At 49.4% G+C, this 115343-nt stretch carries 111 protein-coding genes, 1 pseudogene and 1 riboswitch (1 of these 113 cut by a window edge); of the genes and pseudogenes, 78 read left to right on the plus strand and 34 right to left on the minus strand.

All coding sequences use genetic code 11. The features are described from left to right. The first annotated feature begins 103 nt into the window (after nt 1-103). From AK95_RS10655 to AK95_RS10685, 8 genes are all read left to right on the plus strand, one after another. Nucleotides 104-994, plus strand: a complete 891-nt coding sequence (locus AK95_RS10655) for a TIGR01777 family oxidoreductase (protein WP_071219946.1) — start codon at nt 104-106, stop codon at nt 992-994. A gap of 104 nt (nt 995-1098) precedes the next feature. After that, nucleotides 1099-1608, plus strand: a complete 510-nt coding sequence (locus AK95_RS10660) for a GNAT family N-acetyltransferase (protein ID WP_071219947.1) — start codon at nt 1099-1101, stop codon at nt 1606-1608. Between the two features lie 21 nt (nt 1609-1629). Beyond that, entirely contained in the window at nt 1630-1764 is a 135-nt protein-coding gene (locus AK95_RS35140; RefSeq protein ID WP_268801962.1) for a hypothetical protein, read from the plus strand. Nucleotides 1765-1896: 132 nt separating this feature from the next. Further along, the gene (locus tag AK95_RS10665; protein ID WP_071219948.1) at nt 1897-5232 is read left to right on the plus strand and encodes a DEAD/DEAH box helicase; all 3336 of its coding nucleotides are present in this window, start codon (nt 1897-1899) and stop codon (nt 5230-5232) included. A 53-nt stretch (nt 5233-5285) separates the two neighbouring features. Beyond that, on the plus strand, nt 5286-5858 hold the full coding sequence (locus AK95_RS10670) for a hypothetical protein (RefSeq protein WP_071219949.1): 573 nt from the start codon (nt 5286-5288) through the stop codon (nt 5856-5858). A 90-nt stretch (nt 5859-5948) separates the two neighbouring features. Continuing rightward, nucleotides 5949-6281, plus strand: coding sequence for a potassium channel family protein (locus tag AK95_RS10675; RefSeq protein WP_071219950.1), 333 nt, complete (start codon nt 5949-5951; stop codon nt 6279-6281). A gap of 249 nt (nt 6282-6530) precedes the next feature. Then, entirely contained in the window at nt 6531-7148 is a 618-nt protein-coding gene (locus tag AK95_RS10680) for an NUDIX hydrolase (protein WP_071219951.1), read from the plus strand. A gap of 27 nt (nt 7149-7175) precedes the next feature. Then, a complete protein-coding gene (locus tag AK95_RS10685; RefSeq protein WP_071219952.1) occupies nt 7176-9257 on the plus strand; it encodes a peptidoglycan D,D-transpeptidase FtsI family protein in 2082 nt (693 codons plus the stop codon). Nucleotides 9258-9467: 210 nt separating this feature from the next. Here the strand turns inward: AK95_RS10685 and AK95_RS10690 are convergent, their stop codons facing one another. The 6 genes from AK95_RS10690 to AK95_RS10715 form a co-directional block, all read right to left on the minus strand. Next, nucleotides 9468-10499, minus strand: a complete 1032-nt coding sequence (locus AK95_RS10690; RefSeq protein WP_071219953.1) for a glycoside hydrolase family 88/105 protein — start codon at nt 10497-10499, stop codon at nt 9468-9470. A gap of 45 nt (nt 10500-10544) precedes the next feature. After that, a complete protein-coding gene (locus AK95_RS10695) occupies nt 10545-11321 on the minus strand; it encodes a carbohydrate ABC transporter permease (RefSeq protein WP_373456890.1) in 777 nt (258 codons plus the stop codon). A gap of 62 nt (nt 11322-11383) precedes the next feature. Then, nucleotides 11384-12283: a carbohydrate ABC transporter permease gene (locus AK95_RS10700; protein ID WP_009589786.1), complete on the minus strand. Its 900-nt coding sequence runs from the start codon at nt 12281-12283 to the stop codon at nt 11384-11386. A gap of 118 nt (nt 12284-12401) precedes the next feature. Then, nucleotides 12402-13742, minus strand: a complete 1341-nt coding sequence (locus tag AK95_RS10705; protein ID WP_071219955.1) for an ABC transporter substrate-binding protein — start codon at nt 13740-13742, stop codon at nt 12402-12404. 143 nt (nt 13743-13885) lie between these two features. Beyond that, complete coding sequence (locus AK95_RS10710; RefSeq protein WP_071219956.1) at nt 13886-15433, minus strand: response regulator; 1548 nt, start codon at nt 15431-15433, stop codon at nt 13886-13888. Between the two features lie 13 nt (nt 15434-15446). After that, nucleotides 15447-17180 (minus strand): cache domain-containing sensor histidine kinase, encoded by a 1734-nt coding sequence (locus tag AK95_RS10715; protein WP_071219957.1) that lies wholly within the window; start codon nt 17178-17180, stop codon nt 15447-15449. Nucleotides 17181-17522: 342 nt separating this feature from the next. Between AK95_RS10715 and AK95_RS10720 the strand changes: the two genes are divergently transcribed. The 5 genes from AK95_RS10720 (at nt 17523) to AK95_RS10740 (ending at nt 22059) form a co-directional block, all read left to right on the plus strand. Beyond that, complete coding sequence (locus tag AK95_RS10720; protein WP_071219958.1) at nt 17523-18704, plus strand: radical SAM protein; 1182 nt, start codon at nt 17523-17525, stop codon at nt 18702-18704. Next, nucleotides 18688-19788, plus strand: coding sequence for a radical SAM/SPASM domain-containing protein (locus AK95_RS10725; protein WP_071219959.1), 1101 nt, complete (start codon nt 18688-18690; stop codon nt 19786-19788). Before AK95_RS10720 ends, AK95_RS10725 begins: the two co-directional genes overlap by 17 nt. A 206-nt stretch (nt 19789-19994) precedes the next feature. Next, a complete protein-coding gene (locus AK95_RS10730; protein ID WP_071219960.1) occupies nt 19995-21197 on the plus strand; it encodes an MFS transporter in 1203 nt (400 codons plus the stop codon). A gap of 45 nt (nt 21198-21242) precedes the next feature. Further along, nucleotides 21243-21617: a sensory rhodopsin transducer gene (locus tag AK95_RS10735; RefSeq protein ID WP_071219961.1), complete on the plus strand. Its 375-nt coding sequence runs from the start codon at nt 21243-21245 to the stop codon at nt 21615-21617. A 13-nt stretch (nt 21618-21630) separates the two neighbouring features. Further along, nucleotides 21631-22059, plus strand: coding sequence for a GNAT family N-acetyltransferase (locus AK95_RS10740; protein WP_071219962.1), 429 nt, complete (start codon nt 21631-21633; stop codon nt 22057-22059). Here AK95_RS10740 and AK95_RS10745 read toward each other — a convergent pair. Genes AK95_RS10745 through AK95_RS10755 form a run of 3 tightly spaced genes read right to left on the minus strand, consistent with a single transcriptional unit; the run spans nt 22038 to nt 25890 of the window. After that, nucleotides 22038-23237: a Ger(x)C family spore germination protein gene (locus tag AK95_RS10745; protein WP_083397588.1), complete on the minus strand. Its 1200-nt coding sequence runs from the start codon at nt 23235-23237 to the stop codon at nt 22038-22040. The two genes, AK95_RS10740 and AK95_RS10745, sit on opposite strands and share 22 nt — an antisense overlap. Then, the gene (locus tag AK95_RS10750; protein WP_071219963.1) at nt 23234-24325 is read right to left on the minus strand and encodes a spore germination protein; all 1092 of its coding nucleotides are present in this window, start codon (nt 24323-24325) and stop codon (nt 23234-23236) included. The genes AK95_RS10745 and AK95_RS10750 overlap by 4 nt, the downstream gene beginning before the upstream one ends. Before the next feature lie 26 nt (nt 24326-24351). Then, the gene (locus tag AK95_RS10755) at nt 24352-25890 is read right to left on the minus strand and encodes a spore germination protein (RefSeq protein WP_071219964.1); all 1539 of its coding nucleotides are present in this window, start codon (nt 25888-25890) and stop codon (nt 24352-24354) included. A gap of 378 nt (nt 25891-26268) precedes the next feature. On the opposite strand from AK95_RS10755, the pseudogene AK95_RS34750 reads away from it, so the two are divergent. The 19 genes and pseudogenes from AK95_RS34750 to AK95_RS10840 form a co-directional block, all read left to right on the plus strand. After that, nucleotides 26269-26570, plus strand: a pseudogene (locus AK95_RS34750) (Gfo/Idh/MocA family protein); the annotation flags it as partial. A 99-nt stretch (nt 26571-26669) separates the two neighbouring features. Continuing rightward, nucleotides 26670-27353, plus strand: a complete 684-nt coding sequence (locus tag AK95_RS34755; RefSeq protein WP_235613101.1) for a Gfo/Idh/MocA family protein — start codon at nt 26670-26672, stop codon at nt 27351-27353. 68 nt (nt 27354-27421) lie between these two features. Next, the gene (locus tag AK95_RS10765) at nt 27422-27931 is read left to right on the plus strand and encodes a hypothetical protein (protein ID WP_235613082.1); all 510 of its coding nucleotides are present in this window, start codon (nt 27422-27424) and stop codon (nt 27929-27931) included. Nucleotides 27932-28034: 103 nt separating this feature from the next. Next, the gene (locus AK95_RS10770) at nt 28035-28826 is read left to right on the plus strand and encodes a lipid II flippase Amj family protein (RefSeq protein ID WP_071219965.1); all 792 of its coding nucleotides are present in this window, start codon (nt 28035-28037) and stop codon (nt 28824-28826) included. 48 nt (nt 28827-28874) lie between these two features. Then, a complete protein-coding gene (locus tag AK95_RS10775) occupies nt 28875-29168 on the plus strand; it encodes a hypothetical protein (protein ID WP_071219966.1) in 294 nt (97 codons plus the stop codon). 336 nt (nt 29169-29504) lie between these two features. Continuing rightward, nucleotides 29505-30203: a FadR/GntR family transcriptional regulator gene (locus AK95_RS10780; RefSeq protein WP_071219967.1), complete on the plus strand. Its 699-nt coding sequence runs from the start codon at nt 29505-29507 to the stop codon at nt 30201-30203. Nucleotides 30204-30293: 90 nt separating this feature from the next. After that, the gene (locus tag AK95_RS10785) at nt 30294-31643 is read left to right on the plus strand and encodes an acyclic terpene utilization AtuA family protein (protein ID WP_235613083.1); all 1350 of its coding nucleotides are present in this window, start codon (nt 30294-30296) and stop codon (nt 31641-31643) included. Nucleotides 31644-31656: 13 nt separating this feature from the next. After that, complete coding sequence (locus tag AK95_RS10790; protein ID WP_071219969.1) at nt 31657-31983, plus strand: DUF4387 domain-containing protein; 327 nt, start codon at nt 31657-31659, stop codon at nt 31981-31983. Nucleotides 31984-31986: 3 nt separating this feature from the next. After that, nucleotides 31987-32880 carry an ABC transporter permease gene (locus tag AK95_RS10795; RefSeq protein WP_071219970.1) on the plus strand — a complete coding sequence of 298 codons (894 nt, stop codon included), beginning with the start codon at nt 31987-31989 and terminating at the stop codon, nt 32878-32880. Between the two features lie 15 nt (nt 32881-32895). Beyond that, nucleotides 32896-33768 (plus strand): carbohydrate ABC transporter permease, encoded by an 873-nt coding sequence (locus AK95_RS10800; protein ID WP_071219971.1) that lies wholly within the window; start codon nt 32896-32898, stop codon nt 33766-33768. A gap of 71 nt (nt 33769-33839) precedes the next feature. Further along, nucleotides 33840-35333 (plus strand): extracellular solute-binding protein, encoded by a 1494-nt coding sequence (locus AK95_RS10805; protein WP_071219972.1) that lies wholly within the window; start codon nt 33840-33842, stop codon nt 35331-35333. Nucleotides 35334-35346: 13 nt separating this feature from the next. Next, nucleotides 35347-36501 carry an ADP-ribosylglycohydrolase family protein gene (locus AK95_RS10810; RefSeq protein ID WP_071219973.1) on the plus strand — a complete coding sequence of 385 codons (1155 nt, stop codon included), beginning with the start codon at nt 35347-35349 and terminating at the stop codon, nt 36499-36501. A gap of 62 nt (nt 36502-36563) precedes the next feature. Further along, nucleotides 36564-38684: an ADP-ribosylglycohydrolase family protein gene (locus AK95_RS10815; protein ID WP_071219974.1), complete on the plus strand. Its 2121-nt coding sequence runs from the start codon at nt 36564-36566 to the stop codon at nt 38682-38684. A gap of 20 nt (nt 38685-38704) precedes the next feature. Further along, entirely contained in the window at nt 38705-39616 is a 912-nt protein-coding gene (gene rbsK, locus AK95_RS10820) for a ribokinase (RefSeq protein ID WP_071219975.1), read from the plus strand. Between the two features lie 248 nt (nt 39617-39864). After that, the gene (locus AK95_RS33410) at nt 39865-40050 is read left to right on the plus strand and encodes a hypothetical protein (protein WP_074961828.1); all 186 of its coding nucleotides are present in this window, start codon (nt 39865-39867) and stop codon (nt 40048-40050) included. Between the two features lie 351 nt (nt 40051-40401). Continuing rightward, nucleotides 40402-40950, plus strand: a complete 549-nt coding sequence (locus AK95_RS10825; RefSeq protein WP_071220470.1) for a nucleotidyltransferase family protein — start codon at nt 40402-40404, stop codon at nt 40948-40950. 107 nt (nt 40951-41057) lie between these two features. Continuing rightward, nucleotides 41058-41765, plus strand: a complete 708-nt coding sequence (locus AK95_RS10830) for a class I SAM-dependent methyltransferase (protein WP_071219976.1) — start codon at nt 41058-41060, stop codon at nt 41763-41765. A 2-nt stretch (nt 41766-41767) separates the two neighbouring features. Then, nucleotides 41768-42232 carry an NUDIX hydrolase gene (locus tag AK95_RS10835; RefSeq protein ID WP_071219977.1) on the plus strand — a complete coding sequence of 155 codons (465 nt, stop codon included), beginning with the start codon at nt 41768-41770 and terminating at the stop codon, nt 42230-42232. Further along, on the plus strand, nt 42229-42789 hold the full coding sequence (locus AK95_RS10840; RefSeq protein ID WP_071219978.1) for a histidine phosphatase family protein: 561 nt from the start codon (nt 42229-42231) through the stop codon (nt 42787-42789). Before AK95_RS10835 ends, AK95_RS10840 begins: the two co-directional genes overlap by 4 nt. 199 nt (nt 42790-42988) lie before the next feature. Here AK95_RS10840 and AK95_RS10845 read toward each other — a convergent pair whose 3' ends face one another. Together AK95_RS10845 and AK95_RS10850 are read right to left on the minus strand one after the other, a co-directional pair. Next, a complete protein-coding gene (locus tag AK95_RS10845; RefSeq protein WP_071219979.1) occupies nt 42989-44239 on the minus strand; it encodes a methyl-accepting chemotaxis protein in 1251 nt (416 codons plus the stop codon). A gap of 185 nt (nt 44240-44424) precedes the next feature. Further along, the gene (locus AK95_RS10850) at nt 44425-45147 is read right to left on the minus strand and encodes a class I SAM-dependent methyltransferase (RefSeq protein WP_071219980.1); all 723 of its coding nucleotides are present in this window, start codon (nt 45145-45147) and stop codon (nt 44425-44427) included. 143 nt (nt 45148-45290) lie between these two features. On the opposite strand from AK95_RS10850, the gene AK95_RS10855 reads away from it, so the two are divergent. Both AK95_RS10855 and AK95_RS33415 read left to right on the plus strand, forming a co-directional pair. Further along, on the plus strand, nt 45291-45989 hold the full coding sequence (locus AK95_RS10855) for a nucleotidyltransferase domain-containing protein (protein WP_071219981.1): 699 nt from the start codon (nt 45291-45293) through the stop codon (nt 45987-45989). 117 nt (nt 45990-46106) lie between these two features. Continuing rightward, entirely contained in the window at nt 46107-46205 is a 99-nt protein-coding gene (locus tag AK95_RS33415; protein ID WP_074961830.1) for a sporulation protein YjcZ, read from the plus strand. Nucleotides 46206-46277: 72 nt separating this feature from the next. Here AK95_RS33415 and AK95_RS10860 read toward each other — a convergent pair whose 3' ends face one another. Further along, the gene (locus AK95_RS10860; RefSeq protein WP_071219982.1) at nt 46278-46883 is read right to left on the minus strand and encodes a YkoF family thiamine/hydroxymethylpyrimidine-binding protein; all 606 of its coding nucleotides are present in this window, start codon (nt 46881-46883) and stop codon (nt 46278-46280) included. Between the two features lie 84 nt (nt 46884-46967). Next, nucleotides 46968-47070: riboswitch (TPP riboswitch) on the minus strand. A gap of 183 nt (nt 47071-47253) precedes the next feature. Beyond that, nucleotides 47254-47856: a nitroreductase family protein gene (locus tag AK95_RS10865; protein ID WP_071219983.1), complete on the minus strand. Its 603-nt coding sequence runs from the start codon at nt 47854-47856 to the stop codon at nt 47254-47256. Between the two features lie 449 nt (nt 47857-48305). Here AK95_RS10865 and AK95_RS10870 point away from each other — a divergent pair, with 449 nt between their 5' ends. The 5 genes from AK95_RS10870 to AK95_RS10890 all read left to right on the plus strand — a co-directional run bounded on the left by AK95_RS10870 (nt 48306) and on the right by AK95_RS10890 (nt 53729). After that, nucleotides 48306-49259, plus strand: coding sequence for an ABC transporter permease (locus AK95_RS10870; RefSeq protein WP_071219984.1), 954 nt, complete (start codon nt 48306-48308; stop codon nt 49257-49259). Next, nucleotides 49249-50196, plus strand: a complete 948-nt coding sequence (locus tag AK95_RS10875; protein ID WP_071219986.1) for an iron chelate uptake ABC transporter family permease subunit — start codon at nt 49249-49251, stop codon at nt 50194-50196. Before AK95_RS10870 ends, AK95_RS10875 begins: the two co-directional genes overlap by 11 nt. Continuing rightward, a complete protein-coding gene (locus AK95_RS10880) occupies nt 50193-50951 on the plus strand; it encodes an iron ABC transporter ATP-binding protein (protein ID WP_071219987.1) in 759 nt (252 codons plus the stop codon). The genes AK95_RS10875 and AK95_RS10880 overlap by 4 nt, the downstream gene beginning before the upstream one ends. A 199-nt stretch (nt 50952-51150) precedes the next feature. Beyond that, a complete protein-coding gene (locus AK95_RS10885; protein WP_071219988.1) occupies nt 51151-52122 on the plus strand; it encodes a siderophore ABC transporter substrate-binding protein in 972 nt (323 codons plus the stop codon). A 182-nt stretch (nt 52123-52304) separates the two neighbouring features. Then, nucleotides 52305-53729: an NAD-dependent succinate-semialdehyde dehydrogenase gene (locus tag AK95_RS10890; protein ID WP_071219989.1), complete on the plus strand. Its 1425-nt coding sequence runs from the start codon at nt 52305-52307 to the stop codon at nt 53727-53729. Nucleotides 53730-53868: 139 nt separating this feature from the next. Here AK95_RS10890 and AK95_RS10895 read toward each other — a convergent pair whose 3' ends face one another. From AK95_RS10895 to AK95_RS10920, 6 genes are all read right to left on the minus strand, one after another. After that, a complete protein-coding gene (locus AK95_RS10895; RefSeq protein WP_071219991.1) occupies nt 53869-54831 on the minus strand; it encodes a Gfo/Idh/MocA family protein in 963 nt (320 codons plus the stop codon). Nucleotides 54832-55022: 191 nt separating this feature from the next. After that, nucleotides 55023-56006, minus strand: coding sequence for a Gfo/Idh/MocA family protein (locus AK95_RS10900; RefSeq protein ID WP_071219992.1), 984 nt, complete (start codon nt 56004-56006; stop codon nt 55023-55025). A gap of 124 nt (nt 56007-56130) precedes the next feature. Beyond that, entirely contained in the window at nt 56131-57153 is a 1023-nt protein-coding gene (locus tag AK95_RS10905) for a Gfo/Idh/MocA family protein (protein ID WP_071219996.1), read from the minus strand. A 46-nt stretch (nt 57154-57199) separates the two neighbouring features. Next, nucleotides 57200-58036: a carbohydrate ABC transporter permease gene (locus AK95_RS10910; protein WP_071219997.1), complete on the minus strand. Its 837-nt coding sequence runs from the start codon at nt 58034-58036 to the stop codon at nt 57200-57202. Nucleotides 58037-58052: 16 nt separating this feature from the next. After that, a complete protein-coding gene (locus tag AK95_RS10915) occupies nt 58053-58994 on the minus strand; it encodes a carbohydrate ABC transporter permease (protein WP_071219998.1) in 942 nt (313 codons plus the stop codon). Between the two features lie 47 nt (nt 58995-59041). Next, the gene (locus AK95_RS10920) at nt 59042-60304 is read right to left on the minus strand and encodes an ABC transporter substrate-binding protein (protein WP_071219999.1); all 1263 of its coding nucleotides are present in this window, start codon (nt 60302-60304) and stop codon (nt 59042-59044) included. Between the two features lie 430 nt (nt 60305-60734). Here AK95_RS10920 and AK95_RS10925 point away from each other — a divergent pair, with 430 nt between their 5' ends. The 4 genes from AK95_RS10925 (at nt 60735) to AK95_RS10940 (ending at nt 66540) form a co-directional block, all read left to right on the plus strand. Beyond that, nucleotides 60735-61937, plus strand: a complete 1203-nt coding sequence (locus AK95_RS10925; RefSeq protein WP_071220471.1) for an ROK family transcriptional regulator — start codon at nt 60735-60737, stop codon at nt 61935-61937. A 69-nt stretch (nt 61938-62006) separates the two neighbouring features. Further along, nucleotides 62007-63497: a glycerol kinase GlpK gene (glpK, locus tag AK95_RS10930; protein ID WP_071220001.1), complete on the plus strand. Its 1491-nt coding sequence runs from the start codon at nt 62007-62009 to the stop codon at nt 63495-63497. Nucleotides 63498-63686: 189 nt separating this feature from the next. Next, entirely contained in the window at nt 63687-65417 is a 1731-nt protein-coding gene (locus AK95_RS10935; protein ID WP_083397590.1) for a glycerol-3-phosphate dehydrogenase/oxidase, read from the plus strand. Between the two features lie 130 nt (nt 65418-65547). Continuing rightward, on the plus strand, nt 65548-66540 hold the full coding sequence (locus AK95_RS10940) for an aldose 1-epimerase (protein ID WP_071220002.1): 993 nt from the start codon (nt 65548-65550) through the stop codon (nt 66538-66540). A 99-nt stretch (nt 66541-66639) separates the two neighbouring features. Here AK95_RS10940 and AK95_RS10945 read toward each other — a convergent pair whose 3' ends face one another. Next, entirely contained in the window at nt 66640-67407 is a 768-nt protein-coding gene (locus AK95_RS10945) for a YwaF family protein (RefSeq protein ID WP_071220003.1), read from the minus strand. Between the two features lie 199 nt (nt 67408-67606). Between AK95_RS10945 and AK95_RS10950 the strand changes: the two genes are divergently transcribed. Then, entirely contained in the window at nt 67607-68554 is a 948-nt protein-coding gene (locus tag AK95_RS10950) for a hypothetical protein (RefSeq protein ID WP_071220004.1), read from the plus strand. An 86-nt stretch (nt 68555-68640) separates the two neighbouring features. On the opposite strand, the gene AK95_RS10955 is transcribed toward AK95_RS10950, so the two are convergent. The 3 genes from AK95_RS10955 to AK95_RS10965 form a co-directional block, all read right to left on the minus strand. Beyond that, nucleotides 68641-68985: a LytTR family transcriptional regulator DNA-binding domain-containing protein gene (locus tag AK95_RS10955; RefSeq protein ID WP_009590070.1), complete on the minus strand. Its 345-nt coding sequence runs from the start codon at nt 68983-68985 to the stop codon at nt 68641-68643. 133 nt (nt 68986-69118) lie between these two features. Continuing rightward, nucleotides 69119-70327, minus strand: a complete 1209-nt coding sequence (locus AK95_RS10960; protein WP_071220005.1) for a peptidyl-prolyl cis-trans isomerase — start codon at nt 70325-70327, stop codon at nt 69119-69121. A gap of 134 nt (nt 70328-70461) precedes the next feature. Then, entirely contained in the window at nt 70462-71532 is a 1071-nt protein-coding gene (locus AK95_RS10965) for a permease (RefSeq protein ID WP_071220006.1), read from the minus strand. Nucleotides 71533-71824: 292 nt separating this feature from the next. Between AK95_RS10965 and selD the strand changes: the two genes are divergently transcribed. Continuing rightward, nucleotides 71825-72877 carry a selenide, water dikinase SelD gene (selD, locus tag AK95_RS10970; RefSeq protein ID WP_071220007.1) on the plus strand — a complete coding sequence of 351 codons (1053 nt, stop codon included), beginning with the start codon at nt 71825-71827 and terminating at the stop codon, nt 72875-72877. 39 nt (nt 72878-72916) lie between these two features. Next, entirely contained in the window at nt 72917-73969 is a 1053-nt protein-coding gene (gene mnmH / locus AK95_RS10975) for a tRNA 2-selenouridine(34) synthase MnmH (protein WP_071220008.1), read from the plus strand. Between the two features lie 238 nt (nt 73970-74207). Here mnmH and AK95_RS10980 read toward each other — a convergent pair whose 3' ends face one another. Continuing rightward, nucleotides 74208-74852, minus strand: a complete 645-nt coding sequence (locus tag AK95_RS10980) for an SDR family oxidoreductase (protein WP_071220009.1) — start codon at nt 74850-74852, stop codon at nt 74208-74210. A gap of 178 nt (nt 74853-75030) precedes the next feature. Here AK95_RS10980 and AK95_RS10985 point away from each other — a divergent pair, with 178 nt between their 5' ends. From AK95_RS10985 to bcbE, 5 genes are all read left to right on the plus strand, one after another. Continuing rightward, nucleotides 75031-75720: a phosphatase PAP2 family protein gene (locus tag AK95_RS10985; RefSeq protein ID WP_071220010.1), complete on the plus strand. Its 690-nt coding sequence runs from the start codon at nt 75031-75033 to the stop codon at nt 75718-75720. Nucleotides 75721-75827: 107 nt separating this feature from the next. Beyond that, complete coding sequence (locus tag AK95_RS10990; protein WP_071220011.1) at nt 75828-76886, plus strand: FUSC family protein; 1059 nt, start codon at nt 75828-75830, stop codon at nt 76884-76886. A gap of 296 nt (nt 76887-77182) precedes the next feature. Next, nucleotides 77183-79513: an RNA polymerase recycling motor HelD gene (gene helD / locus AK95_RS10995; RefSeq protein ID WP_071220012.1), complete on the plus strand. Its 2331-nt coding sequence runs from the start codon at nt 77183-77185 to the stop codon at nt 79511-79513. 310 nt (nt 79514-79823) lie between these two features. Further along, complete coding sequence (locus AK95_RS11000) at nt 79824-81527, plus strand: methyl-accepting chemotaxis protein (RefSeq protein WP_071220013.1); 1704 nt, start codon at nt 79824-79826, stop codon at nt 81525-81527. Between the two features lie 85 nt (nt 81528-81612). Then, the gene (gene bcbE / locus AK95_RS11005) at nt 81613-82917 is read left to right on the plus strand and encodes a bacillibactin exporter BcbE (protein WP_343225162.1); all 1305 of its coding nucleotides are present in this window, start codon (nt 81613-81615) and stop codon (nt 82915-82917) included. Nucleotides 82918-83065: 148 nt separating this feature from the next. Here bcbE and AK95_RS11010 read toward each other — a convergent pair whose 3' ends face one another. After that, nucleotides 83066-84301, minus strand: a complete 1236-nt coding sequence (locus AK95_RS11010) for an MFS transporter (RefSeq protein WP_071220015.1) — start codon at nt 84299-84301, stop codon at nt 83066-83068. Nucleotides 84302-84309: 8 nt separating this feature from the next. Continuing rightward, nucleotides 84310-84750 carry a MarR family winged helix-turn-helix transcriptional regulator gene (locus AK95_RS11015; protein ID WP_308116327.1) on the minus strand — a complete coding sequence of 147 codons (441 nt, stop codon included), beginning with the start codon at nt 84748-84750 and terminating at the stop codon, nt 84310-84312. Nucleotides 84751-84977: 227 nt separating this feature from the next. Between AK95_RS11015 and AK95_RS11020 the strand changes: the two genes are divergently transcribed. From AK95_RS11020 to AK95_RS11035, 4 genes are all read left to right on the plus strand, one after another. Next, entirely contained in the window at nt 84978-85715 is a 738-nt protein-coding gene (locus tag AK95_RS11020; protein WP_071220016.1) for a glycerophosphodiester phosphodiesterase, read from the plus strand. Between the two features lie 4 nt (nt 85716-85719). Then, the gene (locus tag AK95_RS11025; protein ID WP_071220017.1) at nt 85720-86928 is read left to right on the plus strand and encodes an SLC45 family MFS transporter; all 1209 of its coding nucleotides are present in this window, start codon (nt 85720-85722) and stop codon (nt 86926-86928) included. A gap of 153 nt (nt 86929-87081) precedes the next feature. Continuing rightward, on the plus strand, nt 87082-88092 hold the full coding sequence (locus AK95_RS11030) for a LacI family DNA-binding transcriptional regulator (protein ID WP_071220473.1): 1011 nt from the start codon (nt 87082-87084) through the stop codon (nt 88090-88092). A gap of 111 nt (nt 88093-88203) precedes the next feature. Beyond that, nucleotides 88204-91437: a cellobiose phosphorylase gene (locus tag AK95_RS11035; protein WP_071220018.1), complete on the plus strand. Its 3234-nt coding sequence runs from the start codon at nt 88204-88206 to the stop codon at nt 91435-91437. 71 nt (nt 91438-91508) lie between these two features. On the opposite strand, the gene AK95_RS34480 is transcribed toward AK95_RS11035, so the two are convergent. Beyond that, a complete protein-coding gene (locus tag AK95_RS34480; protein ID WP_201259374.1) occupies nt 91509-91682 on the minus strand; it encodes a glycine zipper domain-containing protein in 174 nt (57 codons plus the stop codon). Between the two features lie 218 nt (nt 91683-91900). Between AK95_RS34480 and AK95_RS11045 the strand changes: the two genes are divergently transcribed. The 3 genes from AK95_RS11045 (at nt 91901) to AK95_RS11055 (ending at nt 93658) form a co-directional block, all read left to right on the plus strand. Further along, a complete protein-coding gene (locus tag AK95_RS11045; protein WP_071220020.1) occupies nt 91901-92524 on the plus strand; it encodes a TraX family protein in 624 nt (207 codons plus the stop codon). Between the two features lie 57 nt (nt 92525-92581). After that, entirely contained in the window at nt 92582-93013 is a 432-nt protein-coding gene (locus AK95_RS11050; protein ID WP_071220021.1) for a hypothetical protein, read from the plus strand. Between the two features lie 69 nt (nt 93014-93082). Further along, on the plus strand, nt 93083-93658 hold the full coding sequence (locus AK95_RS11055) for a macro domain-containing protein (protein ID WP_071220022.1): 576 nt from the start codon (nt 93083-93085) through the stop codon (nt 93656-93658). Between the two features lie 230 nt (nt 93659-93888). On the opposite strand, the gene AK95_RS11060 is transcribed toward AK95_RS11055, so the two are convergent. Further along, nucleotides 93889-94086: a hypothetical protein gene (locus tag AK95_RS11060; RefSeq protein WP_071220023.1), complete on the minus strand. Its 198-nt coding sequence runs from the start codon at nt 94084-94086 to the stop codon at nt 93889-93891. An 88-nt stretch (nt 94087-94174) separates the two neighbouring features. On the opposite strand from AK95_RS11060, the gene rpiA reads away from it, so the two are divergent. The 4 genes from rpiA (at nt 94175) to AK95_RS11080 (ending at nt 96616) form a co-directional block, all read left to right on the plus strand. After that, nucleotides 94175-94891, plus strand: a complete 717-nt coding sequence (rpiA, locus tag AK95_RS11065) for a ribose-5-phosphate isomerase RpiA (protein WP_071220024.1) — start codon at nt 94175-94177, stop codon at nt 94889-94891. Nucleotides 94892-94940: 49 nt separating this feature from the next. After that, entirely contained in the window at nt 94941-95390 is a 450-nt protein-coding gene (locus AK95_RS11070; protein ID WP_071220025.1) for a MarR family winged helix-turn-helix transcriptional regulator, read from the plus strand. A gap of 30 nt (nt 95391-95420) precedes the next feature. Next, complete coding sequence (locus AK95_RS11075) at nt 95421-95852, plus strand: GNAT family N-acetyltransferase (RefSeq protein ID WP_071220026.1); 432 nt, start codon at nt 95421-95423, stop codon at nt 95850-95852. A gap of 128 nt (nt 95853-95980) precedes the next feature. Next, nucleotides 95981-96616 carry a GDSL-type esterase/lipase family protein gene (locus AK95_RS11080; RefSeq protein ID WP_071220027.1) on the plus strand — a complete coding sequence of 212 codons (636 nt, stop codon included), beginning with the start codon at nt 95981-95983 and terminating at the stop codon, nt 96614-96616. 82 nt (nt 96617-96698) lie between these two features. Here the strand turns inward: AK95_RS11080 and AK95_RS11085 are convergent, their stop codons facing one another. Beyond that, nucleotides 96699-97370, minus strand: a complete 672-nt coding sequence (locus AK95_RS11085; protein WP_071220028.1) for a tetratricopeptide repeat protein — start codon at nt 97368-97370, stop codon at nt 96699-96701. 178 nt (nt 97371-97548) lie between these two features. On the opposite strand from AK95_RS11085, the gene AK95_RS11090 reads away from it, so the two are divergent. Next, nucleotides 97549-97803, plus strand: coding sequence for a helix-turn-helix domain-containing protein (locus tag AK95_RS11090; protein ID WP_071220029.1), 255 nt, complete (start codon nt 97549-97551; stop codon nt 97801-97803). A 206-nt stretch (nt 97804-98009) separates the two neighbouring features. Beyond that, the gene (locus tag AK95_RS33820) at nt 98010-98117 is read left to right on the plus strand and encodes a YjcZ family sporulation protein (protein WP_233355008.1); all 108 of its coding nucleotides are present in this window, start codon (nt 98010-98012) and stop codon (nt 98115-98117) included. 279 nt (nt 98118-98396) lie between these two features. On the opposite strand, the gene AK95_RS11100 is transcribed toward AK95_RS33820, so the two are convergent. From AK95_RS11100 to AK95_RS11105, 3 genes are all read right to left on the minus strand, one after another. Beyond that, the gene (locus tag AK95_RS11100) at nt 98397-100373 is read right to left on the minus strand and encodes a stalk domain-containing protein (protein WP_071220031.1); all 1977 of its coding nucleotides are present in this window, start codon (nt 100371-100373) and stop codon (nt 98397-98399) included. A 217-nt stretch (nt 100374-100590) separates the two neighbouring features. Continuing rightward, complete coding sequence (locus tag AK95_RS34485) at nt 100591-100761, minus strand: hypothetical protein (RefSeq protein WP_201259375.1); 171 nt, start codon at nt 100759-100761, stop codon at nt 100591-100593. 84 nt (nt 100762-100845) lie between these two features. Then, nucleotides 100846-101055, minus strand: coding sequence for a DUF5316 family protein (locus AK95_RS11105; protein ID WP_071220032.1), 210 nt, complete (start codon nt 101053-101055; stop codon nt 100846-100848). Nucleotides 101056-101531: 476 nt separating this feature from the next. Here AK95_RS11105 and rsmD point away from each other — a divergent pair, with 476 nt between their 5' ends. Further along, nucleotides 101532-102137, plus strand: a complete 606-nt coding sequence (gene rsmD, locus AK95_RS11110) for a 16S rRNA (guanine(966)-N(2))-methyltransferase RsmD (RefSeq protein WP_071220033.1) — start codon at nt 101532-101534, stop codon at nt 102135-102137. Continuing rightward, a complete protein-coding gene (coaD, locus tag AK95_RS11115) occupies nt 102127-102642 on the plus strand; it encodes a pantetheine-phosphate adenylyltransferase (protein WP_071220034.1) in 516 nt (171 codons plus the stop codon). Before rsmD ends, coaD begins: the two co-directional genes overlap by 11 nt. Here the strand turns inward: coaD and AK95_RS11120 are convergent. Further along, nucleotides 102620-103852, minus strand: a complete 1233-nt coding sequence (locus AK95_RS11120; RefSeq protein ID WP_071220035.1) for a nucleoside recognition domain-containing protein — start codon at nt 103850-103852, stop codon at nt 102620-102622. The two genes, coaD and AK95_RS11120, sit on opposite strands and share 23 nt — an antisense overlap. A 113-nt stretch (nt 103853-103965) precedes the next feature. Between AK95_RS11120 and AK95_RS11125 the strand changes: the two genes are divergently transcribed. Beyond that, entirely contained in the window at nt 103966-105006 is a 1041-nt protein-coding gene (locus tag AK95_RS11125; RefSeq protein ID WP_071220036.1) for a SepM family pheromone-processing serine protease, read from the plus strand. Here the strand turns inward: AK95_RS11125 and AK95_RS11130 are convergent. Continuing rightward, the gene (locus AK95_RS11130) at nt 104996-106231 is read right to left on the minus strand and encodes a nucleotidyltransferase (RefSeq protein ID WP_071220037.1); all 1236 of its coding nucleotides are present in this window, start codon (nt 106229-106231) and stop codon (nt 104996-104998) included. The genes AK95_RS11125 and AK95_RS11130 overlap by 11 nt on opposite strands. A 198-nt stretch (nt 106232-106429) precedes the next feature. On the opposite strand from AK95_RS11130, the gene AK95_RS11135 reads away from it, so the two are divergent. From AK95_RS11135 to smc, 11 genes are all read left to right on the plus strand, one after another. Further along, a complete protein-coding gene (locus tag AK95_RS11135) occupies nt 106430-106939 on the plus strand; it encodes a YceD family protein (protein WP_071220038.1) in 510 nt (169 codons plus the stop codon). A 51-nt stretch (nt 106940-106990) separates the two neighbouring features. Next, nucleotides 106991-107164 carry a 50S ribosomal protein L32 gene (gene rpmF / locus AK95_RS11140; protein WP_006211382.1) on the plus strand — a complete coding sequence of 58 codons (174 nt, stop codon included), beginning with the start codon at nt 106991-106993 and terminating at the stop codon, nt 107162-107164. Nucleotides 107165-107304: 140 nt separating this feature from the next. After that, entirely contained in the window at nt 107305-107916 is a 612-nt protein-coding gene (gene fapR, locus AK95_RS11145; RefSeq protein WP_179090709.1) for a transcription factor FapR, read from the plus strand. Nucleotides 107917-107940: 24 nt separating this feature from the next. After that, nucleotides 107941-108927, plus strand: coding sequence for a phosphate acyltransferase PlsX (gene plsX, locus AK95_RS11150; protein ID WP_071220039.1), 987 nt, complete (start codon nt 107941-107943; stop codon nt 108925-108927). Between the two features lie 8 nt (nt 108928-108935). Beyond that, the gene (locus AK95_RS11155) at nt 108936-109925 is read left to right on the plus strand and encodes a beta-ketoacyl-ACP synthase III (protein WP_071220040.1); all 990 of its coding nucleotides are present in this window, start codon (nt 108936-108938) and stop codon (nt 109923-109925) included. 48 nt (nt 109926-109973) lie between these two features. Beyond that, nucleotides 109974-110906 (plus strand): ACP S-malonyltransferase, encoded by a 933-nt coding sequence (gene fabD, locus AK95_RS11160; RefSeq protein WP_071220041.1) that lies wholly within the window; start codon nt 109974-109976, stop codon nt 110904-110906. A 47-nt stretch (nt 110907-110953) separates the two neighbouring features. After that, a complete protein-coding gene (fabG, locus tag AK95_RS11165) occupies nt 110954-111703 on the plus strand; it encodes a 3-oxoacyl-[acyl-carrier-protein] reductase (protein WP_071220042.1) in 750 nt (249 codons plus the stop codon). Nucleotides 111704-111812: 109 nt separating this feature from the next. Further along, nucleotides 111813-112046 carry an acyl carrier protein gene (gene acpP / locus AK95_RS11170; protein ID WP_006211375.1) on the plus strand — a complete coding sequence of 78 codons (234 nt, stop codon included), beginning with the start codon at nt 111813-111815 and terminating at the stop codon, nt 112044-112046. Between the two features lie 164 nt (nt 112047-112210). Then, nucleotides 112211-113449, plus strand: a complete 1239-nt coding sequence (fabF, locus tag AK95_RS11175; RefSeq protein ID WP_071220043.1) for a beta-ketoacyl-ACP synthase II — start codon at nt 112211-112213, stop codon at nt 113447-113449. 12 nt (nt 113450-113461) lie between these two features. Beyond that, the gene (gene rnc / locus AK95_RS11180; protein ID WP_071220044.1) at nt 113462-114160 is read left to right on the plus strand and encodes a ribonuclease III; all 699 of its coding nucleotides are present in this window, start codon (nt 113462-113464) and stop codon (nt 114158-114160) included. Between the two features lie 206 nt (nt 114161-114366). Beyond that, a protein-coding gene (gene smc, locus AK95_RS11185) for a chromosome segregation protein SMC (RefSeq protein ID WP_071220045.1) crosses the window boundary here: on the plus strand, nt 114367-115343 show its start. 2593 nt of this gene lie beyond the right edge of the window; the window shows 977 of its 3570 coding nt (coding positions 1-977); its start codon is at nt 114367-114369; its stop codon lies off the right edge, out of view.

Here is a 115343-nt window from a genome sequence, read left to right on the forward strand (position 1 = left end):
TTTTTATTCTTGATTGAAAAAATGATATATTGTAAGAAACAAATAGATAAAATGGGAATTTATAATGGGGATAAAACCTAGAGAAATGAGCTAATTCTATTCTATGAAAAAGATCGTTCTGGCCGGTGGAACAGGTTTTATCGGAACTTATCTTGCGAAAAAATTCACGAATGAGCAGCATGCACAAGTACTTATGATATCCCGACGGAAGGGCCATATCGCATGGAACGATCAAGAAGCGATCATCGCTGCTCTGGAGGGGGCGGATATGCTGATTAATCTTGCAGGTAAATCGGTCAATTGCCGTTACGATGAGGAAAATAAGAAGCTGATTCTGAAATCAAGAATAGATACAACGAATATACTCGGCACGGCTATCGAGGCATGCCGTACTCCTCCTCGTACATGGTTTAATTCCAGTACGGCCACGATTTATCGCCATGCTGAAGATAAGCCGATGACGGAGGAACAGGGTGAAATCGGGACGGGTTTCTCGGTTGAGGTTGCCAAGGAATGGGAGCGCGCTTTTTTCTCGTTCTCACTGCCTAAGACACGACAAATCGCTTTACGTATTGCCATCGTGCTGGGACCGGGTGGCGGCGTCATGACGCCTTATGTAAACTTGGTAAAATACGGACTCGGTGGCGTTCAAGGTACAGGCAAGCAAAAGTTCAGCTGGATTCATGTGGAGGATTTGTATCGTATGATCCTGTTTTTACAAGAGAGAGCAGAGCTGAGCGGGATATTCAATTGTGCATCCCCTCATCCGGTTACCAACAAGGAACTAATGGAGCAGCTTCGGTTTGCATTGAATCGCAGAATGGGATTGCCATCACCCAAATGGCTGCTTGAACTGGGAGCCCGGCTGATTCAGACCGAAACGGAACTCGTGCTGAAGAGCCGATGGGTCCTTCCGGACAGACTCTGCAAGGCGGGATTTCATTGTACATACGATACGCTGAATAAAGCACTGGCTGATATCTTGAAGCGATAAGTTGAGCTTGGTAGTTTACGCATTATAGAAATGATTGCATATGGAAACGGAACGGATACAATGAATTTAATGAATTTATTAGATGAGAGAGGGAGTGTACTGTAATGAATTCTGCATTTACGATTATGGAGGTCGACCAATTAGAAACCGAAACGCATCATCAATTAACGGAATTATTGATTCGGGTAGTAGAAGATGGGGCATCGGTAGGATTCTTACCGCCGTTGTCTTACGATGAAGCTTCCGCTTACTGGGAGGATGTGCTTGGCCCAGGGGTTACCCTGTGGGTTGCCGTGCAGGATGGGCAGGCGATTGGCACGGTTCAGCTGCAGTGCGCCATGAAGGCAAATGGCAGACACCGGGCCGAGGTAGCAAAGCTGATGGTGGACCCCGCATCCCGCCGCGGGGGCATCGGCCGAGCATTGATGCTGCATCTGGAGCCGAAAGCCAAGGCAGAGGGCAGAACGTTGCTGGTCTTGGATACCCGGGAGGGGGACCCCTCCAACAAGCTGTATCAGTCTCTGGGTTACATACAAGCTGGAGTCATACCCGATTATGCCATATCCTCTAACGGCGAACTGGACGGAACGGTGCTGTATTACAAACGTATCTAAGCCACGAAACGGAGGGGTTGGATGGATCGAGATGAGCGATTCTATCGCAAATGGACTCAGATCCGGGCGAAGGGGAGAGCATGGAGAGGCAAAAACACTCGTTATGACAATTTGACCCGGTCTTATGAGAAACAGCGGAAGAAGAACTTGCCGTAGCGGCGAGTTCTTTTTGTCTTCTGAGAACAGACGTCGATAGACGTTTTCTACTATCGGACGTCGGCATTACTAGCCTTTTCGCCCAACATGTTATACTGTTTTTTAGCAGCAATTAGAGAAGGGATTGTGGTTATGGGTTACCAGCTGACCGAACGGGTGATCAAGCTATTATGCGGAAAGACCTCCTACGATCGCGGCGGGGTTTTATATAGAGATGGACATGTTGCGATGTTGAAACAAGATACGGACACTCGGAAATACGAGGCTGAAGTGACGGATCAGGAGCCGGGTATCGCCTATGCCGAGATTGACTCGAACGGGGATGTATTCACGGAATGCAGCTGCATCGATTATGGATTCTCCCGGAAGCGATGCAGACATATTGCGGCTCTGCTCTTGAATATCCGTGATATTGAGCAAACGGTGGAAGCACCAATCCGCCCTTATCCATCGTTATTACATCTTTCTGACGGCGGGAATAATGGAGACGGGCAATTAACACCTCGGTACTCTCCGGAGCATGAGAGAAGCTCGGACGAAGGGGAGCAGGATGCGCGGCTCAGCAGCCAGCTGCTCGGATTGTTCTCTTATTCTGCAGGCCGGAGGGCTACGGCAGCATCCAGGTTTGACACACGAGAAGTTCTGGAGATGGAGTTCATTTTCAAGTTATATCCTTACGGAAATCGGAAATACCTGTTCGGCGTTGAACTGCGAATCGGTAAGAAACGTTTGTACATCGTGCAGCGGATCCGAGAGTTTCTGGCGTGTGTAAAGCACGGAGAGACCTGCATGTTCACGAAGAATTTCACGTACGATCCGGAGCAACACAGCTTTAAAAAGGAGGATGATGATATTCTCCAGGAGCTGATTCGTATATACGAGCATGAAAGCATGTTTAAACAGTCACTGGACATGTATGCTCCGCATGGCAAAAACGGAAGCAGCGACCGAATGCTGATGATTCCTCCCACTTTTTGGCCTGAGGTAAGGGAACGATTATCCCATTCGAACCATTCCCTGTTGTCTTTGGACGGGATCCTCACGGATAAGCTGGAATTCGTTCAAGATCCGATCCCCCTTCAATTCGAGTTTGATGAAGCCGGGGACGATCACTACCTGATGAAGATTGAGGGATTGGAGCGAATGATCGTTCTGGAGGGCTACGGCCTCGTCATTGTGGACGGTAAGCTTATTCAGCTTGAATTGGATGCTTGCAGAAGACTCTCCGAGATGAAGCAGCTGCTTGAGAATTCGAATAAACCGCATATCCGGATTCAACCTGAGATGATGGAGTCCATTATGGAACGGGTGGTTCCGGGACTGATGAAGCTTGGAAGTGTCCACGTGGCACAGACCGTATCGGACCGCATTGTCAAAACGCCTTTGAAAGCGAAGCTCTATCTGGACCGGGTGCGTGGCCGGCTTTTGGCCGGACTCGAATTTCAATACGGAGAAATCACCATTAATCCGTTGGAGGGACATCACGCAACACGCAGCAGCAGCTCAATCCTCGTTCGCGACGGAGAGCAGGAGCAGCGGATTCTTGAGCTTATGGAGAACGCCTCCTTTGCCAAAACGGATGGCGGTTTCTTCATGAACGATGAGGATGCCGAATACGATTTTCTGTATCATACGATCCCGGAGCTGGAGAAGCTGCTGGTTGTTTATGCAACGACAGCCGTGAAGGAACGGGTGCTTACTGAACCGATGGGAGCCAAGGTGCGGGTGGAGGTCGACGAACGGACGGATTGGCTTGAATTGAAGTTTGACATGGAGGGGATTCGGGAAGCCGAAATCCGGGAAATCGTCAAATCGCTTGAAGAAAAACGCAAATATCACCGGTTGCGAAACGGAGCGCTGCTTCCGCTGGAGAGCGCCGAGTTCCAGGCCATGGTTGCCTTAATGAACCGGGTAGGGCCTTGGTTATACGAAGGGGAGGGCAAACCGTTTAAAATGCCGGCAGTCCAAGGACTTCAGCTGCTGGATTGGGAAGAAGCGGGATCCACGGTTCAACTTGGCCGATCCTTACGCCGAATGCTGCAGCACGTGAAGAATCCGGATCATTTGGATTTTGCTGTGCCGCCGAGCCTCGAACCGGTCCTCCGGGATTATCAGAAGTTTGGCTTCCAATGGATGAAGACGATGGCCCACTACCGCTTCGGCGGCATCTTGGCCGATGACATGGGCCTCGGTAAAACCATTCAGAGCATTGCTTTCATTCTGTCGGTGCTCCCGGAGATCAGAGAGCGTAGCGAACCTGCACTTATCGTTGCGCCTGCCTCACTGCTCTATAACTGGTTTAACGAGCTCCAGAAGTTTGCGCCCGAGATCAATGCCGTCATTGCCGATGGCACGCAGACCGAGCGGACTAAGATTATACAGGATGCGGGGAACGCAGATGTCATCATTACTTCGTACCCGCTGCTCCGCAGGGACGTTGAGCGGTATGCGAAGCTGCCGTTCTTAACGTTAATTCTGGATGAAGCCCAATTCTTCAAAAATTACACAACGCAAACGGCTCAGGTTGTCAAAACGCTTCGTGCCCGTTATCGGTTTGCACTGACAGGCACCCCGGTCGAGAACCGATTGGAGGAGCTATGGTCCATATATGATGCCGTATTCCCGGCACTCTTTGGAGATCGAAAAGCGTTTCAGGAATTGCCGAAAGAAACCGTGGTGAGGCGGGTGCGTCCCTTCCTGCTTCGCAGGCTGAAATCGGATGTGCTCAAGGAGCTGCCGGAGAAGATCGAGACGGTTCAGGCATCGAGCCTGCTGATCGAACAGAAGAAACTCTATACAGCCTATCTTGCGAAGTTAAGACAGGAGACGCTCAAGCATTTGGCGCAGGATGGTTTTCAGAAAAGCCGGATTCGCATCCTGGCGGGCATTACCCGTCTGCGCCAGATCTGCTGTCACCCAGCCCTATTCGTGGAAGGCTATGAGGGCAGTTCGGCCAAGTTTGAGCAGCTCCTGGAAACCATTGAGGAATGTCGTCTTGCAGGCAGAAGGATGCTGGTATTCTCCCAGTTTACGGGGATGCTGAATCTGATTGCCGGGGAGCTCGGATATCGGGGGATCCCGTTTTTCTACCTGGATGGACAGACTCCGGCATCGAAGCGCGTGGAGTTGTGCGAACGCTTCAACGAGGGAGAACGGGAAGTGTTCCTCATCTCGCTGAAGGCAGGCGGAACGGGGCTGAACCTGACCGGGGCCGATACGGTGATCTTGTATGACCTGTGGTGGAATCCGGCTGTGGAGCAGCAGGCGACGGACCGGGCCCATCGCATCGGACAGAAGAAGGTTGTGCAGGTGATACGGTTGGTGGCTCAGGATACCATCGAGGATAAAATGGCTGCTCTGCAGCAGAAGAAGAAGGATCTGATCGAGGAACTGGTTCAGCCGGGAGAAGAGTCGCTTCCAAGCTGGACCGAGGCGGAGATCCGGGAGCTGTTGTCCCTTCAGAGCTAAACTCCTGGGTATGGATGGCGCTCGATTGCAAAAGATGACAAGGAGTTGTTGTTTTGAAAAAAACAATGTTTCTCATACTGGCAGCCGTGTTGGTCGTCATCAGTTACATGCCGCTGTTCCTGGGTGGATATGTATACAATGAAGAGCAGGCCTTGCGGCGCTTGCATCCTGCGTATACCGGGGATAAGTTATACGAGAGAATAGGGGATCATCACAAGCTGATCGTCTGGCATGATGGCAACGTGAAGATGGTCACCCTTATGGAAAGTAAATGGGGACTGCTGCACCGTGCTTCGAACTCGGTCGTTCTGGAACGGGGATCCGAAGATGAACCCTTTACTCGGATCTGGTCGGCTAGCCGTCGCGGGGAGGATATGTATGATACCTTACTGGCGGTCGAGACTTCAGAGAACGAGAGCAGGAAGATCATCGTGACCAATGAGCCATGGGATGATGAGCCGATCGATGATCTGGATCAGATCAAAGCCTTGTCCGGGGTCTACATTGAAATGGACGTCGAACAAGGATATGCCGTTCATTATGAACAGCTGCCTGCCGAGCAAATCGGAGGTTTTATATTTCGAAGTATCGATTCTGAAGGGAATATTCTCTCCGTTCATCCTTAGCTGATGGGCGCAGAACATAAACGCTGATATAATAGCTGTATAAGATTGATGTAACGTATACTCCAGTTATAGAATAGGACGGTTTCCGGGATGATATCTTTTTTACTAACGTTAAAACGTCTTTTCAGCGGTCTGTTTCGAGCGTTTAAGCAGCGGTATTTTGTAGCGCTGTTTGTTCTGATTGTCATTATGCTCATATCGGGCACGATGTTTTATACCAGGCAGGAAGGGCTATCGGTGCTGGATGCTCTGTATTTCTGCATAGTGACTTTAAGCACGGTAGGTCATCCGGAATTCGTGCCGCAGACGCCGCTTGGTAAAACATTCACGATGGTCTATATTGTCGTCGGAACGGGTTTATTCCTGGGGATGGCCGGACAATTGGCGTATGCCTTAATCCGAACGAATCAAAGGGATGAGTAGGACCTAAGGAATTCCGAATGGAAAATAGGAAACGCCCAGGTGATTGAGCTGTGACCCGATATGTGGAAGGTTCATAGAATAACTGTCTGGACTTAACTAGCAAGCAGATGACCTCTGAATTTGTTGTCAGGGGTCATCTTTTTTATGCCAGGAAATATGTTATAATTTTGAAATCAAACACTTCCATTATAAACCAATCGTGGGTAGCAGCGTTATATATATGAGAAGAAATCGAAGAGGGATGAATCTATGACACTGAAATGGTTGAATTGGGCAAAAGAGATACAGGCGATCAGCCAGGCCGGACTGGAATATACGAGGGATGTCTATGACAAGGAACGGTTTGAGCAGCTGAGGGAGCTCAGCATCAAGATCATGCAGGAGTATACCGAAGCAGGCGATGAGAAGATTCGTACGCTGTTTGCGAGTGAAACCGGATACCAAACGCCGAAGGTGGATGTCCGTGGTGTTATTTTTCAAGACGGAAAGCTGCTGCTGGTGAAGGAAAAGGCCGACGGGGCTTGGGCGCTGCCGGGAGGATGGGCGGACGTCGGTCTATCGCCTGCCGAAGTTGTTGTGAAGGAAGTGAAGGAAGAAGCGGGTTACGACGTGCGTGCAGGGAGGCTGCTGGCCGTATTGGATAAGAAATTTCATAACCATCCGCCTTCGGCCTTCCATGTGTACAAAATGTTCATTCAGTGCGACATTACGGGCGGAGCTGCAGGCGTGGGGACCGAGACGTCCGCTGTCGGTTTTTTCCGCCAGGACGAACTGCCTCCGCTGTCTGAGGAACGGAATACGAAGGAGCAATTGCAGCGAATGTTCCAATTCGAGAACAACCCGCATCTGCCGACTTGGCTGGATTAATCCATATAACAAAGGAGCGTAGACAATGTGAAGGGCTTTAAACCTTATAAGGACGTACCGGATGAAACAGAAATCAGGCGTAGATTCCATGGACGGATCAATATTTTCTTTTTCAGCGCATTTTTAATCTTTTGCGTCATTATCGTTCGCATGGCCATATTACAGTTCGTGGAGGGACCGGAGCTGGCAAGCCAGGAAACCGGGGGGGAGCAGAAGCATTTCCCGCTGCAGCCGATCAGGGGGTCCATCATCGATGCATCCGGCACCAAGCTTGCATACTCTACGGCTTCAAATTCACTCTATATCACGCTCATGAAGGATTACAGCAAGAAGACGGACAAAGGAAAAGAAAACCGGCCGGAAGCGGAGGAGATGGCGAAGCGGCTTGTCCAGGCGTTTAACAAGTATGGGGACCCCAAGGCGGAACCGATAACGGTGAAGAAAGTGATTAAAGACCTGGATTTGGAATATATTAAGCATCATGGTTATGAACCGAGACGCATCAAGACGGATTTGACGAAGGAAGAGATCGCTTATTTCATGGAGAATCGTGCCAAGTTTCCCGGCATCCAGATCGTGGAGGAGAATGTAAGGCACTATGATCCGGATACGGTGGCCGTTCAGACGATCGGGTACTTAAAGAAGTTCAGAGGCTCCAAAGACCTTAAGGTTTATGAGGCTATTGATCAGAGCAACAAGGATCAGAAAAATCCCGGCTTGATCTACACGGAAGAAGAGTGGATTGGCTATGACGGATTGGAGCAGATGTTTCAGGAAGAACTGCGCGGCAAGAGCGGGTATTTAAACATCCCGATTAATCCCCAGAATATGGTAGATGGCGTTCCGACGATGGTCGCTCCCGAAAAAGGCCTTGATATTCACACCACGATTCATAAAGACATTCAGCTTGCCACGGAGCAGGCCATTATGGATCAGCTTCAATATCTTCATACCCATCCGGTATCGGGAAAGCTTCATAAGGAAGCCTTAACTGGATACGCGGTCGCCATGGAGGTGGATACCGGTAATGTAGTCGCGATGGCGAGCATGCCGGATTACGACTCGAATGTGCGGGTAAATGGTGGCAAGATTACGCCGGATATCGTGGATTCGTCGGGAAACGGCACGATTACGATTTATGGATCAGGTCGCTCGGGAAACGGGTTTGAATCCACGATCTATCTCGGTTCCGTCATTAAACCGCTGACCGTGTTGATTGGGCTGAATGAGGGGTTATTTGGCTTGAACGAAACATATCCCGATAAAGGGTACGCTTTAATTGGCCGGGAAGGATATGAAAAGTCTATCTCCAACTCGGGCGGACATCGAAATGGGCCCATAAAGCCACAGCAAGCAATCCAGCAATCATCGAACGCCTTTATGATTGATATGATTGGCAAAAGGCTTGTCAATAAGTATGGTGGGGAGAAGGGTGTTACCGTCTGGGAAAAGTATATGATGCAGTTTGGTCTTGGCGTTACAACGGGAAGTGGCTTGCCTGGAGAATTTAAGGGTCGTGGGGAGTATACCAATACGGAGGCAGCCGGAAGTAATCTCGCTGCGTTAGCCTATGCTTCTTTCGGACAGATGGGAAAGTACACGCCGCTGCAGCTAGCCCAATACACCGTCATGCTGGCAAATGAAGGCAAGCGGGTCAAGCCGCAGTTGGTCAGCAAAATCACGGATCAGGAAGGCAAGGTGGTCAAGGAATTCGGGCGCGAAGTTCTAAACGAGGTCGAGTTCCCAAAAGCGTATTGGCAGACCATTAAGCGTGGGATGAATACGCAGGGGCTGGCAGCATTCGAAGATTTTAAATATGATTTTGCCCGCAAAACGGGAACCTCCGAGCAGGAAGCTAAAGTGAATGGAACGTGGAGGAAGATTGATAACGGCGTCTTCATCGCTTTTGCTCCGCGCGATAATCCGAAGTTGGCGGTGGCCGTTGTTGTGCCTGAAGGCGGCTTCGGCTCGCAAAGCGCTGCGCCGATTGCGAGGAAAATATTCGATGCTTATGACGAAGTCTATGGACTTGATGGAACACCACATCCGAAGAAGACTGAAGAGCAGACGAAGGATGGCGGCGAAGAAGAGACAGGGGACAATCGATAAGAAACGTAGACGCAGAATCGCGTTAAGATTAGCGATGGGAAAAGGGGCGATAAAGCAATGATTTTGAATGTAATTATCCTTGTTACAGCTGTCCTGTTAACCGGTTATTTTTCAATAAAATATCGCTTGTGGAAACGCATATAACGAAAAGGCAGGCTGTAGAGGCGAACTTGATCCTCTCCAATCCTGCCTTTTTTGTATCCCATTTAATCAATAAGGATTGCTCCTGATCTTCAGTACTTCCGCGAGAAAGGTAAGGGCCAAGCCTTGACCCCAGCCCTGGATTCGCTTATCGGGCACGCCTCTGTAACCTGCGGCGTCCTTCATGACGGCCGTTCCCGCGGAGACGCCGGTTACGGTACCATCCTCGGTAATCTTGGCCAAGATGCCGTCAATCGATTTCTGCGTGTATTTATTATAGATGCGTCCTTTGGTCAGCAGGGCGGCGGCAATGCCGGCCGAGCCGGACGTTTCCAGCGGAGACTGCGGATCGGTCGTAATCGTATGCCACAGGCCGGATTCATGCTGCAGCCGGACCAGGGCGCTGAGCTGGTCGCGCAGCGAGCCTTCGATGATCATGAAGGACGGATGCGTGACCGGCACAAGCTCCAGGGCACGAGCCATCGTAATGGCGGCCCAGGCATTGCCCCGGCACCAGAAGACGCCTGACATATGGTTGCCGGCGATGTTGTCCCAGCCGTGGTAATACAGATTCGTGACGGAATCCTGCAGGCAATCCTCATGGCCGTGATACTGCTTCAAGCCATCCTCGAAGTAATCCTCCCGGTCCAGCATCACGCCGATCCGAAGCAGGAAGTAGCCCGCCATGAACATCGTATCGACCCATGCCTGCTCCGGAAAGTTATACGTTTCGGAGTTCACCGTATGCTGAAAGATGCCGTTCCCGAAACGCAGTGCATCATGCGTGAGATACTCGGCCATGTCCTTCGCTGTTTCGATATACCGATCATCCTCATAAGCCTCGTACAACGTCAGCAGGGAGTGGCCGATGGAGACGCCGTTGACGGACAGCTTGGGCAGACCCTCTTCCATATTTTCGTCGACCCAGGCTTTCAGCTGTTCCAGATATTCCTTTTTGCCGGTGGCCTTGTAGGCTTCGCATACCCCGTAAAAGGCGACCCCGCCCGGCCAGTCCCAGCTGAAATCCATACGAAAGGTCCGGTCGACCACGCGGTCTATGACAAACTCAATCTGTTGATCATCAAATACAAGTGCAGGCATGATGAGAAACTCCCTTCATATTCTATTTGCTTCTATCTGTATGAATTACCCTTTCAATCCCGTCGTGCTGATTCCTTCCACGATATATTTCTGGAAGATAAAGAAGACGATGACGACCGGCAGCAGCGATAAGGTAGCCATAGCAAACATGCCGCCCCAGTTATTAAGCGACTCCCCGTCAAGGAACAGCTTCAAGGCAAGTGACACCGGGTATTTCTCCGGATTGTTTAAGTAAATGAGCGGATTGATGAAATCATCCCATCTCCAGTAGAAGGAGAAGATTGAACACGTAATGAGAGCGGGGACGATCAATGGCACAACGATCCGGAAAAATATCCCGTATTTGCTGCATCCGTCAATTTTGGCGGCTTCATCCAGTTCCTTCGGAATGGTGCGGATAAATTGCATAATCAGGAAGATGAAGAACGGAATGCCAAAGAATTGGGGAACAATTAATGGTTTGAAGGAAGACAGCCAGCCGAATTTGGCGAACATGACATACTGCGGAACGATCACGACATCATGAGGCAGCATCATCGTAATCATCATGCAGGCGAACCAGAATTGCTGGCCGAAGAACTTGGTCCGAGCTAGGCCGAAGGCGACAAGCGCAGAGGAAGCGACGGCACCGATGGTGGATATGATGACAATGATAAAAGAATTTTTAAAGAAGGTACCGAAGGTAGTCCCGGCAAAACCCTTCCAGCCTGTAGCATAATTCGAGAATTCCAGCCGGCTCGGAATCAGGCTGTAAGCCGTCGTGAATATTTCATGATTGGGTTTAAGCGAGCTGGCGACCAGCCACAGAATCGGATAGGTCATGCCGAGGGCGAACAATCCGACCAGGGTATGGTAGAGAACACGTCTGGATTTGGTCATAACCGTCAATCTCCTTTCGACTCGTAATGAACCCAGCGGGTGGATGATCTGAAGATGAGCAGGGTCAGGACACCAACGATAATGAGCATGATCCAGGCAAGCGCCGACGCGTATCCCATCTCAAAATGCGAGAACGCCTTGCGATACAAATAGAGCGAATAGAGCAGCGTCTGGTCCAGGGGCCCGCCTTCTCCGCGCGAAATAATGTAGGCCGGAGTGAAGGTCAGGAACGCCGAAATCGTCTGGAGCGTCAAATTAAACAAAATAATGGGGCTGAGCATAGGCAGCGTAATCTTGAAAAAGCGATGGACTGCATTGGCACCGTCCACGCTGGCAGCCTCATAGTAATCCTTCGGGATATTTTTCAAGCCGGCCAGAAAAATGATCATCGAGGAGCCGAACTGCCAGATAGACAATGCGATGAGCGTCCATAGCGCCGTGCTGGGATTCCCGATCCAAGAGGTCGTGGAGTGAATTCCGAAGAGGGACAGGGCAGAGTTCACGAGTCCCTTGTCGCCAAAGATCTGCTGCCACATGATGGCCACGGCCACGCTTCCCCCGATGAGGGAAGGCAAGTAGAAGGCGGAGCGGTACAACCCTACGGCTTTGGTTGCGGTATTCAGAATCATGGCAACAAAGAGGGCGAATATGAGTCGCAGGGGAACGCTGGCGAATACATAGGTGAATGTGACCTGAAAGGACTTGCCGATCTTGTCGTCCTCCAGAAACAACCGCTCATAATTCCCCAAGCCCAGCCATCTTGGCGCTTCCATCAGATTGTAATTGGTGAATGAATAATACAGGGACGACAGGATTGGATATAAGGTAAAGATGAGAAAACCAAGAACGAACGGCGCTGAAAACACGTAACCGGTGATGTGCTCGTTCTCACGGAGCCTCTTCATAGATTTCAACCCCTACGATTCAGATTTGGTTGCGCCCCGTGCAGGGGTCACTGATGTAAAAAGGCATCTCTTGCACGGGAAAGACGTGCCGGAGATGCCTTGTCTAGCCGTGTCCTGGTTATTGCTGAGATCTGGCCAAGATGGCATTCGCTTCCTTGCGGAACTCGGCCGCGGCATCTTCGATCGAGATTTTCTTGAACAGGATGCGTTCGCTGAGATCTCGCAGCAGCTTCTCGATCTCCACCGCGCCGATCGGGTTAGGCGGATCGCCTGGCGTGCTGTTGGCCTCAGCCCAAGTAACATAGTCGAAAATTTTGGCTTCGTTCTCGGAGAGGAGCGGTTTGAGCGCTTCCTTCACCTTGGCGGATACGGGAACGCCGCGTTCGCCCTTGATCAGCTTGTTGGCCTCAATGTCGTTGATGAAAAAGCTGATGAATTTGGCGGCTTCTTCTTTATGCTTGGAGGTTTCGGTGACCGAGAAATACATCGAAGGTTTCAGGAAGAGTCCTTCTTTTGTTCCGGGTCCCGGCATCGGATTCAGCTCTAATGGACGATCCGTTACCAGATTGGCCACGGCGAGGAATTGGTTGGACCAGCCGGTGCCTGATATAGAGTTGCCAAGGACAATTTCATCCTCTTCGGCTACGCCTTTCTTCTGGGCTTCCTTGTCCAGGGACAGGATATATCCGTTGTCGTACCATTTCTGGTAGCGGGTGAAGTAATCGATAAAAGGCTGGTCGTCGCTGTATCCGATGGTTTTGCCGTCAGCGCTGTACATTTTCTGCCCGATGGTTCTTAAATAGTACGGGAAGAAGACGTCATGCCGGTAAGCAAAGCCTCCGATTTGCAGGCCTTTTTCTTTGGCTTGGGCCCCCATCTTGTCCATGTCGTCCCAGGTCCATTCCTTGGGCGGAATATCGATGCCGTTCTTCTTCATCGTCTCCACATCGAATGTAGTCTGGAGTGCGTTCACGCCGAGGTTCATGGCAACCAGCTTGCCGTTGACCTCACCGCCGCTCAGCGCATTCTCGCTGACATCGGCGACATCGAGCTCGCCGCTCTCGGTAAACGGCTTCAAATCCGCCAGCTGATTTCGGCCTGCATATTGATTCAGGTAGGAGATGTCCATCTGGATAATGTCCGGAAGTCCGCCGGCCACCGCTTGGGGAGCAAGCTTCTTCCAATAGTCATCGAATGGAGCATACTCCGGCTCAATGGTGACATGCGGATTCTGGGACTCATACATCTCGATGACCTTCAAGGTATAATCATGCCGGGACTGACCGCCCCACCACGCAATGCGGAGCTTGACCGGATCCTTGCTGTCGCTTGCAGCCGCCGGCGGCGTTTCCGTTCCGGTTCCGCCGTTTGCCGGTGGTTCTGCGGCGCCGCCGCCCGAACAGCCGATCAAACTTCCGAACAGGGAAACCATCAGAACCGCGTTTAACACTTTTTTCATTCCATTTCCTCCCCTTTGTTAATCAACCATTTCATGTCGCTCCAAATGTTAATGCTTACATTCCCAATTATCTAGTTTTTGCGGGGAAAGAGTAAGGAAAAAAACCGTGCAATTTGTTTAAAAAGCAGAGATGTACGTACAAGTTAATCACTCTTTTTCATATACTCAGAGGGTGTACAGCCAATCTGTTTCTTGAACACTTGGCTGAAATATTGAGGATTATCGCCGAAACCGAGCCGTTCCGCCATTTCAAAAATTTTGATATCGGGATTGCTTGCCATCATTTCGGTTGCGCGCTTCATCCGAAGTTTCATTACGTAATTGGAGAACTTCTCGCCGGTCTCCTTCTTGAACAGCTTGCCGAGATAGTCGGCGTTCATATACAGCATGTCGTTTGCCACCAGATTGAGGGTAAGCTCCGAGTTCCCTAACTGCTCCTCGATAATCTCAACCACCTTGCGGACGATGGCATTATATTTGACCTTGTTTTGCTCGAAGTTTCGCAGCGTGATTTCCCGTACCGTTTTCTCCAAGAAAGATTGAATGGCTTGAAGCGTACTCATCTCGGCGATTTCCGGAATCCGTGCATAGTGTTCTTGCATCCGATCCGGGTCGGTTAGACGGATGAGGGATACATATTGCTGAATGACATAGGATTTGGTCATGTCGATACTAAGCTGCGCATGCTTCAGCTCCTGAACAAATTCGGCCAAGGCAAGCTCCGCTTCGTTGCGGTGGCCGGATCGGACCGGCATGCACAGGCGTTCCTCGTCGAGGACAAACGTTCCTTCCAGGCCGCCGGCGTGCAGCGTATCTTCCGTCGTGATCATCCCGCTCTCATCCAGATAGAAACGGTAGTTCAAGCATTGCAGCGTATCACGGTACAGCTTCCGGGCCAGGGTAACAGGTCCGGGATCGCTGATCGCGATTGTGACGTCCATCTTGTAATACTGTTTAAAAGTACACCGGATATCCTGCAGCTGCTCATGGAGCCGCTGCTGATCATGTTGGTTCTCGATGAGCACCAGTACATGCTGTCCGATCGTCGTACTCAGCAGCGTTGTGTCCAACAGATCCTCCGCAATGTTCTTCACGGCAAATTGATGCTCGTATTCGACCGTGCCCTCCAGCTGGAACAATAGCAGCCGGACGGGCTGATCGAAATCGTATTCGAACAGGCTTCGGTACTCCTCCAGATCATGGCGCCCATAGGTCTTGTTGGTGACAAACTCTTTGAGCACCTGTTCTTTGACATGGGGCAGTACCTTCCGGAGCCGGTTCTTCATTTCCTGGACAAACGTTTCCTTGTTCCGGTCCTGGGTCAACTCGTTGATGACCTCTTTCAGCGCTCCTCCGATCTTGACCTCGTCGGTCGGCTTCAGCAGATAATGCTTCACGCCGTATTGCATGGCGCGGTTGGCATACTCGAATTCGCCGAAGCCGGACAGCAATACGAATTTGATATGAGGATGGGAGGCGTGGGTCTTGGCAACGAGCTCCAGACCGTCGAGCCCGGGCATGCGAATGTCGCAAACGACGATATCCGGGCTCTCCCTGACGATTTTTTCATATGCTTGAATTCCGTTCTGGGCCGTGCCAGCCAGCTCGGTTCGGTATGATCGCCAGTCCACCATCTGAGATATGCCATCCAGTATAATCCGTTCATCGTCCACAAGCAGAACTTTGTACATCCGAATCCCTCCGTTATTTGGGTAAATACAGAATTACACGGGTCCCAGGACCCGATCCGCTGTCAATGGACAAACCGTAGTGGTCGCCAAAAGCCAGCTTGATTCGTTCATCGATATTTAACAGTCCGATCCCGTTACCGCTGGTGGCTAAATCGCCATTTCGCAATTGCTTCAAGGTATCTGGTGCCATGCCGGGACCGTCATCCTCCACGATGACGCAGAACGCGGAAGGTGTCTCCTTGCAGAACAACGAAATTTGGCAAGGGTCAACGGACGGCTCAAGCGCATAATGAATTGCATTTTCGAGCAGAGGCTGGAGAGACAGCTTGGGGATTTTGCGGTGCAGATCCTGCTCCTTAACATCCAGCGTAAACTCTAGTCGGTCTTCAAACCGGAACTTCTGTATGAGGACATAGTTTCGGACAATCTCCAGTTCTTCACCCAGTGTCAGAATCGGCTCCTTCAGACTGACGGAGTTACGGAGAAGGAAGGCTAACGCTTGCACCATGTCGGAGATTTGGGTTTGCTTGTTCATCTTCGCCAGCCAGTTTACGGATTCCAGCGTGTTATACAAAAAGTGGGGGTTGATTTGCGCTTGCAGCGCTTTGAACTCGGTCTCTTTGATCAACAACCGGTTTGAATAATTCTCGGTGATGAGGGCATTGATTCTTTCGATCATGAGACGGAATGTGCGATGCAGCAGGCCCAACTCGTTCATGGCGACAGGGGCGGCGTCCTGCGGGAGCACGTTGGCTTCCGCAAAGTTTCCTTTTTCCGCGAGCTTCATCCGGGTGATGAGACTTTCGATAGGACGTGTCAGACCCCGGCTGAACCGGATGCCGAGCAGAATCGCAACCGCGAAAATAACGGTGAACACGATGATGACAAGCTCTTTAATGAATATGATTTGCTTGAAGGTTTGGTTAAAGGGTGTAACATTCATATACGTCCAGCCCGTGTTGCCAGATCGATTATGTGCGATAAAGTAGGTATGGCCATCGATTTCCCGGGTTAGGTACCCGTTTCCGGACGACAGGGAGGATTGAATGACGATCGGATCGAAGTGCGGCGTTGTGGGATATATGACATCGGTACCGGAAGTTACGATCAGGTCGCTTTCCCCGCCGGCGGACTTCCGGACGATTTTGTCCATATTGATGCGTATGATGATGGTACCCAAATAGTTAAGATCGAACAAAGTGCCGGAATAGGATCTTATTTCCCGGGAAAGTAGAAGGGCAGAATCCGTATCGTCAGGGTATATCCAGCGCTCTCCCCCGTCCGCGTCCCCGGCAAGCTGAAGAATCAGCTCCTTCTTGGCAGGATCAATCGGGACAACACTGCCGACGTCCTGCTGCTGATCATACGAATCGATCAGGTGAATGGAGTAGAGCATGGGCTCGGAGCCTACGTAATTCAGGAGGCGGTCCACCAAATGCTGCCGGAGGATGAGCCTGTCATAGTCGGATTCGCTTCCGGCGATGGAACGTAATATATTCTGGATCTGGGTATCGGTAATGATATTAAAAGATAACTGTTCGATCCGCTCGAGCTCTGCCTCAATCGCGGAGGAAGACAGGTGAAGGACCTGGGATGATTTGAGGTACAGCTGCTCGTCGTAGATGGAGAAGGCATACTGCTGGACGATGACGGCGAACGTGAATGCCACGGCAACAATTAAGCTGATAAGAAGGGAAAGCTTATTTTTGATTTTCATATTTTTATAAATCGTTATCCATTTTTGCACGGCAACGTCTCCTTGCGCTGGTCCCAAAATGTTGTGTACACATTATGTACCGGGCTGTAAACGCTGTCAATACAAGCGCTGTTATTCCAGCACCTGGAATAATTAAAGGGGCTTTGCTTATGTAGTCGGTTATTTGAACAAGGAGAAAAACGAATTAATTCCAAAAAATGTGATTAATTTCATATATTTAACTTTAAATCTAACATAATATTAATTTGTAAGGCGAAGTAATCATGATTGGAGGTGGACAAGATGAAAAAACGAAGACGTGTACTTTTTTCTTGTGCACATTGTTGCTAATTGCAAGTAGAATCTCCCCCTTATTCATAAGGGGGAATCTTTTTGAAAAGGGAGTTTTATATGTACGTAAAATGGAATCTTACCAAAAAGTGTACATTGGGATGTAAGTTTTGCATAAACGCCCAGTCCAGAAAAAAGTGGAATACCGATACGAATGAAGAAGAGTTAAAGAAAATCATAGAAAATATCTCAAATGTAGAAAATTTGAAGGGAATAACTCTTCTAGGAGGAGATCCTCTAGAGTATGAGCATATTCATGTTTTAACAAAAGAACTTGAAAAATCTAATATCCCTTTTGGATTTATAACTGCTGGTGAACATTTATATACTGGACAATACGATCAGATTTTAAGGAACTCAAAACTAGAGTTTATTGGCTTGAGTATCGATTCATTAAATCAGGAAATTGTAAAGTCTGTGAGGGGGAGAGATATTTTAGACAAACAGATCAAATCATTAGATCATTTAATAAACCTGAGAAGGAGCGAAGATATAAAATACAAAATATTCACTAATACCATTCTAATGAACGTAAATAAAGATACTATAGTTGAACTTATCGATTATTTTATTAATAAAAACGTTGATAAGGTTCAAATATTAGAATATAACTCCAGTGGAAATGAGAAACATAATTTTTCAATTTCATTTACCGATGAGTTGGAGTTGCTGGAAAAACTGATTGTCTATGTTGAGCAAAGTCATGCCCAGGTTCAGAACAAAGATAATCGTCTCTCAAAACTGGAGTTATGTTTCCTTCCAGAGTTAGGGAAAAAGTATTTTTCGGATAGAGTTGGTGTTCCTGGCTTGCGTCAGGGGAGTTCGAATGTCTGCCCTGTATTTAGAGGAACAATATTTCTCTCTAATGATGGGCTTGTATACCCTTGCGATAGTTACAAGCCATATATAAGGTTCGATGAAGTAACAGGAGTACCTGATAAAGTATACCCTATTGAAAATATTCTTGAACACAATCTTAATAGTATCGTTAAGGGTAACGATTTCTTTCAGGAGTTTAAAGCAATTATTAACAAATCTAAAAATGAGTTATATAGCAACTTTGAACCTTGTCAAACATGCGATTATTTACTGAAAACCTGCTTTCCTTGTTTAATATCCGCCGAGAATTATAAAGATGAGGAGATTGTTTTTGGGAAGTGTGTGAAATATAAAGAGTTACTTGCAATAAATGGACAAGGAGGAGCTTATGAAAAGGAAACCTGAGCTTCTGTACCTGCATATGGATGTTACAGTTAAGTGCAACTTAGCATGTAAACATTGTTTTTATGGTGACTACAATAAAAAGGAGTTTATCAATCAGGAACTTGAATTAGATAGGATGTATGAATTAATTGATGAGGCCAAATCAATGGGATGTAAAAAAATCATCTTTTCCGGGGGGGAAGTTTTTACAAGCCCCAAATTTATTCCTTTGCTAAAATATTGCCGTTCTATCCAATTGAAAACACTATTTATCACGAATGCGATCCTAATTGACAATAACAATTTGGAGGAACTGATCGATTTAAAAGATAATATAGACGAAATTAAAATAAGTTATGAGGGTGTAAACAATGACTATATTAGAGGTCGAGGCACAGAGGATATCATACTGAAAAATATCAGGAAACTAAATGGCCTCGGATTCCCTGTGACTATTAATACCATTATTAATAAATTTAATATTAGGGAGTTAGAAGAACTGTACAACGTCATAAAAGAACTTAATCCTCATTCATGGAGAATAGATCTTCCTTTTAATATCGGCAGATACAAAAAGTATTCAAATCAGGTCGGTGAAAATGATCTAGAATTCATTTTTATCAAATTGGCCAGCATTTTAAAAGATTACTTGTATGAAAAACCCGACTTTGAAATGTGGATGTTTAATTTATATAGGCCAGGATTAGAGGACTTTGATTTCGCTGAAAAAGAATTGGAGATGCATCCTTGTTCATATAACAAAAGGAATTTAGGTATAAGAGGGCTAGGGGAGGTTACTCCTTGTTCAAGATTTTTAGGAATCGATTTGGGGAATGTAAAAAATCATTCAATTCGCGAAGTAAAAGATCAATCAAAGTTTAAGGAATTTTGGAAATTAAAGGTCTCCGATATAACAGAATGCAGAAATTGCAAATATCTTAAAATATGCGGAACTGGTTGTAGAGCGAACGCATTCGAATCATATGGTGATATATTCAGAAAAGACCCACTAAATTGCGAGGTCATGCCTATGTTTGAAAAGTATATTGTCCCCTTATTCTCTGTCGAAACACAACAAAATTTTAAAGAGTTAACCAGTATTTAGAATGAAATTAACTAGATTCTATGATAAGATATTTAAATGAATTGGGTTTAAATGTAAAATATACGATTTTCAATAAATAGAACATACACAGGATTATGCTTAACTTAGTCGTGACTGTCATTACTACCCAACAGTTACGACTTTTGAATTTCTTAGGCAATATGTTCTGAAACTCATTTAATAATGTTCAGATTGGCGGTCTTCCAATGAAAATACAAGCACATCGGTTATTCTATATAATCACTTTCATACAGTTCTTTATGATGGAAATTACAGGAACAACATTGATTCTATTTATCATGAATAAAGGGTTCTCCCTTCAATATGCTAATAATTTATTAATCGTCCTGTTTATAAGTATTTTACTGTTGGAAATCCCGACGGGAATCATTGCCGATCGATTTGGAAGGAAGATCTCAATTGTCCTGGGATTTATATGCTATCTAATTTATGCGGTGGTGTTTATGCTAACGGATGAATTCCTTCTATTGATACTTGCTCAAATATTCGGTGCGCTCGCTACCTGCTTACAATCCGGAGCATTGGAATCATGGGTTGTGGATCACTCAGATGAATCCATAGAAAACATCTTTGCTACATCGAGCAGTATTATGTACATCGCTGGTTTTTTCTGTGGTCTGCTAGGGGCAGTGCTAGCCAGCATATATTTTGTTCTGCCATGGATGATCAGTATCATCTGCTGTCTAAGCCTGATCGTTCTATCTATCATATACATAAAGGAAAATCAGCATAGTAAGTTTATTAAGACTGGGGACGTAGTCGAAGAAAAATCTGTAAAGAAGATTATAGGCAGTAGTATCAACATCATTTTGTCCAGCAAGCAACTTTGGGTAATATTTATCATCGGCATATTTATCAGTTTTTCTAATTCAGCGCCTAACTCCTTTCAACAACCGCGATTTGTGGGCTTATCCGAGCATGGCTTATGGATCTTCGGGGTCATCAAGACGGTGTATTCCCTATTTATGAGTCTAGGTGGCTACCTTATAAAAAAATTAAGCAAGTATTATGATGACACAACGATATTAATCTTCTCTCTATTAATGCTTGGCGTGTGGCTAACTATAGCCGGATGGTTTAATGATTTCTATCCGGTTCTTATCTCATTTCTTATATATGAAATCGGACGCGGCATGTATCCGGCAGCCAGGAAAATATATATAAACAAGAGAATTGCTAGTGACTATAGGGCTACCATCTTATCGTTGGACTCGGCCATTACCCAGATAGGGATGTGTATCGGTCTTTTAGTAACAGGGATTATAAGTAAAAATTACACAGATCTCACTTCAAGTCAATTTCCGATTCAAGTATCTTGGATCATTTGCGGAATTGCGGCTCTTCTGCCGGTTGCATTACTTATGAAAAAGGAACTTCGACGCCAATAGCGAATATATTCTACATTACCTTATACGAAGTGAGGAGTGAAACACATGTCAAAAGGTGAAAAACATTGGATTATTCCGGATGGGTATATCCCTCCTGAAAGCAGCGGAGAACTAACCAGTCATGAATCCGTCTGTGTTTTGAACTTATCCGAGCAGAACGTTGTGGTTACGATTCATGCTTACTTCGAGGATCGTGATCCGTTGCTGGGAATGGAAACCATCGTACCAGCTAGAAGAACCAAACATATACGAACGAGCACGCTTCAAACGGACGTCGGGGACGGTATACCTCCAGGTATTCCTTATGCCATGGAAGTTACGAGCAGTGCACCCGTATTTGTTCAATACAGCCGTCTCGATTCGACTCAGCCCGAGAATGCCTTGATGAGTGTCATGGCGTATGCGGTAACCCGATCCTAAGGAAGGTCATTGAATGGTACAGGATATAATATATACCTCAGAGCCGCCAGAGGATTTTCGTCAATTGGAAGCTTTGTACGCTTCGCTTGGTTGGAACTCTATTCATCTATCCGTTACCGAATTGAAAACCATGTGTTTGCAGAGCTGGTATGCCATTTATGCTTATGAAGGACCGCGACTGGTAGGCATGGGACGTGTAATTTCCGATGGGGTGATCACCGGCGTTATTTGCGGATTAGGCGTACATCCGAATTATCAGTTCAAGGGGATAGGCCGACAGATCCTCCATCGATTGGTTGAACATTGCGAGAAGTCCCGGGTCTTCCCGCAACTGATGTGTGAAGAAGGGCTGGAACCGTATTATGAGAAGCTGGGTTTTCAGCGATTTACAATTGGGATGAAGAAGGATATAAAGCGAACTCATTCAACGGATGTCCCATAATCTTTGATCGTTACTTTCACCTCAGACTTCATCGGAACCTCACTAAATATTTGATCCCAATCTTTTTTGGTTGTTTTCCAAATACGAGGATATCTAATTCTCAATTGGTTTCCGAAGCCGGCAACGTCCGTTTTGTATTCATGTTGAATTTTATCCAGTACATTCTCAACTAAACGCTCCACCTCTTCTTCAACTGCTTTTTCCACTCTTTTCAAAAAGTCAGTATCGATGCTTTTCTCCGAAACCACCCAATGCTCGGCAATTCTTCCTTCAGACTCGATTTTTATATCAAACGAGATGTTATTCCCATTAACGTGAGGTATAATTTTACTTTTCATGGATATCACTTCGTATATAATTGGCTGGCCAGTCTCTCTATCAACGCTTTTTACCAAACCGCCTTTTCCATTTCCGGATATCCACGTTAAGCCCTCCAAGTCCTTTTCATTCAAAAAGCCGCGCAGTTTTTTAGTTTTCCCTTCAATGACGGCAGCTCCGGTGAATTTTATTTCTCCTTTCGTCGAAACGACATTTTGCAAAAGAAAGCTGGCTCCTGAATGCAGCTTCCCCTCTATCTTGGTAATTGTAGTAGGAGGCAGAATTTTGGTTGTTCTTCCGTGACCGTGTGTCATTTCAACGAGTTGAAACGCTGGAATATCCATTGGTTTGTTCGATTCTAGCGTTTGACTCGCACGGTTTCGAGCGATAAGAAGGAGTCCGCTTGGTCTCATCTCCTGTTCCCTAATATAAAAATCCAAAATCTTTTGCATATCCAGCGTACGTGCAAGATTCTCTCCAATGATAATCACTTTTGAATGCTCAGCAAAGGCGCGCTTGTCGATTCTTAATACCATATTACGCAAAGTCGGCAGGATCGCATCTCCTGTTTCAGAAACGTTATTGTAAGCTTTTTGTGGTGATGATCCTGTTTTTGTTCCTTTTCCTGTAGTCTCTGAGGTAACAAATTGATTGGTTATCGTAATTCGATTCCGGTGAGGCTGACCGCCTGCTTGTCCCGCTGACTCTTCCCGAGGACCTCCCTGTTTTTCCAAATCCATCGAAGTACCCACAATGAGTGCCAAATCTTCAATTTCTTTATTGCTCCAACATCCTGTAAGGGGCAGGATTATAAAAACCAACAGTGCACTCAAGAGGATCCGTATCGTGATGTGCTTCAAGCTTTTCCACCTCTCAGTTTCGATATTAGAAGTAAAATTACTGGCAGAACAGCAAATAATAATAGCGCGACATGTCCGATGATATCGCCAAATCCAAAAAGGTCATTGATATTTTTTGGAACCATGGCAATGACGTAAATAATCGGAATCAAGCCATATATAAATGGATGAATCTTCTTTTTGAAGAGCTGCGCCATCCCTAAAGCAGCTGCGTAATAGGTAATGGTAAAGGTCGTGAATATTTGCATAATCCATATTACCAGCAGCAAAGATTCAAACCGTTCAAAGATCAATCCGGGGATTTCAAAACTTCGCATAAGCTCAAGGGTAGGCCATGTACTCATGACCACTCCATCAATCGACAGGGCTCCGATGACCATGACAACGGTGATGACGTAAAAGAGCAAAGGGATGGAAACACCGATTAGAACAACTTTAACGGCTTTGTCCGGCTTTTGCATAAACGCAACAAGGAGCAGCATAATTTCAGAACCTAAAAATGCGAGAACGGTTGTCTTTATTCCTTTTAGCATGGGGCTAATTCCCAATCCTAATACGGGACGGAGATTATCGATCTCAAATATGCCTAAGCTCAAAAAGGCAACCAGTAAAAAGATGACGATCGTAATAGGGAATATGATTTCAAACAAACGGGCGAGCGTGTTGATTCCGCCTATGATCAGATAGAGACCTATCCACATGAAAGGCAGAATGATGGCCCAGGTGGGGGTGCCTTCCAGCAAAAAAAGGCCGGTTACTTCTGCCATTGTTCTGACTTCATAGGCAGAAATGGTAAAAAAGTAGCCGATAACAAGTAAACTGAAGAACCCGCCCATCCATTTACCTACAATTTCCTGGTTATATTGATAAAAGGTTTTTCCGGGGAATCGCTGGTTTAATTTCACGATGATCAACGCTACGAGCATGGCGATCATCCCGCCCAAAATCACGGTGATCCAAACATCCGGTGTTTTCACTTTCTCCACAGATGTTCGCGGTAGGGTTAGAATCCCGGCAGCAAGAATATAGTTGACGAGGATCACCACTGCTTGCGAATTCGTAATTTGTTCTTTTGAACTACCTATCATGTTGGATTATTTCCTTTCATAGAGAGCTATCCTTTACGGATGGAGTCTTTCCTGTGTATCGCCTTCCGACGGCGTTTCATCTTCACGAGTGGCATACGAATCATAAAGTCTTTCCAATCACTTACTCGATATGGAACGATCGGAGTGACAAAGGGAACACCAAAACTCTCCAACCTTACTAAATGGCTGCAAAAGAAAAGGAAAAACAGAACGACACCGTATAATCCAAACACTGCAGCGAAAAACATGGCTATAAAACGAAGCATACGAAACGTAATCCCAGCGCTGTATTGAGGGATGGCAAAGGAAGAAATGGCGGTTAAAGCCACCACGATCACCATAATTGGACTCACAATCCCCGCTTGTACGGCAGCTTCTCCTATGACCAGACCACCGACGATACCCATGGCCGGACCAATGGGTTTAGGTAATCGCAGCCCACCTTCCCGCAAAATCTCGATGGCTACTTCCATGATCAGAGCTTCGATTAGTGCCGGAAACGGTACACCTTCCCTCGTGCCCATGATAGACAAGGCCAGTTTGGTTGGGATCAATCCCTGGTGAAATGATACAAACGAAATATACAAGGAGGGTCCAAATAGCGATATAAAAGCCGCAAAATAACGCAACAGGCGGATGAGAAAAGTAGGTAACCAACGATCATAATAGTCCTCTGGTGAGTGCAGCATCATACTAAACGAAATCGGAACGATCAAAGCGAAAGGCGTCCCATCTAACAAGATCGCTACTCGTCCTTCCATCAAGGCACTGTAAACGCGGTCGGGACGCTCCGTATTCTGCACTTGGGTAAAAGGACTGAGGTAATTATCCTCGATCAGCTGTTCTACATAGCCTGATTCCGGTACATCATCTATATTTATTTTTTGGATTCTTTTCTGGACCTCTTCCACCAAAGCAGGATCAGCCATATCTTTGATATAAGCAATGACAAGTTCTTTTTTTGAACTTTGCCCTACTTGAAACTTAATGATGGATAAGTTGTTGTTGTCACCGTGCTGTCGTAAAAGAGCGGTATTATCACGTAACGATTCTGTGAAACCTACCCGTGGGCCTCTAACCAATGGTTCCGAAGACGGTTCTTCAATACTGCGCGATTTCCCTTTGGTCGTACCGAGAATGAGCACATGCTGCAATCCATCCACTAACAGTGCAGTCGAACCTGTCAATATCTTGGACGTTAAGTCATTAACATGTTGTGTTTCTGTTACTTCACTAATGGTAAGAACTTGATTTTTAATCAACTCTTTAGAAAGGACCCCATGCACAAGAGATGGATCCTGATTATTTTTTTCGGAGAAGCTCACCATAAGCGATTTCATAATGTGTTGGTCGATGAGCTCTTTATCCGACAGTCCGTCTACGTAAATGATGGCAGCACCAATGCCTGTGCCTCCAATGTAAAACTCCCTAAATTGCACATCCGAGTTATGGCCGATCCTTGTTCTCATCAGTTCAAGATCCAAGGCGAAGTTCCCCGAAAAACGGTTTATTGAGGTTTCAGCAGGATCCAATGTTTTGTTGTTTTCATGGTCATGTTGTTTCATTGTTGAACCCCGCCATTTCCTCAGTCTTCCTTTGAGTTATGAACCCACTTAAAAAACCTTGAGATTATATATGGAACCATAAATGCGATAAAACCCTGCATAAAGACCTTCCAATCCGGAAGGTAGGAAAGCACCATTCTCCACATGTTAATCCCCCTGTCATGCCAGCATTAGCGCCATTTAAGCGTAAGTCTTTATAATTCCATTATTATCTAAGCAACAACCGTTTAAACTTAATACATCGACGACTATGCAGGAGCGGAACTAAGGATCCATTGATAAGTTTGGCTTGACCAAAGACACTGGATACACGAAAGGGAAATAATGTTAAAATAACTTCATACAAGTAGCCGATGTGCGTTAGGAGGTTACCATAAGATGAAGACATTGTCGGTAGGGATCATAGGGACCGGATTTGGCGGTACCGTTCATGCTCCCATTCTTCAGCTGCACCCGGGGATGAAGGTGAAATCCATTGCCAGTGTGCATCGACAGCGCACGGAGGAGCGCTCGTGGAATGGAATTCCGTATTACAGGGACTGGCGTGACATGCTGGAGAGTGAACCGTTAGATCTGGTATCGATTGTATCGGCGCCGTCCATCATTATGAAATGACGATGCTCGCCCTCCAGTCCGGCTATCATGTCCTGACGGAGAAGCCTCTGGGCATGAATACGGAGCAAACGTTACAGATGTGGAGAGCGTCAGAACAGGTGGATCGACAAGCTTTCGTTAATTTTCAATGGAGATGGACACCGATTCGGCAACGAATCAAGCACATGCTGCAAGGTAAAGAACTCGGAGACATACAGCATATCAAATATACAGGGAGCTTTTCCGGCCACTCCGTACTGTCTAATTCTTACCGGGGATGGGAAGCACGCAGCGAGGATGGCGGTGGATTCCTGTTTGCGATCGGTTCGCATATGGTAGATTCCCTCTTGTGGTGGATGGACGAAGAAATTACAGAAGTGTACGGCGACCTGAGAACCCAGGTTCCGGCCTATAACGGAGATGCAGGGCTTGAGCTTAGGGATGCTGAGGATGCCTTTACCTTCACAGGGTGTTTTAAGGGCGGTGCTTCTTTCCTTGCGGATGTATTTTTTCCGGGGATCCGCGGAGCGGGATGGACGTTAGAGATCTACGGGACGAAGGGGACGCTGGTGATGCGAAATGATCATACCCTCGAATGCAGCTTCGGCGGGGCGTTTGAATCTATCCCGATGGTTCCGTTTGATCCGCCGGCTAACCTGGAAGCCCCGGCAGTGCCCTATTATAACGGCTTCTATCAGATGATTGACGGCATATATCAGAGCATAACTGCAAATCGATCAGTGTTGAATATGCCGAATTTCGAGGATGGCCACAAGGTACAAGCTGTTCTGGATGCGATTCGTCTTTCGTCCGTTACGAACAGCCGAGTCAGCGTTGATTATGGATCCATGATTCGAAATGGGGAATAGGAAAGTTAAAGCCCTTTACTCCGTATCCGAGACTGCCCGATTCCGCACATCGTTATAGTTACAACCAATTGAGCAAAACAAAATTCCGGGACATTTCCAAGCGGTTATTTGAGTTTCTTTGTGAGCTGCAGCTCCGCTACGGGCAGCGCATTGTACTGGAGCATGATTTTTTTGGTGATTACGAGGATGTGTTTCTAGATAGCTTTCACGATTATCCTGACATCGGGTTTGTGCTGGATACGGCCAGACTTGATATTACCCGCAGGGCCTTTCGCGGTTTTGACCCGTATCATTTTCTGGATCGGATGGCATCCCGGGTATATGTGGTCCATTACAGCAACGTATTTTATGATGAGGACAAGTTCACGCATCACCTGCCTGTCCTGCCGGAGCATGATCATGATGTGAATTACGGAGATGCTTACGCTTATATGCGGTATCTTGCAGATCGCAATTCACAGTTTCATGTAACGTTTGAACATAAAGCCAGTCTCATAACCCGCCAGCAGCTGCACCAGATTTATAGCCGGACGGCTTTGATGCTGGAAGAGCAGGGAGGGCACGTACTAATCCGGTAGTAAATCGGATAGATATAAAGAGTAGGCAGAGAGCTTGCAGACCCAATTGCCACAATATAGGGTACGGTGTTTGACCTGAACCTCAGGTAGGGAGGAACCCTCTATGCTACAGAGCTTGATCGTTGTGTTTGTGCTGACGATGATTATTCATACGGCCGAAACCTTGTCGTACTCCGCAAGATATGCCGGAGTGAAGCTAAACAAGATCGCTGTTGCATTATCGTTGACGGGGATTATTGTGCTGGTTTCCCGAACGTCCAACTTAGTTCAAGCTCCGCTGACAGCCAAGTTTGTTGATTATGCGAAGTTGGATCCTTCATTTGATGTGCTCTCTTATTTCAGGGCGATTCTGTTAGCCGCCTCGATCGGAACCATTGTTGCAATCGCACTGTTTCCCACCTTTGTCAATCTGTTCAGCAGAGTCATCAGCAAGCTGGAGGTCGCCGGATCGATTCCGAAGCTGGTATCCAGTGTGACCATTGGACAGCTTAAGAACACAAGGCATTACATAAGAAAACCCAACTTGAAATGGAGTCAGTTTCGTTACTTAGGAGTACCTAAACGGTTTATTATCCTGAATATTGTGGTCACGGCTTTTTACACCGTAGGTGTCCTGTCATCCCTGTATGCAGCTCACCTCATTCCTCAGTACAGCACCACAGCATCTCAGGCATCCGGGTTAATCAACGGAATCGCGACCATTATTTTAACGATATTTATTGATCCCCAGCTTGGTTTGATTACCGATAAGGCGACTCGGAACGAGGAAGCGAGGGATCAGCTTGGCAAAGTATATACGATGCTGATGGTTTCAAGGTTTTTTGGGACCATGCTGGCACAGCTCGTGATCATTCCAGCCGCTTATGTAATCAGTGAGATTGTGAAGTGGATATAAGGACTGTGATTGTTGCATGAACGCCAGAAGGAGAGAGGAAGAATCGTAATGACGCGTAAACGTGTAGTGATGGAATCCGTGCTGTTCGCTGCAGCGATATATATTGGCTATTTTGTTTTTATGATGCTGCAAGGCATGGTGCTAACACAGAGATATGTGCGGGATCTGGATCTGAGCAGGCAATATGAACAGACGGAATCCCTGCCGGCTCAGGCAGCTTTTGGAATGATTGAGCGGAATAGCGAATGGATTACCGTGGCTGCAATTGGAGGCTTTATTGTATTAGGCTGCTTATATGGGAGTGTTAGATGGATGTTGGCAAAACGAAGACCGCAATCCTAACATTGGATTATCTAAGTGAGCATAAACCCTGTCATGGATTCCTATCCAAGCCAGGGTTATTTGTCTTGAATATATGGTCGAAGTTGGATTATAGACGTTACGCATATTGGAAGTAATCCATACTAGAAGGTGTGGAAAAAGAGGACAAGATGAAGTTGATTGGGTCACCCAATTATCCGGTGTATCTGTATATTAGGTGCTGACAAGCCTTTAAAACGGTTATGTAAGCGCTATTTTTATGCTTGACAGCCTATTCGGATGCGTTTATGCTAAACATGCGGTTAATTGGGTCACCCAATTATCGTCTGCGCAAGTAGGGATAGAGAGGGTAGTCATATGACCATTAAGAAGATTAAATATCATCGGGTGTACGAGGATGTCATCGAACAGATCAAGAATTTGATTCTGGAAGGAAATCTGACCCCGGGCGACGTTCTTCCGACAGAGCGGGAGCTGGCCCAATCGTTTGGCATTAGCCGCGGGACATTGCGGGAAGCTTTCCGCATTCTGGAGCGCGAAGGATTGATCGAAGCCAGACCCGGAGGCGGGCGTTTCTTGAGCAAGGCACTGGATGTTGCCGAGGATCGCAGCCGCATCCTGGATAATATCGAACGTGCGACCATCATTGAGTTGTTAGAGGCGCGCGAATTGTTTGAGACCGGAATTGTAGAGCTGGCGGCAAAGCGCGCAACCGATGAGGATATCGCCGAGATTGAGGCAGCCTTCGCGACTTGGGGGGAGATCGATCAGAATGCGGACGATCGATCGAAGCCGGATCAAGCATTCCACTTGTCGATTGCGAAAGCCACGCATAACGTTGTACTCGTCAATATGATTGAATTGCATATGGATTTGCTGCAGCGGACACTGAGCAAAACCGCCCAGATTCCGGGTCGCAAGAGCGAGGTCTACGAAGAACATTTACTTATTTTGCAAGCCATTAAGGAACGTGACCCGGTAAAAGCGAAGCTGGCTTTGCTGAACCATCTCAGAAGGGTTAAAGAAAACATACAGAAAAACTACATTCATGTTTAAGAGGGGAGAAACGTCCCCCTTTTAGCACAAATTGGATAATCCAATTATCCAATGGTCATGGGTGAATATGTTGGTAGAGAGGGACTGCAGATGAATACAGACATTCGAATTCTATCACCCTGCGGCATGCTGGGATATGGATTTCCTGAACAATCCTTCCTGAACGGACTGGAGTTCGAGCTGCACGGCATCGTCGTTGATGCGGGCTCCACGGATGGGGGACCGCACAAGCTGGGCGCCGGCGTATCGATCGTCAGCAAGCGGGCGGTCAAGAAGGATCTGGACATTATGCTCACAAACGGTTTGCCCCGGAAAATTCCGATCATCATCGGCTCGGCCGGGGGCTCGGGGGCACGGACCCATGTGAACTGGACGCTGGATATCATTGATGAGATTTTGGATGAGCGGGGGCTTCAGGCCAAGGTGTCCGTCATATGGGCCGACTTCACCCGGGAGGAAATTCATCAGGCGAAGGAAGAAGGGCGGATTAAGGCACTAAGTCCGAATATTCCGCCACTCACCAGTGAGTTGATTGACTCCACCAACAGCATCGTTGCCCAGATGGGACACGAGCCGATTGTGGAAGCGCTTCAACAAGGTGTGGACATCATCGTCTGCGGCCGGGCGTATGATCCTTCGCCTTTCGCGGCGATCGGGATCTATCACGGCAAGGACCCGGGGCTATCCTATCATCTGGGCAAAATTTTGGAATGCGGCGCATTGTGCGCGGAACCGGGAACCACCAAAGACAGCATTCTTGGCACGATCAGCGACCATTCGTTTACCGTTCAATCGCTTAACCCGAGCCGGACGTGCAGCCCGACCAGCGTTGCGGCCCATACCTTTTATGAGAAGGAACATCCGTTTATTCTGCACGGCCCCGGCTTTACGCTCGATTTGGAGAACTGTCGCTTCGAGGAAGAGGAGAAAGGCGTCGTTCGCGTGACGGGCAGCCGGTTCCTTCCGACGGAGAAATATTTCATCAAGCTGGAAGGCGCAAGACGCGTCGCTTATCGGACCTTCGTGGTCGCCGGGATCCGGGATCCGCTTCTGATCGGGAAGCTGGAAGAGGTTGAGGAATATGTTCGCAACCAGGCGCGGGAATATTACCGGGAAATTCCGGAGTCTGATTATCGGATCCAATTTTACAACTACGGCAAGAATGGCGTCCTCGGAAGCAAGGAGCCTGAGTCTTTCGCCGGACATGAGGTCGGCGTCATGTTCGAAGTGGTGGCCAAGACGCAGGAATTGGCGAACAGCATATGCGCGACGGTGCGCTCCACCTTTCTGCATTATGGCTACGAAGGCCGGAAATCAACGGCAGGCAATCTGGCATTTCCATTCGCGCCAAGCGATATCGAGTTCGGTCCTGTGTATGAGTTCTCCGTCTATCACCTGATGGAAATGAAAAATAATGCTTTTCGTATAGAGCATCGATAAGGAGGATCAAACCATGACAGAACTCGGCGATTTAGCGAAAGTGCTGCGAAGCAAAAACTCGGGACCCTTCGAAATTACATTAGACGTGTTGTTTGATTCCAAGGAGCAGTATGACAGAGTGAAACAGTCCGGCGTCATTACGAAAGGGACGATATGCGAGCTGTATCAGATACGGGAGGAGCAGATTCATCATTTGGTGTTTTTCGACCAGGCGCTGGGTTTCAAAATCACGATGTCGCGGGACATATCGTCGGGCAGTGTCGGCGATCGCGACGTGTACGGTGCCCAGCAGCATGCTCCCCTCATGAAACTATCCATTGAACATCTGGAGGAGGGGTAAGCCATGAAGGTGTTAAGGCGATTAAGGCAGGATTGGGTACTGTACGCGATGCTGTCGCTGCCTCTGCTCTACTTTTTTATCTTTCACATCATTCCGCTGTACGGCATGAAACTCGCCTTTCAGGATTACCGGATTCTCGGGGATCATGTCTGGGTCGGGTGGAAGCACTTCAAGACGCTGTTCAGCTCGCCCGCCTTCACAAGCGTGCTGCAGAATACCATTATCATCAGCTTGATGAAAATCGTATTCGTGTTCCCGATTCCGATCATGCTGTCGCTTCTGATCAATGAAGTTCGGAGCACGAAATACCGCAAATATGTGCAATCCGTGGTCTATCTGCCACATTTCCTGTCCTGGGTCGTGATTGCCGGAATCTGGATCAGTCTCTTGAACCCTGCCGAAGGCGGAGTCAATCTGATAGCGAATTTCTTTCAACTGCCATCCGTGGATTACATGACCAGCAAGGAGCATATCCGTTGGGTGCTCGTATTCTCCGAAATCTGGAGAAGCGCCGGCTGGGATTCGATCATTTATCTGGCAGCCATCATGAAGATCAGCCCAGGATTGTATGAAGCAGCCAAGATGGACGGGGCGACCCGGCTGCAGCAGATGAGGTTCATTACGCTTCCTCATTTATACAGCACAGTTGTAACCGTCTTCATTCTGAATCTGGGCTTCTTCATGAATGCCGGTTTTGATCAGGTGTTTAACTTTATGAACGATTCCATCATCAGTGTGGTGGATATTCTGGACACATATGTGTACCGAATCGGTATCGGGAACGGACAGTTTGCTTACGCAACTGCAGCAAGTCTGTTCAAGGGCGTGATCGGTATCATCCTCATCCTGGGCACGCATTTCATATCGAAGCGCTTCTCGGGCAAGGGCGTCTGGTAAAGGAGGGATTTAAGGGTGAGACGGCTGGAATTATCCAAAATCGTCATTTATCTCATGTTGTTTGTGTTCACGCTCATGGTATTGGTTCCTCTCCTGAATCTGCTGGCGCTGTCCTTAACCGATCCCGGCAAAGCCCATCTGATGGGCGGACTGGACATCTTTCCGAAGGGATTCTCAACAATCAATTACCAACTGTTATTGTCCAATCCCTTGATTACAGGCAGTATTCTGAATTCCGTATGGATTACCGTAGCAGGCACATTCCTGAATCTGCTGCTAACCTCCATGGCGGCGTACGTGCTGGCGAGAACCGAATTTATCGGTAAAAAGGTTGTGTTGTTCTTTCTGATCGTCATTATGGTGTTTGAGCCGGGCATGATCCCCGAATACCTGCTGGTAAAGGATCTCGGACTGATGAATACGCTAACATCACTGATCCTGTACAAAGCGATCAACGTGTACTATCTCTTTATTCTCATGCGGTTCATTCAGGACATACCGGAGGAGATTCTGGAGGCATCTCGAATCGATGGGGCAGGTCATTTCCGCTTATACAGCCGAATTATACTGCCGTTGTCCAAACCGGGATTGGCGACCTTGGGCTTGTTTTACGGGGTGTACCACTGGAATGAATATTTCAGAGCGACGCTCTACATTTCGGACCCGACCAAATGGCCGCTGCAGGTCGTGCTTAGACAATTCGTTGTCCGCAAGGACAATACGTCCCTGATCGGCAACCAGAACATGTTCGACAGCTCGATCAACTTTGATTTTGCTTCCCTGCAGGCAGGTACGATCATGATTGCAATTGTGCCGCTGTTATTCCTATATCCGTTCATTTTGAAATATTACGCGAAAGGCGAACTGGAGGGCGGAGTGAAGGATTAAGCGGGAAGGCGAAGTCAGCTTACTTATAAGGCATGAATGTTCAAATTCATAAAAAGGGGAGAAAGATGAACATGAAAAAATTAAGCCTTTTACTCATCGTTGCCATGCTGGTTATGGTCATGTCGGCATGCACATCGAAATCAAACACGCCGGGAGCGGGTCAAGCCGAACCCGGGACTACCCAGCCGGATGGAAGCGGTGATCCCGTTACATTGAAGATCGTGTATAAGGATGAAGGAACGGCGAACCCTGTTTCGGTTAAATTCTTCGAGACCTTGGAGAAATCCCTGGCCGAAGACGAAGGATTGAATGTGAAATTCGAGCTTGTCGATCTGGCACAGGGCAGTTATGCCGAGAACCTGAATCTGCTGCTGTTAGGCGGAACTATTCCGGATATCATCTACTTCCAGGGCGGCGACCAGCAAATTGCCGAACAAGGCCTGCTGGAGGATCTGACGCCATACATTGAAAAATCCACTTACATTAAAGATATCATCGAGCCGCATAACCAAACGCGGATGGCAAGCTATCCGTATCTGCTGTGGATCAAACCGCTCGCCCCGAAGACCCCGGTCATCCGGGCCGACTGGTATAATGCGATGGATAGCTCCAAGGCCCTGATGGAGAACCCGACCGTCGACAATTATTATGCCTTCTTCAAGGAACTGGTGGAGAAGAAGCCGGGTGAAGGCAAGCCGAGCTACGCGCTGACAGCAGCAGGCGATATTGCCGAGATCAACTTTATTTTCAATACGGCTTTCGGTTTAGATACGACTTGGCTTAAGAAGGAAGACGGAACGTATGAGTACTCCAAGGTTTCCCAGAAGGAAAAAGAAAAGCTGACGTTCTACAACAAGCTCTACAAGGAAGGGCTGCTGGACCCGCAATTCATTACGAAGCAATGGGATACGAAGGAAGACGCCTTCTATAAAGGTGAAGCTGCCGTTATTACGGGCACAGCCGGCAAAATCATCGATTTGTATGACGGAAGAATGCAGGAACTCGGCGGAGATGACGCCAATCTGATCGTGCTCCCGCCTGCTAAAGGCGAGGCTCAAGGCTTCGGGGCCACCGATGTTACGAAGGAATCCAGAGGACTTGCGATCTCCTCGCAGTCTCCGCATAAAGACGTAGCATTCAAGGTATTCGATTACCTTGCAAGTCCGAAGGGGCAAATGCTGGACCGCCTCGGTTTCGAAGAGGAGCATTACAAGGTGGTTGACGGCGAAATCGAGCTGAACGAGAAATACTACAGCGAATGGTATGCGCGTTTCTGGGAGCCGACCGAGATCAAATCCGAAACGCCTTTGAAAACGCCGCTCCTTGGAAAGCCTGGAACCGAATCGTTGAAAATGGCTGGCGATTTCTACACGGAAGACAATAATTTCATCATCCCTGAGCAATTCATTGCGAACTGGGATGCGATGAACAATCTGTACAAGGAATATTCGACGGACTTTATTACAGGCAAGAAGGACTTGTCCCAATTCGACCAATTCGTTGAAGCATGGAATGCTGCAGGCGGAGCAGAGATAACGAAATACGCCAACGAAAACATCAAGTAAGGAGCCTATAACTATGACTTCGTTTCGTGACCGGGTGAGGGGCGTGGTGATATCCACCGCGCTCGGAGACGCAATGGGAGCTCCAATCGAGAAATTGACGTACGGGGAGATCAAGTCCAAGTACGGACGCGTGGAATCCCTTATGACAAGATGGCATAAGATGGATCTGCCCCCCGACGTCCGGCTTGGCCGTGTAAGAGGCGATGGCATTGTCACGGACGATACGCTGATGACCATTGCGCTCATGAACGTGTATCTTACCGAGGGCAGGCATCTGGATGCCTATGATATGGGCAATGAGTTCGTGAAGGAGATCGCGTTCCGCAAGACGTTTGTTCCTGAGCTGAATGAGGAAACGCTGATCATTGACCGGTTGTTCTATCCGGAAAAATATATCTTTATGCGTCATGTGCTGGCCAATTGCGATCCGAGAGAAGGCGGCATCGGGAATATGGTGAACTGCGGGGCGGCGATGTACATCGCCCCGATCGGGATCGTCAATGCAGGCAATCCAAAGGCGGCTTATGATGAAGCCATCCTGTTTGCGATGGGTCACCAGAGCAGTTACGGCCTGGAAGCCGCGGGCGTTCTGGCCGCTTGCGTGGCGAAGGCGTTTGAGCCGGGGGTGAGTGTGGACGATATCGTCCGCACCGCCATCAGTCTGGCAAAAGACGGCACGAAAGCTGCCATTCAAGAGATGACGCAAGCTGCCCGCGAACTGCGGCAGGAGCGGGATGATATGGACAAAGTGATCGAGGTCTTGCAAGCGATCATGCTTAAATATTCGCCGATGGGCGATGACGTGAGCCGCCATATCGACAAGGTTGGCATCCCGAGCAACCATTATACGCCAAGTCGCCTATGGTCGATTGAAGAGCTGCCGATGGCACTTGCATTCATCGTGCTCAATGACGGAGAGTACTACCGTTCAATCCTGGACGGGGTTAACTCGGGGCGGGATACGGACTCGATCGGTGTCATGGCCGGGGTGATCCTGGGCGCCATGTATGGCAGCGAGGTTATCCGCAAGGAAGATATTAAGCAGCTGAATAAGGTGAACCGCTTGGACCTGTGCGCTATCGCTGATCGGTTCAGCGGCATTGCCGCGAAGATCATTGAGGAGGATATTCGCATCAATGAGTCTCGGAAGACCATAGTGAGTCGTTAGCTTTAAACAGTACTAAGAACCACAACGGATAAAGAAAATGCTTTAAATAGGAGGGAGAGCAAATGATACCTAAACAATATGTAGAGACGGTATATGCGGGATTCATCGGCATGAACATTGGCATAAGGCTGGGTGCTCCCATCGAACCGGTGGCTTGGACGTATGAACGCATTCGGGATGTATACGGCGATATACGGGATTATGTGAAGCCATATACAACCTTTGCCGCCGACGATGACGCCAACGGTCCGGTTTTCTTTATCCGCGCGCTGTATGACGATGCGACAGACCGTGAGCTTGAGCCGGAGGATGTGGGCAAAGCATGGCTTAATTACGCAAGGGAAGGGATCGGCATGTTCTGGTGGGGCGGTGAGGATATCAGCACCGAGCACCGCGCCTATGTGAATCTGCGCAAAGGCATTCCGGCTCCTCGTTCGGGCTCGATCGAGGTCAACGGCACGGAGATGGCGGAGCAGATCGGCGGCCAGATCTTCATCGATTCCTGGGGTCTGCTGTTCCCGGGGCAAGCGGAGAAAGCGGCGGATTACGCGGAAAAAGCGGCCAGCGTCTCCCATGACGGCAACGGGCTGTATGGCGCCCGCTTCATGGCTGCTTGCATCGCCAAAGCCTTTGATGCTTCATCCATGGATGAGATTATCGCGGAAGGCCTGCGCATGATTCCGGATGACTCCACCTATGCACGCGTGGTCCATGCCGTCATGGACTTCCACCTGGAGCAGCCTTCCGATTTCCGCGCTTGCCGCCAGTATTTGGAGGACCATTGGGGATACGATAAATATACGGGAGTATGCCACATTATCCCGAATGCGGGCGTGTGCGTGCTTGCCCTTCTGTATGGCGAGGAAGATTTTGCGCGCACGGTCGAAATCGCGTCGATGTGCGGCTGGGACACCGATTGCAATGCAGGCAACGTGGGAACGATCCTCGGCGTTTACAGAGGTCTGGCGGGTATTCCCGAACATTACCGCAAGCCGATCAATGACTTCATCGTGGCTTCCAGCGTGTCCGGCTATTTGAATTTGGTGGATTTTCCGACATTCGCCAAAGAGCTTGCACTGCTTGGCTACCGCCTCAACGGAGAGAAAGCACCTGAAGAGCTGGCACGTCGGGTGAGGCAGGGCGAGGTGTCTTTCGATTTCGACCTGCCGGGGTCTACGCATGGATTCCGGACGAGCCATGCCTTCAAAACGCCGGTCGTTCGCCATTCGACGAAACATGTTTATGATAGCAGAGGATCGCTTGAAGTAGTTTTTGACAGACTGGTGGAAGGGGACACCAGCAAGATCTACTATAAACCGTTCTATCGCCGGGCGGAGTTTAACGATGAGAAATATAAGCCGACCTTTGCCCCTCTGGCCTACAGCGGGCAGACCGTATCCGCCCGCATTTATGTGGATCAGTGGGAAGGCGAACCAATTACCTTGACTCCGTATGTACGCAATACCTATACGCAGGAGGACGTGCGTATGGCTGCGTTTACTCCCGTGTGCGGAGAGTGGAACGCTGTTCAATTCGTCATTCCGGATACGGAAGGTGCCATGATTGATGAGATCGGATGGATACTCGAGAGCCCGTCGCCGCTATTGAATCGTGCCATCGGAAGTTTGTTCGTCGGGCAATTCCGCATCACGGGAGCTGCGGATTATACGATCGATTTTGCCAAGCAAGCCAAAGAATTCGTTTCGATCACGCCATTCTCGCATCATCGAGGAACATGGGAGCTGCGTGATGGAACGATGCATTGCACATCGCAAGGAGACACATCATCCTATTCCGGCAATTACTATGCTGAAGATATGGAGATTGAAGCGACCATCAAACCGATATCCGGCACCAGCCATTGTCTGATTACAAGAGCGCAGGGCGTCATGCGTCATTATCTGGCCGGGTTCGACGGCCCGAATTCCGTATCGTTTATCAAACAGGACTTCGGGATCAAGCGTCTGATTACGGCAAGATACGATTGGGCATTAGGTCAAGAATACCGCCTGAAGCTGGTGTCCGAGAAGGATCGGTTCATCTTGTATATTAATGGAGAGAATGTGCTGGAATGCAAGGATACCGCTTATGGTCATGGCATGTTCGGCTTTGGCTGCTTAGATGACGGCGAGAATGAGATCAAGGATGTTCGTGTTCGTACATCAGAGCCGAAGTCGGTATAAGAGAAAGGAGCGGATTATCTTTGCGCAAGCTGGTTGTCATTGGCAGCATTAATATGGATGTTGTGAGTACTGTAGAGCAGTTCCCCCGCCCGGGGGAAACGATTCATAGCAAGGGCACATCTTTTTTTCCTGGGGGGAAAGGGGCAAATCAGGCTGTGGCGGCAGCCTCGGCGGGTGCGGATTGTGCCATGGTCGGCGCGGTTGGTCTTGATCCATTTGGGAAGACCCTGGTTGCTTCTTTGGAGGAACGAGGCGTTGGCGTTACTTCCGTCCTTTCCAAGACAGGCACCTCGGGGATGGCGATCATCACGGTCAACGAGGAAGGCGAGAATTATATTGTGCTGTCGGAAGGAGCCAATGGGCGGTTGACTGAAGAAGACGTAGCGACAGAGGTGAAATGGGATGGAGTATATGCCGTGCTGCTGCAGAATGAAATTCCGTGGCAGACGACGGAGTACGTTATCCAATCGGCCAACAAGGCAGGCGTTCGCGTCTGGTTGAATCCGGCGCCTGCGCGAGAGGTCCCTCATGACGTGCTGCCGCTGATCGATACATTAATTGTGAACGAGACCGAAGCGGAAGTGGTAAGCGGCTTGAAGGTGGAGGACGCGGCTACAGCGGATGCAGCGGCAGCGTCGATCATCGGCAGAGGCACCTCCAACGTGATCATCACCCTTGGCGAGCAGGGCTGCTTCTATGGAAATGCCAAGGGTGAGCGTTTCACCGTTCCGGCTTTCCGTGTCACACCCGTGGATACCACGGCGGCAGGAGATACCTTCATCGGTGCTTATGCGGCGGCTTGCACGGAGGGATTGGAAACGGAAGAGGCCCTTCAGTTTGCAACTGCAGCGGCTGCACTGACGGTAACCCGGCCAGGCGCACAAGCCTCTATACCGTCCAAGGAAGAGATTCTAGCTTTTATAAATAAATAATTCGTTGCAAAAAGCGAGAGGGTGTTTTTGTTGCCTTCTCGCTTTTGTTATATTCCCCCTCGTATTTCGAATATGCGCTATAGGCGTACGATGACGACGATCCGCCATTCATTCCGGATCTGATGAGGCTGCAGTGATTGTGAACCATGTCATGTGAGATCTAAATGGAGCTAACCGACATGTTCTGCCGAACCCTTTCATATATGTAAGAGTGATGATAATGAATCTATGAAATGGGGTATCTGATCATGGCAAAACAAAAAAGAGGCAAATCCTTGTGGAACCTACCAACTCGCGCCCGCGGTACATGCCCGGTGTGCAAGAGTACCCGGACTAAACTGTTGTATCCCCGGACCAAATCGGACGGGACTGCCCTGAAAGTGTGCAAGCGCTGTGACGGCGCTTCGCAGGAGCGGGTGGACGCGGCTGTGTAGTTATCACACCAGCGGCCTTGATTGCACGAACGATGGGATAATCTTATGCATCTTGCGGATAACTCGAAATACGGCTTATAAAGCTCCCTCACAGGAACATACGCAGTCAAACCATCTCAAGTCGCAGCTGTTAGTGCGCATGCTCAGGTTTCTGTCCGGCATGCTGCACGGGTGGCACCCGCTGCGCCTATAATCCCTGTCTGTCTTGCCGTTCAGGGATTATTTGGAATATAATAGTTTTACCAAAGAGCGTGCATAGACCGTATTCCTCGTGAAGCGGTCTATGCTTTTTTAAGAGATAAGAAAGTATAAATGGCGAAGAGGAATATCAGGTTACTGGAGGTGGATGGTATATTAGAGGAACAGTTAAAGGAATACATAAGCCAGCATAAGCAATTGATGACGGATTTGCGCAGCGTTCGCGACTTAGGACTGCCGCAATGCTATATTTCTGCGGGCTACATACGAAATTATGTGTGGGACCTGCTTCATGGGTTTGAAGGGACGGATCGGCATACGGATATCGATGTCGTATACTTCGATCCGGAGGATGTTTCTGTAGAGCGGGATATTCGATTGGAAGAGCTTCTTAGAACAACAACGGCGAACCCGAAATGGTCAGTCAAGAATCAGGCCAGAATGCATGTGAAGAATGGAGATGAGCCTTATAACTCGACCCAAGCAGCGTTAACCTATTGGCCGGAGACGGCGACCGCGGTCGGGGCAAGGCTGAACTTCGAAGAAGAGCTTGAGCTCTGCTGTCCTTATGGATTGGAGGATTTATTTGCGCTTCGGGTTCGCAGAAGTCCTAACTTTCATAAGCCGAGCTATTATTTGGAACGGGTAGCGAAGAAGCAATGGAAGGATCAGTGGCCGCAGCTAACGATAAGCGATGATTAGATAAGGGTACCCTATATCCTAGCAGGAGTTGCAGTGAGCAAGGAAATGGGCTGTCCGTATTGAATTTATAGGTAGGCCTTATAACGGCCGGAACAAGGGGCTATCGCATGGACATATTCAACTGCGCACGTCAAAAGGAAATATTGTATCACGAGACACTGTACGAAGAAACCGTATTGTTTCAGCCTGGGAGCTGGTTAGCCAAGCCTGTGCAGACGGTCCTCGATCATCTGGAATTATTGTCGTTTCATGAGATGCGGGTATTGGATCTGGCCTGTGGCGTCGGGCGTAACAGTATCCCGGTTGCGCAGCGGATCCAAGCGGCGAACGGGCAGGTCGTCTGCGTGGATTTGCTGCCATCGGCAGTCGAGAAGCTGCGGCAGTATGCGGTACTACATGGCGTAAGCTCAAACCTTGAGGCCATTGTGGCAGACGTAGAGCACTATGACATTGCCGTGGATACTTATCATTACGTCATCGCATGCTCATGCCTGGAGCATATGAGCTCCGAGGATGCCTTCGTATCCAAGATCGAACAGATGCAGGCAGGAACCGTGCGCCAGGGCATACACTGCATCATGATGAGCACAGAGGTGAAGGAAATCGATCAGGAAACGGGCTTGGAGGAGGAAGGTTTAATCGAGCTGAATCTGTCCGCGGACAGAGCCTTTTCCATCCTCGATGAGCTGTATTCGGAATGGGAGATCTTCACGAGGCGTCAGGTGCAGCAGGATATTCAAGAAGTGAAGGGTGGGAGAGACGTACTTTTTCGAAGTCAATGGATCACCTTCACTGCAAGAAAAGGAGTGTGTTAACTGTGGTGAAACATACGCATCTCGGCGTTTATGGAGTATTGATTCAGCATGATCATATCCTGTTGATCCAGAAAGCGAGAGGGCCGCACAAGGGGAAGTGGGATTTACCGGGCGGCTCCATTGAGTTCGGAGAAGAGCCGGAGCATACGCTGCAGCGCGAATTTATCGAGGAAACCGGGCTTGCTCCAATTAAGGGGAGCATTCGGACGGCTGTATCCTACACGATCGTATATCAGTATGAAGCGAATCAGATGGAAGAACTGCATCACATCGGCATCATGTATGATGTCGAGCTGCTGGATCAACAAGCCGTGATCAAGACGGACGGAGACGGCCAAGACTCATTAGGAGCAAAATGGATTCCCTTGGAGTCATTGGGGTTGTTACCGTTAACACCGTTTGTAGAGATGATGATGGAGCCCGTATTAAAGGGTGAGACTTCTAAAGAAGCAGAGGTTGAAGGATGACGACTTTCTATTTTGTGAGACATGCGGAATCGCCATATCTCGAGGGGAAGGAAAGGTCGCGGGGATTATCCGCCGAGGGTTCCCTCGCTGCGGTTCGAGTCAAGGACATGCTCCTGGGAGAAGGGATTGACGCGATCATATCAAGCCCTTACAAGCGAGCCAAGGATACGGTCCAACCATTGGCAGACGCTTTGGGATTGCCGATTACGGAGTATGAGGACTTAAGGGAACGGAAGGTCGGGGATTTTCAGGGGCATTCCTTCCTCGATGCCAAGAAGATCCTTTTTCAGGATCCAACTACCTCCTTCCCTGGAGGGGAATCCAGCCAAAGCGCGCAAAGCCGAGCAGTCCAGGTGCTAAAGGAAATCCTGAATAAACATATTGGAAAGTCTGTCGTGATTGGCACCCACGGCGACATTATGACACTCATGCTGCAGCATTATGATCAACGATTCGATTATCATTTCTGGTTAGGTACAACGCTGCCGGATATTTACCGAGCCGAGTTTGAGGAAGGGCGGGTCGTGAATATCGCGCGGTTATGGAACGAGCTATAGGGCTGGAGTACTTTGCATGATATAAAAGGGGGCTGCCCTGTACGAAGGTGTGCTCAATTGACGGACGGTTCGTCATACTCGAAAATATGTCTAATGAAGAATGGCTGTGCTCAGGATGTTATCCTAGCACAGCCATTTCTTGCATTTCGGCTCGTTGCCGTTTCAAAAGCGCGTATACATTATGTAGACTGAACCTTACTTAAAATTTGAAAATGTTGATCGTTTTTTGCAGCCGGAAAACGGCATTATTCATTGCTTCCGCTTCCTCGGCCATCTTCTGGATCGATGAGATGCCTTCATTCATGGAGGCCGACACCTGCTCCGTTCCAGCGGCGGATTGCTGCGTGATCGCCGATATATTCTGAATCGCGGAAGAAATGCTCTTCGCACTTTCAAGCATGGATTCGCTCTCCTTGGAGAAAGCGGCGATCTGTTCCGAAATATACTGAACACTGTTTACAATCTCCATGAACACCAGCTCAGCCTCACGGATCATTTCGGTTTGCTGCCTGACGACCTCTTCATTAATTTTAATGTTCTGGGTGGCATGTTTCACGTCCGATTCGATGCTCCGTACGAGATTGAATACTTCCCGTGTTGATGACGTGGATTCTTCAGCCAATTTACGTACCTCTTGGGCGACAATCGCAAAGCCGGCGCCGTGCTCGCCTGCTCTTGCCGCTTCAATAGATGCGTTCAAGGATAACAAATTGGTCTGATCGGCAAGTTCCGAGATCGTCTCCGTGATCTGCGTAATTCCTCTGGCACTCCGGGCCAGTGCATCAATGGACTCCGCGACTTTGGCCGTTGCGTCAATATTACGCTGCATTCCTGCAGACTGCTTGGCGACGGAGTCCCTTCCTTGCTCAACCAGTCCCAGCGTTTCGATCGAACGGGTATTCATTTCCTGGGTTGAATGCGTATAGTTGCTGACCTTCTCCTCGATCTCGCCAATGGAATGTGTCATTTCGGCTACGTCTTCCGAAATTTCGTTAGCCCCGACGGCCAGCTCATTGGAAGATAAGGAGACTTGATTCATCACTTGAATGAGCTCCTGGTTTTTAATCGAGATATTGGAGCTTGAGGTCATGACCTGACGCGTAATATCCGAGGTTTCCTGCAATATTTTACGAAGCTTGTCCACCATGCTGTTGAATGTTCTGCTGAGATCGTTCATGCCCCCAACCTCTTCTACCTGGAAGGTGAAGTCGCCTTTCGCGATTTTGGCAGAAACGCTGGAGATTTCCGCGAAGGAGTTGGTAAGCGTTTTCTCAATAAGACGAGAAAGAGGAAAAGTAAGACCGGTTAGTACCACCACGATGACCACGCCAATGATTGCTTTACCCATTAGAATAAATGCAAGCAGCATTGGAACCGCAAACAAAGCGGCAATGAGAAAACAGGCTGCAGTAATTTTTCGTGAGATAGGGAGTCTGTTGAACCATGCCATAAGAATGAGTCCTCCTCAACAACATAGGATATATTTACCATGATTATAGCATCGACGGGCAAAACTAGATAGAACGAATTGACAAAAAGTGTTGGATTAGGTCGAAAGAACTGAAAATGAGGAGGGAAGAGGGGATACGTAGCAAATATACGAATCCCCACTTGATGCACAGATATGAAAAGGTTTTATTTTACTGCCCGGAATAAGGCGGAAGCGAGATAGTCGGTATTATCCAGAATCATGCGGTCATGCTTGAACAGCGTTTCCCAGAGCGCAACATCGAACAGGAGTCCTTTATCGCGCTGTTCAAATGTATCCAGATGACGTGTCTGCTCTTCCTTTAACTGCTCATTGAAGTGGTTGTACTCCAGAATTTCTTCCTGTTTAAACCCGCAAGCCAAGAGGGAGTCCGCCCATTCTTCTCTCATCATCAGATTAGGTATTCCGAAGAATTCGAGCAGTTCCTGAAGCTTTGCTTCCGGCATGGGTTTATCTAGCAGTAATTCTCTGTCCAGCAGGACGCCTCCGCGATCCAGAACGCGGTAATATTCGGGCAGCGATTTCGAAGTATTCGTAAATACGGTAACAGACTCGGCCATGATCAGATCAAATTGGTTGTCCTCGAAAGGCAATGCGCATACATCCGCTTGATGGAACTGCACGTCGATTTCCATCGCTTCGGCTCGTGCTCGTGCTTTTTTGATCATATTTTCGTTCAGATCAATAGCGGTCACTTGATACCCCATCTCCGAAAGATGGCATGCGGTTCTGCCAGTTCCGCACCCCACCTCCAGAATGCGGCTGCCCGGTTGAATGGGATAATTCTTCAGCATTCTGAGGGTTGCCTCGAATCCTCCCGGGTGGGCACTGCCCATGCCTAATTTGGAGAGCATATGAATGTAGTTCATCTCATCTATCCCTTCTTCCTTGTCATCAACATGAGGGTAATCGTTTATTTACCATATGATTCAGGTACGTTTAGGGTTTTAGCTGAATTAGATATTTTGAGCCCTTTTTTCGGGAGGATCAGAGTCATAATGGAGGAAACGTCATGAGGATGGAACCGGTAGAGGCAGCGGAACGCGTCATTCAACACGATTATCCCGACTGTTTGCTAGCCGTGCTTGGCGGCAGCGCGAGCAGAGGCGAATATAATGAACAATCCGATTTGGACATTATGGTCCTTGAACGAGGGGGTTATGATTTCTGCAGGAGGACGATAGAGGCGCATGGGTGGATCGCGGAAATCTTTATATTGTCTTTATCCTCCTATCGCGAATATTTTGACGAGGGAGTGATCGCGGCGAATCCGTCATTTCAGCGGATGATCGCAGAAGGGACGGTGCTGCGCCTGCTGCCCGAGGGGGAAGAGGTGCGGGCGGAAGCCCAAAGCGATTTGGATTACGGACCTCTGCCCCTGTCGATAACCGATATTAACGATTACCGTTATGTGCTAACCGAGTACATGCTGGACTTGAAGAGTCCCCGAAGCGATGGCGAAAAATGGTTTACGGTGCACAAAATAGCTGCGATTCTCTGTGATTTTGTACTTAGGGTGAACCGGGAGTGGACGGGTGAAGGGAAAACGCTGTTCCGCCTGTTTAACCGCTTTGACACAATCTTAGGAGAGCGATTGGAAGCAGCGCTCGCGGCGATGTATCGCCAAGATGATCCTTCTGTTCTAATGGCATTTACCGAGGAAATGCTCCGTCCGTACGGAGGGAAACTTCTCATCGGTTATGAGGAATAAAATATCGTTGCCAATAGATAAAGAGAGGTACATTAGCCGTGACGCTAGCAAGGCGCGGGAAATACTATAATAGTGTGATTACATCACGTCATACTTTAAATCCAGGAGGGGATCTTCATGAGCGGAGTATATGGCGGCGGTGAATGGGGCAATTCAGTAGGAATTATTTTGGTTCTCTTTATCCTGCTCGTAATCATCTTGAGTGCTTGGGTTTAAACCGTCAAGATTCTTGGCAGTAGTGACAGAAAAGCCCGGCGCTTGCCGGGCTTTTGTCTGCCTCAATGGTACTCAATTCGATGCAGCTTTAACCGTGGGGCTGTGAGCGGACACCACGGCAGTCATGACCAGATGGCTGCTGTCGGATTGGATCGCATGCAAAAACGCCTCTTCAAGAGACTCGAACACCCGGGATAAGGACCCGTCCAACCGGCTGGCGTAATGAACGCTTCCGGCGAACGTACCGGCTGCCTTCGCACGATTTACTTCACCGTAGATGACCTCCATGTAGTTATCCGTACCCATGGGGTAAAGAGCGAATTGGCAGGCAGTCTCCATATCGGCATGTTCTCCGATGTCGTTGTTTAAGCGGGTCGAATCCTCCGTCATATATACATCGGCGTCCGTATCCCCGGGGCAGCCGATGGAATAAGTGCCATTAAAAACAGTGTGCACGCCACTCGCCGCAGCATGGGCGAATATCGCCCTTGTAACATCAAAGACATGCTCTGCACGTCCACGAATACAGGTACTCACATCGTCTGTCTGAATCCACACCTTCCCCGTATCCACAGATTGCAGCGCGCCCAGGATGACCTCTACAAACCGGTCTGTCATAGGAAATACCGAGAACCGGCATCCGACGATCCGGCTGGTTCCGCAAACAAGCTCATTCATTGTCATTTCCTCCCCATTATATAAGTCCACGTAAAAAAACCGCACCCCGTGAAGAAGGTGCAGTTATGCCTACGAAAAGAAATAAACATAAATGCTACACTTCCCCACGCTAGTATGACCTAGATCGGGTGATAAGGGTTAACGGCAGCCCGCCGTCTCTCAGCACATGGCACCCCTAGTACAGCCAACATCTTATGTAGTTGGTTAACCGCAAGATTTGCCCCGGAACTTCATGTTATCGTAGAAGTTCGAGGGTTCTTACCTGTGTAATTGTATCGTTTTTCCATCGGTTTTTCAATCTTTGCCCATTATAAAAACCGCCTGTCCCAGTTGCAGGAACTTAGGGAGGCGGCTTTTTTCATCTGTTTGATTAGTTATATACTTTCACGCGATCTTCAAGCGGTGCAAATTCTTTTTCGCCTGGTTCAGCAACCGGCTTACCGAAAGGCATTTGAGCAATCAGCTTCCAGCTTTCCGGGATGTTCCATTCGGCTTTTACTTTTTCGTCGATCAGCGGGTTGTAGTGCTGCAGGGATGCGCCCAGACCTTCTGCCTCAAGGGATGTCCATACTACAAATTGCAGCATGCCGTTGGATTGGTTGGACCATACCGGGAAGTTGTCGGCATAAGCGGCAAAGTTTTGTTGCAGCCCGGCAATGACGTTGTTGTCCTCGAAGAACAGTACCGTACCGTAACCAGCGCGGAATGAAGCCATTTTGTCGGCAGTGGATTTGAATGCTTCTTCATCGCCAACAACTTCCTTCAGGATGCCTTCCGTCATGTTCCACAGTTTATCATGCTGTTCGCCAAGCAATACAACGACGCGTGCACTTTGGGAGTTGAAAGAAGACGGAGTATACTTAACCGCTTCGTTTACGATTTCTTGAATACGCTCGTCCGAGATAACGGATTCTTTGCTAATCCCGTAATAAGAACGGCGATTTTTGAGTGCAGCTGAAAAATCTTTAGACATTGAAAAAAAACCTCCTGGTGTAATCGAATTTGCATACGCCTGATTAGAAGATGTCCCTTACTACAAGCAAATATGCATTTTACGTTATTAGCCATAAATTCAATTATTATTCTACATTAACTTACGTTTAGTTAGAAATAATAATTCTGTTAGGATATTAATATAACTTAGAGGAATTGTCAACGACTTTTAATATCTAATATAATTTTTCTTATCCATTTAATAGGGATTGAATGTCTCCACCTAACTTCATATTATGAACAATTCATGAACAAAATATACTTGTATGAACAATTTAATTGATTTTGATTCTCAATTATACTTGTCGAGCCAGAATGAGGATGATATAATGCATATCAGAACGCAATTGATAATCAATCTCAATGAGAATGATGACGAAAATTGCACGATCCCAGGTATTTAGAGACATACGCATAGAAGGAAGAGCCATGAAGATTAGATACTTATTTGCAGCCGTTGTGGTACTCTCGATAATCTCATTATTTATTGGAGTTAAAGATATCTCGCCACTGCAATTGTTCTCGATGACGGAACAACAACAGCATATTATGCTTGTCAGCCGGATTCCTAGGCTTGTCAGTCTCATATTGGCGGGTGTCAGCATGAGCATCTGCGGATTGATCATGCAGCAGCTCAGCCGCAACAAGTTCGTATCGCCCACCACGGCAGGTACGATGGACTCTGCCAGACTGGGGATATTGGTCGCCATGCTCGTCTTCACGACCAGCGGACCGCTTATCAAAATGCTTGTGGCATTTGTATTCGCTCTGGCAGGAACCTTTATCTTCATGAAGATACTGGATCGGATTAAGTTCAAGGATGCGATCTTCATCCCGCTCGTAGGGCTGATGTTCGGTAATATCGTCAGTTCGATCGCCACCTTCTTTGCATACAAATATGATCTTATTCAGAATATGTCCGCATGGCTCCAAGGTGATTTTTCCATGATCATGAAGGGCCAGTATGAAATGCTCTATCTTAGTATCCCGCTTGTGATTCTGGCGTATCTGTTCGCCAACAAGTTTACGGTGGCCGGAATGGGAGAGGAGTTTGCTACCAACCTGGGCCTTCACTACCGGAGAGTTGTGAATCTGGGACTGGTCATCGTGGCGCTGGTTACGGCTTCCGTCGTGCTGACGGTCGGCGTGATTCCGTTTCTTGGTCTGATCATACCTAATATTGTTAGTTTGTACTTAGGAGACCATTTGAAAAAAAGCCTTTCGCATACCGCGCTGCTGGGGGCCGGGTTCGTACTGTTCTGTGACATCCTGGGCCGGATCATTATTTATCCCTATGAAATTCCGATTAGTCTAACCGTGGGCGTACTCGGAAGCGGTATATTCATTTTCTTACTGATGAGGAGAAAGGCTTATGACTTATAAAGCCAAACTCGGCCTGTTGGCCGCAGCGGCAATCATCCTGGTGGCAGTCTTTCTGTTCATTGATCTTGGCGGCAATTGGGATTACGCGCTTCCGAGGAGAATCAAGAAGGTGCTTGCCATTATTCTGACCGGCGGGGCGATTGCTCTGTCTACCACGGTGTTTCAAACGGTCACGAATAACCGGATACTGACGCCTAGCGTTATGGGATTAGATTCCTTATATATACTGATCCAGACCACCGTCATCTTTGTTTTTGGATCCTTCACGCTGTACAAACTGGGCAGCAACGTTAACTTTCTGATCAACGTGGGCGCGATGATCCTATTTGCCGGAGTCTTATATAAGATTCTGTTTAAAAGGGAAGGGAATAACATTTACTTCCTGCTGCTGATCGGCATGATCTTCGGAACCCTGTTCTCCAGCATGTCTTCCTTTATGGAAGTGCTGATTGACCCGAACGAGTTCCAGTTTGTAGCCGACAAAATGTTTGCCAGCTTTAACAATGTGAAGACCGAGCTCCTGGTCCTTTCCGTCATTGTCGTAGCGCTGACCTTGCTGTACTTTGCCCGATTTGCCAAGTACCTGAACGTGCTGGCACTAGGTCGTGAGCAGGCGATCAACCTCGGCGTGAATTATGATTATGTTGTGAAGCGTCTTCTGATTGTGGTTGCCGTTCTGATCTCGGTGGCTACCGCTTTGGTAGGTCCGATTACATTCCTCGGGCTCCTGGTGGTCAACGTTGCGTACGAAGTGATGAAGACATACAGGCATTCATATTTAATAGCAGCATCCATACTGATTAGCATTATTGCACTGGTCGGCGGTCAATTGGTTGTAGAGCGGGTGTTCACGTTCTCTACAACGCTCAGCGTCATTATCAACTTCATCGGCGGTGTCTACTTCATATACCTGCTACTAAAGGAGAGTAAAGCATGATCCAGGTTACGAACGTATCGAAAGTCTATGGCGGCAAAAAAGTCGTTGATAACGTGTCCGTTACGATCCCGAAAGGTCAAATCACTTCCTTTATCGGTCCGAACGGTGCCGGCAAGAGTACGTTGCTGTCCATGATTAGCAGATTAACAGGCAAGGACAGCGGACAAATTACGGTGGACGGTAAAGAGGTTAGCCAATGGAAGAGCGGCGATCTGGCGAAGAAGGTTTCGATTCTGAAACAATCCAACCACATCAGCCTCCGTCTGACGGTGCGTGAGCTTGTATCCTTTGGTCGTTTTCCTTACTCTCAGGGCAGATTGAACGCGGAAGACGTGAAATACGTAGATGAGGCTATCTCTTATATGGAGCTTGGGGATATGCAGCATAAATATCTTCATCAGCTCAGCGGCGGCCAGACCCAGCGTGCTTACATTGCGATGGTCATCGCCCAGAATACAGAGTATATCCTGCTGGATGAGCCCCTGAACAATCTGGACATGAAACACTCCGTACAGATTATGAAGATTCTCAGAAAGCTTGTCGCTGAACTGAACAAGACAATTGTCATCGTTATTCATGACATCAATTTCGCTTCGTTCTATTCGGATTACATCGTGGCATTGAAGGATGGAGCCATTGAAAGCGAAGGGAAGACCGAGAATATCATTCAGAGCAATGTGCTTCGCGGAATCTATGACATGGACATTGAGATCGAAGAGATTAATGACAATCGGGTGTGCGTATACTACGGCTAAGCGACATGATATGAGAGAGTTGAGGATAAGGATTCTGGAAGATAACAGCACGGAATCCTTATCCAATACAAGGACAGGGCTGCCTTGGATTTAGGACGGCATGGTTTAATCTGTTCGGATTGAATTACATATTCAACCATAAATTCAAATATATGTTGAATAATAGAAGCTTGTAAATATAAAAAATGGGGTGTAAATAATGAAAAAATGGTTGGCTTTATTTATGGTAGCAATGTTCACGCTTGTGCTCGCAGCTTGTGGTCAAGATGATAAAACAAGCGGCACGGGTGGAGGAGATGCAGCTGGAGATCCACCGGCTGCCACTGAAGAAATCACGATTACCCATCAACTGGGTGAAACGCCTGTTAAGAAGAATCCTTCCCGCGTCGTTGTTTTCGATTTTGGTATTCTGGACTCTGTCGACAAATTGGGTATTGAGGTTTTGGGCGTTCCACAAGCCAATATCCCGTCCTACCTGTCCAAATTCGAAGACAAGAAATACGAGAATGTGGGGAGCCTGAAAGAGCCTGATTTTGAGAAAATCAACAGCATTAACCCGGATCTGATCATCATTTCCGGCAGACAGCAAGATGCGTATGAGGAGCTCAGCAAAATTGCTCCAACCATCTTCCTGGGTGTTGATACAAGCAAATACATGGAATCCTTTAAAGCAAACATGAACACGCTGGGCCAAATCTTTGGTAAAGAAGCAGAAGTTGAAAAAGAGCTTGCTACGATCGACGAGAACATCAAAGCATTGAATGAGAAAGCTACAGCAACCGGCAAGAAAGCATTGATCATCTTGGCTAACGAAGGCAAAATCAGTGCATACGGACCAGGTTCCCGCTTCGGCATTCTGCATGACGTGTTCGGTTTCGGAGCCGTAGATCCTAACATCGAAGTCAGCACACATGGTAAAGACATTTCGAATGAGTACATCGTTGAGATGAACCCGGATTATCTCTTTGTTGTCGACCGCGGTGCAGCGGTTGCCACGGGCGAAGGAGCTTCAGGTGCTAAAGCGGTTGTTGAGAACGAGCTTGTGAATACAACGAACGCGGCAAAAGAGGGTAACATCGTTTACTTGAACCCGGATTTCTGGTATCTTTCCGGCGGCGGCCTGACGTCCGTATCTGAAATGATCACGGAAGTAGACGCAGCTATTAAATAAGTTTAGCGAATTGTTATGAATATAGGAAACACTGGAGCTTTCGTATAAAGCTCCAGTGTTTTATTTTTTTGCATTAGGGTAAGTGGGTAACGGATAATAAGAAGGACGGATCGTGACCGCAGCAGTAGTTGATGATCAACCAGCATTCACAGCCATGATGAGACGATGAGGAGGTCTTTACGATGTTTCGTAATCAAATCTATATTGCTGGACAATGGATTCAGACCGAAGAACAGATGGACGTATATAATCCGGCGGATGGGAAGGTAATAGGTACCGTGTCCAAGGCCGGCAAGAAGGAAGCCGGGCTTGCCGTCGATGCAGCAGCCGATGCGTTTGGCGCATGGTCCCGCAGAACGGCGAATGAGCGGGGAGAACTGCTGCGCCGCTGGCATCAGCTCATAGCGGAACACACGGATGATTTGGCGCGGATTATGACCACAGAGCAGGGGAAACCGCTTAAGGAAGCAGCGGGCGAGATACAATATGCCAACAGCTTTGTGTCCTGGTATGCGGAGGAGGGCAAACGAATCTACGGCGAGACTATACCCGGATCATCCAGCCGGCAGCGCATCATTGTAACGAAGCAACCCGTAGGCGTCGTAGCAGCGATTACGCCGTGGAACTTCCCCGCATCCATGATTACCCGCAAAGTGGCGCCTGCTCTGGCCGCCGGCTGCACCGTGGTGATCAAGCCATCCAGCGAGACGCCGTTCACGGCCATCAAGCTGGTGGAGCTTGCTGATCAGGCCGGTATTCCAGCCGGGGTCATTAACATCGTAACCGGAGCTTCAAGCGACATTTCCGGCGTGTGGCAGGCAGACAGCCGCGTAAGAAAGCTGTCTTTTACAGGATCAACCGAAGTGGGGAAACAGCTGATGGCCGGAGCTGCCGCTAACGTCAAGAAAATATCGCTGGAGCTTGGCGGCCATGCGCCCTTTATCGTGACGGACCAGGCTGATCTGGATCAAGCGGCTGCCGGATTAATCTCCTCCAAATTCCGCAATGGAGGTCAGACCTGCGTATGTGCTAACCGGGTTTATGTACAGGAAGGGATTGCGCAGGAGTTTGCCACAAAGTTTGCGAAGCTTGTGAAGCAATTAAAGGTAGGAAATGGACTGGAGAACGGCGTCGATATCGGCCCTTTGATTAACCGGGACGCTGTGGATAAAGTCGTAAGGCAGATCAAGGACGCGGAAGAGAAGGGCGGCGTCATATTGGTAGGAGGTCAAGCATTACCGGAGCTGGGCCGCAATTATATTGAGCCTACGGTCATTATAAACGCAACCGACGACATGGAATGCATGAACGAGGAAACCTTCGGCCCCCTTGCCCCGATTACCACGTTCAAAACGATAGACGAAGCGGTGCAGCGTGCCAACAACAGTCCCTATGGATTAGCTGCCTATGTATTTACGCAGAATCTGGGCGAAGCAGTGAACATTGCAGAATCGCTGGACTACGGGATTGTTGGTGTGAATGATCCCGTTCCTTCGACGGCGCAAGCGCCGTTCGGCGGATTCAAGGAGAGTGGACTTGGCCGGGAAGGCGGGCACTACGGAATGGATGAGTTCCTGGAGGTGAAGTACATTTCGCTTGGTTTATAAGAGCGGGGCGAGTACATCATTACGCTATAGTGCGAAACGGGTGAGCTGTTGAGCAGTTATCAGACTGTGTCGCACCATACGAACCCAAAATCAAGGGGCATGCTCAAGGTCTACAGACCACGAGCATGCCCCTTTTTTATTATGATTGCAGGATGACGGGTTGGCCGGTTTCTGCGGATTCATTGGCGGCCAGCGTCACTTCCAGTGTCTTGAAGCCGTCTTCATAAGATGCCAGCACGAGGCTCGGATCGTTGTTACGAATGGCGTCAATCAAGGCGTTGGTTAGGTTTTTGTAAAAGTCCGATTTGCTGCGGTACACGATTTCTTTCTCCTTGTCTACAATGGAGAGCGTGGTTCCGTCCAATACTACGCGGAAGTCGCGACCCATGATCTCGATTCCGCTGCGGTGATCGAACTGGATAAATCCAGTTTGCATATGGCCGACGGCTCCAGAGTCTAACACGAATTGGATGGCGCCCACATCCGGAATGTCAAGGTCCGGAATGTCATTCACCAGCAGCAGCTTCATATCGGCATACAGGCGGGTGATATCGCCGCACAGATAGCGAACCAAGTCCATGGTATGCGTGGACTGCTCCACCAGCTGCCCGCCGGATAATGCCTTCTTGCGCCACCAAGGAGTCGGTACAGGTGTTGTTATGTAGTGGGCGCGAACCATACCGATTTTTTTGTCCTTTAGAAAATCTTTGGCGATCGCAACGGTGTCCAGATAGCGCAGACAGTAGCCGGAAGCTGCTATGATTCCGCTTTCACTTATGACTTTGGCTTTGTGTCGGACAGACTGGGCGTCCAGCCCCAGCGGCTTCTCCACCATCAGGTGAATGCCCTTTGCGGCTGCCTGTTCTTCGATATCACCATGGCAAAATGGCGGAATGCATACATACAGCACATCCAGCTGCTCTTGCTCCAGCATCGTGCTGCCGTCCGTATAATAAGCTGTGCCGTACAGTTCGGCCTGCTGCTGCGCTAACGCTTCATTGGTGTCGCATATTGCAGCCAGCTGAACGTGTTCGTTTCCGTGCAGGTTTTTGATATGGACGGCGCCCATGCCTCCCGCTCCAAGCACGCCTGCTTTTATCATAGGTTGCCTCACTCCTGATCGTATAGGATGTTGGTTTCATGTTCCGGTAACTCGATTACTCACACGTGATTATAGCCCCGCTATCCATATTATTCAAGCTTCATTTGAACATAGATTGACGGATCCGCTATGAAAAAAAGCACAGAAGCCTCCTCGAATACCACGAGTACGACTTCTGTGCCGGTTAACGATTACAGCTCCGACAACGCGATTGTCCGATGGCTCGCGGATGATCGGTAGGCGGCTACGGCCACGGCAAGTGCCTTGAGCCCATCTTCACCAGTGACGGATGCTTCTGCAGCGCCGGAGGAAATCGAAGATACGAAATCCCTGATCAGGCTGGCATCCATGCTATCCCCCCATGTATGATGGCGGTATCCGGAATCATCGGTGTATACGTGCAGTTTCTGGCTGGTGGCATTAACGCTAAGGGTCCCGGCAGAGCCTACAATTTCTAAGGTCACGTCGCCCCATGTCGGAAACTCCTTGTTGCGGGACCAGCTGCAATCCAGCGTGGCAAACACACCATTATGGAACTCCATAGTCAGAATGCCGCAATCATCGATAGGGGATTCCGAGATGAGATGGTCGACTTCGGCATACACGTCCTTCACCTCGGCACCTGTAATCCAGCGCATGATATCGGCGACATGCACCGTATGATCCATGACGGCACCTCCGCCGGACAGCTTGGGATCGATGAACCAACCGCCGGGATTTCGCCCGCGGTTGGTCCCCTTCATCGCCAGAATACGGCCTAATTTCCCCTCATCGACCATCTGTTTGGCTCGAACGACCGTGGCATTGTAACGCACGGGGAATGCCGTTTGCAGCAGCACGCCGCTTGCTTTGCACGCATCAATCATATCCTGTGCATCCTGTATATTGGTCGAAAGCGGTTTTTCGCAGAGCACATGCACCCCGGCTGCAGCCGCGGCAAGCACGTGCTCCTTATGATGGGCATTCTCGGAGGTGACAATGACACCATCCAGGCTTTGACTAAGAAGCTCGTGATAATCCTGATAATAGGCTGTCCCGAAATACTCGGCGTATTTCCGTCCGCGCTCCTCCACAGGATCGGCTATGCCGACAAGCTCTACGCCTTCGATCCCCTGCAGCGCTTTGGCATAACTGAACGCGTGCATATGCGCAAAGCTGATTACTCCCAATTTCATAGCTTTCTCTCCTTCTACAAAAGATGAGAAAGGATAACCAACAGAGTGTATCCTTCTTATCCCGTAAGAAAAATGATCCGCTGCATGCGGTCTGACTTTTGAAAATACGTCGATCGCCTTTTTCTCATGTTGAGGCGAGTGTGAGCGCATCATCCTCGACAACCACCGGCTCGCCGGAGGCCATGGAGGCAAGGGCGGCAAGCGCGATACGAAGCGCTTCGTATGCGTCTTCTGCCGAGACGACCGGCTCGCTGCCGTCACGGATACACGACATGAAGTGCTCCAGCTCCCGGTAGTAGGGACTCCGTTCAAGCGGGCTTTCCGGCACGACAACACCGGGGACGGTAGCGGCACTGCTCCGCGTTTTGAAGAGAAGAGGGCTGTCCTTCGCGCTGTCATAATCGATAACCCCGCTTGTGCCCGCCATCTCTAAATTCATGGAAAAACCCTCGTGAGCCCAGGTGCCTTCCACATGCGCGATGACACCACTACGAAAACGTAGGGTTACCAGCGAATAATCCAGCTGGGCCTGATGACGGCCATGGAGCCCTTTGGCATATACGCGTTCAACCTCGCCAAAGCACCAGCGCAGGTAATCAAAATCATGAATCATTGCATCCAGCGTAATTCCGCCGCTCGCTCCAAAGTCACTGTACCAATGGTTCCAGCCCACAGGATAACCGCCGCCCCTGCCTGCCCGGATGACAGCGGGTTTGCCGATGCTGCCCTGATCCAGAAGCGATTTGGCCTTCACATATTCCGGAAAGAAGCGGAGGACGTGACCCACGAATAAACGCACGCCTTTATCCTGACAGTAGTTGATCATGAAGCGTGCATCCGCTTCGCTTCTGGCGAGCGGTTTCTCGCATATGACATGCTTGCCGATGTCCGCGGCTTTGACAACATAGTCCTTATGAAACGGGGTTGGCAGGCAGACGTCAATGACATCAATGCGAGTCGCGCCCAAACCTGCAACGGCTGCTTCGAATGAAGCGTAGGCCTGTGCGCCGTATTTATCCGCCAGCTGCTGTGCTTTTTCCGTACGGACATCGGCAATCCCCGCAAGCTTAACGCCCGGCATCGAAGCATAAGTGGCGGCATGGGTCCTACCCATGGTGCCTGCACCAATCACTAACACCTGTAACATTTCCGTACACTCCTTTTTTTTCTGCATGGTTCGAGCGATCCGTGCGCTATCCTTTAATCCCGTTCATGGCGATCCCTTCAATAAAGTATCGCTGAAGGAAGATAAACAGGATGATGATGGGGAGGGTAGCCATTAAGGCCCCTGCCATCAGCAGCGGGTAATCGGTGGAATGCTGTCCCTGGAAGCTGGATATCCCGATGGAAAGGACACGCATCTCTTCGGAGCTCGTCATGATGAGCGGCCATAGCAGATCGTTCCATGAGGCTAATATGGTGAAGATCGCCAGGGAGACGAGAGCCGCCTTGGATAAAGGCAAATAAATATTCCAGTAAATCCGGAAATAACTGCAGCCATCGATTTTGGCCGCTTCCTCCAGGTCCTTCGGCAGCGTCATAAAGAACTGTCTCAATAAGAACGTACCGAAGGCGCTGAATATGCCGGGTACGATCAGCACGTAGAACGTGTCCAGCCAATTGAACTCGCGCATGATGACAAAGCTCGGAATCATAACAACCTGGGACGGGACCATCAATACGGCCAGGAGCGCGAGAAAGATGGCGTTCTTGAAAGGGAATCTCAGACTGGCAAATGCATAGGCTGCAAGGGAGCACAGAATGAGCTGACCAGCCGTCCGTCCCACCGTCACGATAACGGTGTTCAAATAATAGGTTCCGAAATCAATGGTTTGGATGACCCGCAGGTAGTTGTCCGGGTGCCATTCCACAGGGAGCCATTTGTGCGGAACGGACATGGAATCCGCAAAGGACTTGAAGGATGTGGATATCATCCACAGAAACGGCATAATCATGAGCAGCGCCCCGACAGCTAAGAGGATGTGGACCGCCAGACGGCTTGCTTTTCCCGCATCGGTTGAAGTATTCACGTTTACACACCTCCTGTTATTGGTAGTGGACCCAGCGCTTCTGAATATACATCTGAACCATGGTGATGATCAGAATTACGATAAACAGAATGAAGGCCTGCGCTGAAGCGTAACCCATATTGAAGTATTTGAAGCCGTCCTCCCAGATGCTGTACACAACCGTTCGGGTGGATTCCAGCATCGTGGTCTGTTGATCCATCATGATGAAGATCAGGTCAAACACCTGGAACGAATTGATGAAGGACATGACCAAGACAAAGAACAGGCTGGGTGTCAGCAGAGGCAGCGTAATCCGGAAGAACTTGTACAGCGTTCCCGCTCCGTCAAGCGAAGCCGCCTCATAATAGCTGCCGGAAATGCCCTGCAGACCGGACAGCAGAATGACGGCATTGTATCCGATGCTGCTCCAGACACTGACGAGCACGATGGAGAACAACGCGAATTTCTCATCGAACAGCCAGTTGGGCTGCGGCAGGTTCATGACACCCAGCACGTGGTTGATCAATCCGAATTCGGAGTTGTACAACCATTTCCACACCATGCCAACCGCGATCGGCATGGTGATCACGGGTATGAAATAGAAGGTGCGGTAAAAGACCATGCCTTTGATCTTCTGGTTCAGGAGCACGGCCAGCACCGTTGCGAGTGCGACGGATAACGGCACCGTACCGACGGTGTACAGCATCGTGTTCAGCATGGAACCGGTGAATTTGTCGTCCTTCATCAAATTTGCGAAGTTATCGAATCCGATGAATTGGGGGGGAGTTAGTCCATCCCACGACGTAAACGACAGGAACAGGGATGCTGCGGAAGGTGCCATATAGAACAGACCGAGGCCCAGCACGACAGGCAGAATGAAGATATACCCCCAGACAGCTTCGTGTACGGCGAGTTTCCCTGCTTTTCGCTTGGTTGTCGTTTTAGGAGGTTCTGTGGTCACAGTGATGGGAGAGCTCACAGGCTGCACCGTCCTTTCTTAATTTCCGTATTGGGAGCGGATGCTCGTCATTTCGTTTCTGTCGCCAGGATGGCATTCATCTGTTCGCCGGCATTTTTTAATGCTTCTTCAAACGATTTCTTTCCGAGGAAAGCCGCCTGAATTTCCTTCACTTCAGCGTCCTGCCACTCTGCGGTTTTCTGGGATACCGGATAAGGTACGGCGAACTCCAGGCTGTCCACGAACACCTGCAGATCAAGAGAAGGAATGGACTTCAGCCAGCCACCCTCCGTGCCTTTGTACGCAGGCATCGAGAATCCCGATTCGGCGAGTAATTCCTGGCCTTCCTTACCGGAAAGAACTTGAATCAGCTCCCAGGATTCCTGCTCGACTTTCGTCTTGCCGTTGATGGCCCAGCTGAGTCCATGAACGATCGATGCCTTTTCCTTGCCGGCAGGAAGTTCAGCGACACCGAGTTTGTCGCCGAGAAGCTTATACAACTCAGGCGAGTTCACCGATATCCCCGGGAACATGGCCGCCTTGCCGGAGCCGAACAATTGGCGGGACTTCGTTTCAAGCTGCTGCTGCGCGCTTGGGGAATAGCCTTTTTCAATCAAGCTCTGTTCCCACTGGAACGCCGATAGTGCTTCGGGTGTATCAAATCCGGATGATTTCTTATCGTCCGAGATGACATATCCACCCGCTTGGGCAATGAAGTTGTAATATCCGATTTGGCTGTCGATCGGGGCTATGAAGCCGTAAATGCCGTTTGATTTATCCGTCAGCTTGGCCGCGTTCTCCTCGACGGTTTGCCAGGTCCAGGTTTTGTCGGGATAAGGCAGACCGGCTTTGTCAAACAATTCTTTATTGTAAAAAAGTCCGACGGAATCTTGGAAATAAGGAAGTCCGTGAAGTTTACCCTGATAGGTGTACATATCGACGAGCGCTTCGGTATAAACCGAGGTGTCCAGGCCGCTTTGCTCAATTAGGGGAGACAGGTCTTTAATTAGACCGGAGGAGGCATAGGAATGAAAGTTAGGGCCGTTCATCCAGTAGACGTCAGGGCCGCTGTTGCCTGCGAGGCTGGTTTTCAGCTTGGTCCAATAATCGGCCCATGGGGTGTAAGTCACTTTCACTTCAACATTCGGGTGCTTCTCATTGAAAATTTTAATGGACTTGTCCAGCGTGTCCCGCACATTTTCGTCCCATAGAGCGACGTTGATGACCTTTTTGCCGTTATTTCCGCCAGAGGCATTGCCGCCTCCGCAGGCGGACAGTAATGCGGTGAACACAAATAATATCGAAATCAGGACAGCAGTTCTTTTTTTCATCAGATAACCCTCCTTGAATTCACATGATTTTTGATCAAGCGTGGTTGGTCGTACGGCTTGTTCGAAGTGAATCGGACCCCTTGAGCCCCCCTTTATGTAAGTGATGTAAAAAGCGATAGTTATTCCATAAGTCGAAAAAAGTTAACATCAAGATGCTATCTTTCTTGACAGAACAACCAGCTTCTATTGCGAAAGATTATATAATTACCTTGTTTATTTTTCAAGATAGCGATTTCTAAACCTTTTAAATTCTATTTTTCACAATATGAGAGATTCGTTATCAAATCTTACGTTGTGTATTATTTCGATTGGTGGAATAAGTTTTTGTTCGGTTCTGGAACATGTTATAGTGATTCTATCCTCATTTTTCCGATACAGAAAGTCATACTATAAGAAGAAGTTATAGAAAGGTTGAGCTCGCTTGAACAATATGAAAAAAGGTGATCACAAGCTGATTCAGGCATTAAACCGGTCCAAGGTGCTGAACAAGATCCGCACGGAGGGACCCATATCCAGAATCGACCTGGCCAAAAAAAACAAGCTGAGTCCCTCCACGGTCGCCTCAGCCGTACAGGAGCTTATCAAGGAAGGCTACGTTTCCGAGATTGGAACTGGCTCCTCCAGCGGTGGAAGAAAGCCCATTCTGCTCAAATTCAATCCGGATAATCATTATTTGTTTGCAGTAGCGATTACGAATTCGGTCATGATGCTGGCCCGCATGAATCTGGAGGCGAAGGTGCTCCGGAAGGAAACGCATCCTCTAGCCGGGCTCCAAGGAGAAGCCGTTATCGAGCGGCTGCTGAGCCTGATGGACGATTTCATGTCAGGACAAGTGGACTTGGAGCGGTGTGTCGGGATATCCATTAACGTGCCGGGCATTGTGAGTGATAGTCAGGGCATGGTGCGTTATAACACGAAACTTCGCATGACCGATGTTCCGTTGAAACGGATTATGGAAGAACGCTACGGGCTGCGGACCTGGGTAGAGAATGATATGAATTCCGTTGTGCTGGCTGAACGCCGATTTGGCGATTACGCATATGCGAACCTGATTTATATTTCCATTGGCGACGGGCTTGGTTCCGGTATTTTGATTAACGATCATCTCCTAAGGGGCAAGCATGGCGGTGCCGGCGAATTCGGTCATACGAGCGTAAACCGCAGCGGCATCCGCTGTGAATGCGGCAATGTAGGCTGCCTGGACAGTTACATCAGCTGGATTGCCGTGTATTCGCGAATGATTACGGCGATCGCAACAGGGAGACCGACGCTGATCCAGGAGCTGAGCGGGGGAGATTACAGTAAAATTGTTCCGTCCGTATTCAAGGAAGCTCTTCGCAGAGGGGACAAGCTCGCAAGGGATCTGAATGAGGAAGTGGCGGAGCTTCTGGGAGCAGCGATCGTCAATCTGATCAACATGTTTAATCCCGAAGCTCTGATCCTGGGCGGGGACATGGCCCATGGAAACCCGGAATTGCTGGACATGGTTCGCAGCTATATAGACCGGCATGCGCTGCCGATTCTGAAGGAGGACATGGTATTTGGTCTGGCCTCCCTTGGCGAGGAAGACAAGCTAATGGGTGCGGCTTCGGTCCTGCTGCAGGACCTGCTAGGTTTCTCCCTGACGGAATAATGGATTTGACAACGTTTCCACCTGCACGTTATCTTTGGTTAAATGCATATGCGGAAGGGGAGAAGTTGATTGGAGCAGTACATTCTGGCGCTTGACCAAGGAACGACAAGCTCGCGCGCGATCCTGTTTAACAAGGAAGGAGAAATCGTACACTCAGCTCATAAGGAGTTTCCGCAGTATTTTCCCAAGCCGGGCTGGGTGGAGCAGAATGCCAATGAAATATGGGGTTCCATTCTTGCGGTCATTGCAACCTGCTTATCCGAAGCGGGTGTAAAGGCGGATCAGATTGCCGGAATCGGAATTACGAATCAGCGGGAAACGGCCGTGGTATGGGATCGCAAGAGCGGCGAACCGATTTACCACGCCATTGTCTGGCAGTCCCGCCAGACGGCGGGCATCTGCGAGGAGCTGATTGCCGCCGGACATGACGGGACGGTTCGGGAGAAGACCGGACTGTTGATTGATCCTTATTTCTCGGGAACGAAGATCAAATGGATCCTCGATCATGTAGATGGTGCCCGTGAGCGGGCCGAGCGCGGAGACGTTATATTCGGGACCATCGATACCTGGCTGATCTGGAAGCTGTCCGGAGGCCAGGCGCACGTGACCGATTATTCCAACGCATCGCGTACGATGCTCTATAACATTCATGAATTAAAATGGGATGAGGAGCTCCTGCAGCTCCTAGATATTCCGATGGCGATGCTGCCTGAAGTCAGGCCTTCTTCCGAGATTTATTCCAATACCGTTTCCTATCATTTCTTTGGGCGCGAGGTCCCCATTGCCGGAGCAGCCGGCGATCAGCAGGCGGCGTTGTTCGGGCAGACCTGCTTCTCGAAAGGCATGGTGAAGACAACTTACGGAACCGGCAGCTTTATGCTGATGAACACCGGCGACAAGCCCGTAAAATCCGAGCATGGGCTGATCACTACGATCGCCTGGGGACTGGGAGATGGCGTACAGTATGCACTCGAGGGCAGTGTGTTCGTGGCCGGCTCGGCGATCCAGTGGCTGCGCGACGGGCTGCGGATGTTCCGCGAAGCGAAGGACAGCGAGCCTTATGCGCGCCGGGTCAATTCCACGGAGGGCGTGTACGTGGTGCCGGCTTTTGTTGGACTTGGCAGCCCATACTGGAACAGCGATGTCCGAGGGGCGGTCTTCGGCCTGACACGAGGCACGTCGAAAGAACATTTCATCCGTGCAACCCTGGAGTCGCTGGCATACCAGACACGGGATGTTCTATCCGTGATGGAAGAGGATTCCGGCTATAATATCACATCCCTGCGTGTGGATGGAGGGGCCGTATCCAACACGTTTCTTATGGAATTCCAAAGCGACATCCTGAATGTGCCGGTAGAACGGCCGAACATTACGGAGACAACGGCACTCGGTGCCGCCTATCTGGCGGGGCTCGCTGTCGGCTTCTGGAAGGACCAGGAGGAAGTCTGCAGCAAATGGAGCATGGGGCAAAGCTTTAAGCCAACCATGGAGGAAGACGTAAGGGAGCAATTATACAGCGGCTGGAAAAAAGCCGTTTATGCGGCAATGGCTTTTCATTAGCATTTTCTGTGGTATAATGATCAATAAGTGAATATTTGTCTGGAGACTTGGAGAGACCACTAGGCGCGGAATACCTCATGTTATGGGGTTTGTTACTGCGTGTATCGTGGTCTCTTTTTTGCTGTCTTTTTTCATTGGAAGGGTAACGATAGATAAAAACAGGGTAAATCATACTGGGAGGGATTCATTGTGAAGCAGGCACAGACGTTTTCAAGTTTGGACCGCAGGCGTCGATTTCAAGAAATGGCAGAGGGAACCTTCGATCTGATTGTCATCGGCGGCGGCATAACGGGTGCAGGAATTGCGCTGGATGCGGTCACGCGCGGGATGTCGGTTTTGTTGGTTGAGATGCAGGACTTTGCCGCGGGAACGAGCAGTCGCTCGACCAAGCTGGTGCACGGCGGGCTGAGGTACCTGAAGCAGTTTGAAGTCGGCATGGTCGCCGAGGTTGGCAAAGAACGGGCCGTTGTGTATGAGAACGGACCGCATGTTACCACGCCGGAGTGGATGCTCCTGCCGATACACCAGGGTGGCACCTTTGGGAAGTTCAGCACCTCCATCGGGTTGATGGTGTATGACTTTCTGGCTGGCGTAAAGCGGGGAGAACGGCGTTCCATGCTGTCCGCGTCCGAGACGCTGAAGCGAGAGCCGCTCCTGAAGCAGGAGGGCCTTAAAGGCGGCGGCTATTATGTGGAATACCGGACGGACGATGCCAGGCTGACGCTGGAGGTCATGAAGGAGGCAGCCGCCAGAGGGGCGGTTCTGTTTAATTACGCAAAGGCCGAATCGTTGAATTATGATGCGAATGGACGAATTACCGGAATCACCGTACGGGATATGCTGGGTGGCGGGGCCAAGTCCGTATCCGGAACCAAAATTGTAAACGCAGCAGGGCCGTGGGTGGATCAGGTGCGCGAAATGGATAAGTCCAAGAAGGGAAAAATGCTTCAGCTGACCAAAGGGGTCCATCTGGTCATCGATCAATCCAAATTCCCGCTTCGTCAAGCGGTGTACTTCGATACACCTGACGGCAGAATGGTGTTTGCCATTCCCCGTGACGGGAAGACCTATGTCGGAACCACCGATACGGTCTATAAGGCCGATCCTGTACGTCCCTTGATTACGGTGGAGGACCGGGATTATATATTGAAAGCTATACATTACATGTTCCCTGGTGTGAAGCTAAGCCCGGCAGACGTGGAATCGGGATGGGCGGGAGTCCGACCCCTTATACTGGAGGAAGGCAAAAGCCCGTCTGAAATTTCACGCAAGGATGAAATATGGGAGTCCCCGTCCGGCCTGATCACCATTGCCGGTGGCAAGCTTACGGGCTATCGCAAAATGGCCGACACCGTTGTCGATCTGGTTGCAAAACGGATCCAAGAGAACGGCGGGAAAGCGTATGGTGCCTGCGTAACGAAGAATCTGCCGATTTCCGGCGGTCAGGTTGGCGGATCCGGCCAATTCCCTGATTTTGTCCGCAAGCAGGCGGAGATTGGCGCCGCGCAAGGAATTGACCGTAAGCTCGCCGAACAGTGGGCGCGAATGTACGGATCTAACGTGTCGGAATTGTTCCGCCTGGCCAAAGAGGGCTCCGACCAAGCGGAGGCAGCGGCGCTTCCGGTATCGGTGCTGGTTCCGCTGATGTATGCGATTCAGCATGAGATGGCAGCGAAGCCGGCCGACTTTTTCATCCGTCGCACGGGTTCCCTGTTATTTCATATCGATTGGACGAGAAAATGGAAGATGCCCGTGATTGATTATATGGCTAGGGTACTGGGTTGGAGCGAGCAGCAGACCCACGAATACACGAAGGAACTGGATGAGGAGCTGGTTTCGGCCACACAGCCTGCTGCAAGCGATCGATCGGCCCCGGCTCCAATTCCGCAAAACCCTTCTACAACGAAACTTTCATCTTAATCGTCAAGCAATTTTAAACGGACGGAGGGGGAGGGGATGACAAGGGTTGACGATCCCTCCTCAAATATAGAAGTAAGGGCACTGGTATGATAATCTATATACGTTCACACTTGAGAGGAGAGATCATCCGATGAACCACAAAGCGTATGAAGGATCATATCACGGAGAGCGCGCGGTTTGGCTCCAGCACGGCCCTTACGAGGCGGCGATATTGCCCGAAATCGGAGGCAATCTCATCGCTTTTAGGGATAACGAAAGCGGTTACCAGTTCCTTCGCGAACCGGAAGCAGACGAAATGGAAGCATTCAAATCCAATCCGGGCGTACACGGCATTCCTGTTCTCTTTCCGCCTAATCGCTATGAGGACGGCCGGTTTCCATGGAATGGAGAAACCTATCAGTTCCCGATCAATGAAGAAGCGACGGGCAATCACCTCCACGGTTTTTTACATACGATTCCTTGGAGCGTCGAGGATTTTGGCAGCAGCGAGTCTGAAAGTTACGTGGTGGTTTCGGTCACCATTGATGAGAATCATCCCGTGTATGCGATGCTCCCGCACCAGTTCACTTTCCGGCTTCGCTACACGCTGAATCAGGATGGCTTGGCGCAGCATGTGTTTATACGTAATCAGGGTACCCGCAGCATGCCGTGCCTGCTAGCCTTTCATACGGCGATCAATGCTCCGTTTGCCCCGGAGAGCACGGCGGATGATTGTGTCGTAAGAATAACGATCGGCGAGCGGTGGGAAATGAGTGACCGGATGCTGCCGACCGGCAAGTTCCAGACTCTGACGGCAGAAGAGGAGCTGCTTCGGACAAGGGGTGTAACTCCCTATTTTGATTCGATGGACAACCATTACACGGCCGTCCCGCAGAACGGCAGAAACCGTATGGAATTGACAGATACCAAGCTTGGTAAAACATTCGTTTACGATGTCGGCAATTCGTATAAGCAGTGGATGGTATGGAACAACAAGGCCTCCCGGAAGTTCTTCTGTCCGGAGCCGCAGATCAACCTGGTTAACGCACCGAACGTGGACTTGCCTGCTGACGATATCGGTCTGTTCGGTTTGGCGCCGGGAGAAATTTGGGAAGCAACCTCAAGGCTGTATCTTAAGGATTAGTAGTCAGACCCTTTCCTCCAAAAAAAGCGTATGGATTCTGGCACCCGGCTACACAGGGCGTTTACCATCCATACGCTTTATGTTTATTTGATTCCTTCTTCAATTGCTGGACGAAGAAAAAGTTTGTTCCTGTTTACGGCGGCGACTGCGTTTAATGCGATCCGGCATGACAAAAAAGGCGATATACATAAGGATAAACAGCGTGAGGGCAATGAGTTCCTCAACGATAATATATACGGGATGCGGTCCCAGCAGGTCCAGCAGCGAAGCCGTGTCCGGCTTGCGCATCAGGAACATATAATTCGAGCCGACAGCGAGGTTGACCAGCCCGACAACGAATGCGGATACGTTTAGGAAGACCATCGTCCAGCCGATGGATTTCCAGGTTGGACGGTATCCTCGAACCCATGTCATGTACAAAGCCGTCAATATGATCGCGATATGGACGACGAAGAAATGAAAGAACCGGAAGTGTGGGAAAGGGTAGCCCAGATTCGGTGTTAATATAGCCTGTAAGGCCCCTCCGATGCCGGCAAAGTAAACCAACGGATATAGGTGGCGTTCATCCGTAAGCAGGATAGCGATGGAGAGAAACAGGGTCAGACTGCACAATTCCAATGGAAGCGAAGTGGCAGGGTCCCATGTTCCCGTTGACGCATACCAGATATGAAGGGAGGCTTCCGGTAACGAAAGCGCAGCAAGCAGTCCCCATCTCACGGTCTTTTGCAGAGAAGTACTGGAGGCGATTACAGTTCTAAACAAGTACAATAGTAAGCCAAGAGCGATAAACACCATGATGGCCATCCAATGTTCGATGGAGAAAGCAGTAAAAACTTCCGGATATCTCGGATCAAAATAGGGATCGATTCGTGATCATCCTCTCTATGTTCATAAGCCTTAGATTTTGATATTACCATAATGTGGAATGGATTAGGAATAGGATCATATCTTCGCATCCTTATGTATCATCAGGTACAACCAAACCAGAATACATTACATTTATATGGTGTGCAAGGCCCAATTAACCTGCCGTTATAGTATATGACGATGGAAGAGAGGTACATTTATGACGAGGAAACGACAGGGAATCAAACGTTATGCAAGTCTCCTGCTTAGCTTAGTTCTGATCTTCAGCTTAAGCGGACTTGCCCCTCCAGGGGAGGCCGAAGCAGCCAGCTCCAAATACAAAAAGTTTTTCGATATCAGCAAAAAGGGCGCCGCCATTCCTGGTTACTCCGGAACCAAAGAGTGGATTCCGCAAGGGTTGGCTCTTGTTCCGAGCAAGAATTGGATCATTATATCGCATTATTGGGGCAATAAGGACAGCGATCAAGCCAGCAGCATTTCGATTACAAGCAGCAAAACCAACAAACGTATCAAAACCCTGTATTTGTATGAGAGCGGGAGCAAAAAACATACCGGGCATGTCGGAGGGCTTGCGGTCAGCAAAAAACATCTGTGGGTGGCGTCCGGCAAAAAGGTGTATAAAATTCCGCTGAGTACAATTAGCAGCAAGAAAGATTATGGCAATATTGTCATGACACCTTATGCGCTCGGTCATAAAGCATCCTATGCCACGTATTCCGACGGCATTCTATGGATCGGCGAATATATGGATGGCGAGGACCAAGGGGGCAAGCAGTGTGCGCCGGGACCTAAGGGCAAGCTGCGAGGCTATCCATTAACGTCCAGCGACGCTTTGCCGTCGAATCGGAAAGCCGCCTATACCTGGAGCACACCTGACCGCATCCAAGGGGCGGTCGTGACGAAAACCCGCGTTGTATACAGTCAATCCTGCGGACGTAACAATGCAAGCAAATTGCTCCTATATACTCGTGGAACAAAGGGAAAGGCTGCGGCCACGCCGTTGACGATGCCTCCGATGTCCGAGAATATTGCGATTCGGGGTCATGACCTGTACGTTCTGTTTGAATCCGGTGCCCGCAAGTACAGAAACGGTGCATTGCCGCTGAAGCATCTATACATCGTTAATGCTAGGAAACTGAAGTTATAGCCTGTAAATTAAAAGATCCCGCCTCCGTTTAACCGGATACGGGATCTTCTGTTTTGTGCGCCTGATTCTTGAAGAGAGCGCTGTTCTTAAACAGGCTGTTTTACTTCAGCGACAAGGCGCTTGAGCGATTCTTGCTTCCATCTCGGAATCCGAAGATGTTTAGCAGAAGGTGCCTTCTCCCCAAAGTAAACGATGCCTTGCTCTACCGTCGTGATTTTGTCAACGTTGACGTAGCAGTTGCCGCCGACATGATAGAACTGTTTACCGGAGAGCAGGGATGCGATTTTTTCGGCAGTCATTCTCTTTTTAATATTGTAGTTTCTGCCGTGAAAGCTGACCAAACCGTGCGATCCGGTTTTAAAGAACAGAATGTCTGTCTCCACCACGAAGTCCTCATACATGTTGCGGGATTCCGATACGTGCTTCATCATTCTGCTTCCCCCTTTTCCAAGATCAACATTTGATAACGCTTACATTCTAACATGTTTTCCCTGGGGTTGAAAGAACTTTTTATTTCGCATTAAAAAAAGCCCATACCGCAAGGGTAGGGGCTTGGACTATCGTTTAAGGTGCAGCAGGTGCTTCTGGTGTTTCTGTTGCAGGATCTGCTGGTGTTTCTGTTGCAGGATCTGCTGGCGTTTCTGCCGCAGTTTCTTCCAGTGTATTGGTGATGGTTGCTTTATCCTTCAGCTCCTGAATATAGGCTGTGGATTCGGAATAAACCTTCTGGTTCTCAAGCTGACTGCGGATTTCTTCCTTCTTATCTTCAAGGGTAGGGTTCGTAGCTTCTTTACGATCGGTAACCTTGATGATGTGGTAACCGAAAGAACTCTTCACCGGGTCGCTGATTTCGCCCTTCTTCAATTTGAACGCTGCTTCTTCAAATGCAGGGTCCATCTGGCCGCGTCCGAAGAAGTCCAGGTCGCCGCCGGTCTCCTTCGTAGCATCTTGATTCTTCTCTTTTGCAATCGCTGCAAAGTCAGCGCCTTCCTTCAGCTGCTTCACGATGGCTTCGGCTTCTTCTTTGGTCTCGACCAGGATGTGGGATGCGCGAACTTGCTCAGGCGTAGCGAAGCTGTCTTTGTATTGGTCATAGATTTGTTTAATCTCTTCATCGGTTACTTTAATCTTGTCGCCCATCAGCTTTTTGAGCTCGACCTGGGTTTTGGTCTGTTCTTTAAGATCGTCGAGCGTCATGCCGGCTTGCTGAAGCTGCATATTGAATTGGTCCTCGGATGGGAAGGTGGCCTTCAAGGCATCCACTTCTTTACTTACATCAGCGTCGGTCACCGTAATGGATTTCTTCTTCAGCTCCTGCTGGATCAATTCCTCTGTGATCATGGAATTGAGTGTTTGTTTACCGCCTGCGCTGACAAGCTCATCATACAGATTATCCTTGGTAATGTTAACGTCATTGACTTTAGCTATAGCTTCATTGCCGGATCCTTTGGCAAACGGAGGGACAATCAGGACGACGATTAACGCTGCCGCCAATACCAGCGAAGCGATCATCCAACCTTTGCTTCCGTTCCCGCCGCCACCTGCAGGAGACTGTTCATCGTAAAGCGGTTGATCCCCTGCCGGATGCATGAGTGCAGGCTGTTCGTTCTCATCCTTGTGAAGCTCGATGGGCTCCGGATAGGTTGAATCTATTCTTTCTTCTTCATGAGACAAGCTGCCATGATCTTGTTGGTTATTCTCTTTCTCTTGGGCTTGTCCTTGTTCATCCTCGGGTTGCCCCGGATGGTTTGGCTGCAAATCGTTATCTTTCATTTAATGATTGACTCCCTTCGACTGCATGTAATAATGAGTTGGTTCATTCTTTAATCACTTTACCAGATAAGCCAAGGGTTTACCTTAAGAAAAAATAAAAATTGAAAAGATAAGCGAAAAAGTTGGAGCTGGATCTACAGAATCAGCATGCCCGCTATACCGCATACGATTCCGAGCAGCACTACAGAAGCAACAACAAACCACATGACATTCCTCGGGAATGAGCGTCGTACCATGAGAAGGGACGGAAGACTGATGGCCGGCAGCGTCAGAAGCAGCGCTGCGGCCGGGCCCGCTCCGAGACCTGCTGCCATAAAGGCCTGAATGATCGGTATTTCCGCTGCGGTTGGAATGACAAACAGCATTCCCATCACGGAGAAGAAGATGACGGCCAGCAGTGTGTTTCCGGCAGCAGCTCCCAAATGCGGGAACATCCACACTTGCAGTGCGCCAAGGAGAAGCACGGCTATAAAATACGCCGGGACCACGCGAATCATCATATGACCGATGCTGGCGAACCAGCGTTTCCACAGCGGACTTTCATCGGGTTGATCGGTGCTCTCCGGCGCGTCAATCTCTACCGGATCCGCCTCTTTGGCGAAGCGGTTAGCCAGGTAACTGACGCCAAAGGTCAGAATGAGGCCGAAGACCAAACGCAGCGCGGTGAATTTCCATGATAAAACAAACGTCATGAAGACGAGTGTTGCCGGATTGATGGTCGGATTGCCGATCCAGAACGCGAGGGCGGAGCCCACGGACACCTTTTTCTTACGCAGACCGATCGCGATCGGTGCCGCGCAGCAGGAGCACATCATCCCCGGAATGGATGCAATTCCTCCAATCGCCGTGCTGCCGAAGGTGGTTTTGCCGAGAACGCGGAGCAGCCACTGGGAGGGCAGCAGCGACTGGATCAAGGTCCCGAGCAGAATTCCGAGCACCGCCGCTTTCCAAACGGCTTTAAAATAGGTGACCGCATAGTCCCAGGCCGCTTGCCAGGAAGGCACGGCATTGCCGGGGTCCATGCCTAATATGGAGGAGCCGATGCTGTGATCCATGATGGCTTTGAGCGCTTTATCATAATAAGGCCACCATTTTACGTAGGTTAGCCCTGTTGCTGCAATGATGATGAAGACGGTAATAAACCAGATGGTTCTTCGGCGATCCGAATGATCAAAGGCCATTCTGCCGTCGCTTGAGTGATTCATGATCTATATTCCCCCGATGCGTTGTGAAATGATTTACATATCCAATCAATTAGTATATCACATTGTGAGCAGAAAGAAGAAAGATATTCCCGGTAATTGCAAGATATAGGAAGACCATTAGACTTGGAGCAGCCAATTTCTTATAATATAGATATTGTGTGTGATCACAAGTGTTGGTAAACGGACGAATATCAGATTATCCCCGGGGTAGATGAGACGTTTTTATGCATCCACGCCGGGTTTGTTGCATGTATTTTATAAATTCAACTCTTAAGCGAAGGGAAGACCCGTGATGAGTCAATCGGAAAAAATAAAATTAACCTCGTATTCTTCTAAAGGAGGATGCGGCTGCAAGATCGGACCAGCGGACCTGGCGCAGGTCATTCGCAAGCTCCCGCAAGCCGAGCCGAATCCTAATTTATTGGTCGGTTTAGATACAAGTGATGATGCAGGCGTATACCGGCTCACGGATAATTTGGCTATGGTTCAGACCGTCGATTTCTTTACGCCGATTGTGGATGATCCCTATGATTTCGGACAAGTGGCTGCTGCGAATGCCATCAGCGATATTTACGCCATGGGAGGCAAGCCGCTGACTGCCTTGAATATCGTGGCATTCCCGATCTCAACGCTGGACAAGCAGGTATTGACGGATATTTTGAGAGGTGCAGGAGATAAATTGAAGGAAGCCGGGGTTACCCTGGTTGGCGGGCACTCCATCGATGATAAAGAACCGAAATTCGGCCTTGCCGTTACAGGTACTGTCCATCCGGACAAAGTAAGAACCAATGCCGACGCTAAGCCAGGCGATGCCTTGATTCTGACGAAGCCGATCGGCGTGGGTATCCTTACGAGTTCCATCAAAAAAGATCTGTTAAGCGAAGAGGAGATTCGCCGAGTTACCGCGGTCATGGCCGCATTGAACAAAACGGCTGCCGAGCTCATGGAACCGTATGAGGTGCATGCTTGCACCGATGTAACTGGTTTCGGTCTCCTTGGACATGCGCTCGAAATGGCCAAAGGAAGCGGCACGGGGATCCGTATTTCCAAACCTTCCGTTCCCATTTTGGAGCGGGTTCGAGAGATGGCTGATGGCGGTGTTATACCAGGCGGCACGAAAAACAATTATGATCACGTGAAGGACGATGTGGATTTCCCGAATGACATGGATCAGATCGATAAGTGGATTTTGTGCGATGCCGTTACTTCAGGAGGACTCCTCATAGCGGTTGATGGGTCGCAGGCCGATCAGCTTCTGGCAGAGCTTCGCGAAGCCGGGCTGGAAGCCGGGAGAATCGGCCAGGTCGTGCATGACCATCCGAATCGCATTGTCGTTGAGTTATAAAGTGAATCGGGTTTTGTATCAATAAAGGAGCGAGCAGACATGTTTCAAGACATCACCGTAAAAGAACTAATGGAACTGCAAAGCAGCAAGAAGATTACTTTGATTGATGTCCGTTCCCCTTCGGAATACAGGGATTCCACGATTCCGGGAAGTCTGAACATTCCGGTTTTCAATGATGAAGAACGGGCGGAGATCGGGACGATTTATAAGCAGGTGAGCGTCGATGCGGCTAAAGAGCGTGGACTTGCCATTATGTCGGCCAAGCTCCCGAGCTTTGTGAAGCAATTCAAGGAGATCAAGGGAGATAAGGCGGTCTATTGCTGGCGCGGCGGCATGCGCAGCCGGACGGCCGCAACCGTTCTCTCATTGATGGATATCCATGTTAACCGGATTACGGGCGGAATTAAAGCTTACCGGAAGTATGTACTGGATTCGCTGGAGCATAAGAGTCTGGATGCGGAAGCATTCGTCCTTCACGGCTTGACAGGAACAGGCAAGACGGCAGTGCTTAGACAGCTTCAGCAGGAAGGCTACCCTGTCGTGGACCTGGAAGGGCTGGCAGGACATCGCGGCTCGATCTTTGGCCATATCGGTCTACAGGCGAATAACCAGAAGACATTCGATTCGAAATTGTTTGAGCGGCTGAAGCAACTGGAATCCTCTCCGTATTTGTTATTTGAGGCGGAGAGCAAACGGATTGGCAAAATCGTCGTTCCCGATTTCCTTATGAAGAAGAAAGAGTCGGGGGTAGCCATCGTGTTGGAATTGCCGATGGCGGAGCGTGTTCGCCAGATCCTGGAGGATTACAACCCATCGGCTTATAAAGAGCAATATTTGGCGGCCTTTCAATTAATCAAAAACAGGATCCATACGCCTATCGCCGCGGAAATTGGCAAGTCCTTGGAAGAGGGGCGGTTTGCCCAAGGAATACAGCTGCTCCTTGAGCATTATTACGATCCCAAGTACAATCACTCCTTCAGTCAATACGAGGGCAGCACGCCCATCGTTGTGGCGGTGGACCGGGTGGAAGAGGCAGTGGATGCGGTTAAAGACATATTGCGGACTCAAATGCAGCAGAAGACCGGCGCGTAAGAATGCATTACAAACGTAAGAATGCATTATAAACGTAAGAATGCATTACTAACGCTTACTGGACAAAGCGAATCATAAACTATGCGCCTCCGTGGGCATGGACCGCTTATATTATAGCTGGTTATGATTGAACTAGTACGAAAGATCGCCCCTAAGTATGAGCGGGTAAGAACGTGCCGCTTTATACTTCGGGGCGATCTTTTTTGATAAAGGACTCTTTTTTGATAAAGGACTCTTTTTAGATGGAGGATAAAGCTTCGGATATGGGAGTATCCCCTGAAATTAAGTCGAAGGAACGACGGAAGGTATTTTCTTCATCCAGTGATAACAGAATTGTTTTCGCTACATCCTCTCGCGGAATCGAACCGCCCCGGATATTCTCCGCAGCGGCGATGTGTCCGGTACCAGGGTTATTCGTAAGTCCTCCTGGACGAATGATGGTGTACGTGAGGCTGCTCTGACGAAGCATGCGATCCGCGTAATGTTTGGCGGCGTAATACGGTTTGATTTCCTCACTCCAATATTCCCGATGATGGGCCCCAATTGCACTCACCATCACAAAGCGCCTAACAGACGCCTGCTCGGCGGCTTCCATCATTTTTACGGCTCCGTCCAGATCGATTAACAGGGTTTTGTCGTATCCGGTAGCTCCGCCCGAGCCGGCAGCGAATACCACCGCCTGGCAATTCTTCGCTGCATCAGCGAGCTCCTCGACCGACCCTTCCAGGTTCGCAAGAACACACTCTATTCCGGCAGCTTGATATGGGGCTGCTTGCTCCTCCTTTCGTACCATTGCTCTTACGGTATAGCCTTCATGGTCTTGCAACAGATGGGTAAGCTGTTTGCCTATTTGGCCGTTGGCACCGACAACGAGAACCTTCATGTGGACAACTCCTTTTGGTAAAAATTCTCTTGAAAGAGTAATCATTGCGATTTTGACATAGACTACGGGATATTTCATGTATCTCCCATATGGACTTTTCTTTATCTCAGGAAAATGATATTATCTTGTTTTCACCAACTCGCACGGATTCGAAACAAAGGCAAAGGAGAAAAGAGAGTTGAGCGGACAGAAGCTACACACGACTTCAGGAAGACAACGCTGGATTTTCCTCATATCGATAATCAGCTTGATCGGATTTGTCACGCTGGCTGCTTTGGTAAAGCGGCAAAGCCTGGCAACGTTTGATTGGGCGATCCTAACAACGGTACAAGCCTGGGAGCATCCGCTTATCACGGATATTGCGATCGGGCTGTCGTTTATAGGTTCCATCGGACCGGTGATTGTGTTATGTCTGATTGTAATCGCCGTGCTATATTGGGTACTGGGGCACCGCATGGAGATTCTTCTCCTTATTGTGGTCGTCTTCGGTTCATCTATTCTGAATTTATTATTAAAATGGGTCTTTCAACGGGCAAGGCCCGACATCCACCGCTTAATTGAAATTACGGGATACAGCTATCCCAGCGGACATTCCATGGCCGCCTTCTCGTTCTACAGCGTGCTCGCTTATTTGTTGTGGAGACATATTGACAGCAGGGCGGGGAGAGGAATATTAATATCCATCTCCGTCATCATGATTCTAGGCATCGGATTAAGCAGGGTCTATCTCGGGGTCCACTATCCAAGCGATATTGTTGGTGGATATCTGGCTGCTTGTGCTTGGCTTGCATTTCTGGTCCGATCTTACGAGAAGAGGATGGGAAAGCGGGCCAATCCGGAAGATGTGAATGAATCAGAAACTGCATAACATTGGAAGCGTAAGGGTAATTCATGTAATAGCGGTTCAAACGGAGGAGTATGTATCATGGTGTGTATCCATAGATGTGAAATTGGGTTAGGTAAGGAGGGCTGTCTGTGGCGTTTGGAGCAAGAATGTTCAAAACCGGCTTAGCCGTAACGCTGGCTCTTTATTTAGCCATGCTGTTTGATTTTAAATCCCCTGTCGTTGCCGCCATAGCAGCGATTTTTGCGATGCAGCCATCCATATACAGGTCGTGGAGATATTTCCTGGACCAGCTGCAGACCAGTACGCTCGGTGCGATTCTGGCGATGCTAGGAGGATACTTTTTATCGAATCAGCCGATTTCCGTCGGTTTGGTATGTATTCTAGTAATTATGATTTGCATGAAGCTGAAAATGGGCGAGACCATCGGACTTACGCTAGTTACGGTTATCTCCGTGATGGAAGCTTCCGGTCAATGGGATTTTGCACTCAATCGCTTTATTCTGACGATTATCGGTATCATATCCGCATTTCTTATCAATATTCTTGTGTTTCCCCCGAAACCCAAGGAACAGTACATCACGCGGATTCATATTGTATTTGGCAAAATGTCGCTGCTGCTGCGCACGGCCATCTCCCACGAAATGAAGGATTCGGTATACCGCGCGGAGAAGAAGGAGCTGGAATCGGCGATCAAATCATTGTCCGATAAATACAATTTGTTTGAGGAAGAGCAGAAGAAGCTGAAGCGGGCGAAGTACAGTCAAGCAAGACAGCTGGTGGTGTATAAACAACTGCTTCAATCCCTTCGTAAAGGGTATGAAGTGCTGGATGCGGTCGAGAACCACTATTTCCAGGCGGAACGATCCGAAGAAATCGACGAGCAGTTTGATCACAATCTGGAGCGGTTAATGAAGTACCATGAGCATATTTTGTGGAAATTCGAAGATAAATTGAAACCGAATGAAGACGAGGCCGAGACCATGGCGGAGAACAATGAAACGTTCATGGAGCAGGTGATGTGCGGACCAGGCGCCAATCCAGGGGGGCTTCGACTGTCGGTGGTGGCCGCCTCCATGTATGATTACGGGTATCAGCTTGACCGGCTGAACCGGGTCGCGGATCAAATCAGCCGTGTCGTGGATGATAAAGAGCAGGAGGAAGCCTTGTTCTCGTGGCTGCGTAAATAAGAGAAGTCATCATGAGGGAGCCGATCAAGATGCCATATTTGATCGGCTGTTTTTTTGCACCAGGATTATAAGGACTCCTCTTGGCAGTGAGCCTTGGGAATGGTAATGTATATAAACGCAAAAAAAACCGCCCCGGTGGGTCGGCTCTCTGAAATTCGATGTTGAATTATGCGGGTTACATTGCTATAATTAGCAATGGTTTGTCATTAAATAACGATGATTTGGTTAGAATATCACAATTGTATTATATCACAGACATATTACGCTGTCAACCAGTATATTAGGGGGATGAACAAATGGCTATCAGCGAACAGGATTGGCAAGAAGAACAGGCACGGGTAACGGAAGTGACAACGAAAATCGGTAATAAAATATCTCAGCTGGAAGCGAGCGTCGGGGATATCCGTGAAGTCGTTATTGATATGCGGAAAGACTTCTGGGACGAAGTAACGGTCAACTTCAGCAACCCGGACGATTTGGGTGAAACATCTACCAACCTGAGGCAGCAGTCGCAGGTGCTGGCGGAACGTGAGCATGCTCATCTGCAATCCAGCAAGCTGCTTAAGAAATATAGAAAACTTGTGGAATCCCCTTACTTCGGACGCATTGATTTTCAGGAGGAAGGAACCGCGGAGACGGACACTATTTATTTGGGAACAGGATCTTTTTTGGATGAACATATGGAGACGTTTCTAGTTTACGATTGGCGGGCTCCGATCTCGAGCTTGTATTATGATGGGGCGCCCGGCCCGGCCCAATACGAAACGCCCTCGGGCACGGTTAAAGGCGAAATGCTGCTTAAGCGCCAATTCGTCATCCATAACGGCGAGATCAAGGTGTTGTTTGATACCGGCGTAACCATTGGAGATGAGCTGCTGCAGCAGGTGCTCAGCCATAGCGCGGATGATCGGATGAAGAGCATCGTAGCTACAATTCAGAAGGAACAGAATGCCGTCATTCGAAACGACAAAACCCGCATGCTGATCGTTCAGGGGGCTGCCGGCAGCGGCAAAACCTCAGCGGCACTGCAGCGGGTAGCTTATCTGTTGTATAAGTATCGGGAGACGCTTCGGGCCGATCAGATGATTCTGTTCTCTCCGAACCCCCTGTTTAATAGTTATGTATCCACGGTGCTTCCGGAGCTTGGCGAGGACAATATGCAGCAGACGACCTTCCAGTCCTATCTGGAACACCGGCTGGGCAAGGAGTTTGAGCTTGAAGATGTGTTTACGCAGACGGAAACCTTACTGAATGCGGACGATTCGCCGCATTACCGTGCGCGACTTGAGAGCATATCCTTTAAATCCTCGGGAGCCTATCTGGATACCATCAGACGATACAAGGAATTGCTGGAGAAGGGCGGGATGCTCTTTAAGCCTGTCGTATTCCAAGGTAAGGTGATCGTCAGCGCCGACGAAATGTCCGCGCAGTTCTATAGTTATGATTCGGCGGTTAAACTCGCTGGCCGGATCGACCTGATGAAAGAGTGGATGCTGAAACGTCTGTCGGAGTTCGCCCAGAGCGAAAAAGACGCCCCGTGGGTGGAGGAGCAGATCCAGCTGCTGGATACGGAAGATTACCAGCGGGCCTTTCAAACGATGAGACGTAAGCAGAACCGGAAGTCGGACACGTTTGACGATTTCGATAAAGAAAGGGATGTCCTTGCCAAAATGGTCATCAGCAATCGGCTCAAGCCGGTTAGACGCTGGATCAAGCGGTTTCGATATGTGGATGTAAAGGGCATGTACCGAAAATTATATACCGATGAATCGCTATTTCGCCGGGCGGCCGGAAATTTGGAGACGCTCCCGGATTATTGGGAGGAGATCTGCAGTCTCACCGTTGCGTCACTGGACAATAAATCGCTGCTGTATGAGGATGCGACTCCGTTCCTCTATCTAAAGGAGCTGCTTCAAGGTTTCCGCACGAACACGTCGATTCGTCATGTGATTGTCGATGAAGTACAGGACTATTCGGGATTTCAGCTGGAATTCCTGAAGCGATTGTTCCCGCGAGCGAAAATGACGGTGCTGGGGGATCTCAATCAAGCGATTTACGCACATGGAGAGGCGATCGGCAATCTGGAAAATCTGGTGAGTCTGTACGGCGAGGAGGATACGGAGGTCATCAATCTGACGCAAAGCTACCGGTCCACGTATGAAATCGTTGATTTCACGCGGCAGATGATACCAGGCGGGGAGCGGATTGTTCCATTTAACCGGAGCGGCGAAGCTCCTCAGGTGGTTGCGGTGAACGATGAAGAACGTCTGCATGAAGCGATAGTCTCTGATATCCTTGAGCTTCATGAACAGGGATTCCAGTACGTGGCGGTGATTTGCCGGACAGAAGAGGAGAGCAGACGTGTACACGAGCAGCTGTCGACAGATATACCTGCGCGATTAATTACCAAAACCACGCCTGCTTTTGAGAAAGGAACGCTTGTCGTTCCTGCCTATCTGGCCAAAGGCGTGGAATTCGACGCGGTGATCATATACAACGGCTCCGAGGATGTGTACCATCGCGAAAGCGACCGCAAGCTGTTCTACACCGCATGTACACGTGCCATGCACAAACTTCATGTATATCATATCGGGGAAAAAAGCCACTTTATACCGGATCAAAACTAAATAATTTAAGGTCTGTCTGCGCAACCATCTCAGGCAGGCCTTTTTTTCATGATGGATATATGAAAACCAAGCATGTTTCATAGAAGAGGAAAAAAACGGAAGTGAAATTAGGAAAGCAGTATGGAACAAGCTTTATACCATAAGGAGGGAGTTATCCAATATTTATCATGATTTGACCGGTGATTAATAATTTTTTTAATTATTTTCGGGAAAAGCGCTTTCTCGACCGCCGAGTCTATTCATTTTTGACATAAATTTGACGAAAAAAGGTTTGGGGGTATATTACTTATCAAAGGTCGGGTGCTTGCGGATGAAGATAAAAACAAAATTAATTCTTTCGTCTACGATTCTTGCAGTGGTTACGTCGGTAATCGTAATTATCGCGTTTATCACTTCGAATATGACGGAGAAGAGGTTCAGCAAGATTATTGAAGTGGATCAGAAGGTCATTTATAACCTGACGCAATTGGAGACCCTATTGTCGGGCGTCTCTAATGATGAACGGGGGTACTTATTGACCGGTGATTCGACCTTTGCAGATTCATTGAAAGCGAAGCAGGAGTCCGTCGCCAAACTCATGGCCGAAACCAAAGGCTTGATGACGGCTGAGGAAGACCGCAACGTTTTTAACGAGATCGAAACCGGGTATGTCATATACACCGAAGCCGTGAATGAGGTGTTAAACAAATTAGGGTATGACACCGGTTTTTACAAGGCTGTGCCGTTCCGGGTATATGAAGCTGCTTTTAACCAGGAGCGCGAAGTGCGCAAGTCCTTCAGTACGCTTATCGCACAATTTACAGTACATAAAAATGAAGCCTTGGCTAAGCAGGCTGATCAGATTGCGGCCAGCAGCCGATTCCAGAATTTGATCATTATGTTGATCGGAGTTGCAGCCGTTGTTTATTTTGCTATTCAAGGATATCTTCTTACCCGTTCGATTCGTCCTTTGAATCGGATGAGCGATCAGCTCTTGAAGATTGCCGAAGGCGGAGGGGACCTGGTTACCCGATTACAGATTAACACGAAAGACGAAATCAGGGATGTAGCTGATGCTTATAATAAATTGGTCGATGGCTTCAGGGAGCTCGTCGTACAGGTGCAGGATACGGCCGGCAAAGTCGGTATCGCAGCTTCGACGCTGCACTCCACAACCGAGGAAATTCGCCAAGCTTCCCATCAAACCTCAGGTATTATGGAAGAGCTGGCGGCCGGGGTAGAGAACCAGCTTCAGGATACCGAGGAAACGACGGCTACGGTAACGGACATGGCGGAAGGAATGAAACACATTGCGCATGCCGCCCAAGACGTCTTTGGCTTGGCAGCAACGACGAACCAACTTGCGGCTGAAGGGGAACAGGCGCTTATCCATACACTGGCTCAAATGGAAGGCATACGCACCAGTGTGGATCAATCCGCTCAATCGGTGCGTGCGCTCGGCGAAAAGGCCTCCAGCATCGGAGCGATGGGTCAGATCATTATCGAAATTGCGGAGCAAACATCACTGCTTGCCTTAAATGCCTCAATTGAGGCCGCTCGGGCGGGCGAGCATGGCCGAGGTTTTGCGGTTGTAGCGGCTGAGGTCCGGAAATTGGCAGATCAGGCATCGAACTCCTCTGTCGAAATCAGACAATTCGTCCATGAACTTCAGCAGGATATTGTTGATCTGGCCGGCGTTATGGAGCAGGGCACCCGCGAAGTGACCGAGGGCATGAATGTGGCACAAGGAGCCGAGAGAGCCTTTAAGGACATTGAGCAATCCGTCGGTGAATTGAATGAGCAAATTCAGAGTGTTACCGTTGCAACAGAGCAGATGAACTCCGGAGCAGGGGAGCTTGTTCACGCCATCCGCCGAATTCAGGAGGTCACGGAGACGACTGCAGGGGGAACTCAAAGCGTCAGTGCCGCCACGGAAGAGCAGCTGGCCTCAATGGAGGAAATTACAAATTCCGTTGAAGATTTGAATGTTATGTCCAGCAAGCTTCGGCAGTTGATGTCCGGCTTTAAAGTATAAATAAGGAAAAAATGTATATGGGAAAAAACGGCCACCTTGCAATCATGCATATTCCGGGGAAAAGAACCTACAATATGGATGACAGATAACGCAAAGGTGGTCTTCTCTCATGGAAAACAAGAAATGGGATCTGGTTGCCCTTGCATCCATACCACTCATCATGACGTTAGGCAATTCCATGCTGATTCCCATTTTGCCGCAGATCTCCAAAGCTCTGGGGATCAGTTCCTTCAAGGTCAGTATGCTTATAACGGTGTATGCTGTTGTAGCCATCTTACTGATCCCGATTGCCGGTTATTTATCGGATCGGTATGGACGAAAGAAGATCATCATCCCTAGCTTGATTATTGCGGCATTAGGCGGAGCTGTCTCGGCTGTGGCTGCCTGGATGCTGAGTGGGACGGCGGCATATTACGTTATTTTGGCAGGACGGTTTCTACAGGGAATTGGTGCTGCCGGGGCATTCCCCATTGTCATTCCGCTTGTCGGCGACATGTTTAAAGAGGAAGAAAAGGTCAGTAAAAGTTTGGGTATTATCGAAACCTCCAATACGTTTGGCAAGGTAGTCAGTCCAATACTGGGCGCCCTGCTCGGGAGTTTTATCTGGTTTTTGCCCTTTATAGCGATTCCGGTTCTATGCCTGATCTCTATCGTGCTTGTCATTTTTCTTGTGAAGACACCCAAGTCGAACAATGACGATAAACAATCCATACGCGAGTTTTTGAAAACAACCAGGCAGGTTTTGCATGAGAAGGGAAGATGGCTGTATGCGATATTCGCCATCGGCGGCATTGCGATGTTTGGCGTGTTCGGCGTGCTTTTCTATTTGTCGGAGACGCTCGAGAGCACTTACAATTTACACGGTGTGGTAAAAGGGCTGGTGCTTGCGATTCCGCTGGCTTTGTTATGTCTGTCTTCCTATTTAGCCGGTAAATTCACGGGCAAAAATAAAGCGGCTAAAAAGTGGACCGGTTTCGCGGGTATGGCCATTTTGACGGCTTCCCTGATTGTCACCGGATTTAGTTCGCAGATTTATTTTGTAGTCGGTATGATGACGCTTGGCGGCATCGGGATCGGGATGGTACTGCCGTGCATGGACACGCTGCTGACGGAAGGTATAGAGAAGGAGCAGCGAGGTACCATTACCTCTCTATACAGCAGTATGCGTTTTATCGGCGTATCGCTCGGACCTCCAGTTGTCTCGCTGCTCCTCGGGGCGAATCATTGGGTGCTGTTCGGCACTTTGGCAGCCGTCGCGGCTGTAGGCAGTCTGCTCACATTATTCGCCGTGAAGCCGGAGGCAAAGGAAGACGATACCGGAGGGAATTCATACCGAGTCGACTTCAAGAAACCCCAGGGCTTGAAAAAGAAAGGTCTTGTCCATAAATAATGGACAAGACCTTTCTCATATCTGATATGGACAGAGAGCATAGTGACATGGAGGAACACCCATCGTCCACTTTGTTTCCTGGTCCATTCCTGGGACGCTTTCGAAGTTCATATGCCGTCGCCTTTTCTAGGCTTCGCTGCTATCTCCGTTATCCTGCAGCGGTGGGTTCGGTATCCTCAAGAGACGTTGCTTTGAAACGTGATCGACCGGTTACCTGCATGATGATATAAATCAGGATTAATATTACAAGCGCAATGGCTGAATAACGGTACATGATCGCGTACGAAGTGGATTTGGCGATGGAACCGAGCGCGATAGAGCCGATAGCGACACCGAAATCCAGAGAGTTAAAGAACATGCCGTTGGCCATGCCGCGCTGCAGCGGATGAACCTCCTGAATCATCCAGGTCTGGATGGATGGCTGCATTGCACCGAAGCCAAGGCCATAACATAATGCCGATAACAGCATAGTTCCCGTCGATGTGGCGAAGGTCAGCAACAACAAACCGGCGACCATTAGAATAGCAGCGGGTATAACCAGTGCCTTGTGTCCATACCGGTCATAGATTCTGCCGGAGAACGGCCGTACCAAAATAATGGCAATGGCATTGAACAAGAAGAAATACTGGGGATTCCGGAGGTGAGCCTCGGCGCCGAATAACGCCATGAAGCTCAACAATCCGCCGTACGTAATGGACATCAAAAAGTTAAGGACGCTGGGCAGAATCAGCTTTTTATTGAATGAACCTTTAGGTTGCTCCTCAACTCGAGGTTGAACCGCTGCGGGGCGCTCCATATTTCGTTTTGCTGATCTTGACGTCAAGACGTAGGCGAGCGGGAAGATAAGTACATTGATTATGACGGTGATGATCACAAGCGGTGTGAACCCCCCGTCTTGCAGAAGCGTCAAGCCGATCATCGGGCCGATCGACATGGCGAGCGTAGTGGATAAACCGAAATATCCCATGCCCTCGCCCAGTCGTTTGATCGGAATGACGTCCGATGCCATCGTAGGAAACGAGGTGCTGGTCATTCCAAAGCCGATGCCAAACAAAACGCGCATCAGCAGAAGAAAGGCAATGCCGGATGCCCAGTAATAGCCGAGCGTGGCTGCCAGTGAGATCAACAGCCCGACGTACAGAAGCAGGCGCAGCTTACCTTTTTCCAGCGCTTTGCTTGACACGAAGCGGGAAGCGATTGCGCTGAAAGCGAACACGCTGGTTATCAGGCTGACCTGCAGCGGGCTTGCCATAAACGCCTCCTTGGCGTATGCGGGCAGCGTGGTCAGCATCATCTGCAGGGTCAGAAACAGAAAAAGGTTGCTGACCATCAAGGTGATGAATTCTTTGGTCCATAATCGTTGTGTTGTATTCATTTCATTCATGTGAAACATCACTCCTGTTTGTCTAAGTTGTGTATGTTGGCATTGATACGCGAGAGTGTGTCCCAGAACATCTCTAATTGATGATCGTCAATGCCTTCGATTAACTGGCTTCCGCATTGACTTTCGATGGTTGTGGTTGCCTCGATCAATTCTTTGCCTGTATCCGTCAAAAAGAGCTGGAAAGCTCTCCGGTCGTTAACCGAAACGGATTTGCGAGTATACCCTTTTTTCTCGAGCAGATCCAAAATACGGGTAGTGGTCGGTTGGTCCTTATCCGCTTTGGCGGCAACTTCCTTTTGATTTAACCCTTCGTGCTCTCCGATGTGGTACAGAACCAGCCATTGCTCGGGAGTGATGTCATAGGGCTTCAAGGCATTGGCAAACAAATGGGATGCGCGGCGATAGGTGTAACCCAGATGAAAACCGATGGAGGGGTTGCGTTTAGGCACTTTCAAGAAACAAGTCACACCTTTCATTTCAAGTCAAAAATAGTTGTCTAAACAATTATATGCCTGACATGCAAATCAGTCAAACCATTCAAAAAATTAATTATCTGCATGACAGGGTTTCGTTAAACGATGTGGAATATGAAAAATGGAATGATAACATAGCTCTAACAATTGCGAGCTATATTTATAGTACAAACCAATATCTCACCACTCAGGAGGAAGTACAAATGTCACAATTGATTAATTTTGCACACCGCGGGTCATCGGCCATATGTCCCGAGAATACGATGGCTGCTTTTGCCAAAGGCTTGGAGCAGGGAGCTACCGGGATTGAAACCGATGTTCAGATGACGAAGGACGGAAGGCTGGTTCTGATCCATGATGAGAGTGTCGCCCGTACCACGGGGGCCGAGGGGCTTGTCAAGGATTATACATACGACGAGCTGGCCAAGCTGGATGCTGGCTCATGGTTTGGAGCGGATTTTCAAGGGGAACGGATACCGCTGCTGGAAGAACTGCTGGAATTAACGAAAAATCACGGCACGATTGTTAACATCGAACTGAAGAACGGATCGATTCAATATCCCGAGCTGGAAAAGCGCGTAATCGAAACCGTAAGACATTACAACATGTCAGAGCAAATCGTCATCTCAAGCTTTAATCATTATTCCCTGGTGGAGTGCAAACATATTGATCCTGAAATACGAACTGGCCTGTTGTATGGCGAAGGCTTATACAAACCGTGGGAGTATGCCAAATTGGCCAAAGCGGATGCTCTGCATGCATACCATCGCGCAGTTCTGCCGGAATGGGTAGAGGAAGCGAAGCAGCATGGCGTAGTCTATCACCCTTGGACCGTCAATGACGAGGAGCAGATGAAAACCTTGATCGATGCCGGCGTGGCGGGCATTATTACGGATTATCCGGATGTACTCAGGGGATTGCTACAAATTAAGGGAGCGTGACTTTGTGAAGAAAACATGGCTGCTGGGCTTTGGCTTTTTCAGCATTAGCATTACCTGGGCGCTGTACAATGCGTTTGTGCCCTATTTTCTGGAGGATTACATATCCAGTGTCGCACTGATCGGTTTCTTTATGACGATCGACAATTACTTTGCCTTGTTCTTGCAGCCATGGATCGGAAGTCGCAGCGACAGGACCCATACCCGGTACGGCAGAAGAATGCCTTATCTGCTCATCGGTATGCCGCTTGGCGCTCTGTTTACCGCAATCATTCCGTTTCACAACGGGATGGCGACATTGATACTGTTTATGGTCCTCATGAACCTGGCCATGAGTCTGTATCGTTCGCCTACCGTTTCATTAATGCCGGATATTACGGAGGAGAAACGCCGCACGAGAGCCAACGGCATCATTAACTTTATGGGCGGCATAGGGTCCATATTGGCTTTTGGCGTGGGCTCGGTACTGTATAGCGCACATCAGTCCCTGCCTTTTATTGCCGCAGCGGGCATAACGCTGGTGTCGTTGTTCATCTTAAGAACGTTTATCCAGGAGAAGCGTGACGCTCCAGGCTATCAGGCTCAGACGGCCGCCAAATCTAAAGTTTTCTTTAAGAGTCAGATCAATCGGACAACGGTGCTGCTCTTGGCGGCGATATTTTTCTGGTTTGTCGCATATCAAGGGGTTGAGACCCTGTTTACTTTGTACGGGAAAAACGAGATGGGGCTAACGGAATCGCAGGCTTCCTTTTCCCTGACGTTTTTTTCGCTCGCCTTTGTTGTGTTCGCCATTCCAAGCGGATGGCTTGGTGGTAAATTCGGCAAGAAACGGATGATTCTGATCGGCGTCAGCGGGCTGTTGGTTGTCTTTGCGCTCGTACCATGGGTTGAATCACTGCTATTGCTTCGCATATTGCTGACCGTTGGCGGATTATTCTGGGCTTGCATCAATATTAATTCCTATCCGTTTATTGTATCTACCGGATCAGAGGACAGCATTGGGACGCGGACGGGAATGTACTATTTGGTATCCTCACTTGCGGCGATCTCGTCACCGCCTCTTCTGGGCAAGCTCATTGACGGCATGGGGTATTCGATTCTGTTTTATTGCGCCGCAGGCAGCATGCTGCTCGCGCTGATCTGCGTGCTCATGATCCGGCATCAGGAAACGGAAAGCCCTGCAAACTCGCAGACCGCTTCCGCCAGCTTGTCCTAGCCGATTTGATTTTTTGATAACCGAAGGTTCGGCTCCTGCCAGTCAGTGTGTACGGAATAACATTGACGAGAGCTTGCCGGCACAGGTAGAATCTAATATCAGATAGATTTGAATTAGAAAATGCCGGCAAAGGTGCAGGAGCTGATTCCAAGGTTGACAACGATTTATGATATTGCCAAAAAAACAGGCTATTCGCCTACGACGGTGTCGAAAGTCTTCAACAACTATCCGGATGTCCGGGAGAAGACGAGAGCCAAGATTCTGGCAACCGCGAAGGAAATGGGCTATCTTCCAAACGCAAACGCCAGATCGCTTACGACGAAACGATCCTGGACCATTGGCATTCTCTTTGTGGAAGCTACGGGAGCAGGGATTCGTCACCCCTATTTCGGAGCCGTCATCGAAAGTTTTAAGAAAATTGCGGTATCCAAAGGGTATGATCTGATGTTCATCTCCAAGGATGTCGGCGGCCGAAGAAGCAGTTATGTGGAGCATTGCAAAATCCGGGGCGTCGATGGCGTGGTCGTCATTCTGTCGAGCAGCGAGGACCCCGATTTCCAGGAGCTGCTGGATAGCGGCATACCGTGCGTCATTCTGGATTCGTCACCGGGGCAGGTGCATTCGGTTTACTCCGATAACATCGGAGGCAGCATGCAGGCACTTCGGTATTTGCACTCGCTTGGACATCGTTGCATTGCCCATATATCGGGCGGATTGAATACGTTTGCAGGCGAGCAGCGTCAACAGGGCTATGAGCAAGCCCTTCGGGAGCTTGATCTGGACCTAAGGGAAGAGTACATAACCAGCAGCGATTTTTTCTCCACCGAGAGCGGATATGAAGCCATGAAGAGGCTGCTGGGGCTTAGAGAGAGACCGACAGCTGTTTATGCCGCTGGAGATCTGCTTGCGCTTGGAGCTATTCGTGCCGTGCAGGATCATGGCTTGAATGTACCGGGAGATGTGTCCATCATCGGTTTTGATGATATTGAAATGTCCCGTTATATTACCCCTGCGTTAACGACCATACGCCAGGATACGGAGCAGTTGGGCACCGTTGCGGCGGAGATCCTTCTTACTTCGATCGAAGAACAAGACGCAACAGTACAGTCGGTTATGCTGCCGGTTCAATTGATTATCCGGGAATCCTGCCGCCCGGTCACCTAGGTGAAATATAAAGGCAGGACTCATTTTTGCCACTTTTCGAAACCGGTTTCGAAAAGTGGCAAACTCTGAATTTTGAATCCAAGTATGAACCCATTTAAGGAGGATCTGAGCATGTCAAATTATCGTTTTGAGAAGGATACCTTTGTGATCGAGCAGTATGATCTCGCCAAACCGTTTTCCAGCTTCCTGCCGGGGATTGCAGGCTTGAAGGGGATACCGATGTGGACCTTTTATGTGAATCGGGGTCAGGGGATATGCAGCTTCGGCATACGCGACAAGAACTCGCCGATCATGGAATTTTCCCCGGCGAATATCTCGTATAAGAATGTGTCGACAACCGGCTTCCGTACGTTTATCAAGATGGCGGGGACACCGGCAGTCTATGAGCCGGTCTATGAGCCGTTCCAATCCTTTCAGCCGGATTCCAAAGCGAAGAGAACGATGTTGATCCGTCAGAATGAGCTGGTCATTGAGGAGGAGCATGCCGGTAACGGATTTCGCACGTCGGTGTCGTATTTTCAGCTGCCCGGTGAAGATTTTGCCGCCCTTGTCCGCGAAGTCAGCGTAACGAACATCGGAGCTCAGCCTGTATCGCTTGAACTGCTGGACGGCATGCCGGAGATTCTGCCTTACGGTGTCGAGAATAGCGGGTACAAGGAGGTCGGCAATCTCCTTCGAAGCTGGATGGAAGTGGAGAACCTTGAACGGGGGATCCCGTTCTATAAAGTTCGCTCCAGTACGCACGATGAGGCTGAAGTCAGCGAAGTTACGAGCGGTCACTTCTATCTGTCGTTTGATCAGCACGGGAAGTTGATTCAACCCCTTGTAGACTTTGATCTGATCTTTGGCGGAAACACTTCATTAATCCATCCTGATCGATTTGCCGTGAGCTCGGTGGAAGCTTTGATGAACGCCACGCCGTATGCCGTGAACAAAGTGCCCTGCGGATTCAGCGGGCTGTCGGCTACTCTTGAGCCTGGGGAGTCGGCGACCGTGTATACGCTGGTAGGCCATGTGAACGATATCGGCAAAATCAATAAGCGCTCCAAAGATTTGTGTTCACCTGCCTATATCCTCCGTAAACGCGAGGAGGCCTCGGCGTTGACACGGGAATTAACCGAGGATGTTGCAACCAAAACGGGATCACCACTATTTGATGAATATAGCCGTCAGTCCTATCTGGACAATTTTCTGCGGGGCGGATATCCGTTCCTGTTCGATAACGGGAAGGAAGGGGCCGTTGTCCATCTATACTCCCGCAAGCATGGGGATCTGGAGCGGGATTATAACTTCTTTTCTCTTGCGCCGGAGTACTATTCACAGGGGAACGGCAATTTCCGGGATATGAATCAGAACCGCCGAAATGACGTGTTTTTCCACCCGAAGGTAGGTACATTCAACATCCGGATGTTCTTCAGTCTCATTCAAGCCGACGGATATAACCCGCTTAGCGTCGAGGGAACGAAATTCCGCGTGAGTGAAGGGAAGAAAGGGGAATTGGAGAAACTGCTGCGGGCCTCCGCGGCTCAGGAAGATTATGAGAAGCTGGCCAAAGCATGCGCCGGGGATTATACGCCGGGTAACATCATCAACGCGATTTCGGATCAAGGCATCAGGCTGGAGATCAGCGAGGAACGGTTCTTGTCCGGGCTGTTGGCGATATCCGATCAACATTTTGCCGCTTCGTTCGGCGAAGGGTTCTGGTCGGATCATTGGACTTATAATATGGATCTGGTTGATACCTACTTGGATATTTATCCCGACCGTTATGAGGAACTGTTGTTTGGCGAGAATGCGTATACGTTCTTTGACAGCCCGGTGTACGTCCTTCCGCGGAGTGAGAAGGTTGTGATCAGCCGGGGCAAGGTACGGCAATATGGTGCGCTGTTGGAGGACGAGGAGAAACTGAACAAGTTCGGCAGAAAAAGGAACGCTGCGGAATGGCTGCGGGTCGATGGCGGACTAGGCGGCATTTACCGCACAAATCTGTTTGTCAAAATGATCTCATTATCCCTCAATAAAATGGCAACACTCGACCCTTACGGGATGGGGGTAGAGATGGAGGCGAACAAGCCGGGCTGGAATGACGCGATGAATGGTTTGCCGGGCCTTTTTGGGTCGGGCATGAGCGAAACAATGGAATTGAAGCGGATGGTCGCATTTATCGTGGATGCGGCCGAGCGGTTCGGCCATCAAGTGATTCAGGTACCGGAGGAGATTGCGTCTTACTTAGAGAGCGTATACGAAGCCGTACAGCTATATCAGTCCGGCTCACTGGACTCATTCGGTTATTGGGACTTGGTAGCGGGGCAGCGTGAATCCTACCGTGCATTGGTTCGGTACGGGATCAGCGGCCGGGAGGTTGAAATTTCGGTGAGGAACGTGAGGAGCATGTACGAAGCCTTTCTGGATAAAATCGAAGAAGGTATCCAGCGTGCCGAGCAGATGGGTGGCGGAATCGTGCCAACGTATTTCCGTTTTGAAGCCGAGCGATTTGAAGAGGTTCGGGATGCAGCGGGAAAGCCGGTGATCACCCGCTATGGTTTGCCCGCCGCAAAAGTGCTTGAATTCAAGGCGTATGCTCTCCCGCATTTTCTGGAGGCACCGGCTCGCGGCATGAAGCTTGCCGATGAAGGCCGGGCGAGAACGATGTATGACCGGATCAAGGCATCCGATCTGTATGATTCCGTGCTCGGAATGTATAAAACGTCCGTCAGCCTGGAGGGAGAAACCGATGAAATCGGACGCATCCGTGCATTTACAGCCGGCTGGCTGGAGCGGGAATCCGTATTTTTGCATATGACCTATAAATACTTGCTTTCATTATTAATAGCCGGATTGTATGACGAGTTTTTCTCGGAAATCAAAACCTCCCTCATCCCTTTTCTGGACCCGGCTGTTTATGGGCGCAGCACGCTGGAGAACTCCTCGTTTATTGCCAGCAGCGTGAATCCGGATCCCCACGTGCATGGACGAGGTTTCGTGGCAAGGCTGAGCGGATCGACGGCCGAATTCCTAAGCATGTGGATTACGATGATGGCAGGAAAAAAGGTATTCCGATACGAAGGCAGCCAGCTGCAGCTTCATCTGAACCCCGTTCTTCCAGCGTGGCTGTTTGACGAGAATCAAGAAGTGTCCTTCACCTTCCTTGGGGCTGTCAAGGTGACGTATCGCAGCGAGCGCGCAGCCAATACGTATGGTCAGGACGGCGTTACGATTCAGCGTTTAACTCTCACCACGGTGGGAGGGGATTCGATCGAGGTCGATGGACCTCTTATTACAGGTGAGTTGGCCCATGAAGTTCGTAACGGGAACATCCGGGCCATTCATGCTGTGCTGAAATAGAGGGAAACGAAAGCCAACCAGGCCGCCCGAGATGAATCGGGTGGCCTATTCACTGTTATTTGAAGTTCTGTTTATTCATGAGGAGGCTTTTTGTTATTGCTTGACATGGCTGAGCCAAACGTAATGCCAATAGCAGCACCGATCGCTATGCCGATAGCGACATTATCCATGGCAACACCAATGGCTACCCCGACGCCGACCCCCATGCTTATCCCGAGGGCCATGTTGTTCTTTTTCTTTTCCATACGACCGTCACCTCTATCTGTATCAGTTGATCCCAACAAGCGTCCTTCCTACTCAAGCTGCTATTGTTTATATTATAGAGGATATTGGACGTGGATGCCGGATATCCGCTGCTTCATGTTTTCTTCGCTTGCAAGTCCCAGTGTTGCAACCCATAATAGATATATCGATTTGAAATACATATGAATTCAACGTCTTCGAGTGCGAGGAGGGGGTTGTCATGCAGTGGATCGCCATGCTGACGATGCTGATTGATCATGTAGGGCTTGTGTTTTTTCCGCATCAGGAGATTTGGAGAATCATCGGCCGCATTGCTTTCCCAATCTACGTCTATGCTCTCGTTCAGGGGCACCGCTACACTTCTTCGAGACCCAAGTATATCATTCGGCTGGCCGTTATTGCGGTGATCTCCCAAATTCCCTATCAGCTTGCGCTGGATCCTGAAGGGTTGAATGTGGTCATTACCCTGGTTGCTGGAGCCATTGTTTTATATGTGCTGGAACGCTCGGATTCCCAGCTGTTATCGTGGATGGTTGTTGTTGCCGCCTGTGCCCTAATGAGTGAATTTCCGTTTGATTACGGAGCTTACGGACTGCTGTTGATTTTGATTTTCCGATATGCCCAGGCCAGCTGGCTTGTTCCGCTTCATATGGTGTTAAACCTGTTATTCTGGTTCCTTAATAACTGGGAGCTGCAGATGTGGAGCGTCATCCCGACGGCTGTGATAGCTTATGGCCCGCATGTATGGAGGAAACTGGAGTCTATCCGGGTGAGTCGCTGGGTATGGCGTTCATTTTATCCTCTGCATTTACTGATTATTGCGTTATTACGGGTGATTGTATAGAGATGCACTCTTTAGGTTAGCGCTTGATGGATTGATTATATACAAGGAGAGACATACATGTTGAATATCGCACTGGCTGCCTGCATCCTATTGTTCGCAGCGGCGGGTTACATCGCATTCATGAATTCCAAATTAATTGCGGATAAAAAACGGGAAGCATACATTCCTCCGCCTGCTTCGGAATATACCGTTTATATGACGCCTCAGTTCACGGAGGAGGACAAAAGATCGATGAGTCCGATCGGCGTCATGGAATTTCGCGATCCGCAAGGGATGATGAAGGTATATCTTTGCCGGGTCAGGAATGCATCCGAGGATTTGAAGCTGGAGCAAGCCGGCAATGTGTTTCTTCATCATTTGACGAAGGCCAGGGACACCGGCAGCCTGATGTTCTACCGTACGGTGGAGGAAGCGCTGCAAGGGCCGGAAGAGAAGAGTTTGACCGACCGACTGTCTGCAGCTGCCAAAAAAAAGCCGAGAACAGAATAGGCAAACAGGGTCAATCCACCCACTAGCGGGGTAATAAAGAAATAAAAGACCGAAAGGAGATTTTCCGAAATGAAAACATTTAAAATCGGAAGGACATCGGTCTCCGTCTTTATAGGCGATATTACGACATGGACGGGCGACATTATCGTCAATGCTGCAAATTCGGGACTGCTGGGTGGAAAAGGCGTGGACGGCGCAATTCATAGCGCCGGCGGGCCGGAAATCATGGAGCAGTGCATGGAAATTCGCAAGCAGCAAGGCGGCTGCCCGCCAGGCAATGCCGTGATTACCGGTGCAGGCCGGCTGCCTGCCCAGCATATCATCCATACGGTCGGCCCGATCTGGGAGGGCGGCGGACGGCGTGAGGAGCATACGCTGGCGGAATGCTACCGCAATAGTCTCCTGCTTGCAATCGAGGTGGGTGCCAGAAGCATCGCCTTTCCTAATATAAGCACGGGTATCTATGAGTATCCTAAGGCTCCGGCATGTGACGTTGCGTTAAAGGCGGTTACGGAGCTGCTTGAAGAGGATCTGCCGGATAACCGTCTGGATCGGATTGACTTCGTTTGTTTTTCTCCTGATAATGAAGAGCTTTATATCCATTGGCTTGAGCAGTACACACAGGAGAAGGAGGCGCAAGTTTAAAATAAACCCCACAAAGTGGAGCCTATGCTTCGATGCTTATTCCAAATACTTTGCGGGGACCCTAAAAACAAACCTCTATCGAGGCCTTTTAAGAATGAGCAACCGCGGTTCAAAGGTAGGTTTTCTGGCGACTATAGAATGGTTCAGCTCCGCTGAAAAATTATAAATTTTGTAATCTTAATGAAAATCAGGGGCGCAGTTAGCGCCCCTGACGTTTTGTCAGTCGACTTTTACATATGATAGGAACCGCTTGGCTCAAACAGCACCCATTCCAGCATCGTGATCATATCGTCGAGACGGGTTTCCTGATTGAGAAGGGAGGCTCGCTCCGGACTGTTCTCCTCGAGAGCAGTCAAGCGAGTTTGCAGCATTTTCTTCTGCATCGTAAGTTCATTGATCTTGGATTTGATTTGGTTTTCGGTTCGCATAAGTATAATCCTTTCGTTTGTATGAAATCCATCTGTTTACCCCATATTATAGCATTTGATTCAGCTTAAGACGAGGGAGCGGATTCACATGGAAAGTGAATATAATATGAAGAAAATAGCGGCGGAGCATGCCGCCAAGTATGTCCAGGATGGGATGAAGATTGGACTGGGCACTGGCTCAACCGCTTATTACGCGATTCTCAAAATCGGCGAGATGGTCCGATCCGGACTCTCGATTCAGGCCGTGGCTACCTCTGAAGCATCGGAGAAGCTGGCGATGGAACAAGGGATATCCTTGACGCCGATCCATCAGATCGATCGCTTGGATCTGACGATTGACGGGGCAGATGAGCTGGATGACCAGCTCCGTTTAATCAAGGGAGGGGGCGGAGCGCTTCTCCGCGAGAAGATCACGGCTTTTCACAGTGAACGGCTCGTGATTGTAGCGGATGAAGCGAAAGCCGTAGCTCAACTCGGCGCTTTCCCGCTGCCGGTTGAGATTGTCCCTTTTGCTTTTGAGTGGACGGTTCGATCACTAGCCCAGCTTGGTTGTTCTGTGGAGATCCGCCGTAAGCAAGATGAGGGGGTTTATGTTACGGATAACGGGAATTATATTGCTGATTGCCGGTTTCAGCATATTGCCCGTCCTGAAGAATTGAGCTCTCGGCTAGGCGCCATTCCTGGCGTGGTTGAACATGGGCTGTTTATCGGTATGGCCGACCAAGCGATCATCGGCTGCCAGGATGGAACGGTACGGATATTGCATTCCGGGAGCATAGAAGCAAAGAATACATTTGACAGTTGATCCGGCGTTCATTAACCTTAATAACATGATATCTTTCGGAGGGTGAAATATGTCGGATATTCAAGAACACGAGGATACCCCGTTACATTTGCTGGTTGTCCTTGCCAGAGCTTATAACGCAGTGATGACACATTCGCATCGCAGCATCAATAGTCACGGATTGAACTCCACCGAATTCGGCGTATTGGATGTGCTCTATCACAAAGGACCGCAGCCGCTGCAAAAAATTGGCGAAAAGGTGCTTATTTCCAGTGGTAACATTACATACGTGGTGGACAAGCTTCAAAAGAAAAACCTGCTGGTTCGCCGGGCTTCCGCTGAGGATCGCCGCGTCATTTATGCTGAGCTTACTGCAGAGGGAAAGGAATTCTTCGAAGCCATCTTTCCTCAGCATCAGGAATTGATGGTTAAGGTGCTTAGCGGCTTGTCGGAGGACGAGAGAGCGCAGGCGGCGATGCTGCTGCGCAAGCTGGGGATCAGTGCGGAGAAGATGTTGTAGACCTATACAAGTTTTAGATTGGAGATATGTATGCTTAAAGATATAACGATGCAAGCCATGCAACCCGAAGTAAAGGAACTGCTCAGCTACTCGGTATTTCCGGATCCGGAGGCTGTGGATCAGGCGGCTGCTGCTTATGAGACGGGCCCAAGCCGGTTGTTTGGATTTGAAGAGGACGGTCTTCTCTTGGGAGTCATCGGTTTCGATGTTGATCAGGACGAGCTTACCATTCGGCATCTTGCCGTTCTTCCGGAGAATCGGGGCAAGGGATATGGACGCGGATTGATTTTGGAACTGCTCCTTGAGGTCCAGCCTAAGCCGGCCCGAGTTATTGCCGAAACGGACGAAGATGCCGTAAACTTCTACCGCAGTATCGGCTTTGAGGTGTACAGCCTGGGAGAAAAGTATCCGGGTGTTGAAAGATTCCGCTGCATTTACGAGGTGGAGGAATCCGAAGAATAGGCTATTCTTATCCAAAGCATGTTTGCCGTCTTCGAGTGGAATTAAAATTGCCATTCAAGACAATAGACCCGTTTCGCAATGGGGGTACTCCTCATATAATGTCGTAACGAGCGGGGCAGGGGGTGAACATGTTGGTGTACCATTATACCGCTGTCGGCGATTCCTTGACCTTCGGGTTTGGGGCGATGCCTGGCAGCGGTTTTGTTCCGTTATACCGCCGGATGGCGGAGGAGAAGCTTCGCCAGTTCGTGGCCCATGAGAATCTCGGGGTCAATGGATTAACCTCGGATGAGTTATACGATCGGGTCGTTCAGCTTCCTACGTATCGCTTTCACCTGCAGCAGGCTCAGATCATCACGATATCGATCGGAGGGAATGACTTGATACGTGCGGTAAAGTCCACGGGAGGCCGGCCGAATCGGGAGGTGCTGGATGCTGCCTTGTATCGATGTCAGAATCATGTGGCTAATACCATTAGACATATCCGTAAAATAAAGACTCCGGTCAGCAAACCTTATTTTATTCGCGCTATCGGTCTGTATAATCCATACCCGGCCTGGACGGAGGCAACGGAATACGTGATTCGGTTCAATCGGCACTTGATGGGGCTAAGTGACGGCTATTTCCGAGTAGCTGATATTTACGCACAATTTTCAGGCCGAGAGAAAGAACTGATGTCGGTGGACGGTTTACACCCGAATGGCCGAGGGTACCGGGTGATCGCGGAACAATTAAACCGGCTTGGGTACAAGCCACTTGCATAACCAATCGAATGATTAAGAAAAAAAGGGCGTCCCCTGGTCTCTCGACCATGGGACGCCCTTTGGTTTATGTAATCCTTATTAATTATAATAATTTCCTGAAAAAGCTTCGTACGGCCCATTTGCGTTCTTGCCGTTTTTTGTATTTCGGCAGTGACCGGTATACATCCATAGATTCCTGATAAGACTTCTTGGCATCCTCGGTCCTTCCCAGCGATTGATACATATATCCCAGCAAATAAAAGGCTTCGCTTGAAGAAGAGTGAATGGAATGGAACTGCTCCAAATAATGGAGCGCCTTCTCCCGATCCGAATCCCGAAATGCATCGGCAAGCCTAAGATAAGGCCGGCCGTATTTGACCCTCGGGTTGATCTCCAGGGCCCGAATAATATCCGACTCCCCTTGCGGGATGCTGCCGGTATGCAGCCGTGCGTTTCCGATATCGTCCCAGAACTCGGCGGAGTCCTCCAGGCTGGATTCAATGGATTCCAGCAGTTTCAGGGCTTCCCCATACTTACGTCGCTCCAGAAGCAATCTGGCAAGCTCGTGCCTTGATGAAACGTCGCTGGGGCTAACTGCAATCTGTCTGCGCAGCTTGGAAATATTACGTGCGCGCTTAATTGGCTTTGTCACGCTGGGAAATACCCCGACGAAGCGGCGGTCCAGCACATACACGATGAGAAGCAGCACCAGGATCGCCGTAATCGGATTACCGAAGATGTAGAACAGAAATCCAAAAATGATGAGTTTAAACAAAAGAGATCCCTCAATTTCTATGTAAAGTTGTAACACAAATTATACCATAACATGGATTTATTTAGGTGGAAATACTATCGGTTCCATAGACCTTGAATACATGCGCATGTCGGAATAGGCCATAGGTATTGAAAGAAGGTCGATGATAGCCGATAAAGGTAGTAAAGAGGTGATAATCATGGCGAAAAAGGGACAAATATTCCATCATTACAGTTTCGAAACGAAGAAAAAGGCAGTCGCCATGCGGCTGGAGGGCATGACTAAGAAAGAAGTGGCATCGGCCTTACAAATATCTGATATCGGACGGCTGAAAGTGTGGATGCGCAAATACCGTGAGTTGGGCGAAGAAGGTTTGGTCGATCGCCGCAGGAGAATTGTATATTCAGATCCTGACACCGAACGGGATGAAAAAGAACAACTTTCGCAGGTATAGACAATAAGTGATCACATGAGGTGTGGTAAATGACCGTTCCACCATGCCTCTTTCATATGGGAATCAAGGGTGATGCTCTATGGTCGTATCCGGGATTTTTGGATGCATGGGCCAATTCATTAATCTTATCCCGAACAGGCGACAGCCCAGTTCATTTGAGCGGAACCGACATAACATGTGGTATGTTCAAAAAAGGAGGGATTCATGTGAGCGGAGTAGGAGAAGGTTATGGCGGCTATGGATATGGCTCTTCTGTAGGTGCTATTTTGGTATTATTCATCTTGTTGGTGATCATTACTCGCGCATTTATCTAATCCATCTTTTGAGCGAACAAACCAATTGAATCAATAAGTAAATACCGAGCACCTTGAGCAGTCACAACGACAGACCGTCCAAAAGAGGCATGGCCTCTTCTTAGGGCGGTCTTGTTCATGATGAAGCGAGAATCGGCGTGAATGATTGGTCATGAATATCGTTTAACAGCATATGAGAATAATCTCAAAAAAAACAGACCGCTCGAGAAGAAGTGGTCTGTTTTTGGTAGAACGAATATGGACCCGGGTCCATCCTCTGTCCCCGGTGTGCTGCTCATGCTACATCATAATCAATATAACCTTACCGTTTACGAAAGATACGATATCAAAATTCGAGTATCCCCAGGTTTCAATGGTTTTCCCGCCGCCGGTGGTAATGTCCTTGGCCGCCGGATTTCCCCATGACAGCTGCACCTGTTCTTTGGTCATCCCGAGGGAAACCTGGCCTGCTTTAATCTGTTTCCAGACCGATGCGGACCATTTGTGCTTTTGGTAAGGGTCGTAATTTAATAGGGAAGAACGGTCCGCAAACAGCTGCATCACTTCCGAAGACCGGATAGGATAGCTTTTCACTGTTTTTCCTGAAGCCGTTTTGAAGATCACGTTGAATTCGCCTTTGTCATCCGGCAAAATGTCGGTTACCGTCAATTTCGAGAAGCGTTCCAAGTCTTCGAAATCATTCACCCAATACGTTCGACCAATAAATTTAACCAAGCTGCCCTGCATCGCTTTTTTGATCAAGCCGGCCGTCTCACTGGAAACAACGGTCATGACTGCATCGCTCCCGAAGGAGATATTCGCTTGTTTCCACTTGGTTTCCCAATTGATTTTCGCGCCCAGAACATCGGATAACATAGAAGCTGGAATTAGCAGTTCGCCTTTGTCGGTCATCGGAGCCGCCTTTAAGCGCAGCGGGCTGCCATTCAGCTTGGCCTGGTTGCTGCCTGCCGTGAGCAAGAGCACGGTCTCTCCGAGCTTGGCCTCCACGGATCCGTTTTTGGCCGAATAGGTGCCGCCCAGTGCCTGCATGACGGATTTGGCCGGCACCATGATATTCCCGTTAACTTGTTTCGCATATTTCAAATTGTTGCGCAGGCTGGACGATACCGTTATCGATTTGGACAAGCCGCCTGAGGTTACCGTAATCTGTGTCTTGCCAACGCCCGCAGACTTCAGTGTTCCGTTCTTCTGTATGTTCATCAGATAAGGCTTCTCTATATCGATCAGGGCATCTTTAACCGGCACTTTGATCTTGGCCCCGTTCGTGTAAGTCTCCTGGATACTGACTTCAAGGGTATCCCCTACATAAGGCTTGGCATCGGATATCGAAACCGAAAAGGCCTTAACGACAGGCACATCAACCGATTTGTTCTGCCCGTTCGTGTGATGTATCCAGCTTCCGTCAGAACGCTGAGCATAGAACCCCTCCGACAGATCCTCGGCATTTCCGTAAATCGAGGTTCTTACGATCCCGCTTAGGCCGGAGACCTGCTCCTTGAGCTTCCAGCGGTCTTTATACACTCCGGTTGTCCATACGGTTCCGTCTTGGAGCGTCACAATCAGAAGATCCGTCGGCTCATTGGATGCATAAACGATATGAGCTGCGTTCTGGGCGACGGTAACCGGGATGATGCGTCCGTTATCATCAAAGTTGGATGTTTCGTATACAACCACGTCACCGTTGTCACGCAATAGGGCAACACGCCCGCTGTGAACCGTCATGGATTTGACCCCGGCCGGGTTCTCCACGATACCGAGCTTTTTGAATTGTCCCTTTTTGTAGTTATCCTCTAATAGCAGCTCCCCGTTTGAGGACAAGGCGGCAAATTCTTGATCCGCATTGGCGATAAGCAAAATGCCACTGAGGTTTTTTGCTTTTTCCGAGCCGCCCCATACGGTGCCGTCCGACTTCAGCCAGTAGGAACCCGCTATCTGCTTCACTCCGCTTGTTCCCGGAACGACCTCGGGTCCCTTGCCGATATCCCATTCCACTAATCGCCCATCCTGCGTCATACCGATGCCTTCGTATTCATAACCGCTGATGGCTGCAACTTTACCCGGCGTCCGTATGGCATGTCGTCCGTCGATCAGGGACCACATGGAGCCATCGCTCATCAGGTAGGTGTTCCTTCCCGCAATGTCGCTGATCTGGAGCCTGGACTCTTCGGCAGAAGCGATCCCGTGCGTCGTGCTGCCTGCAAAACCAAGTCCCACCAGCACGGCGAATAATACGAGAACATACAACGTTCTTCTCACTTACATGACCTCTCTTCATTTTACAAATAGGAATATTTTTCAAACAGCTATATTGATTCGACAAAATCGGTGTTATTCCTGCAATTAAAAACGCCCTCCGATATCCGGGGACGTCTTGCCGGTTAAGCTCGCGATAGTTCGACGAACTGTCTCGACCTTAACGGTGTTTTAGTTAAGAGATTACGGCGGGGGTCATAGGTGGCAGAAACCAACCTGACTAAGTAATATGAGTTCCTCCCAACAGCAATAAAGCCGCGTATAAATCATTCTTCACTGTTTCGATTTTGGCGAATTTCCTGAATGTAAGATTAGAGATTAAAGCGATCAAGGCATATTTTATTCTCGTTCGTTCTATTTCTGTATCTTCATGGCTAATGATACGATTCATGAATCAGTTCCTCCCCCAGAGACAGATGCTGTTGTGCCTTTATTCGTGCGCTACGGGCGCGAGCAAATGTTCACAGTGTCAACCCTAACGAAACAAATACACAATACCGGCGACCGCAAGAAATACGAAACCGGCTAGTAAGAACCAGATGGATACTTTCTCCCTGGATGCGCGGTTGTCCTTGGGTTCAGTAAAGAAGTAGTCTCTTTGTTGGTAATCCGTAGTAATAAACGCTCCGGATAGAAGCCCTGCAATCGCCAGGCAAGCCAATCCTGCATATAAAAACAGGTTCATCACGTGTTCCCCCCAACATGCCCTTTATTGTTAGAACGTTTGCTGAGAGGGAATGGTTATGCATTTTTACACAGGTAAGTACATCTTCTGACTAGAAGCAGCAATTGATATGACAAAAAGCCGCTCATCTCGTTTAGCGGCTCAACATAAAAAAAAGAACTAAATCCCTGTAATAGACATTGCCGTTACAGGGATTTAGTTCGGGAACCTCCGAAGAGATTCCCTCATGGGAGAGGAGAAACCGGACGAAGAGCTTATGGGGAAACGTAAGTCTTCTCCGCGGTTGTCTACGACATTCATTGATGTCGATATTTCAAGGATGCCCGGCTGTGGTAGAAATATACATGGCTTTGAAAAAAAATGGCGAGACATTATGTTTCGTTTTTCATATATGGAATGATTGTGTTACGATAATCACTGTCAATGGCGTTGTCTTGGCAATTAATTTATAGATAATGAAACGGGTGAATGAAGCAGTGAGAGTAGTATCCGGAAGTGCAAAGGGCCGGCCGCTCAAAAGTGTGCCTGGTACAAGCACCCGTCCGACGACGGATAAAGTGAAAGAATCCATATTCAGTATGATCGGCCCTTACTTTGAGGGGGGCGCCCTGCTTGACCTGTTCGCAGGCACGGGAGGCCTTGGCATTGAGGCGTTAAGCCGGGGGATGGATCGTGCTGTTTTTATTGATGTGGAACCGAAGAGCATCAGTACGATCAAGGATAATTTGAAGGCGGCCAGACTTGAAGATAGTGCTGAGGTGTACCGCAACGATGCGGGAAGAGCGCTTAAAGCGCTTGAAAAGCGCGGCTACAAGTTCGATCTGGTCTTTTTGGACCCGCCTTACAGGTTTAAGAATGGTGACGAGCTGATGCTGGATATGGCAGAGCGAGGTTTGCTGCAAGATTCAGCTGTAGTGGTATTGGAATACGAATCAAGTTACAATTATCCTGAGAAGTTTGGTGATTTTTGTTGTTTCCGGACCGCGAAATACGGAGAAACCGCCATTTCGATATATCGTTACGACACAGCGCAAGATCAAGCGTCAGAGCTTGATGAGGAGGAATTACAAGATGACAAATGAGAATACTAGTACATACCGAGTTGCCGTATATCCGGGAAGCTTTGATCCGGTCACCATGGGACATATGGATATCATCACACGCGCTTCCAAGCAGTTTGATCTGCTGATTGTGGCCGTGTTGAATAACTTAAGCAAGAACCCGCTGTTTACGATTGAAGAGCGCAAGGATCTCTTAAAACAGGAAACCGCGCATCTTCCGAATGTGGAAATCGACAGCTTTCGTGACCTTTTGGCGAATTATATCCGTCAGAAGAATGCCCAGGTCATCGTACGGGGGATCCGTACGGTGACCGACTTTGAATATGAACTTCAGCTGGCATCCACCAATCACAAGCTGAATCCGGATGCCGAGACAATCTTCATGATGACGCACCCGAAATATTCGTTCCTTAGCTCAAGTCTTGTTAAGGAAATCGCTCATTTTAATGGAGACACCACGGATCTGGTTAGCCCCGAGGTCCATGCCGCGATGCGCCGTAAATTTAGCGGCGATAACGGTCAATAAGACGGGAACACAGCCAGAACGCCGCTATCAATAATAAGCAGATCGCGCCTTGAACCTGCAAGAATGAAGGCAATCCGCTCCAAAAGTTGAAGTGCTGATCCGTATTGGCGTGATCCAGCGGCTCTGTTCGGAAAGCCGGTACGATGCCTGCTGAAAGGGCGCTGACCGGCTTCCACATTGCCAGTGTAATCGCAAAGGCGAGCATGGAATGCAGGGCTCGCTTCATCATAAAGTAACGCCAAGAGAGACCGGTTTCCCGCATGAGCGACAGGCTTTGCAACTGAGCGCTGATTCCGCTCCATGCAAGTGCGGCGGACAGTACAGCCAGCTGTATAATTCCAGCTTGGAATGCCGAGGAGCTGATGGACTGGGCTGCCAGATGGGCCTCCAAAATTCCGGATACAAGATAGGGTGGAAGCTGCGGCAGCAGGTGACCGGTCAATACTCTGGTCAGGACGGCGAAGAACAAGATAAAGCCGCCTGTCATCATTAAAGTTTGAACTGAACGGGTAACGGAATCGCCCAGTAATTTGCCAAAGCTCCGCCCATCCCGTTGATGGGCCTCCAGCGCCGCAGTCGCTGCCCTTTTAAGAAGGGGGCGTTGGGCGTTTTCCCTTGTCCTTACTGTGTGTAGAGTTGAATTAAACCGTCGTGTGTCTTCTGAAGAAACCGGTTTATGGAAGAGTCCGAAGATCCAAGCGGCTATCAGTCCGGAAATCCAATGAACGATCAGCAGCAGATACCCAGCCTCCGGTTTATGAAGGAGGCCGGTTCCGATGACAACGAGAATGGTCATTGGATTACAGAAATGGGATATAGCGGCGAGCCTTCCGGCATCCATGGCGCGAAGCTCGCCTTGTGTATACATTCGGGAGGCGGCCTGCGCTCCTGCCGGGAACCCGGCCGTCATTCCTGTTATAAGAACCCAGCCGCCAGCACCGGGAAGTTTGAATATTTTTTTCATCAAAGGGTCCAGCAGTACGCCAACCCCATGGGCCCAGCCATAGGCGATGAGTATTTCCACCAGTACGAGAAAAGGCAGCAAAGCGGGAAATACGATATTCCACCACAGCTTAAGTGCTTGCAGGGTGGCTTGGAAGGCAGGTTCGGGCGCGCTGACGACAGCCAGTACAAGCAGGAAAGCGGCGGCACCCAGCAGGATGGTGTTCCACAGCCCGTTTGATGACTTGACGGCGTTGTCTTTATTCATAAGGAATCTCCTTTCAGCGTAAACATGGCTAGTACAACTTTATGCAAAGGAGACAACCGTCAGACCAAACTTGGTTGAAGGCTGGATATATAAGGCGGAGGGAAGGGAACCACATGAAGAAGTCTGTAAAACCGAATGGCTTAAAAATTGCGCTGTATTTGTTAATGGTCGGGGTCATGCTGTACGTTGTCGTTTATATGCCGACCCCTTATCTCGTATACCAGCCGGGGAGTGCCGAAGAGGTTCGCCCCATGATCAATGTCGAGAAGGGCGATCCGGCGGAAGAGGGCACTTTTATGATGACAACCGTGTCGGCAAGCTATGCCAATATGGCGTTGTTGATGATGTCTGCGTTTAACCCGAATGCGGAGGTTGTGAAAAAAGCTGAGAAAATGGGCGATCAGAGCAAGGATGAGTATGCAGCCACACAAGTGTATTACATGAACTCTTCCCAGTCGTCTGCAATGGAAGCGGCCTATCAGGAAGCAGGAATTGACTACAGCATCGAGCCTGCTTATGTATTCGTGATGTCGATCTCCGAGAATTCTGTTAATGCCGAGCATTTCCGGCCTGGCGATAAATTGATCAAGATCGATGGGCAGCCGGCAGAGGATAATGAGAAAATTGCCAGCCTGTTAGGCGGAAAAAGCATCGGGGAAGTGGTATCCGTGGAGCTTGAACGCAAAGGGAAAACCGTTAAGGAACAGGTTCAGCTTGTGAGCATTAAGGATGAGAAGACAGGAGCGGAGCGTCCGGGATTAGGCGTCATGATTGCCACGATGCAAAGCGTGGAGCCGGCCGATCCCGATCACACCATTCATTTTGCGGATACCAATATCGGTGGGCCGTCAGCCGGACTGATCTTTACTCTTGAAATATATAACCAGCTTACTGATGGTGATTTAAGCAAAGGTTACCGGGTCGCCGGAACGGGTACCATTGATAAATCAGGCGCCGTAGGCCCCATTGGCGGCGTGAAGCACAAGATCGTGGCTGCTGATCGGAAGGAAGCGGATATCTTTTTTGTGCCGCAAAAAAATTACGATGAAGCCAAGAAGCGCGCGGACCGGATCAAAACGGACATGAAGCTGATCCCGGTCGAGGACTTGCAAGACGCAGTGGATTATCTGGAGGAGCTGCCGCCTAAGGGGTGAGCGGCGGCAGCAGGTAATCGCCGTAGTAGTGGCGCATGTCAGGCCTAGGTTGCCCGTTGGCATAAACGGCGGCTGCCATCAGGTCCCTCTCCAGCTGAGGATGCTCCAGCTTGGCCGGCTTGTGAATGACGGGGAGCGCTGCGCTGCGCTTCATTCGTTTCAGCAGAGAACGCCCTGTCTCGCTGAAGCCGAGGACCCGGATATATCCCGGACCTTTCGCCAGCTCTTCGCGATTCATCGATGCCTTGTCATGATTCAGCATGATGTGCAGCAGCATGCGCTGAAGCTTGGTTCGCGTATAGCGCTTGGTCTTCAACGCTTCCAGGAGGGCGTCAACCGTCGGCTGCTCCAGCTGAAATAGCGAGCGCTGAACACGGTGCTCCAAGCCTTCGGTCACTTCGAGAAGGCCTTCAAGTTGCGCGGGCGTATGCGTGAGCAGGGTTTGAAACAGCGGCTGACGAAACTGCTCCCAATGGACAGGAGCCCGTCCGCTCTTGATTTCCCGCTCCATGATGCTGTGCGTGAATTCCGGCATATAGGGTCTGGCGGCTTCCAAGCCCTCTGACAGAATAATGTTCCGGATGGCGGTTGCACTGGCAATGGACGACGCTCCCGGCAAGGGATCATGGTACTGTGCGTTTTCTCTTGGAATGGTGTAGGGTGTAATGCGGCTTCCCAGGCGCTCTAGAGCGATTAGGTAGTGCAGGCCCAAGGAATTGTTCGGCTGCGTGAGCAGCTCTTGCAAATGGGCAATCGCCGGTTCGGACTCACCGAATAGGGCAGCAGCGGCAGCGCCGTAAGCGGACGGGAAGTTCATGCCTTCCCGGAGGCGCTTTTCGATTTCGGATCGAAGCTCGCCGGATTCGTTGGCGAGCGAACGGGACAACGGCAGAATCTGCTCCAGCGTACCGCTTTCGGATCCGAAGGATAGGCAATTCACTACGCCCGTAGCCTCCAGAATGGCTACCGCACCGTACGCGAACCATTCCGCAGGCTGCACGGCATAGGTTACCGGCAGCTCGAGGCACAGGTCAACTCCCATGGCAAGGGCCATTTCCGCCCGTGCGCGCTTGCTTGCGATGGCAGGCTCGCCTCGCTGGAGAAACGGACCGCTCATCACCGCAACGACGGCATCTGCCCCCGTGACTTCTTTGGATTTGCGATAATGCAATACATGACCGTTATGTAAGGGATTATATTCAACGACAATGCCAACCGTCTTCATTCGTTTCAACTCCTTGATTAGAATATAACATAATTACATGACGATCCTGCAACAATAAGCGCATCCCCCGGGAGAGTTGTAATTCTGGTAGTATGAAGAGAAATATCGGGTAACAATAAAGAGGTTGTTAGGGTTATCCTGTTGACAAAACTCTTTGGGAATCGGTATAATAATCTTTGTTTGTTTGGAGTGATGGATATGCTAATTCAATTTCGTAAATTGACAACCAGCGATCAACCGTTACAGTTCCATCAAACCGTGGATGTAAGCAATGCCGTTAAGGACCGCAAGGATATCATTGCTGTTCAGCCATTAGACGTGGATTTGACAGCAATCCCATCGGTTTCTGGTACGGTGGATGTTCGTGGACGATTGCAAGGCGAGCTGGAGATGAATTGCTCCCGCTGCCTGAAGCCGATCAGCGAACATGTACACATCCCTTTTCATGAAGTATTCCAGCCGGTGGAAGATCCTGAATCCATTCAGGATGAGAATGATGACACTACATACGTGCAAGGTGAGAGTGTGGATCTCACTCCCTATGTAGAAGAAGCATTTTTGCTCCACCTGCCGCTAGCTCCGGTATGTAAAGCCGACTGCAAGGGACTCTGCCCGAATTGCGGCAAGGACCTGAATGAAGGCACGTGCGACTGCGATACGGAAGTGATCGATCCTAGGCTAGCCGGTCTGAAGGACTTCTTTAAATGATGATGGATATGGCACCCGTTCAGCGGGTTGAACTGATAAGGAGGTGGGAACATGGCAGTACCTCAACGTAGAACGTCCAAAACACGTCGTGACAAGCGTCGTACTCATTTTAAGCTGGCTGTGCCAGGCATGGTGAAATGCGAGCAATGTGGAGAATTGAAGCTTGCTCATCGCGTATGTAAAGTATGCGGAACGTATAAGGCAAGAGAGATCATCAAACAATAGTTTTTAAATAAGTAGTACTTCATCTTCGGTGAGGTGCTATTTTTTTTGTCTGAAGCCCCCCTTTCTTTTTGACGTGACATGATTTATACTTAACATTAGTACCAGGTTCTAATATTTGCGACTAATTTACATATATATGTTTGAAGAATGGCGGCTTTCATAGCGGCAGAAGGAGTTGTTTCGTCATCGATCGTTTATCCAAGAAAGACCGTCACCAGCGGCTGATTCAGCTGATCGACGAGAATCCCTTTGTTACAGACCGCGAGTTGACTCGCCAGCTTAAAGTGAGCATTCAGACGATACGCCTTGACCGTATGGAACTTGGCATCCCGGAGCTTCGTGAGCGAATGAAGCAGATGGCGGAGCATTCCTATGACCAGGTTCGTTCCTTGTCGCTCGAAGAGGTGATTGGGGATGTCGTTGACTTGCAGTTGGACAAGAGCGGAATATCGATATTTGAAATCCGCGAGGAACATGTATTCAGCAAAACGCGGATTGCCCGTGGGCATTATGTGTTCGCTCAAGCCAATTCACTTGCCATCGCCGTAATCAATGAAGAAATCGCATTGACGTCTTCAGCGGATATACGGTTTTTGAGACAGGTTCGTCTCGGCGAGAAATGCATTGCCAAAGCCTACGTTAGGTCCATTGCCGGCCAGAAGGGGAAGGCCAAGGTGGAAGTGTTTACTTATGTCGCTGATGAAATGGTGTTCCAGGGGAATTTCGTAATCTACCGATCTGCAGGAGAATGACATAAGTAAAGGAGGAAGTTTGGCATGAGAATTGCGATTGATGCAATGGGTGGCGACAATGCCCCCCAGAGTAACGTCGAGGGCGCACTCATTGCGGCACGGGAATGGAGCGATACCGAGATCATTCTCGTTGGGGATGAAGCGCAGATTGGAGCGCTCCTGAAGGACAAGCCGTCCAATCTGAAGGTGGTTCATGCAAGTGAAGTCATTGAAGCGGAGGATGAGCCGGTTAAGGCGGTCCGCCGGAAGAAGGATGCTTCGATGGTTGTAGCGGGACGCATGATTCGTGAAGGTGAAGCCGATGCCATGATCTCGGCTGGCAATACGGGAGCCCTCATGACGACCGGGTTGCTGGTTGTTGGCAGGATGAAGGGGATTGAGCGTCCTGCGCTTGCGCCTATGATTCCTACGCTCGACGGCAAGGGGATGCTCGCCTTGGATCTCGGAGCGAACATGGATTCGAAGCCTGAGCATCTGCAGCAGTACGCACTAATGGGCAGCCTGTATCGCGAGAAGGTGCACGGAATCACCAAACCGCGGGTCGGGCTGTTAAATGTCGGTACCGAGCCGGGCAAGGGAAATGAATTGACGAAGCATGCTTATCCGTTACTGGAGGAGCTGCCTATCCATTTTGTTGGCAACGTCGAGTCCCGCGATGTCATGAACGGAGTTTGTGATGTGCTCGTATGTGACGGGTTCTCGGGCAATATTTTGTTGAAATCGATTGAAGGAACGGCTGGTGCGCTCTTTTCGCTATTGAAGGAGCAGTTCAGCAAGTCGCTTAAGACCAAGATGGCCGCCGCCTTGATGATGCCGGAGCTACGCAGCCTGAAATCAACGCTCGATTATAAGGAGCATGGCGGAGCACCTTTGCTTGGTCTGAGCGGTCTGGTCGTTAAGAGCCATGGTTCATCGGATGCGAACGCCATCAAGAATGGGGTTCGCCAAGCGCGGACGGCGCTCCAGAACCGATTGGTAGAGAGTATTTCGAATGAAATCAGCGGGAAGTGAGTGAGGAAATGAACAATTTGCGTCCGGTCGGTATTATTGGCACAGGCAAATACGTACCTGAGAAAATATTGTCAAATCATGATTTAGAGAAAATGGTAGATACAAGCGATGAATGGATTGTCTCGATGACGGGAATCCGGGAACGACATATTGCCGCTCCGAACGAAGCGACGTCGGATTTGGCTTATCATGCTGCTGTGAACGCGTTGAAATCCGCTGGAATGAACGCCGAGGATCTGGAATTGATTATTGTGGCGACGATTACGCCGGATATGTTCTTTCCTTCTACAGCATGTCTTCTCCAGGATCGTCTGGGTGCCAAGAAGGCGGCGGCATTTGACCTGTCTGCTGCTTGCTCGGGGTTTGTATATGGCCTTGCAACGGCCACGAATTTCGTGAAGACAGGTATGTATAACAACGCTCTGGTTATCGGGGTAGACTGCTTGTCCCGCATTACGGATTACACGGATCGGAACACCTGCGTCCTGTTTGGGGACGGTGCCGGTGCGGCAATCGTCGGCGAAGTGCCGGAAGGACGGGGATTCCAAGCCTTTGATCTGGGTGCTGAAGGTGCGGGTGGAGCACATCTGTACATTGAGGCAGGCGGTTCGAGATTGCCGGCTTCCGCTGAAACGATTAATACGAATAAACACTTTATTTATATGAACGGCCGCGAAGTGTTCAAATTTGCGGTACGGGTGATGGGATCTGCCACGGAAGCCGTGTTATCCAAAGCAGGCATCGACAAAAAGGATATCGACTTATTCATTCCTCATCAAGCCAACATCCGGATCATTAAGTCTGCCATGGAGCGCTTGGAGCTTCCGGAAGAGAAAGTCGTAATCAATGTTGATAAATACGCCAACACCTCAGCCGCTTCCGTGCCGCTGGCTCTTGTCGAAGCACAGGAATCCGGTCGTCTGAAAGAAGGAGACAAGGTGTTGATGGTTGGTTTTGGCGGAGGATTAACCTGGGGTTCCTCCGTACTCATCTGGTAACAGAATAGTATGTAGAACTAGTGAAATAAAAGAAGGGAGCTAACGATTTTGGGTAAAACAGCATTTATATTTCCAGGTCAGGGCGCTCAGTCCGTCGGAATGGGAAAGGATGCCTATGATGCGGTTCCTGCCGCAAGGGATCTGTTTCTTACCGCGGATGAACAGCTTGGATTTCCGCTCAGCTCCATTATTTTTAATGGTCCTGATGAAGATTTGAAACAAACGGTAAATACGCAGCCAGCTCTCCTCGCAACCAGCATGGCTTATCTGGAAGCCATTCGCGGCAAGGGGATCGAACCGGATTACGTTGCGGGACATTCCCTTGGCGAATACAGCGCACTTGTATGTGCAGGCGTGCTTTCTTTCGAAGAAGCGGTATCGATCGTTAGAGCCCGCGGAGAATACATGGAGGCAGCCGTACCCGGAGGTCAAGGCGCCATGGCAGCCGTGCTTGGGGCAGACCGTGAGGCTTTGTCCGAACTGTGCAAGAGCATTACGGCAGAGGGGCATGTTGTAGAACTTGCGAACATGAACTGTCCGGGACAAATCGTTATCTCGGGTTCCGCACAGGGCGTCGCAACTGCCGCAGAAAGAGTCAAGGAAGCAGGCGGCAAGCGGGCTATCCCTCTGGAGGTAAGCGGACCCTTCCATTCGACCCTGATGAAGGAGGCGGCTAACCGACTGGCTGATAAACTGGAGCAGGCTGCGTTTAATACCCCGTCCGTTCCGGTAGTTGCCAATGTGACGGCGCGTCCGGTGGAAGATGCCGCTGCCATCCGCGGTTTGTTGGTGGAGCAGGTTTACTCTCCCGTGCTATGGCATGACAGCGTGGAATGGATGATCGCTCAAGGAGTGGACACTTTCGTCGAGATTGGTCCGGGCAGTGTTCTCAGCGGTTTGATCAAGAAGATTGACAAATCCGTCAAAGTCATTAATGTAAATAGTCTGGACAGCGTCAGCAGTTTGGAGACGGTCGTATAAATAACGATGGATAAAAACCAGATTACTTTCGGAAAGGAGGAATAGGTATGAGTGAAGCTCTAAAAGGACAGACTGCGCTTGTTACGGGTGCTTCCCGCGGCATTGGCCGGAGCATTGCTCTCGGACTTGCCGATTTGGGCGCTAACGTTGCTGTCAATTATGCAGGTAGCGAAGCGGCTGCAGCCGAGGTTGTGGAAGCGATTCGCGCAAAAGGCGTATCGGCCATCGCGGTTAAATCCAACGTTGGACGGACCGAAGAAGCCGATGCCATGGTAAAGCAGGTGTTGGAGACTTTTGGTCGAATTGATATCCTGGTGAATAATGCAGGGATCACTAGAGACAATCTAATCATGCGGATGAAGGAAGAGGAGTTCGATCAGGTAATCGAAACGAATCTGAAAGGGGTATTCAATTGCCTTAAGGCGGTGACGCGTCCTATGATGAAACAACGTTATGGGCGCATTATCAATATATCCTCCGTTGTCGGAGCGCTTGGCAATCCGGGGCAGGCCAACTATGTTGCGGCCAAAGCCGGAGTCATCGGTCTGACCAAATCAGCCGCTAGGGAGCTCGCTTCCCGTGGAATTACGGTGAACGCCGTGGCACCTGGTTTTATCGATACCGATATGACCCGGGAACTTCCTGAGGACATGCGGGAAGGCCTGCTTGGCGGAATTCCGCTCGCCCGTCTGGGGCAGCCGGAGGAGATTGCCGGCGTGGTTGCTTTTCTAGCATCTTCCAGTGCATCCTATATGACTGGACAAGTGCTGCATGTGGATGGCGGCATGTATATGTAGGCGCCGCCAATGTTCCGGCGCTGGCCGCTGGGCATTAAATCGTTTTCAAATGCCTTCTATGGCAATTTGAAGTCATATCTCGTATAATTACCAAGAGGAGGTGAGCCGGATGTCCGATGTATTGGAACGCGTGAAACGCATCGTTATCGACCGCCTGGGTGTTGACGAAGCCGACGTAACATTAGAAGCATCTTTCAAAGACGACCTTGGAGCTGATTCTCTCGATGTAGTTGAATTGGTGATGGAGTTGGAAGATGAGTTTGATATGGAGATCTCTGATGAAGATGCGGAGAAAATTACGACCGTAGGTGAAGTTGTAAACTACATACAATCTCATACCTAAGTCATTACAGTTAAGTCCCGTTCTTTAGCAAGACGGGACTTCTCCACATTCAATCCAAGCTTTTTTAGCACAAACAAGTGATAGATTATTACTGCCTTCGTTATCATGAGTCTGCATATGCGGCTTCATAGATGGACGGGCAGTCCATATAGAGGTGAAACTGTTTGAAACATAGAGTCGTTGTAACAGGAATGGGCGTCATGACCTCGATTGGTCAAGACCTGGATACATTCTGGAACAGTTTGATGGAAGGCAAGTCTGGCGTATCCCGCATCGAAGCATTTGATGTGAGTGATTACACAACACAGATCGCAGCATCCATGAAGGATTTTAATCCGGAGGATTACATGGATCGCAAAGAAGCCCGCAGGATGGACCGTTTTGTACAGCTTGCGGTTGCAGCCGGTTCGAAGGCGCTGGAGGACAGTGGCCTTGAAATTGGCGTGAATGCCGATGCAGAACGGGTTGGCGTTTCGATCGGATCGGGTATCGGCGGTTTGGGCACTTGGGAGGATCAGCATAATATCCTGCTCGAAAAAGGCCCGAAACGTGTAAGCCCCTTCTTTATTCCAATGATGATCGCTAACATGGCCTCAGGCCAGATGTCGATCAATCTGGGAGCCAAGGGTCCGAACACCACACAGGTTACGGCTTGTGCTACCGGAACGCATTCGATCGGCGATTCATACCGTCTGATACAGCGCGGTGATGCCGATGTCATGATCTGCGGCGGGGCGGAGGCAACCATTCGTCCAACAGGGATGGCTGGTTTCTGCGCTATGCGTGCAATGTCAACCCGTAATGACGAGCCGGAAAAAGCCAGTCGGCCATTCGATACCGGCCGCGACGGTTTTGTTATGGGTGAAGGCGCGGGCGTGCTCGTGATCGAATCCCTGGAGCATGCGTTGAAACGCGGTGCCAAAATTTATGCCGAGGTGGTTGGCTATGGCCTTAGTGCCGATGCCCATCATATTACCGAGCCGGATCCGGATGGAGCAGCTCGCTGCATGAAGATGGCGATCCGTGACGCAGGCATTGCGCCGGAGGATGTGGATTACATTAATGCTCACGGGACTTCAACGCCGGTGGGAGACCGCTCGGAAACGAAGGCCGTTAAGATGGCTCTCGGTGACCATGCCTATAAAGTAGCCGTTAGTTCAACCAAGTCGATGACGGGTCATTTACTTGGGGCTGCCGGCGGCGTTGAAGCGGTTATCTGCGGGCTGAGCTTGAAGAACCAAACCATTGCACCAACGATTAACCTGGAGGATCAAGATCCGGAGTGCGATCTTGACTACGTACCGAATCACCCGCGTAAAGCCGATTTGGATATCGTCATGTCCAATTCGTTCGGATTTGGCGGGCATAATGCCACGATTATCCTGAAAAAATACGCCGAGTAAGGGGACAGTGTGTTGAGTGGAGATCTGAAGCAGTTACAGCATAAACTTCAAATCCAGTTTCGCAATGCAATGCTGCTGAAGCAGGCCTTTACCCACGCATCTTATGTAAACGAACATCGCTTCAGTCAGAGCCAGGACAACGAGCGTCTTGAATTTCTAGGGGATGCTGTTCTGGAACTGACGGTGAGCGAATTCTTATACAACCTTTTTCCGGACCGTCCGGAAGGCGAGTTAACCAAGCTGCGGGCCGCTATCGTATGTGAGCCCTCCCTGGTGCAATTCGCTGTAGGTCTGGACTTTGGTCGTTACGTTCTGTTAGGCAAAGGAGAGGAAATGACGGGCGGTCGAACCCGCCCGGCACTTCTGGCAGACGTATTTGAGTCATTTGTGGGGGCGCTTTATCTGGATCAGGGATTGGAAGCGGTTCGCCGGTTTTTAAGCGACCATGTCTTTCCCACGGTGACCGTCAACGGTCGTCCGCAGATGAGCGATTATAAGACTGAGCTTCAGGAACTGACCCAGCATCACGGCATGGGCGCACTGGAATATCGTATCGTAGAAGAGCGAGGACCGGCACATGAGCGGGAGTTTGTCTCGGAGGTATACATGGGAAGCGAATGTCTTGGACGCGGAAGCGGCAGATCCAAGAAAGAAGCCGAGCAGCAAGCAGCGGCAGTAGCCTTAAAGCAGCTGAAACGTGCGGATGCCTAAAGCTTCGCTGATGTGATGACAAACAAAGAGCAAAGAGCAGTCAAGCGGATAACCGGACCCGGATAGGATGACTGTTTTTTGCTCTTTTCGTTGTCTGTCTTTTGATCAAGGGACAGCTGCTTATAACGTTGATGGACCTCGTCCAAAGACGGCGGTGAAGCCGATTCTACTTATGGTACAATAGCAGGAGAGGTGATAGTTCGAATATGTTTTTGAAACGGATCGAGTTAGCAGGATTTAAATCGTTTGCCGACAAGACGGAGATGGAATTTGTCCGGGGAATTACAGCCGTTGTAGGTCCGAATGGCAGCGGCAAGAGCAACATTTCCGATGGGATCCGCTGGGTGCTTGGCGAGCAGAGCGCCAAATCGCTTCGCGGCGGCAAGATGGAGGATATTATCTTTGCCGGAAGCGATGCGCGTAAAGCGGTTAATTATGGGGAGGTCTCCCTTACTCTGGATAATGAGGATCATGTACTACCGCTGGATTTTAATGAGGTTACCGTAACTAGGAGAGTGCACCGCAGCGGGGACAGCGAGTATTTCATTAATAGGCAATCATGCCGACTCAAGGATATTACGGAGCTGTTCATGGACACCGGAATTGGTAAAGAAGCCTATTCCATCATTGGACAAGGCCGGATTGAGGAAATATTGAGTACACGTTCAGAAGATCGCCGGGGGATTTTTGAGGAAGCATCCGGGATCGTTAAATATAAATCTCGTAAAAAAGAGTCTGTGCGCAAGCTGGATGAAACAGAGCAAAACCTGCTTCGCATCCACGACTTGGTCACGGAGCTTGAGGATCAGATCGGACCACTCAAAGAGCAGTCCGAGAAGGCCATTCGCTACAAGGAGCTTCGGGAGAAGCTGAAGCACAAGGAAATCTCGCTGTATGTGTATCAGATCGAACAGATACATACCTCATGGAGCGAGGCCAATGCGAAGCTTGAACAGCTGAAGGAAGAGCAGCTCGCGCTGTCTACCGTTGTATCCGCGCACGATGCCAAACTGGAGAGTGACAGATCAGCGCTGCGCCAGCTGGAGCAGGAAGTTGAGGATCTGCAGAGCCAACTGCTTCAATTCAGTGAGCTGTTCGAGAAGAGCGAAGGCTATGGCGAGGTGCTCAAGGAACGCCGCCGCAACCTGGAACGTACGCGCGAGCAGCTGGAAGAAAGTTTGCA

Source organism: Paenibacillus sp. LC231 (assembly GCF_001860525.1).
GTDB lineage: Bacteria > Bacillota > Bacilli > Paenibacillales > Paenibacillaceae > Paenibacillus_AQ.

What these genes read in the sequence shown, in the direction of transcription:
- AK95_RS10655 (WP_071219946.1), top strand. Translation starts at nt 104, where the DNA reads ATGAAAAAGATCGTTCTGGCCGGTGGAACAGGTTTTATCGGAACTTAT.
- AK95_RS10660 (WP_071219947.1), top strand. Translation starts at nt 1,099, where the DNA reads ATGAATTCTGCATTTACGATTATGGAGGTCGACCAATTAGAAACCGAA.
- AK95_RS35140 (WP_268801962.1), top strand. Translation starts at nt 1,630, where the DNA reads ATGGATCGAGATGAGCGATTCTATCGCAAATGGACTCAGATCCGGGCG.
- AK95_RS10665 (WP_071219948.1), top strand. Translation starts at nt 1,897, where the DNA reads ATGGGTTACCAGCTGACCGAACGGGTGATCAAGCTATTATGCGGAAAG.
- AK95_RS10675 (WP_071219950.1), top strand. Translation starts at nt 5,949, where the DNA reads ATGATATCTTTTTTACTAACGTTAAAACGTCTTTTCAGCGGTCTGTTT.
- AK95_RS10680 (WP_071219951.1), top strand. Translation starts at nt 6,531, where the DNA reads ATGACACTGAAATGGTTGAATTGGGCAAAAGAGATACAGGCGATCAGC.
- AK95_RS10690 (WP_071219953.1), bottom strand. Translation starts at nt 10,499, where the DNA reads ATGCCTGCACTTGTATTTGATGATCAACAGATTGAGTTTGTCATAGAC.
- AK95_RS10695 (WP_373456890.1), bottom strand. Translation starts at nt 11,321, where the DNA reads ATGACCTATCCGATTCTGTGGCTGGTCGCCAGCTCGCTTAAACCCAAT.
- AK95_RS10700 (WP_009589786.1), bottom strand. Translation starts at nt 12,283, where the DNA reads ATGAAGAGGCTCCGTGAGAACGAGCACATCACCGGTTACGTGTTTTCA.
- AK95_RS10705 (WP_071219955.1), bottom strand. Translation starts at nt 13,742, where the DNA reads ATGAAAAAAGTGTTAAACGCGGTTCTGATGGTTTCCCTGTTCGGAAGT.
- AK95_RS10710 (WP_071219956.1), bottom strand. Translation starts at nt 15,433, where the DNA reads ATGTACAAAGTTCTGCTTGTGGACGATGAACGGATTATACTGGATGGC.
- AK95_RS10725 (WP_071219959.1), top strand. Translation starts at nt 18,688, where the DNA reads ATGAAAAGGAAACCTGAGCTTCTGTACCTGCATATGGATGTTACAGTT.
- AK95_RS10730 (WP_071219960.1), top strand. Translation starts at nt 19,995, where the DNA reads ATGAAAATACAAGCACATCGGTTATTCTATATAATCACTTTCATACAG.
- AK95_RS10735 (WP_071219961.1), top strand. Translation starts at nt 21,243, where the DNA reads ATGTCAAAAGGTGAAAAACATTGGATTATTCCGGATGGGTATATCCCT.
- AK95_RS10740 (WP_071219962.1), top strand. Translation starts at nt 21,631, where the DNA reads ATGGTACAGGATATAATATATACCTCAGAGCCGCCAGAGGATTTTCGT.
- AK95_RS10750 (WP_071219963.1), bottom strand. Translation starts at nt 24,325, where the DNA reads ATGATAGGTAGTTCAAAAGAACAAATTACGAATTCGCAAGCAGTGGTG.
- AK95_RS10755 (WP_071219964.1), bottom strand. Translation starts at nt 25,890, where the DNA reads ATGAAACAACATGACCATGAAAACAACAAAACATTGGATCCTGCTGAA.
- AK95_RS34755 (WP_235613101.1), top strand. Translation starts at nt 26,670, where the DNA reads ATGCTGCAAGGTAAAGAACTCGGAGACATACAGCATATCAAATATACA.
- AK95_RS10770 (WP_071219965.1), top strand. Translation starts at nt 28,035, where the DNA reads ATGCTACAGAGCTTGATCGTTGTGTTTGTGCTGACGATGATTATTCAT.
- AK95_RS10775 (WP_071219966.1), top strand. Translation starts at nt 28,875, where the DNA reads ATGACGCGTAAACGTGTAGTGATGGAATCCGTGCTGTTCGCTGCAGCG.
- AK95_RS10780 (WP_071219967.1), top strand. Translation starts at nt 29,505, where the DNA reads ATGACCATTAAGAAGATTAAATATCATCGGGTGTACGAGGATGTCATC.
- AK95_RS10785 (WP_235613083.1), top strand. Translation starts at nt 30,294, where the DNA reads ATGAATACAGACATTCGAATTCTATCACCCTGCGGCATGCTGGGATAT.
- AK95_RS10790 (WP_071219969.1), top strand. Translation starts at nt 31,657, where the DNA reads ATGACAGAACTCGGCGATTTAGCGAAAGTGCTGCGAAGCAAAAACTCG.
- AK95_RS10795 (WP_071219970.1), top strand. Translation starts at nt 31,987, where the DNA reads ATGAAGGTGTTAAGGCGATTAAGGCAGGATTGGGTACTGTACGCGATG.
- AK95_RS10805 (WP_071219972.1), top strand. Translation starts at nt 33,840, where the DNA reads ATGAAAAAATTAAGCCTTTTACTCATCGTTGCCATGCTGGTTATGGTC.
- AK95_RS10810 (WP_071219973.1), top strand. Translation starts at nt 35,347, where the DNA reads ATGACTTCGTTTCGTGACCGGGTGAGGGGCGTGGTGATATCCACCGCG.
- AK95_RS10815 (WP_071219974.1), top strand. Translation starts at nt 36,564, where the DNA reads ATGATACCTAAACAATATGTAGAGACGGTATATGCGGGATTCATCGGC.
- AK95_RS33410 (WP_074961828.1), top strand. Translation starts at nt 39,865, where the DNA reads ATGGCAAAACAAAAAAGAGGCAAATCCTTGTGGAACCTACCAACTCGC.
- AK95_RS10830 (WP_071219976.1), top strand. Translation starts at nt 41,058, where the DNA reads ATGGACATATTCAACTGCGCACGTCAAAAGGAAATATTGTATCACGAG.
- AK95_RS10840 (WP_071219978.1), top strand. Translation starts at nt 42,229, where the DNA reads ATGACGACTTTCTATTTTGTGAGACATGCGGAATCGCCATATCTCGAG.
- AK95_RS10845 (WP_071219979.1), bottom strand. Translation starts at nt 44,239, where the DNA reads ATGGCATGGTTCAACAGACTCCCTATCTCACGAAAAATTACTGCAGCC.
- AK95_RS10850 (WP_071219980.1), bottom strand. Translation starts at nt 45,147, where the DNA reads ATGAACTACATTCATATGCTCTCCAAATTAGGCATGGGCAGTGCCCAC.
- AK95_RS10855 (WP_071219981.1), top strand. Translation starts at nt 45,291, where the DNA reads ATGAGGATGGAACCGGTAGAGGCAGCGGAACGCGTCATTCAACACGAT.
- AK95_RS33415 (WP_074961830.1), top strand. Translation starts at nt 46,107, where the DNA reads ATGAGCGGAGTATATGGCGGCGGTGAATGGGGCAATTCAGTAGGAATT.
- AK95_RS10860 (WP_071219982.1), bottom strand. Translation starts at nt 46,883, where the DNA reads ATGAATGAGCTTGTTTGCGGAACCAGCCGGATCGTCGGATGCCGGTTC.
- AK95_RS10865 (WP_071219983.1), bottom strand. Translation starts at nt 47,856, where the DNA reads ATGTCTAAAGATTTTTCAGCTGCACTCAAAAATCGCCGTTCTTATTAC.
- AK95_RS10870 (WP_071219984.1), top strand. Translation starts at nt 48,306, where the DNA reads ATGAAGATTAGATACTTATTTGCAGCCGTTGTGGTACTCTCGATAATC.
- AK95_RS10875 (WP_071219986.1), top strand. Translation starts at nt 49,249, where the DNA reads ATGACTTATAAAGCCAAACTCGGCCTGTTGGCCGCAGCGGCAATCATC.
- AK95_RS10880 (WP_071219987.1), top strand. Translation starts at nt 50,193, where the DNA reads ATGATCCAGGTTACGAACGTATCGAAAGTCTATGGCGGCAAAAAAGTC.
- AK95_RS10885 (WP_071219988.1), top strand. Translation starts at nt 51,151, where the DNA reads ATGAAAAAATGGTTGGCTTTATTTATGGTAGCAATGTTCACGCTTGTG.
- AK95_RS10890 (WP_071219989.1), top strand. Translation starts at nt 52,305, where the DNA reads ATGTTTCGTAATCAAATCTATATTGCTGGACAATGGATTCAGACCGAA.
- AK95_RS10895 (WP_071219991.1), bottom strand. Translation starts at nt 54,831, where the DNA reads ATGATAAAAGCAGGCGTGCTTGGAGCGGGAGGCATGGGCGCCGTCCAT.
- AK95_RS10900 (WP_071219992.1), bottom strand. Translation starts at nt 56,006, where the DNA reads ATGAAATTGGGAGTAATCAGCTTTGCGCATATGCACGCGTTCAGTTAT.
- AK95_RS10905 (WP_071219996.1), bottom strand. Translation starts at nt 57,153, where the DNA reads ATGTTACAGGTGTTAGTGATTGGTGCAGGCACCATGGGTAGGACCCAT.
- AK95_RS10920 (WP_071219999.1), bottom strand. Translation starts at nt 60,304, where the DNA reads ATGAAAAAAAGAACTGCTGTCCTGATTTCGATATTATTTGTGTTCACC.
- AK95_RS10925 (WP_071220471.1), top strand. Translation starts at nt 60,735, where the DNA reads ATGAAAAAAGGTGATCACAAGCTGATTCAGGCATTAAACCGGTCCAAG.
- AK95_RS10940 (WP_071220002.1), top strand. Translation starts at nt 65,548, where the DNA reads ATGAACCACAAAGCGTATGAAGGATCATATCACGGAGAGCGCGCGGTT.
- AK95_RS10950 (WP_071220004.1), top strand. Translation starts at nt 67,607, where the DNA reads ATGACGAGGAAACGACAGGGAATCAAACGTTATGCAAGTCTCCTGCTT.
- AK95_RS10955 (WP_009590070.1), bottom strand. Translation starts at nt 68,985, where the DNA reads ATGATGAAGCACGTATCGGAATCCCGCAACATGTATGAGGACTTCGTG.
- AK95_RS10960 (WP_071220005.1), bottom strand. Translation starts at nt 70,327, where the DNA reads ATGAAAGATAACGATTTGCAGCCAAACCATCCGGGGCAACCCGAGGAT.
- AK95_RS10965 (WP_071220006.1), bottom strand. Translation starts at nt 71,532, where the DNA reads ATGAATCACTCAAGCGACGGCAGAATGGCCTTTGATCATTCGGATCGC.
- selD (WP_071220007.1), top strand. Translation starts at nt 71,825, where the DNA reads ATGAGTCAATCGGAAAAAATAAAATTAACCTCGTATTCTTCTAAAGGA.
- mnmH (WP_071220008.1), top strand. Translation starts at nt 72,917, where the DNA reads ATGTTTCAAGACATCACCGTAAAAGAACTAATGGAACTGCAAAGCAGC.
- AK95_RS10980 (WP_071220009.1), bottom strand. Translation starts at nt 74,852, where the DNA reads ATGAAGGTTCTCGTTGTCGGTGCCAACGGCCAAATAGGCAAACAGCTT.
- helD (WP_071220012.1), top strand. Translation starts at nt 77,183, where the DNA reads ATGGCTATCAGCGAACAGGATTGGCAAGAAGAACAGGCACGGGTAACG.
- AK95_RS11000 (WP_071220013.1), top strand. Translation starts at nt 79,824, where the DNA reads ATGAAGATAAAAACAAAATTAATTCTTTCGTCTACGATTCTTGCAGTG.
- AK95_RS11010 (WP_071220015.1), bottom strand. Translation starts at nt 84,301, where the DNA reads ATGAATGAAATGAATACAACACAACGATTATGGACCAAAGAATTCATC.
- AK95_RS11020 (WP_071220016.1), top strand. Translation starts at nt 84,978, where the DNA reads ATGTCACAATTGATTAATTTTGCACACCGCGGGTCATCGGCCATATGT.
- AK95_RS11035 (WP_071220018.1), top strand. Translation starts at nt 88,204, where the DNA reads ATGTCAAATTATCGTTTTGAGAAGGATACCTTTGTGATCGAGCAGTAT.
- AK95_RS34480 (WP_201259374.1), bottom strand. Translation starts at nt 91,682, where the DNA reads ATGGAAAAGAAAAAGAACAACATGGCCCTCGGGATAAGCATGGGGGTC.
- AK95_RS11045 (WP_071220020.1), top strand. Translation starts at nt 91,901, where the DNA reads ATGCAGTGGATCGCCATGCTGACGATGCTGATTGATCATGTAGGGCTT.
- AK95_RS11050 (WP_071220021.1), top strand. Translation starts at nt 92,582, where the DNA reads ATGTTGAATATCGCACTGGCTGCCTGCATCCTATTGTTCGCAGCGGCG.
- AK95_RS11055 (WP_071220022.1), top strand. Translation starts at nt 93,083, where the DNA reads ATGAAAACATTTAAAATCGGAAGGACATCGGTCTCCGTCTTTATAGGC.
- AK95_RS11060 (WP_071220023.1), bottom strand. Translation starts at nt 94,086, where the DNA reads ATGCGAACCGAAAACCAAATCAAATCCAAGATCAATGAACTTACGATG.
- rpiA (WP_071220024.1), top strand. Translation starts at nt 94,175, where the DNA reads ATGGAAAGTGAATATAATATGAAGAAAATAGCGGCGGAGCATGCCGCC.
- AK95_RS11070 (WP_071220025.1), top strand. Translation starts at nt 94,941, where the DNA reads ATGTCGGATATTCAAGAACACGAGGATACCCCGTTACATTTGCTGGTT.
- AK95_RS11075 (WP_071220026.1), top strand. Translation starts at nt 95,421, where the DNA reads ATGCTTAAAGATATAACGATGCAAGCCATGCAACCCGAAGTAAAGGAA.
- AK95_RS11080 (WP_071220027.1), top strand. Translation starts at nt 95,981, where the DNA reads ATGTTGGTGTACCATTATACCGCTGTCGGCGATTCCTTGACCTTCGGG.
- AK95_RS11090 (WP_071220029.1), top strand. Translation starts at nt 97,549, where the DNA reads ATGGCGAAAAAGGGACAAATATTCCATCATTACAGTTTCGAAACGAAG.
- AK95_RS34485 (WP_201259375.1), bottom strand. Translation starts at nt 100,761, where the DNA reads ATGAATCGTATCATTAGCCATGAAGATACAGAAATAGAACGAACGAGA.
- AK95_RS11105 (WP_071220032.1), bottom strand. Translation starts at nt 101,055, where the DNA reads ATGAACCTGTTTTTATATGCAGGATTGGCTTGCCTGGCGATTGCAGGG.
- coaD (WP_071220034.1), top strand. Translation starts at nt 102,127, where the DNA reads ATGACAAATGAGAATACTAGTACATACCGAGTTGCCGTATATCCGGGA.
- AK95_RS11120 (WP_071220035.1), bottom strand. Translation starts at nt 103,852, where the DNA reads ATGAATAAAGACAACGCCGTCAAGTCATCAAACGGGCTGTGGAACACC.
- AK95_RS11125 (WP_071220036.1), top strand. Translation starts at nt 103,966, where the DNA reads ATGAAGAAGTCTGTAAAACCGAATGGCTTAAAAATTGCGCTGTATTTG.
- AK95_RS11130 (WP_071220037.1), bottom strand. Translation starts at nt 106,231, where the DNA reads ATGAAGACGGTTGGCATTGTCGTTGAATATAATCCCTTACATAACGGT.
- AK95_RS11135 (WP_071220038.1), top strand. Translation starts at nt 106,430, where the DNA reads ATGCTAATTCAATTTCGTAAATTGACAACCAGCGATCAACCGTTACAG.
- rpmF (WP_006211382.1), top strand. Translation starts at nt 106,991, where the DNA reads ATGGCAGTACCTCAACGTAGAACGTCCAAAACACGTCGTGACAAGCGT.
- plsX (WP_071220039.1), top strand. Translation starts at nt 107,941, where the DNA reads ATGAGAATTGCGATTGATGCAATGGGTGGCGACAATGCCCCCCAGAGT.
- AK95_RS11155 (WP_071220040.1), top strand. Translation starts at nt 108,936, where the DNA reads ATGAACAATTTGCGTCCGGTCGGTATTATTGGCACAGGCAAATACGTA.
- fabG (WP_071220042.1), top strand. Translation starts at nt 110,954, where the DNA reads ATGAGTGAAGCTCTAAAAGGACAGACTGCGCTTGTTACGGGTGCTTCC.
- acpP (WP_006211375.1), top strand. Translation starts at nt 111,813, where the DNA reads ATGTCCGATGTATTGGAACGCGTGAAACGCATCGTTATCGACCGCCTG.